84 protein-coding genes, 4 tRNA genes, 1 other RNA gene and 1 pseudogene (1 of these 90 only partly in view) are annotated in these 89,029 nt (G+C 36.2%); 30 read left to right on the top strand and 60 right to left on the bottom strand.

The window, feature by feature from the left end:
- Positions 1 to 11 precede the first annotated feature (11 nt).
- Both ACWZFG_RS12920 and ACWZFG_RS12915 read left to right on the top strand, forming a co-directional pair.
- Positions 12 to 98 carry an IS3 family transposase gene (locus ACWZFG_RS12920; RefSeq protein WP_455577599.1) on the top strand — a complete coding sequence of 29 codons (87 nt, stop codon included), beginning with the start codon at positions 12 to 14 and terminating at the stop codon, positions 96 to 98.
- A 283-nt stretch (positions 99 to 381) separates the two neighbouring features.
- Complete coding sequence (locus ACWZFG_RS12915; protein ID WP_455577775.1) at positions 382 to 1,509, top strand: tyrosine-type recombinase/integrase; 1,128 nt, start codon at positions 382 to 384, stop codon at positions 1,507 to 1,509.
- Positions 1,510 to 1,634: 125 nt separating this feature from the next.
- Here ACWZFG_RS12915 and ACWZFG_RS12910 read toward each other — a convergent pair.
- From ACWZFG_RS12910 to ACWZFG_RS12860, 11 genes are all read right to left on the bottom strand, one after another.
- A tRNA-Arg gene (locus ACWZFG_RS12910) sits at positions 1,635 to 1,711 on the bottom strand.
- A gap of 108 nt (positions 1,712 to 1,819) precedes the next feature.
- On the bottom strand, positions 1,820 to 2,392 hold the full coding sequence (locus tag ACWZFG_RS12905) for a superoxide dismutase (RefSeq protein WP_455577774.1): 573 nt from the start codon (positions 2,390 to 2,392) through the stop codon (positions 1,820 to 1,822).
- 132 nt (positions 2,393 to 2,524) lie between these two features.
- Positions 2,525 to 3,289, bottom strand: a complete 765-nt coding sequence (locus ACWZFG_RS12900) for a DeoR/GlpR family DNA-binding transcription regulator (protein WP_177505492.1) — start codon at positions 3,287 to 3,289, stop codon at positions 2,525 to 2,527.
- Between the two features lie 42 nt (positions 3,290 to 3,331).
- Positions 3,332 to 3,685, bottom strand: coding sequence for a PTS glucitol/sorbitol transporter subunit IIA (locus tag ACWZFG_RS12895; protein ID WP_177505493.1), 354 nt, complete (start codon positions 3,683 to 3,685; stop codon positions 3,332 to 3,334).
- Positions 3,686 to 3,892: 207 nt separating this feature from the next.
- Positions 3,893 to 4,339: a ribose 5-phosphate isomerase B gene (gene rpiB / locus ACWZFG_RS12890; RefSeq protein WP_418627234.1), complete on the bottom strand. Its 447-nt coding sequence runs from the start codon at positions 4,337 to 4,339 to the stop codon at positions 3,893 to 3,895.
- A gap of 43 nt (positions 4,340 to 4,382) precedes the next feature.
- Complete coding sequence (locus ACWZFG_RS12885) at positions 4,383 to 5,231, bottom strand: histidinol-phosphatase (protein ID WP_455577773.1); 849 nt, start codon at positions 5,229 to 5,231, stop codon at positions 4,383 to 4,385.
- A gap of 91 nt (positions 5,232 to 5,322) precedes the next feature.
- The gene (locus ACWZFG_RS12880) at positions 5,323 to 6,117 is read right to left on the bottom strand and encodes an HAD family hydrolase (protein WP_455577772.1); all 795 of its coding nucleotides are present in this window, start codon (positions 6,115 to 6,117) and stop codon (positions 5,323 to 5,325) included.
- Between the two features lie 187 nt (positions 6,118 to 6,304).
- Positions 6,305 to 7,300 carry a putative heme d1 biosynthesis radical SAM protein NirJ2 gene (gene nirJ2 / locus ACWZFG_RS12875; protein WP_177505497.1) on the bottom strand — a complete coding sequence of 332 codons (996 nt, stop codon included), beginning with the start codon at positions 7,298 to 7,300 and terminating at the stop codon, positions 6,305 to 6,307.
- 18 nt (positions 7,301 to 7,318) lie between these two features.
- A complete protein-coding gene (nirJ1, locus tag ACWZFG_RS12870) occupies positions 7,319 to 8,497 on the bottom strand; it encodes a putative heme d1 biosynthesis radical SAM protein NirJ1 (RefSeq protein WP_455577771.1) in 1,179 nt (392 codons plus the stop codon).
- 138 nt (positions 8,498 to 8,635) lie between these two features.
- Entirely contained in the window at positions 8,636 to 9,238 is a 603-nt protein-coding gene (locus ACWZFG_RS12865; protein WP_177505499.1) for a TetR/AcrR family transcriptional regulator, read from the bottom strand.
- 162 nt (positions 9,239 to 9,400) lie between these two features.
- A tRNA-Arg gene (locus ACWZFG_RS12860) sits at positions 9,401 to 9,478 on the bottom strand.
- Between the two features lie 642 nt (positions 9,479 to 10,120).
- On the opposite strand from ACWZFG_RS12860, the gene ACWZFG_RS12855 reads away from it, so the two are divergent.
- Entirely contained in the window at positions 10,121 to 10,618 is a 498-nt protein-coding gene (locus ACWZFG_RS12855; RefSeq protein WP_455577770.1) for a ferritin, read from the top strand.
- An 89-nt stretch (positions 10,619 to 10,707) separates the two neighbouring features.
- On the opposite strand, the gene ACWZFG_RS12850 is transcribed toward ACWZFG_RS12855, so the two are convergent.
- Positions 10,708 to 11,007, bottom strand: a complete 300-nt coding sequence (locus tag ACWZFG_RS12850) for a hypothetical protein (protein WP_177505501.1) — start codon at positions 11,005 to 11,007, stop codon at positions 10,708 to 10,710.
- A gap of 234 nt (positions 11,008 to 11,241) precedes the next feature.
- On the opposite strand from ACWZFG_RS12850, the gene ACWZFG_RS12845 reads away from it, so the two are divergent.
- Together ACWZFG_RS12845 and ACWZFG_RS12840 are read left to right on the top strand one after the other, a co-directional pair.
- A complete protein-coding gene (locus tag ACWZFG_RS12845; RefSeq protein WP_177505502.1) occupies positions 11,242 to 11,697 on the top strand; it encodes a DUF441 domain-containing protein in 456 nt (151 codons plus the stop codon).
- A gap of 15 nt (positions 11,698 to 11,712) precedes the next feature.
- The gene (locus tag ACWZFG_RS12840) at positions 11,713 to 12,780 is read left to right on the top strand and encodes a tetraprenyl-beta-curcumene synthase family protein (RefSeq protein ID WP_455577769.1); all 1,068 of its coding nucleotides are present in this window, start codon (positions 11,713 to 11,715) and stop codon (positions 12,778 to 12,780) included.
- A gap of 3 nt (positions 12,781 to 12,783) precedes the next feature.
- Here the strand turns inward: ACWZFG_RS12840 and ACWZFG_RS12835 are convergent, their stop codons facing one another.
- A complete protein-coding gene (locus tag ACWZFG_RS12835; RefSeq protein WP_455577768.1) occupies positions 12,784 to 13,458 on the bottom strand; it encodes a DUF3846 domain-containing protein in 675 nt (224 codons plus the stop codon).
- Between the two features lie 213 nt (positions 13,459 to 13,671).
- On the opposite strand from ACWZFG_RS12835, the gene ssrS reads away from it, so the two are divergent.
- Positions 13,672 to 13,844, top strand: a non-coding RNA gene (ssrS, locus tag ACWZFG_RS12830) — 6S RNA.
- 60 nt (positions 13,845 to 13,904) lie between these two features.
- Here ssrS and ACWZFG_RS12825 read toward each other — a convergent pair.
- Positions 13,905 to 15,056: a DNA polymerase IV gene (locus ACWZFG_RS12825; protein WP_418627379.1), complete on the bottom strand. Its 1,152-nt coding sequence runs from the start codon at positions 15,054 to 15,056 to the stop codon at positions 13,905 to 13,907.
- Between the two features lie 329 nt (positions 15,057 to 15,385).
- Between ACWZFG_RS12825 and ACWZFG_RS12820 the strand changes: the two genes are divergently transcribed.
- From ACWZFG_RS12820 to ACWZFG_RS12810, 3 genes and pseudogenes are all read left to right on the top strand, one after another.
- Positions 15,386 to 15,637, top strand: a complete 252-nt coding sequence (locus ACWZFG_RS12820; RefSeq protein ID WP_177505505.1) for a YhdT family protein — start codon at positions 15,386 to 15,388, stop codon at positions 15,635 to 15,637.
- On the top strand, positions 15,630 to 17,117 hold the full coding sequence (panF, locus tag ACWZFG_RS12815) for a sodium/pantothenate symporter (protein ID WP_418627378.1): 1,488 nt from the start codon (positions 15,630 to 15,632) through the stop codon (positions 17,115 to 17,117). The genes ACWZFG_RS12820 and panF overlap by 8 nt, the downstream gene beginning before the upstream one ends.
- A 290-nt stretch (positions 17,118 to 17,407) precedes the next feature.
- Positions 17,408 to 17,536: pseudogene (locus tag ACWZFG_RS12810) on the top strand (twin-arginine translocase TatA/TatE family subunit); the annotation flags it as partial.
- 274 nt (positions 17,537 to 17,810) lie between these two features.
- Here ACWZFG_RS12810 and ACWZFG_RS12805 read toward each other — a convergent pair.
- From ACWZFG_RS12805 to ACWZFG_RS12780, 6 genes are all read right to left on the bottom strand, one after another.
- Positions 17,811 to 17,999: a hypothetical protein gene (locus ACWZFG_RS12805; RefSeq protein WP_455577767.1), complete on the bottom strand. Its 189-nt coding sequence runs from the start codon at positions 17,997 to 17,999 to the stop codon at positions 17,811 to 17,813.
- A 49-nt stretch (positions 18,000 to 18,048) separates the two neighbouring features.
- Positions 18,049 to 18,189 carry a hypothetical protein gene (locus ACWZFG_RS12800; protein WP_418627376.1) on the bottom strand — a complete coding sequence of 47 codons (141 nt, stop codon included), beginning with the start codon at positions 18,187 to 18,189 and terminating at the stop codon, positions 18,049 to 18,051.
- Between the two features lie 27 nt (positions 18,190 to 18,216).
- A complete protein-coding gene (locus tag ACWZFG_RS12795) occupies positions 18,217 to 19,317 on the bottom strand; it encodes an MBL fold metallo-hydrolase (RefSeq protein ID WP_455577766.1) in 1,101 nt (366 codons plus the stop codon).
- A gap of 354 nt (positions 19,318 to 19,671) precedes the next feature.
- Complete coding sequence (locus ACWZFG_RS12790; RefSeq protein WP_455577765.1) at positions 19,672 to 20,217, bottom strand: flavodoxin family protein; 546 nt, start codon at positions 20,215 to 20,217, stop codon at positions 19,672 to 19,674.
- 32 nt (positions 20,218 to 20,249) lie between these two features.
- The gene (locus ACWZFG_RS12785) at positions 20,250 to 21,362 is read right to left on the bottom strand and encodes an aldo/keto reductase (RefSeq protein WP_418627374.1); all 1,113 of its coding nucleotides are present in this window, start codon (positions 21,360 to 21,362) and stop codon (positions 20,250 to 20,252) included.
- Positions 21,363 to 21,375: 13 nt separating this feature from the next.
- Entirely contained in the window at positions 21,376 to 22,725 is a 1,350-nt protein-coding gene (locus ACWZFG_RS12780; RefSeq protein WP_455577764.1) for a metallophosphoesterase, read from the bottom strand.
- A gap of 171 nt (positions 22,726 to 22,896) precedes the next feature.
- Here ACWZFG_RS12780 and ACWZFG_RS12775 point away from each other — a divergent pair, with 171 nt between their 5' ends.
- From ACWZFG_RS12775 to larC, 6 genes are read left to right on the top strand one after another with little or no spacing between them, the layout of a single operon-like run.
- Complete coding sequence (locus tag ACWZFG_RS12775) at positions 22,897 to 23,880, top strand: energy-coupling factor ABC transporter permease (RefSeq protein ID WP_455577763.1); 984 nt, start codon at positions 22,897 to 22,899, stop codon at positions 23,878 to 23,880.
- Positions 23,864 to 24,640, top strand: a complete 777-nt coding sequence (gene cbiQ / locus ACWZFG_RS12770) for a cobalt ECF transporter T component CbiQ (protein WP_455577762.1) — start codon at positions 23,864 to 23,866, stop codon at positions 24,638 to 24,640. Before ACWZFG_RS12775 ends, cbiQ begins: the two co-directional genes overlap by 17 nt.
- Positions 24,637 to 25,380, top strand: a complete 744-nt coding sequence (locus tag ACWZFG_RS12765; RefSeq protein WP_177505513.1) for an energy-coupling factor ABC transporter ATP-binding protein — start codon at positions 24,637 to 24,639, stop codon at positions 25,378 to 25,380. The genes cbiQ and ACWZFG_RS12765 overlap by 4 nt, the downstream gene beginning before the upstream one ends.
- A 14-nt stretch (positions 25,381 to 25,394) precedes the next feature.
- Complete coding sequence (gene larE, locus ACWZFG_RS12760; RefSeq protein WP_418627370.1) at positions 25,395 to 26,138, top strand: ATP-dependent sacrificial sulfur transferase LarE; 744 nt, start codon at positions 25,395 to 25,397, stop codon at positions 26,136 to 26,138.
- Between the two features lie 2 nt (positions 26,139 to 26,140).
- A complete protein-coding gene (larB, locus tag ACWZFG_RS12755; protein ID WP_418627369.1) occupies positions 26,141 to 26,896 on the top strand; it encodes a nickel pincer cofactor biosynthesis protein LarB in 756 nt (251 codons plus the stop codon).
- Positions 26,897 to 26,925: 29 nt separating this feature from the next.
- On the top strand, positions 26,926 to 28,176 hold the full coding sequence (gene larC, locus ACWZFG_RS12750; RefSeq protein ID WP_455577761.1) for a nickel pincer cofactor biosynthesis protein LarC: 1,251 nt from the start codon (positions 26,926 to 26,928) through the stop codon (positions 28,174 to 28,176).
- A 66-nt stretch (positions 28,177 to 28,242) separates the two neighbouring features.
- Here larC and ACWZFG_RS12745 read toward each other — a convergent pair whose 3' ends face one another.
- The 3 genes from ACWZFG_RS12745 to ACWZFG_RS12735 all read right to left on the bottom strand — a co-directional run bounded on the left by ACWZFG_RS12745 (position 28,243) and on the right by ACWZFG_RS12735 (position 28,973).
- Positions 28,243 to 28,629, bottom strand: coding sequence for a MerR family transcriptional regulator (locus ACWZFG_RS12745; protein ID WP_177505517.1), 387 nt, complete (start codon positions 28,627 to 28,629; stop codon positions 28,243 to 28,245).
- Between the two features lie 152 nt (positions 28,630 to 28,781).
- Positions 28,782 to 28,870, bottom strand: a tRNA-Ser gene (locus ACWZFG_RS12740).
- A gap of 14 nt (positions 28,871 to 28,884) precedes the next feature.
- A tRNA-Ser gene (locus ACWZFG_RS12735) sits at positions 28,885 to 28,973 on the bottom strand.
- A gap of 467 nt (positions 28,974 to 29,440) precedes the next feature.
- Between ACWZFG_RS12735 and ACWZFG_RS12730 the strand changes: the two genes are divergently transcribed.
- From ACWZFG_RS12730 to ACWZFG_RS12720, 3 genes are read left to right on the top strand one after another with little or no spacing between them, the layout of a single operon-like run.
- A complete protein-coding gene (locus ACWZFG_RS12730) occupies positions 29,441 to 30,391 on the top strand; it encodes a magnesium transporter CorA family protein (RefSeq protein WP_147669660.1) in 951 nt (316 codons plus the stop codon).
- Positions 30,392 to 30,406: 15 nt separating this feature from the next.
- Positions 30,407 to 30,637: a hypothetical protein gene (locus ACWZFG_RS12725; RefSeq protein WP_177505518.1), complete on the top strand. Its 231-nt coding sequence runs from the start codon at positions 30,407 to 30,409 to the stop codon at positions 30,635 to 30,637.
- 31 nt (positions 30,638 to 30,668) lie between these two features.
- Entirely contained in the window at positions 30,669 to 30,863 is a 195-nt protein-coding gene (locus ACWZFG_RS12720; RefSeq protein WP_147669658.1) for a type II toxin-antitoxin system Phd/YefM family antitoxin, read from the top strand.
- Between the two features lie 36 nt (positions 30,864 to 30,899).
- Here the strand turns inward: ACWZFG_RS12720 and addA are convergent, their stop codons facing one another.
- The 8 genes from addA to ACWZFG_RS12680 form a co-directional block, all read right to left on the bottom strand.
- Positions 30,900 to 34,589, bottom strand: a complete 3,690-nt coding sequence (gene addA, locus ACWZFG_RS12715) for a helicase-exonuclease AddAB subunit AddA (protein ID WP_455577760.1) — start codon at positions 34,587 to 34,589, stop codon at positions 30,900 to 30,902.
- Positions 34,565 to 38,005, bottom strand: coding sequence for a helicase-exonuclease AddAB subunit AddB (addB, locus tag ACWZFG_RS12710; RefSeq protein WP_455577759.1), 3,441 nt, complete (start codon positions 38,003 to 38,005; stop codon positions 34,565 to 34,567). The genes addA and addB overlap by 25 nt, the downstream gene beginning before the upstream one ends.
- Before the next feature lie 9 nt (positions 38,006 to 38,014).
- A complete protein-coding gene (locus ACWZFG_RS12705; protein WP_455577758.1) occupies positions 38,015 to 41,065 on the bottom strand; it encodes an AAA family ATPase in 3,051 nt (1,016 codons plus the stop codon).
- Positions 41,062 to 42,216 carry an exonuclease SbcCD subunit D gene (locus tag ACWZFG_RS12700; protein WP_455577757.1) on the bottom strand — a complete coding sequence of 385 codons (1,155 nt, stop codon included), beginning with the start codon at positions 42,214 to 42,216 and terminating at the stop codon, positions 41,062 to 41,064. The genes ACWZFG_RS12705 and ACWZFG_RS12700 overlap by 4 nt, the downstream gene beginning before the upstream one ends.
- Before the next feature lie 306 nt (positions 42,217 to 42,522).
- The gene (locus ACWZFG_RS12695; RefSeq protein ID WP_177505523.1) at positions 42,523 to 42,765 is read right to left on the bottom strand and encodes a hypothetical protein; all 243 of its coding nucleotides are present in this window, start codon (positions 42,763 to 42,765) and stop codon (positions 42,523 to 42,525) included.
- Between the two features lie 145 nt (positions 42,766 to 42,910).
- The gene (locus ACWZFG_RS12690; protein ID WP_455577756.1) at positions 42,911 to 43,519 is read right to left on the bottom strand and encodes a recombinase family protein; all 609 of its coding nucleotides are present in this window, start codon (positions 43,517 to 43,519) and stop codon (positions 42,911 to 42,913) included.
- Positions 43,520 to 43,642: 123 nt separating this feature from the next.
- Positions 43,643 to 43,780 (bottom strand): hypothetical protein, encoded by a 138-nt coding sequence (locus ACWZFG_RS12685; protein WP_177505525.1) that lies wholly within the window; start codon positions 43,778 to 43,780, stop codon positions 43,643 to 43,645.
- Between the two features lie 68 nt (positions 43,781 to 43,848).
- Positions 43,849 to 44,805, bottom strand: coding sequence for a phenylacetate--CoA ligase family protein (locus ACWZFG_RS12680; protein WP_177505526.1), 957 nt, complete (start codon positions 44,803 to 44,805; stop codon positions 43,849 to 43,851).
- Between the two features lie 241 nt (positions 44,806 to 45,046).
- Between ACWZFG_RS12680 and ACWZFG_RS12675 the strand changes: the two genes are divergently transcribed.
- Positions 45,047 to 45,436 (top strand): hypothetical protein, encoded by a 390-nt coding sequence (locus ACWZFG_RS12675; RefSeq protein ID WP_455577755.1) that lies wholly within the window; start codon positions 45,047 to 45,049, stop codon positions 45,434 to 45,436.
- Here ACWZFG_RS12675 and ACWZFG_RS12670 read toward each other — a convergent pair.
- Positions 45,426 to 46,145: a polysaccharide deacetylase family protein gene (locus ACWZFG_RS12670; RefSeq protein ID WP_455577754.1), complete on the bottom strand. Its 720-nt coding sequence runs from the start codon at positions 46,143 to 46,145 to the stop codon at positions 45,426 to 45,428. The genes ACWZFG_RS12675 and ACWZFG_RS12670 overlap by 11 nt on opposite strands.
- Positions 46,146 to 46,278: 133 nt before the next feature.
- Here ACWZFG_RS12670 and ACWZFG_RS12665 point away from each other — a divergent pair, with 133 nt between their 5' ends.
- Positions 46,279 to 47,445, top strand: a complete 1,167-nt coding sequence (locus ACWZFG_RS12665) for a D-alanyl-D-alanine carboxypeptidase family protein (RefSeq protein WP_455577753.1) — start codon at positions 46,279 to 46,281, stop codon at positions 47,443 to 47,445.
- On the opposite strand, the gene ACWZFG_RS12660 is transcribed toward ACWZFG_RS12665, so the two are convergent.
- Together ACWZFG_RS12660 and ACWZFG_RS12655 are read right to left on the bottom strand one after the other, a co-directional pair.
- Complete coding sequence (locus ACWZFG_RS12660) at positions 47,442 to 48,224, bottom strand: CheR family methyltransferase (RefSeq protein WP_177505530.1); 783 nt, start codon at positions 48,222 to 48,224, stop codon at positions 47,442 to 47,444. The genes ACWZFG_RS12665 and ACWZFG_RS12660 overlap by 4 nt on opposite strands.
- Positions 48,225 to 48,416: 192 nt before the next feature.
- The gene (locus ACWZFG_RS12655) at positions 48,417 to 48,746 is read right to left on the bottom strand and encodes a helix-turn-helix domain-containing protein (RefSeq protein ID WP_177505531.1); all 330 of its coding nucleotides are present in this window, start codon (positions 48,744 to 48,746) and stop codon (positions 48,417 to 48,419) included.
- Positions 48,747 to 48,972: 226 nt separating this feature from the next.
- Here ACWZFG_RS12655 and ACWZFG_RS12650 point away from each other — a divergent pair, with 226 nt between their 5' ends.
- Entirely contained in the window at positions 48,973 to 49,128 is a 156-nt protein-coding gene (locus ACWZFG_RS12650; RefSeq protein WP_177505532.1) for a hypothetical protein, read from the top strand.
- Between the two features lie 117 nt (positions 49,129 to 49,245).
- On the opposite strand, the gene nadC is transcribed toward ACWZFG_RS12650, so the two are convergent.
- The 6 genes from nadC to ACWZFG_RS12620 all read right to left on the bottom strand — a co-directional run bounded on the left by nadC (position 49,246) and on the right by ACWZFG_RS12620 (position 54,458).
- Positions 49,246 to 50,091: a carboxylating nicotinate-nucleotide diphosphorylase gene (gene nadC, locus ACWZFG_RS12645; RefSeq protein ID WP_455577752.1), complete on the bottom strand. Its 846-nt coding sequence runs from the start codon at positions 50,089 to 50,091 to the stop codon at positions 49,246 to 49,248.
- Between the two features lie 11 nt (positions 50,092 to 50,102).
- Complete coding sequence (gene nadB / locus ACWZFG_RS12640; protein WP_177505534.1) at positions 50,103 to 51,680, bottom strand: L-aspartate oxidase; 1,578 nt, start codon at positions 51,678 to 51,680, stop codon at positions 50,103 to 50,105.
- A gap of 12 nt (positions 51,681 to 51,692) precedes the next feature.
- The gene (gene nadA / locus ACWZFG_RS12635) at positions 51,693 to 52,601 is read right to left on the bottom strand and encodes a quinolinate synthase NadA (protein WP_147669644.1); all 909 of its coding nucleotides are present in this window, start codon (positions 52,599 to 52,601) and stop codon (positions 51,693 to 51,695) included.
- A 223-nt stretch (positions 52,602 to 52,824) separates the two neighbouring features.
- The gene (locus ACWZFG_RS12630) at positions 52,825 to 53,253 is read right to left on the bottom strand and encodes a flavodoxin (RefSeq protein WP_147669643.1); all 429 of its coding nucleotides are present in this window, start codon (positions 53,251 to 53,253) and stop codon (positions 52,825 to 52,827) included.
- A 10-nt stretch (positions 53,254 to 53,263) separates the two neighbouring features.
- Positions 53,264 to 53,827, bottom strand: a complete 564-nt coding sequence (locus tag ACWZFG_RS12625; RefSeq protein ID WP_177505535.1) for a DUF3793 family protein — start codon at positions 53,825 to 53,827, stop codon at positions 53,264 to 53,266.
- Positions 53,820 to 54,458, bottom strand: a complete 639-nt coding sequence (locus ACWZFG_RS12620) for an HD-GYP domain-containing protein (protein WP_177505536.1) — start codon at positions 54,456 to 54,458, stop codon at positions 53,820 to 53,822. The genes ACWZFG_RS12625 and ACWZFG_RS12620 overlap by 8 nt, the downstream gene beginning before the upstream one ends.
- A gap of 355 nt (positions 54,459 to 54,813) precedes the next feature.
- On the opposite strand from ACWZFG_RS12620, the gene ACWZFG_RS12615 reads away from it, so the two are divergent.
- Together ACWZFG_RS12615 and ACWZFG_RS12610 are read left to right on the top strand one after the other, a co-directional pair.
- Positions 54,814 to 57,981, top strand: coding sequence for a transporter substrate-binding domain-containing protein (locus ACWZFG_RS12615; RefSeq protein ID WP_455577751.1), 3,168 nt, complete (start codon positions 54,814 to 54,816; stop codon positions 57,979 to 57,981).
- Between the two features lie 301 nt (positions 57,982 to 58,282).
- The gene (locus ACWZFG_RS12610) at positions 58,283 to 58,972 is read left to right on the top strand and encodes a TVP38/TMEM64 family protein (protein ID WP_177505538.1); all 690 of its coding nucleotides are present in this window, start codon (positions 58,283 to 58,285) and stop codon (positions 58,970 to 58,972) included.
- A gap of 26 nt (positions 58,973 to 58,998) precedes the next feature.
- Here ACWZFG_RS12610 and ACWZFG_RS12605 read toward each other — a convergent pair whose 3' ends face one another.
- From ACWZFG_RS12605 to galE, 5 genes are all read right to left on the bottom strand, one after another.
- Entirely contained in the window at positions 58,999 to 59,553 is a 555-nt protein-coding gene (locus tag ACWZFG_RS12605; protein WP_455577750.1) for a nuclease-related domain-containing protein, read from the bottom strand.
- Positions 59,554 to 59,733: 180 nt separating this feature from the next.
- Complete coding sequence (locus ACWZFG_RS12600) at positions 59,734 to 61,737, bottom strand: LTA synthase family protein (protein ID WP_455577749.1); 2,004 nt, start codon at positions 61,735 to 61,737, stop codon at positions 59,734 to 59,736.
- Positions 61,738 to 61,870: 133 nt separating this feature from the next.
- A complete protein-coding gene (locus tag ACWZFG_RS12595) occupies positions 61,871 to 62,629 on the bottom strand; it encodes a DeoR/GlpR family DNA-binding transcription regulator (RefSeq protein ID WP_177505540.1) in 759 nt (252 codons plus the stop codon).
- Between the two features lie 82 nt (positions 62,630 to 62,711).
- On the bottom strand, positions 62,712 to 64,433 hold the full coding sequence (locus tag ACWZFG_RS12590) for an ABC transporter ATP-binding protein/permease (RefSeq protein ID WP_455577748.1): 1,722 nt from the start codon (positions 64,431 to 64,433) through the stop codon (positions 62,712 to 62,714).
- A 3-nt stretch (positions 64,434 to 64,436) separates the two neighbouring features.
- Positions 64,437 to 65,426: a UDP-glucose 4-epimerase GalE gene (gene galE / locus ACWZFG_RS12585; RefSeq protein ID WP_177505541.1), complete on the bottom strand. Its 990-nt coding sequence runs from the start codon at positions 65,424 to 65,426 to the stop codon at positions 64,437 to 64,439.
- 159 nt (positions 65,427 to 65,585) lie between these two features.
- Here galE and ACWZFG_RS12580 point away from each other — a divergent pair, with 159 nt between their 5' ends.
- On the top strand, positions 65,586 to 66,251 hold the full coding sequence (locus tag ACWZFG_RS12580) for a hypothetical protein (RefSeq protein ID WP_455577747.1): 666 nt from the start codon (positions 65,586 to 65,588) through the stop codon (positions 66,249 to 66,251).
- 55 nt (positions 66,252 to 66,306) lie between these two features.
- Here the strand turns inward: ACWZFG_RS12580 and ACWZFG_RS12575 are convergent, their stop codons facing one another.
- The 5 genes from ACWZFG_RS12575 to ACWZFG_RS12555 form a co-directional block, all read right to left on the bottom strand.
- A complete protein-coding gene (locus ACWZFG_RS12575; RefSeq protein ID WP_455577746.1) occupies positions 66,307 to 66,984 on the bottom strand; it encodes a GGDEF domain-containing protein in 678 nt (225 codons plus the stop codon).
- 238 nt (positions 66,985 to 67,222) lie between these two features.
- Entirely contained in the window at positions 67,223 to 67,996 is a 774-nt protein-coding gene (locus tag ACWZFG_RS12570; protein WP_177505544.1) for a histidinol phosphate phosphatase, read from the bottom strand.
- Positions 67,997 to 68,132: 136 nt separating this feature from the next.
- On the bottom strand, positions 68,133 to 69,572 hold the full coding sequence (locus ACWZFG_RS12565) for a putative bifunctional diguanylate cyclase/phosphodiesterase (RefSeq protein WP_455577745.1): 1,440 nt from the start codon (positions 69,570 to 69,572) through the stop codon (positions 68,133 to 68,135).
- A 394-nt stretch (positions 69,573 to 69,966) separates the two neighbouring features.
- Complete coding sequence (gene feoB, locus ACWZFG_RS12560) at positions 69,967 to 71,814, bottom strand: ferrous iron transport protein B (protein ID WP_177505546.1); 1,848 nt, start codon at positions 71,812 to 71,814, stop codon at positions 69,967 to 69,969.
- A gap of 43 nt (positions 71,815 to 71,857) precedes the next feature.
- Positions 71,858 to 72,076 (bottom strand): FeoA family protein, encoded by a 219-nt coding sequence (locus ACWZFG_RS12555; protein ID WP_177505547.1) that lies wholly within the window; start codon positions 72,074 to 72,076, stop codon positions 71,858 to 71,860.
- A gap of 240 nt (positions 72,077 to 72,316) precedes the next feature.
- On the opposite strand from ACWZFG_RS12555, the gene ACWZFG_RS12550 reads away from it, so the two are divergent.
- Positions 72,317 to 73,198 carry a MurR/RpiR family transcriptional regulator gene (locus tag ACWZFG_RS12550; protein ID WP_418627057.1) on the top strand — a complete coding sequence of 294 codons (882 nt, stop codon included), beginning with the start codon at positions 72,317 to 72,319 and terminating at the stop codon, positions 73,196 to 73,198.
- 253 nt (positions 73,199 to 73,451) lie between these two features.
- On the opposite strand, the gene ACWZFG_RS12545 is transcribed toward ACWZFG_RS12550, so the two are convergent.
- Complete coding sequence (locus ACWZFG_RS12545; RefSeq protein ID WP_177505548.1) at positions 73,452 to 73,709, bottom strand: TIGR03905 family TSCPD domain-containing protein; 258 nt, start codon at positions 73,707 to 73,709, stop codon at positions 73,452 to 73,454.
- A gap of 103 nt (positions 73,710 to 73,812) precedes the next feature.
- The gene (locus ACWZFG_RS12540) at positions 73,813 to 75,771 is read right to left on the bottom strand and encodes a thioredoxin domain-containing protein (protein WP_455577744.1); all 1,959 of its coding nucleotides are present in this window, start codon (positions 75,769 to 75,771) and stop codon (positions 73,813 to 73,815) included.
- Between the two features lie 453 nt (positions 75,772 to 76,224).
- Here ACWZFG_RS12540 and ACWZFG_RS12535 point away from each other — a divergent pair, with 453 nt between their 5' ends.
- The 4 genes from ACWZFG_RS12535 to ACWZFG_RS12520 all read left to right on the top strand — a co-directional run bounded on the left by ACWZFG_RS12535 (position 76,225) and on the right by ACWZFG_RS12520 (position 80,267).
- Positions 76,225 to 77,037 (top strand): MerR family transcriptional regulator, encoded by an 813-nt coding sequence (locus ACWZFG_RS12535; RefSeq protein WP_177505550.1) that lies wholly within the window; start codon positions 76,225 to 76,227, stop codon positions 77,035 to 77,037.
- Positions 77,038 to 77,083: 46 nt separating this feature from the next.
- The gene (locus tag ACWZFG_RS12530) at positions 77,084 to 78,412 is read left to right on the top strand and encodes an MATE family efflux transporter (RefSeq protein ID WP_177505551.1); all 1,329 of its coding nucleotides are present in this window, start codon (positions 77,084 to 77,086) and stop codon (positions 78,410 to 78,412) included.
- A gap of 255 nt (positions 78,413 to 78,667) precedes the next feature.
- Complete coding sequence (locus ACWZFG_RS12525) at positions 78,668 to 78,880, top strand: winged helix-turn-helix transcriptional regulator (RefSeq protein ID WP_455577743.1); 213 nt, start codon at positions 78,668 to 78,670, stop codon at positions 78,878 to 78,880.
- Positions 78,881 to 79,085: 205 nt separating this feature from the next.
- Positions 79,086 to 80,267, top strand: a complete 1,182-nt coding sequence (locus tag ACWZFG_RS12520; RefSeq protein WP_177505552.1) for a redoxin family protein — start codon at positions 79,086 to 79,088, stop codon at positions 80,265 to 80,267.
- 130 nt (positions 80,268 to 80,397) lie between these two features.
- Here the strand turns inward: ACWZFG_RS12520 and ACWZFG_RS12515 are convergent, their stop codons facing one another.
- From ACWZFG_RS12515 to ACWZFG_RS12500, 4 genes are all read right to left on the bottom strand, one after another.
- Positions 80,398 to 80,724 (bottom strand): DMT family transporter, encoded by a 327-nt coding sequence (locus ACWZFG_RS12515; RefSeq protein ID WP_147669622.1) that lies wholly within the window; start codon positions 80,722 to 80,724, stop codon positions 80,398 to 80,400.
- A 348-nt stretch (positions 80,725 to 81,072) separates the two neighbouring features.
- The gene (locus tag ACWZFG_RS12510; protein ID WP_418627054.1) at positions 81,073 to 81,954 is read right to left on the bottom strand and encodes a hypothetical protein; all 882 of its coding nucleotides are present in this window, start codon (positions 81,952 to 81,954) and stop codon (positions 81,073 to 81,075) included.
- Between the two features lie 109 nt (positions 81,955 to 82,063).
- Positions 82,064 to 82,576: an N-acetyltransferase family protein gene (locus ACWZFG_RS12505; protein WP_455577742.1), complete on the bottom strand. Its 513-nt coding sequence runs from the start codon at positions 82,574 to 82,576 to the stop codon at positions 82,064 to 82,066.
- Positions 82,577 to 82,615: 39 nt separating this feature from the next.
- Positions 82,616 to 83,026: a GNAT family N-acetyltransferase gene (locus ACWZFG_RS12500; protein ID WP_455577741.1), complete on the bottom strand. Its 411-nt coding sequence runs from the start codon at positions 83,024 to 83,026 to the stop codon at positions 82,616 to 82,618.
- A 142-nt stretch (positions 83,027 to 83,168) separates the two neighbouring features.
- Here ACWZFG_RS12500 and ACWZFG_RS12495 point away from each other — a divergent pair, with 142 nt between their 5' ends.
- Positions 83,169 to 84,137, top strand: a complete 969-nt coding sequence (locus tag ACWZFG_RS12495; RefSeq protein ID WP_455577740.1) for a hypothetical protein — start codon at positions 83,169 to 83,171, stop codon at positions 84,135 to 84,137.
- 104 nt (positions 84,138 to 84,241) lie between these two features.
- Here the strand turns inward: ACWZFG_RS12495 and hdhB are convergent, their stop codons facing one another.
- The 4 genes from hdhB to ACWZFG_RS12475 form a co-directional block, all read right to left on the bottom strand.
- Complete coding sequence (gene hdhB, locus ACWZFG_RS12490) at positions 84,242 to 85,027, bottom strand: 7beta-hydroxysteroid dehydrogenase (protein WP_455577739.1); 786 nt, start codon at positions 85,025 to 85,027, stop codon at positions 84,242 to 84,244.
- Positions 85,028 to 85,215: 188 nt separating this feature from the next.
- On the bottom strand, positions 85,216 to 86,475 hold the full coding sequence (gene pepT / locus ACWZFG_RS12485; RefSeq protein WP_455577738.1) for a peptidase T: 1,260 nt from the start codon (positions 86,473 to 86,475) through the stop codon (positions 85,216 to 85,218).
- Between the two features lie 80 nt (positions 86,476 to 86,555).
- Positions 86,556 to 88,133 carry an AbgT family transporter gene (locus ACWZFG_RS12480; protein WP_177505559.1) on the bottom strand — a complete coding sequence of 526 codons (1,578 nt, stop codon included), beginning with the start codon at positions 88,131 to 88,133 and terminating at the stop codon, positions 86,556 to 86,558.
- A 223-nt stretch (positions 88,134 to 88,356) separates the two neighbouring features.
- Positions 88,357 to 89,029 carry the final stretch of a dynamin family protein gene (locus tag ACWZFG_RS12475; protein ID WP_455577737.1) on the bottom strand. 2,984 nt of this gene lie beyond the right edge of the window, so the window shows 673 of its 3,657 coding nt (coding positions 2,985-3,657); its start codon lies beyond the right edge, outside the window — the gene reads right to left on this strand; it ends in the stop codon at positions 88,357 to 88,359.

The following is an 89,029-nucleotide window of genomic DNA, read 5'->3' as shown; positions in this document are numbered from 1 at the left end:
TTGATGAATACATAAATTTTTATAACACGAAAAGATTACAGAAAAACCTAAAAGGTCTGACTCCGATAGAATATCGAAATCAGACCCTAGTTGCATAAAATTTTTAGTTTTTCATCTGTCTACTTGACAGGGTGCAGTTCAGGAACTTACGAACCCAATACTTTTGATGAAATAATAATTAAAAGTATCATTGAACTAGAAACCCAAAGTACAAAATAATCATTAATTATAATATTACTTTAAAGACAACAAAAAAACCGCCTGGAACTCTCACCTTCCAAGCGGTCTAGGATAATTAACACAAAAGGTCAATCACCCATCCTGATACAAATTATACTTGATTGACCTCTAAAACACAACTTCTAAGGAGGTCTATTTTTTATGGCAAAAAACAAAAGAGCAAATGGTGAAGGTGGTATCACTTATGACAAATCTCGTGATTCTTATCGTGCTTCTATTACCACACCGGAAGGTAAACGAATTTTTAAGAGGTTTAAAACTGAGCAAGAAGCGGTTGTTTGGAAAACATCACAAATCAATTCAATTCATAAAGGCACATTTGTTGTGCCCAGCAAGGTAACTGTTGGCGAATGGACTATCGACTGGCTTACGACTTACAAAAAAGGTACTATAGCCCAAAGCACCTATGAATTATATTTTTATTTAGCAGCTCATTTTGATAGTATTTCAGGAATTACGTTGCAGGAACTACAACCGGCACATGTACAAAAACTGTACACTGAACTTTCTGAAAAAACTAAACTGTCTCAGCACACAATTCATAAAGTGCATAAGTTGCTAAAAAACATGATAAGTAAGGCTTTCCAGCTAGACATGATAAATAAAAATATTATGCTACTTGTAACAGCGCCAAAGTTTGATAAAAAAGATATTGAAATATTTACAGCATCAGAAATTGAATTGATCTTAAAAACCTGTCATGAACACCCTGTTCTAAAAAATCGTTATCCAGCAATACTTCTAGCTGTAACAACCGGATTAAGATTAGGCGAAGTGTTAGGACTTCGATGGTGTGATGTAAATTTTATATCCAATGAAATCCATGTAAGAAAAGGATTGAGCAAAACAAAGGCACACGGATTAGTTTTAGGACCATTAAAAACAAAATCATCTATTCGCAAAATATCAATAACACCTGATGTTGCTAAAGTATTAAAGGAGCTTAAATCAAAGACGGTTAATATTGATATTAAGCAGGAAAAGTTATGTTTTGTTACTAGAAATGAAACTCCAATACTACCAAGAACCTTTGAGCGCTCATGGAGTGATCTTCTTAAAAAAGCAAATGTGCCATACAAAAACTTTCATGTCTTACGCCACACACATGCTACTGAGCTACTAGCAAATGGCATTCCTATTATTGAAGTTTCACGTCGTCTTGGACATAGTAAAGTTAGTCACACACTAGAACTTTATGGACATGCTATCCCAAACTATGATAATAAGATTGCAGAAAAGGTTCAAGAATTATACGCCGTACCAAAATAAAAAATGGACACAATCGCTCTGTGTCCATTCGTATAAAATAGTATTAAATTTTACTCGTTGTGCCCACGTTGTGCCCAAGGCAATAAAAAAGAGTCTCGGTAAAAACCGAAACCCCTTGAAGTCAATGGTGCGATCGACAGGAGTCGAACCTGTGGCCTATTGCTTAGGAGGCAACCGCTCTATCCGTCTGAGCTACGACCGCATATTCATACATGACAGTATAGCAAATATCTATTTTTTTGTCAAAAATCTTCCGAAAATGCAGGATAGCAATACATGCTCCTTTACTATCCTGTATTTTTATATGTATTTATATCCCTATTTTACAAAATCGATCAACTACCACCACCCAATTGATTTCGTTCATGATTCGTTCTATGTAATTTCTACGGTCTAATCCATAATCAATCATATACGCATGTTCCCAGGCATCTATCACCAATAGTGGCTGACAACCAATCAATGTGCCTGTAGCATGCCCCTGTATCCATATATTCATCAACTTCCCTGTATGGTTATCGCGGCAAAGTACCGCCCATCCATTGCCACGTGTCATTGCTGTTTCAATAAAATCTTCCTGCCAATCATTAAAACTACCAAAACAATGATTCAGCCAATCTAATAATTCTCCACTCTGAATCATTGGTTCTTTTCCTAAATTGCCAAAGAAATATTCATGTAGCCTCATCCCTGAAAATTCCCAACCCAATCGTAACTTCATCGATTGGCGACAAATTAAATCTTCATTTTTCTGCTTTAATTCATTTAATATTACATTCGTGTTTTCAACATAGCCTTTATATAATTTGATATGATTTTTCATGAGAAGATTACTTACACTTGTTATCGTCCATAGTGATGGATAGTTTTTTGCTTTGTACATTTTTTTCCTCCTTTAGAAAATTACCAATATATTCTATGCAGAGTTTTTATAAAATAGTACAAATTTTAAAAAATAATCCGACGATTAATAAGTTTAATCATCGAATTATTTTTCCCTATAAATATTAAATTCTTATGCAATTACAACCTGAACATTTAATTTCTTCAATTGTTCTATCGTATCAACAGAAATAAATTCATCAGTAATTAAAGTATCTATTTGACGTGTTGGTGCAAAAGAGGCAGAAGACGACTTATCAAATTTACTAGAATCCATAAGTGCTACCAATTTTCTCGCAGCATTCGCCATTGCCCGTTTTAAATCAGCTTCATAAACATTAAAATCCATCAGTCCATCATCTATTGTAAAACCATTATTAGACGTAAACATAATATCAAAGTTTAATTTATTCAATACATGCGTTCCCAATGTCCCTTCAAGCGTAGTAGACCCAACGCGCAATACACCCCCGACTAAAATAACAGTAATCTGTGGATTCTCACTTAATTCCAGCGCAGTATAAATGCCGTTTGTTACAACCGTCAATCTTAGCGGCATCTTTTTTAGAATTCTTGCAAATTCCAAAATTGTCGTACTTCCATCTAAAAGTAAACATTGTCCACTTTTCACCATTTCCACAGCTTTGCGTGCAATCATAATCTTTTTATCTTTATTTTCTTCTGTTCTAGACATGAATGAAGTTTCCGGATTCTCCTGTTCAATTAAAACTGCACCACCGTGTACCCGCTTAATTAAACCTTCTCGTTCAAGCACTTTCAAGTCACTTCTTAAAGTAACCTCAGTAACTTTAAGTGTAGCTGCCAATTCTTTCACAGTAGCTTTTTGTTGTAGATTTAAGAATTCAATAATCTTTTTTCTTCGTTCAATCAAAAACATAGCATTCTCCCATTATCCAAAACATTTATTTCTCTAATTTGCTTATTCAAAAATTATTTTTTCCCCTACCTTTAGCTCCGGTAAACCGTCACCTTTTAAAATGATTTGTCCCGGTAAACAAGTTGATGTCATTTCATTAAATTTTAATCTACAATGGCCAATTTCTTTTAATCCGTTCAAAACTTCATCACCAATTGCCATTATTGTATAGCTTTTATTCCCAAAACTCACTGTATCGCCTACTTGAATATCTCCAACTTCACCTATCGTGTGCATAACTGAAACTTCACCTAGGGCCTCAATTGGGCATGTATCAAATAAAATCAAATCACCTGAGGAATCCAATAAATCTTGTACAACTTCACCAATTGCAGTAATGGTAACGTCATATTTCATTGTAAAAACACTCCTCTTTTTTTTTTATTTTATCCACTTATATTTCCTTTTTATCCTATTATATACGCGATTTCTTTAGAAATACCTTTGAATCTATCTATATTGGTAAGTTTTTCTTGGTAAAAAAAGAGAAAAATACTGCATATATCTACAATACTTTTCTCTTCATCACCAATAAATCAATTTATATTCTTTTTTATTAAGCAATTATTTCTTTGCTTTATCTTCCATTTTCTGAATCATCTCTAAGCGTTTTGCATGATGTGCACCGATATATGCAGTATTTAACCAAATCTCAACAATCATAAGCGCAAGATTTTCGCCTAACACTCTTCCACCTAAGCAAAGAATATTAGAATCATTATGTTCACGAGTCGCTTTTGCACTAAAGCAATCACTTATTAATGCTGCCCGAATTCCAGGTATTTTGTTTGCTGCAATCGACATTCCAACACCTGTGCCACATACTAAAATACCTTTTTCAGCTTCTTTAGAAGCAACACTATTAGCAACAGCTTCCGCATATTCCGGATAATCTACGCTTTCCATAGAATTTGTTCCAAAATCCTTATAAGCAACGCCTTGTTTATCTAAGTATTTTTTTATCGCTTCTTTTAATTCATATCCACCATGGTCACAGCCTAAAGCAATCATTTTTCTACCTCCATTATATCATGACTATTTAAAGCAGAGTCAATCAAAATTTTTTAAATTCCGCCCTGCGATGCGTAAAAATTAATGAGCCTTCATATCCATATTCTTCTGCATATTCAACTGCCTTATCAATATAACGCCCGCAGTCCTCCGGTTGATGCGCGTCAGAAGATGTAATAATCGGTAAGTCGTATTCACGTGCAATTTTTAAGAAATCTGGATATGGTGAAATTTCAGCAATCGGATAGCGATAAAGTGTCCCCGTATTAATGTCGATTGCCATATTCGCTTTTTTCAAAGCTTTAGCTACTCTCACCAAAACAGAATCAACAGAAAAATCAGGTAAATTTTTAAATAAACGAATGTTAAAAGGATGCCCTAATACGTCATATAAACCACTTTCGCAAAGATTTTCAATCTCCTGCGCATACCAATGATAAATATCTGCTAAGCTATGTTCCTGCCATACTTGTTTTATATCAGAAAAATCATAACCCCAGCCCTTTAAAAAGTGTACAGAACCAATGATATAGTCAAAATCATATTTATTAATGATCTCTTTTATCTTCGCCTGATTTTTAAAATTACAAATTTCAATCCCAGTTTTTACAGGATACCCTTTTTCTTTTAAAGAATTCATAAAATTAAAATAATCATCAAGTGAATATTTAAATTTATTTTTCTTCAACCATTTTTGTTGATATTGTCCAACGATTGAATCATCGAGAATCAATTCATCATAATATAATTCTTTAAATTCAATAAATCCATGACTATGTTCCGAGATACCAATTTCATCTATTCCACGTGTTTTCGCACTATCAAAAAAACCCCGTACCCAGTCTAAATCATAACTTCCATATTCAAAATGCATATGATAATCAAACTTCACGTAATTCAACCCCTCACACAGCTCATTACAAATAACATAATATATATTAGGATGTTTCAACAAATAATGCAACTATTTCTCAAAACCCTTATTATTTCAATATTTTTTCTCTAATCGTAACCAGCACACCATGCTTGTCATTACTTGGTGCAATAAATCTCGCTGCTTCTTTCACTTCATCTAAAGCATTTTCCATAGCATAGCTATGATACGCACTGCTCATCATTTCCAAATCATTCATATAATCGCCAAAGACCATCGTTTCTTCAAAACTTATTCCAAGTGCATCTTGAATATGCTTTACCGCAGCACCTTTCGTTGCCCCTAGATTCATCACATCAAGCCAACAATCTGCACTCACTGCAACTTGCAGATGACCACGAAAATGTTCAAATGAATGATATTTCTCTTCGGCACCATGGTCCAAATCATACATTGCAACTTTTAAAAACTCATCATCTATCGCTGATAAATCAAGCAAGTTATCTACCTTTTGTACTTCTTTATAGTACTTATCCAATTCTCTTAAGAAAACTTCATTTGTTGATTGATAATATGCTTTTTTCTTGCCTGATACTAAGACGTGCAAACTAGGAAATTGCTGAGCTACTTTTAAAACATCATTTAAATAATCTCGATGCAGCGTATTTGAAAAAATTTCCTGTTTTTTGTAAACTACATAAGTTCCATTTTCTGCGACGAATAACATTTCATTCACATGTTTTTCAAAACTTTTAATGAGGGAATAATATTGACGTCCACTCGCCGCTCCGAAAACAACACCCCGATCGGCTAATTGGGAAATTGTCTCATCTACGCCCTCTGGCATGCGAAAATGACTATCAAGCAAAGTTCCATCCATATCAGTCAAAATTAATTTTACCATGATACCCTCCTTCTATTTTACAACAATCGTTGATTTATTCTACATTCACCATAATGAATAATTCAATTTTACTATAAAACGCAATAAAATAGCAAACATTATATATTATGGCAAAAAGTGTTACAGGAATTTTCCCTGTAACACTTTTTCTCTCTAGAGTAACAACAGCTATTTTTAAACTGTGAATTTATTGACCAGCTCTTCCATGATATAAACACCATGGTTCCTCCGCCATATAATCCCCATCATTATAATATGCAGCTCTAGCGCGGCAACCACCACATAATTTTTTATATTCACATTTCCCACAACCATCTTTATATTCCAAAGTCCGTAACTTATTTAAAACCTCATTATTTTTCCAAATCTCATCAAATGGAGTTTCGCGCACATCTCCCAATGGGATATTCAAGTAAGCACAAGGCTGTACTTGTCCACGCGGGCTGATAATACAATAAGACGTTCCTGCCAAGCAACCACGACCAAATCGCATTTTCATACCCATTTGACGAGCAATGCGCATAAACTGAGGTGCGCAAGTTGGCTTCAATTCAATATTAACTTCTTTTTGTTTTTTTAATATGCGAGTTAATGTATCTTCATAAGCATGTGCTCTTAACGATTCTGCTTCAATAGATTTCGCCCTGCCTGTAGGCACTAAAAAAAAGAAATGATGCGCTACCGCGCCTTCTGCTACAGCAAAATCTGTAATCTGCTCAATTTCTGCTTCATTCCAATCCATAATCGTCGTATGAATTTGAAAAGGTAGCCCTACTGCACGGCAATTGCGCATACCTTGTACAGCGCCTTCCCACGCGTTAGGGAATTTTCTAAATTGATTATGTTTGTCCTTATCTAAAGAATCAAGAGAAATTCCCATTCCCATCGCACCAGCATCTTTTAATTTCTGCGCCATATCCGGGGTAATCAATGTACCGTTTGTACCAAAAACAGGTCGAAGCCCAAGCGAAGTTGCATAAGCAACCAATTCAACAATATCTGGACGCATTAATGGCTCTCCACCACTAAAAATCATAATTTTAAAGCCCGCTTTTGCGATTTGTTCCAAAAGCGTTTTTGCTTCTTTCGTATTTAATTCTTCTTCCGCCTTGCAACCGGCATCACGATAACAATGATCACAATACATATTACAAGCATTTGTCGTATTCCAAGAAATAATCATTTTGTTATCTCTCCTTTATTACTTAATTCCGATTTCTTCATCTGTTAAATAACATGCCGGATCAGACTCCCAAAAGTCGCCTGTCGTCGCTTCTGCACGTGTACGGAAATTCCCATTGCAGTTATCTAAGAACCTGCACTCTCTGCAACGGCCTTTTAATAATACTTTGCGATCTTTTAACCCTGCCATAATTGCATGAGATTCATCTTGCCAAATATCGCCGAATTTACGTTCGCGTACATTACCAAACGTGTGATGCTGCGTAAATTGGTCCGGATGCACATACCCCAATGGATCAACTTCTCCGAATGCGATGCCAGAACGATTACCACCATTCATTGAAATATACTCCTTGATTTGCTCCGCTAACTTGTCATTGCCCTCAGAAAGCGCTTTAAGATACATATATACACCATCACAATGATTATCTACAGTTAAGATTTCTTTTTTCAAGCCTCTTTCTTCAAAATCACGCGTCCGACGAATAATAATATCCATTGCTTTACGTGATTCTTCCGGCGTGACATCTTCGTCCATCATAGCATTTCCACGCCCCGAATACACCAAATGATAAAAGCATACGCGATCAATATTTTCTTCTTCAATAAAGTCAAAGATATTATCTAATTCTTCTAAATTATGATGATTAATCGTAAAACGCAGTCCAACGCGTTGCCCTACTGCTACACAATTTTGAATGCCTTGCATCGCCGCAGCAAACGCACCGTCTTTTCCCCGGAACTTATCATTTACCTCACGTAATCCATCCAAAGAAATACCAACATAGCCAACACCGATAGCCTTAATTTTTTGCGCAATTTCGCGCGTAATCAAAGTACCATTCGTTGATAAAGTAGGACGTACTCCCTGTTGAGCCGCATATGTAGCCAATTCAAAGAAATCTGGGCGCAATAAAGGCTCGCCGCCAGAAAATAATAGTACAGGCACATTAAATTCAGCTAAATCATCAATAAATTTCTTTGCTTCCTCCGTCGTCATCTCATTTTCATACTTTTTCGCTTCCGAACTCATATAACAATGACGGCAAGATAAATTACAAGTACGTGTAGAATTCCATACTACTACAGGACCAGCACCTTCGCGAACACCATGTTTTGTTGTTGCCGCACCTTTTGTATAACGTAGTGAATCACCAAAATAATCAGTCGAAAATAATAATTTCGTAACGCTTATCATCTTTTTTTATCACCTATAAAACTTTCTCAAATTTATTTTGTTTTCCCAATTACAAAACAGAACGACTCTCATTTCTGAATTGCATTCATCTTTTATATATTAACAATATTTTTTTTCACGGTCAATGAACTTATCCACTTATTTTAGCTCAATTCCATCTAAAATAATTTTAAGTTTATATTCGACATTTGTTAAAAAATCGAGCTCTAAGCGACTAAATGCAGCTGCTTGAAATACCGAATGAAAAATTTCCGTAATGACTTCTGCCGGAATATCTTTTCTAAATTCCTCTAAATCTTGTCCACGTCGAATAATTGCTTCAAAAATTCTTTTAAAGCCCATTTTACTTTCTGTTTCAGCAGGCTGCTCTTCTTTTATCATTGCGCTCTTTTGCGCCGCACTAACGAAAAGCGGTAATACAAAACGATTTTTATCTAAAATGCGAGCAGTGAGTAAGAAAACCTCTGATAAAAATTCAGCCGAACTCTTTTCATCCTTTGGAAACGATTCATACACTTGATAAATTTCTGCAATCATCTCTCCAAGCAAGGTTTTTAAAATCTCTTCTTTTGATTGAAAATAATTATAAAACGTCCCTATACCTAAATCAGCTTCATTCATAATATCTGCAATCGATGTATCGGAAAATCCCTGCTGTCCAAATAATTTAAGGGCAGCTTGAGTAATCACCTTTTTAGAATGCAACTTTTTTCTCTCCCGACGGTTAATCACTTCCGCCATACACTCACCCCCAAAAATCATACTTCAATTATTATACTTGATTTTTTGACGAATTCAAGTATGAAGTAGATTCATTTTTTCGCAAAAAAATATGACGACTCCAAAATGGATTCGTCATATAACACAAAAGCCCCGGATACCTCCGAGGCTTAAATTTTAAAATGGTGACCCTGGCAGGACTCGAACCTGCGACCCTTTGATTCGTAGTCAAATACTCTAATCCAACTGAGCTACAGAGTCATTGTCTATTGCTCTTGCAATCAACAGATATTATATTACCACTACGTTTTTTATTTGTCAACAATATTTTTAGTAATCTCTTTCTAGAAAATTTTCCTCGTCTTTATTCCCTAATTATTGCTAATCACAGCAAGAAAATATTCTTTCACAGAAATATCTCATTTTATCCACATCCCTGCACTATCTTATTCACACATTTATTGACAAAACCCTAAGTTATCAACACTCCGAGTAATTTTGTGGATAGTTTTGTGGATAACTTTTTAAGTTTTGGGGATTTTCCTAGGGAAAAGTTCAAATATCCCTTAATTTTACATAATAAATCATGATTTTCCAAATTACATTCTATTTTATCCACATTATAAATCATATTTATTTCCCTTATTTTCTATGTATACAAAGATAATATTTTAACTTTAAAGTACTTTATCCACAAGAACATGGGTTTTGTGGATAACTTTGTGGATAACTCACTTTTTATGTGAACAATTTAATCCTTCGTTTTCTTCTTACTTTTAATCCCCTGCCAATTCACATACGAATTATTTATATAAACCAAATTTAATCAAAGATTTTTGTACATACTAACATTTGGCATACAAATAATAATTTCGGAGGGATTTTATTATGATATCTAAAAAAATGTTAAATACACTGAATGAGCAAATTAAGTTCGAAATGTATTCTGCTCATTTATATTTAGCAATGTCTGCGCATATTGAACATCAAGGGTTTAAAGGAATGGCTAAATGGCTACGAGTACAATATGAAGAGGAGACATTTCATTTTCTAAAATTTTATGATTATATAAAAAGTCGTGGTGAAAAAGTCATTTTAAAAGCTATTGATGCACCACCAAGCGATTTTGGCACTCCACTTGAAACATTCAGAAAAGTTCTTGAGCATGAACAACAAGTAACTGCAGGCATTAACAAATTATATAAAATTGCAATGGATGAAAATGATTTTGCTTCACAAATTTTTCTACAATGGTTCATTAGTGAACAAGTAGAAGAAGAAGACAGCACCTCTGAGGTGTTAAATAAAATTCAGCTAATCGGAGACAAGCCAACAGATCTTCTTTATTTAGATAATGAACTTGGCACACGGACATTTATTCCGCCAAGTTCTAACGAATAAAGCATTCCTTTTGATTGCTTTATTCGTCAAATAAAAATGTACCCTATAGGTAATGGTTTTTCAGCATTTACTATAGGGTACATTTTATTTTATACTTCTACACCAACTGGTCTGCTCCAGTCTACGTACACTTCTGTAGCATCCCACATTCTTGTCAGTGCCAATTTCAACTCTTCCACACTATTTAATGGTTGAATCACACGCTTTTCAAAATCCATTAATGTATCTTTTGGTACATTAATTTCATGAGATGCACTCAAATACGCTTCTACTTCCGCTTTTTTTTCCGGTGTTTTTAATACTACATTTACTGTTTTTGCTTGTATATCATATTCAATGTATCCGTTATCTTCTTCAAAATGAACCGCTACGCTATATAAATTTTCCATTCCATAAATCCTCCATAGATCAAAGTTAACTTTTCAGACATAGTAATATTATAACCTTAAAACATAAAATTGCATAGAATTATAGGCAGGGATGTTTTCATTCTATCTATAAATAAATAAAACAAGCATATCTTATAAGTAAATCCTCTCCAAAAAGTTGCCTAATAAAACGCTAAAGTATATAATAATTTTTCAAATAGAACTATAATACAATAATAAAGGATGGCGATATCCATGAATCTAGATTACCTTCCCTTACTCATCATTCTCGTTCTCGGAGTGATTGGACATAATAATTCCGTTGCAATTGCTGCGACAGTTCTCATGCTCATTAAATTACTTGGCTTTAACGACTGGTTCCCCATTCTCGAAAAACACGGACTAAATGTTGGTATCATCGTATTAACGATCGGTATTCTTGCACCAATTGCCTCTGGCAAGATCAATATGGGAATTATGCTGGATACATTTAAAACACCTACAGGAATCGTAGCGATAGCGATGGGCGTATTCGTTGCTTGGGCAGGTGGTCTTGGTATTCCACTTTTGAAAACTTCGCCTGAAATCGTAAGCTCATTAGTTATTGGGACGATAGCTGGTGTCTTCTTTTGCAACGGGATTCCCGTTGGACCATTGATTGCGGCTGGTTTAGTATATATTGTCCTATCCGTGGGTAAATTATTTCAATAAGGAACGGAGGATATCATGTTGAACATCTATAAAAATTCTATGTATAGCGCACACATGATCAAAACTTTTATTACTGAGATCTTACCGCTTGTCAATACGGAATTAGACGTATGGAAAACTTATGCTGAAACAAAAATGCTTGGCGAGTTGCAAAAACAAGCCTTAGCCAGCATAACCGATAAAAAATTTCATTGTCAAGGCGGTAGCTTTTATAGTCTATACCCAGGGGTAAATAGAGTTGAATTCGTAAAATTCGTTGTTGCACTGCAAACAATCAGCGACTATTTAGATAATTTATGTGATCGTGCAAATGTCACCGATGAAAAAGCATTTGCCCAATTGCACCTTGCAATGACAGATGCTTTAAATCCCCGTGCAAAATTAAAAGATTACTATGCTTTTTATCCTTTTAAAGAAGATGGCGGCTATTTAAATAGTTTAGTTAAAACTTCACAAGATATTTTAGCAAAACTTCCATCTTATGATAAAGTACAAATACATTTGCTAGAACTCGCTTCTTTATACAGCCATCTACAGACGTATAAGCATATTGCACTTGAAGATCGCGAACAAGCTATGCAAGATTGGTTAAATGATGCAAATACAAATACGTGGCTGACAAATTGGGAATTTGCTGCTGCTACAGGCTCTACCCTAGGAATGTTCATGCTTACCGCCGCTGCTTATCAAGAAAATCTCAATGCAGAAGATGTCACTACATTAAAAGAAGCTTATTTCCCTTGGATTAGTTGCCTACATATTCAGCTTGACTATTTCATTGACCAAGCAGAGGATCGCCAAAACAACGACTTAAACTTCATTTTTTATTATTCGAATGAACAAGAAATGCAAGAGCGTCTGCAGTTTATCTATCAGCAGGCTTTCAATCATGCAGAAAATACGCCAAATTCATATTTTGCTACAACAATCGTACGCGGGTTAGTCGCTTTGTACCTATCCGATAGCAAAATTAAAACTCCAACCGAAAAAGCAGTGCGAAAAACATTACTTAATACAGCTGGAGTTCGTGCAACCATCATTTATTATCTATGCAATTTATTACGTAAAACAAAAAAAATCTAAAATTTATTGTATTGGACCTTGGCTTGTTGATACTGTTACTTGTTTAAAATAGCGTCCATTAATTTCAATCACTTCATATTCAGGATGCTTAATTAATTTCGCGCGACCAGCAGCAATAAATTCATCCACGTTTTCTGGTTTTTCGATTTCTACCCATTTAAAACTACGCTGCTCTGGCGTTCCATAGTTTTCTATAAAAATTTCATGTTTAGGATCTGGTTTTTCATCGCCTTTACATGGCAATAAATTAGTTTTTAACTGTTCAATAAAGTAATTGCAAACTTCTTCTGTAATATCCATTGGGCCTTGGTCTGAATGTTCATCATCCATTGCAACGAAGATTGCATTACCAAAAATAATTTCTTCATTATCAGCGCCTGGAAAACGACGATTTGCCATCAATCCTAACGGCACAGCAAAGTCATTCACTAAAATATGCAAAGATTTATTATCGCCTAAATCGAATAAACGCGCACTTGCGAAATTCCCACCAAGAATATCACCAATTGCTTGTACCTGCTCTAACGGATTATTTGGTAAAGCACAAATCTCTGGATCTTGTCCAGGTTTAATAAGAATACAATTCATCGTAGTTTTCACTTCAGGATTTTTTTCTTCTGTTGTCATAACTAACTCCTCATCATTAAATTCCGGCAAACTCAAATAGTCTGCAAACATATCAGTTTTTATATATTCGCCAATGGGAAAGAAAAACCTTTTCCATTACAAACTTCTTGACTATTTTGCAAAAATGATCTATATTATGTAAACATAACAAAATCCCTTTTTTAACGACAAACTTTTCAGTGAAAATATTTGGAAAATCATGATTTTCTCTATGATAAATGTTGCAACCATACTGGATTTATGATATTATAAACAACGTAGAAACAGTGCCTGAGATGCACGATACCTTCAATATGTCCAACCTACTTTTTTGAAAAGGGAATCGGATGTTTTGTAGCTGCTGGACCGTCTTGAACGGATAGCAAAACCATAACTATGATGCCCACCTGCTGGGTTGCAGGTTTGGACATAACGGAGGGCGGCATTACGGGCAAAAGTTTAAAAAAGACTTACCTTTTGGTAAGTCTTTTTTCGTTATGTAAACTTATTTTTAGTAATCAATCGCGATTTTTCAACAATTTTGCTTTCGTAATCATGTGATTTCCAAAGCGCGTTCGAATTGCATCTACAGCGTGATAAAGTTCTTTTTTCTTATTATTTTCTGCAAATAAAATAGGCTGTTCATGTATCGTAAGATTGCTGGCTGTAATCCCTAGCAATCTTATTTTTTCCGCTACTTTGCATTTTTCATATAACTCTACTGCTATCTGATATAAATCTTCATCAAAATTCGTCGCTTCCACTAAAGTCAGGCTACGCGTAAGCGTCAGAAAGGAAGCCAAGCGAATTTTTATCGAAATTGTTCTCGCCGCAAAGCCTTCACGACGAAGCCGACTACCTACTTTTTCTGCCAAAGCCAAAAACTTTTCTGTAATTTGCTCATGCGTAATCAAATCATGGGCAAATGTTACCTCATTCCCTATTGATTGAGATTTTGGCGTTCCTTCAACGCTTCGCCCATCGTGCCCATTCGCGAGATTCACTAATTGATACGCCAGATTACCTATATGCTTTGCTAAAAAAACAACATCTGCTTTGGCAATCTGACCAACTTTAACAAAGCCTAAATCATATAACTGCTGTGCAGTCTTTTTCCCCACACCCCAAAGCGAAGTAATCGGTAAATCGTTCAATACACGCTCGATATCCTGTTCTTCAATTATCGTTAGTCCATCTGGTTTCTCCATATCAGATGCCAGCTTCGCTAAAAATTTATTGGGCGCTAGACCCACAGAAGCAACTAGCCCAAGCTCATCAGCAATCCGCTTTTTCAATTTTTCTGCATACACACGCCAATCCTGGACTAACATTTCCATTCCACTAACATCAAGAAAAGCTTCATCTAGAGATAAAGGTTCTACAACAGGTGAAAACTCATGAAATATCTGAAATATTTCCCTTGATACGGATTCATAATATGCATGATTACATGACAAAAAGATGCCTTGCGGACAACGTCTTTTCGCCTCTGCCATTGACATCGCTGAATGCACCCCAAACTTTCTCGCCTCATATGAAGCTGTACATACAACACCACGACCGCTAAGTCCTCCAACAATCACAGGCTTTCCTCTATACTCTTCATGATCACGCTGCTCTATAGATGCATAAAAAGCATCCATATCAATATGCATAACAAGCTGTTTCATTCTTTCACTTCCAACATTCTTACACTTTTCTTTTATTTTAACATATTACACTTCACAACTTACAAAATTATTATTTAAACGCCTGTTCAGCAATAAACTTTCCTTAAAATAGACCTTTTTCTGGCTTGAGCAGTAAAAATTCCTATGCTATAGTATATAATCGGCAGTATATTCAATGAATAACTGTACATAATGTTGAAAAAGGTATGAAATTATAAGCCTATATCTTAAGAATGGGACTGTCATAGAGATTTTAAGCTGAAAGAATTTTGCTTTCACTTTTTAGGCATCCTAGATATAGGGTGCCTTTTTATCAAAGAGGAGCAACCATGACAAACGAAAAAAAGTATCATCAAGTCAGAAAGGAAGCAAAAGCAACCGGCTTAGCACTTTTAGCAATTATTATTTTTTGGATTATCGCAGGTTTTGGCGCAGCTACACTCGATATAAAAATTTTTCGTCTTCCCCTTTGGGTAATTACCTCTTGTTTTGGTACCTGGTTATTTGGCGTAGCAATCGTATGGTTTTTAATCACAAAAGTGTTCAAAGATATGGATTTGGAGGATACTGAAGATGAATAATGTCTCCATCCTCATTCCAATGCTTTGTTTCTTAGCTTTTATGATAATACTTAGTATCATGATTCGCCGTCAACAAGAAAGCTCTGGACGCATGAAAAATTTTGTCCAACAATATTTTATCGGGAACCGCGATCTCGGTGGCTTTGTTCTTGCAATGACCACAGTCGCAACCTATAGCTCTGTAAGTTCTTTTGTCGGTGGTCCCGGTATGGCCTGGCAAGTCGGTTTTGGCTGGATTTACATGGCGATTGTACAAATTACCGCCATCTTCCTCGTTTTAGGCGTTTTCGGCAAAAGGGTTGCATTAATTTCACGCAAAATTAATGCCGTTACGATTATTGATATCATTCGCACTCGCTATCAATCTGATTTGCTTGCGAATATTTCCGCATTTATCATCGTTTTATTTTTCTGCGCAACGATGGTCGCACAATTCGTTGGCGGTGCTAAACTTTTTGAAACCGTTACTGGTTATAGCTATCTAACGGGACTTTTACTTTTTGGTCTTATCGTTATTTTTTATACTGCAATCGGTGGATTCCGCGCTGTTGCAATAACAGATGCCTGGTGCGCAATCATGATGTTGATTGGGATTGGACTTCTCCTTTATTTTGTTCTTGATGCAGGTGGTGGATATCATTCCGTAATGACCACGATCGAAACTTTGCATCCTCAAATGCTTGAACCGCTGGCTGGCGGTAATATGCCATACTCTTTATATTTTACCCAGTGGTTGCTTGTCGGAATCTTCACGATTGCATTACCTCAATCCGTAGTACGTGGCATCAGTTACAAAGAAACAAAAGGATTGCATCAGGCAATGCTCATTGGAACGGTGATTATTGGTGCAATGACAATCGGCGTAAACCTTATCGGCGTATTTGCACGGGGTTTTCTTATGGAAGACCTTTCTGTCTATGGCGGTGTCGATTATATTATCCCGCTTGCCATCATAAAAACAATGCCACCATTCCTTGCGGGAATTGCAATCATTGGGCCAATTGCCGCAACCATTTCTACCGTATCTTCGCTACTTATCGTATCTTCTTCAGCAATGATTAAAGATATCTATATGCATCATCAAGAAAAACAAGGGCAAGCTGTATCTCTAAAAAAAGTGCGACGCATCAGCACAATAACCACTGCCTCTATTGGAATTATCGTCTTTGTCATCTCACTCGTTCCACCAAGCGTTATTTGGTTAATCAATATGTTTGCTTTTGGCGGCCTTGAAACCGCATTTTTCTGGACACTTCTATTAGGACTCTTCTGGCGAAAAGCAAATAGAACGGGCGCGCTTCTCTCTATGGCAGGAGGAACAATCGCCTACTGTCTGAGCATGGCATATGGCTTTAAGATTATGGGACTGCATCAAATCGTTATCGGCATTGTTTCTGCAGGGATTTTGTTTATTATCGGCTCATATCTTGGCAAACAAGAAGATGCAAAAACATTAAATATATTTTTCCCAAGAAAATAAAATACAAACTGAGAAATCCGTTAAGACACTGTCTTAGCGGATTTTTAGTAAGAACTATCCTTTTATCCTTCTTAACAGACTCTAGAGCAACAAAAATTACCCTTGTAAAAGAAGTGCTTTATACATTACAATAAATAGACAAGATTTTTAAGTAGCAAATAAAAGTTTTGAATAATTTAATAAATTGATGATTAGATTATTCAAGCATTATTACGAAAATATTTTCTCATTATTCCATTGCTAAAACAAAGTTAAACTATTCAAAATCAATATTAAAGGAGAAATATATTATGTTTGGTTTTAGCGTTCCTGAATTAATTTTAATTTTAATTATCGGTATTATAATTTTTGGCCCCAATAAACTTCCGGATATCGGCAGAACTCTAGGCAAAGGGCTAAATGAGCTTCGCAAAGTATCAGCGGAAAAAGAAAAGTTTAAAGAGCCTTTTACAATTACAGAGAAAAAAGAGAAAGAATAAGCAGAATAAAATTCCTGCGCTTTATCTATATAATTCAATGTAAAACAAGCAAATCGCCCGTCGATTTGCTTGTTTTTTATATATTTTTCTCAATCGAGCTAAAAATAAAATAGTTGCTCCAACAATACAACTTCTATCCACAACATTTTATTATTTTATCTAAAAAATCTTAACCAGTTATTTCAATTGATTATATTCATCTTTCGATACAGGTTCAAACCATTCTGGGGGGCCCCATTTCAACATTAGTTTCCACTGATAAATGAGAAAACCAACTGTCATACGCTGCACCATGCCAATGCTTCACATTTGGATGAATTTCAACAACGTCACCAGCGTGAAGTTCACGTGCGGATTCACCTTCTTCTTGGTACCACCCGCGCCCTCCTGTTACCAGTAACAATTGTCCCCCGGATGCCTATGCCAATTATTTCTGCATCCAGGCTCAAACGTTACATTCCCAATTGGACAATTAAATGCTTTTTAGCTACAAGCATTTCTAAATAAGCTTGCCCACTAAAGTTTTTATTAAAAGGTGCGGGCATTTTCTCACCTTTTGAAAAAATAATTCCTTTATTGAAATCCTCTTTCACACGTATCTCTCCCTTATTTTAAAATATCTATTCCCACCAATGAGTAAATACTTGCTCATCATTTCCTATTTCTACGATTTCTCCAAGTTTCGGCGTAAGCAAACGGTAGCTCTTTCCTTCGCTTGCCGCTACAATGCGCTGAAATGGTTCATCCCACGTATGCTTACTTAAAGCAAATTTACCTGCATGTGCAGGAAGCAATGTTTTCGCATGTATATCCTCTGCTGCTTGCGCTGTCTCTTCTGGCATCATATGAATCCTTGCCCAATCTTTGTTATATTGACCATTTTCTATAATAGCAATATCAAAATTTCCAAATCGCTCACCGATTTCTTTAAAGTGCTTCCCATAACCTCCATCTCCACTGTAAAATACGCGATGATTTTGGGTCGTAATGGCAAATGAAGCCCATAGCGTTTGATTGGACTTTAACAACCTTCCAGAAAAATGCTGTGCTGGCAATATGTAAACTGCGAAATTGTCTTGCAATGGTATTTCTGCAAACCAATCTTCCTCAAAAATTTGTTTTTTTTCAAATCCCCATTCCTCAAAATACGTTCCTACTCCCAGAGCACAAACAACCTGATTAATCCTTTGTTTTAAACTCATGATCGTTGAATAATCTAAATGATCCCAATGATCATGAGATATCAATAAAACATCAATATCGGGTATATCCTCAGCAGTATATGGATTCGTCCCATCAAACGCTCTATTAATAAACGAGATCGGCGATGCATACGCACTGAAAACCGGATCTATTAAAATACTCTTTCCGTCGAGTTGCATGTAATAAGAGGAGTGTCCCAACCAAACAATAATATCTTCATTCTTATTTAATGCTTTCAAATCGACCTTTTCAACTGGAATTAACTTTTGCGGTATTAACTGCTCTTTTTCTCCAAAAATAAAATTCCACAGAGCAATAAGACGATTGCCTTCAACAATTTGCGTCACAGGCTCTAAATTTTTAAATTCTCCATCTATATAATATGGTGACCCTTTTATTCTTTCAAGCCTTTCACCAGACGGCATATTTCCAAACATCGGCTGTTGGATATAAAACACTATTCCAATGACTAAACCAACAAATAAAATCCCCAACCATAACAATATAAATTTCCCCATATTCCCTCCTTAAATTAAGCGACATATTCTTCATATGTTAAGTTTATCATTTGGAGTTAACTCTAAGTAAATAGTTTTTATGCAATTTTAAATATTTCAATTTATTTTTGTACAAATATATTGCCTGCCCTATCTTTGAGCAATCAATAAAAAAATTTTTCTTGATTCGTTAAATATCATGCGGCCTGAAAATGTTAAAGCACGTGAACTATAAAATAATAAAAATATAAAAGCGCAACGAAGACCCTGAAATAAAAATAGATAGTCAAGAGTATTTTCTACAAAAATTCACTGGTGATTTATAAAAATGAAGGCTAGGAAAAGCAATGATTTTCCTAACCTTCATTTTTTTATTTATTCTTTTATATTTTTTCCCATTGCATATGCTATTTGCATTGCTTTACTGCCTTTGATATCCCCTTTATTCCATGCACCTACCCCATAAACAATTCCCCGTTCCCTTGCTCCATCAAGACAGTCCATAAATCCCCGGAAACCTTCAATCGTTCTTTCCATTGCAGGAATGCTATTATCCGCAGCCGTTACAATAAAATAAAACTCTTTATTTTTAATCTCCGTATATCGTGCTACCGTTCGGTCAATTAACGTTTTCATCTGTGCATCCATTGTATAAAAATATACCGGTGTTGCCATTACAATCACATCAGCTTGTATCACCTTTTCAAGTATATCCGCCATGTCATCCTTCCAAACGCATACACCATTATTTCTTTTACAAGCATCACAAGCAATACAGTAATTAATTTTTTTGTCTGCCAAGCATATCTTTTCTGCCTGATTTCCTACTTTTAATGCCCCTTTCACAAATTCATCACATAATAAATCGGAATTGCCACCTTTACGCGGGCTTCCCGATAACACTACTATATTTTTATGCATTTATCCATCCCCTTTTTCTAAGCTATCCCTCTTCATTTTCCTTCAAACGTCTCAGCTACATTCTTTAAGTATTTTGTAATCTCAATATGTTGCGGACAATGGTTTTCACATTGTTTACAACCAATACAATCCGATGCCTTGCTATGTGTTTTAATATAGTTCTCATAATATACACCCTGTGTCGAAAATCCAGTATTTAAGGATTGTTTTTCCGCATTATATAAAGCAAAATATTTCGGAATATCAATCTGCTTCGGACAGTCTTCTACGCAATACTGACAAGCTGTGCATGGAATCGCGATGGATTCATTAATCAAGGCAACCGCTTTTTCAATAATTTTACTTTCTATTGGTCCAAGCGGTTTAAAGTCCTGCATAAAACCTGTATTATCTAGCAATTGCTCCATATTAGACATCCCGCTCAGCACCATCATAACTCCTTCATGGCTTGCCGCAAAACGTACCGCCCAAGAAGCTATTGAAAGATTCGGATGATATTCTCTAAATAAAGCTTCTACCTTTTCTGGTACTTTCGCAAGTGTCCCCCCCTTAATTGGCTCCATAACAATTACCGATTTATTATGTTTTCTCGCCACTTCATAACATTTTCGCGATTGAATGCTTTCATTGTCCCAATCTAAATAATTAATTTGTAGTTGAACGAAATCCACTTCCGGATGTTCAGTTAAAATTTCATCTAATAAATCAGCATGATCATGAAATGAAAAGCCCATATATTTTATTTTTCCCGCTTTTTTCTGTTCTGCCACAAAAGCAAAGCTATCAAATTTTTTCGCAATTTCATAATTAATTACACCTAAATTATGTAACAAGTAGTAGTCAAAATACTCTACTCCGCACTTCTCCAGTTGTTCAGCAAAAATTCGTTCTTGATCACCAACTTCTTTTAGGAACATCGTTGGCAATTTATCTGCTATAGTGTAAGATTCTCTAGGATAACGTTTAACTACCGATTCACGAATTGCGATTTCACTTTTCCCCGTGTGATACATATAAGCCGTATCAAAATAAGTAAAACCTTTTGCCAAAAAAGTATCCACCATTCGATTTACTTCATTCATATCAATACTCTCATTCTTGACTGGAAGCCTCATAAAGCCAAACCCTAACTTTTTCTTTTCCACCGTTATCTCTCCTCTACTTTCTTATTTCTACTTGATCAATCTTCCTGCCATCAACTAAAAATGCTGCTAAGCGCAAAACATCCTCTGACGCTTCTATCGTCATATAATTGTCAGTCTCCGGCTGTGGAGCCGTCGCCTGATCAAATGGATGATCCACCCATAGGTCAGGATATCGAACATTTCCTGCGACACCAGTGATAATATAAAGCGGGGCGCGTGTATCTGATTCAAAATTATATAAATTTCCCCGCCGCCGATAAGTATGTAAATGCGCGGTAAGCACAGCATCTACTCCATATTCGTCGAACAATGGCATCCATGCTCTGCCAATATCTGAAATTCCAGCTTTACGATCTGTCCTATTTTTTATTTCATAAGTTAGAACATCTTTATGCATCAAAACAACTTTCCATTTTTTATTTGTATTCTTTATATCATTGACAAACCATTTTTGCTGAGTTTCCAAAAGGCCCGGTTGAAACTGTTCCATTTCATCGATTTGTGTATTGAGCACAATGAAATGTACTGCTCCATAATCAAAAGAATAAAACTGATTTTGCCGCATAGCATCACCATTTTCAGGTAGCGAAAAAAGGTTCAAATACGATTCTGGCATCCGCACTTTCCAATCCCGATTATACGTTTCATGATTTCCTAAAACCGGTGCTACAGGAATTGTTTCAACCATACCCGAAACTGCGTTAAACCAAGCTTGCCATTGACTATAGTCTTCCCCATTATCAACTAAATCTCCCATATTCACAAAAAATTCTGCATCCGGATTCTCTTTTCGCGCAACTTGCACAAGCCTTTTCCATCCGCTGTAATCATTCGACTGAGAGTCAGGAAAAATTAACGCTTTAAAGTCTCCACCAGTATCTGTATTTAAAGTATACCAATTACTACGCTTATTTCCGTCGCCAATACGATATTCATATTGTACATGTGGCTCTAAATTTTCCAAATTAGCAGTATGAAGATAGAGCGTTATTCCATCATCCGTAAATTTTTTATTGCTCACTACAACAGATTTTATCTCTGACAAATTTTTTATTTTATATTCCACAATCGCATCATTTTCCTCTAGCTCAGATTGCCACATAATCGTCCGTGAGGTCGCACTCTCTTTCGTTATCACCTGCCGAATTGCGAATGCCTCCGTCTCTTCCATCGAAAGATAGTCCCCGGCAATTCCCCATGTAGATTGTGTGATCTGTTGCGAATGTTCACGCATATTTGGCATAAGCGAATATATCGCAATTGCCACAAAAAAGACTACACATAAAATCCCTACAAACTTCGGCCTAGACCTATTTTTATTCTCTTTATCCATATCATAATCATTCTCCTCATATAATAGCATTGAATACAACGCCTCTTTCATTTATCACTCTATCACTTGGAGTTCAGTTCAAGTCAAGAATATTTTTTAAATTTTTTCTGCTAACATTCTTGACTTGAAGTAAACTCCAAGTGTTATGATTAGCCTAACTAGCGTAATCTTATTGAATACTAAGGAGGTTTTTATATGCATATGGCGGATATGTTAGTAAGCCCATCTATTGGTATAGCAATGTATATCGCAAGTATAAGTACAATGACAATTGCCTGCCGTAAATTAAAACAAATGAATGATGAACGCAAAGTTCCTTTTATGGGCGTTGTTGGCGCATTTATCTTCGCCGCACAAATGATAAATTTCAGCATTCCAGGAACCGGTTCATCCGGTCATCTCTGCGGTGGATTATTAGCTGCTGCTCTTTTAGGTCCATATGAAGGATTTCTTGTCATGGCAGCAATACTCACCGTACAATGTCTACTATTTGCAGATGGTGGTTTATTAGCATTAGGATGTAATATTTGGAATATGGCATTTTATTCATGCTTATTAAGTTGGTTTTGTATTTTTCATCCTATCGTGCGAAAAAAAATCACCAAACGCAGATTATTTACTGCCTCAATTTTTAGCAGTATTGTAAGTCTACAGCTTGGTGCTGGAAGTGTGGTCATCGAGACATTACTGTCTGACGTAACTGAATTGCCGATGTATTTATTTTTTACAGCAATGCAGCCAATTCATCTGGCAATTGGTCTTGTTGAAGGCGTGGTAACAGGCGCAATTCTTTGCTTTATTTTCGAATCGCGACCAGAAATCTTAAACAATAATGATACAAAGTTCAATCTTAAACCTGCTATTATTACTTTTGCAATTACCGCATTATTGCTTAGCGGTGGATTATCCCTATTCGCAAGTGAAAATCCCGATGGCTTAGAATGGTCTTTAGAAAAAGCCGGCATAGAAAAATCACTTAGTGAAACTTCAACTGTATCCTCAACTCTACAAGAAACAATTGCAATTTTTCCAGACTATACTGTACTTGGGACTGAATCCGCTTTTTATACCAGCATAGCCGGAATCTTCGGTTCATTCTTAACCATCTTTTCCATTGTTTTAACGAGCAAAATTTTCCGCTTTAGGCGCAAGAAAGCGAAAACTATTCATGAACCATATACATAACGCAATAAAAGCAATATGCACACTTGAAGAATTTGCCCTGCAATACAGCTGGCTGAATCGTCGCCATCCACTTATAAAATTACTTGTTACCTTTACCTACCTCCTGACAGTAACTTCTATCCATAAATATGCGCTACTGCCATTGCTCATCTTAGCAACTTATCCAATCATCTTATTTACATTAAGCAAATTAAACCTTTATCATACCTTTTCTAAACTGAAAATCTTTTTTTCTCTGGCACTCTTCGTCGGTATTGCCAATCCTTTTCTTGACACAATACCGCTGATCCAAATTCACGACCTTACCATTACAGGAGGAATCATCTCCTTTCTTTCCTTTACTTTAAAAGGCATTTTAACGATTACCGCATCTTATTTGTTCATCGCATCTACAACAATAAAAGATATCTGTACGGCGCTAAGAATTTTACGTGTCCCATCATTTTTTCTTACACAAATCCTTTTAATGTATCGCTATATTATTATCCTTTTACATACTGCCATGGATATGCAATTTTCTTATCAATTGCGCACAAACGCGCAGCACGGCATTGCTTTAAAAGATTGGGGCACATTTGCCGGTCAACTTTTGCTGCACAGTTTTCATCGCGCTGAGCAGCTTTATCAAAGTATGCTGTTACGCAACTATACACCAGAAACTTTTTATCTTACTTCGCAGAAAATCACAAAAACAGATATCGGGTATCTACTGTTTTGGCTCTGCTTTTTTCTTTTTATTAAAGGATGGGAGAAAATATGAACGATTATCTTTTTCTTAAAAATTTAACATTTGCTTATGATAATCAAAAAATAATTTTAGACAATATATCTATTTCTATCAACAAAAATGAAACTATCGGTTTAATTGGTTGTAACGGTGCAGGCAAATCGACATTTCTAAAATTACTTGTTGGTTTAATCTCTGCATTCCAAGGGACTGCTACCGTAGACGGTCTTAATATTTGCAAGGAAAACTATCTTGCTATTCGCCAGAAACTTGGGCTGATCATGCAATCAAGTGACAATCAGCTCTTTATGCCATCCGTTCGTGAAGAAATCGCCTTTGCACCACGCAACTATGGCTGGTCAGAAGAAAAAATTACACAAAGGATAAAGGAGCTTTCAGCTTTATTAAATTTAGAAGGCATTTTAGAGCGCCCTCTTTATAAAATATCGGGCGGGGAAAAAAAGTTGACTGCTATCGCTGCAATTATCGTTATGGAACCCGATATGCTCCTTATGGATGAACCGACAAATGGCCTTGATCCTAAGAATCGTCGTCATATCCTTCATTTGCTAAAGAAAATTCCCCAAGGGAAAATCATTGCCTCCCATGATTTGGACTTTATCGCTGATACCTGCGAGCGAGTAATCCTATTAGATAAAGGACGCGTAATCAACGCAGGAAATACTTTAGATATTTTACAAAATGAATCGCTCTTAACTGCTCACAACTTAGAACTTCCCCTTCGTTTACAAGGTTGGAGAATACATGAATAAGGATGACAATACATATGAAATTAAATGAATTTTTCCAGACCTACCCTAAGGTTGCACTCGCATTTTCCGGTGGCTGTGATTCCGCCTATTTACTCGCTATAGCAAAAAAACACGGAGTCAATATCAAACCATATTTTGTACAATCAGCATTGCAGCCGCAATTTGAGCTTGAAGATGCTTTGCGGTTAGGCAAGGAATTATCTATTCCCATAACCATCCTAACACTTAATATTTTCGAAGATGCACGAATCATAGCAAATCCATCAAATCGCTGTTACTACTGCAAACAAAAAATTATGAATCTGATAAAAGAGCAAAGTACTACCGATGGGTATTCTATCTTAATTGATGGTACAAATGCTTCAGATAACAGCAATGACCGCCCTGGGATGAAAGCCAGCCAAGAATTAGGAATCCTATCCCCGCTTCGCTTATGCAACGTGACAAAAAGCGAAATTCGACAATGCAGTAAAGAACTTAATTTGTTTACATGGAATAAACCTGCCTATGCATGTTTAGCGACGCGAATTCCCACAAATCAAAAATTATCTGCGCCATTATTAAAGATAATAGAGAATGCTGAAACTGAACTACAAAAATTAGGCTTTAAAGATTTTCGCATTCGCATTTATCATGAAGCAGCACAATTGCAATTTTCCCAAAAGGATATGTTTCGGGCGATCGAGCAGAAAGAATTCATTCAACAAAATTTACAGCCATATTTCAAGCTGATTTTACTCGATTTGGCAGGGAGGTAAAAATGAATAAAGAAGCATTAGAAAATCTATTAAGTCAAGTGGCGAATGGTAATGTAACTCCTGCCGAAGCCGTTTTACAATTAAAAGCAGCTCCATTTCAAGATATAGGATTTGCCAAGATTGACACACACCGTACGTTAAGGCAGGGAACAGGAGAAATCATTTACGGTGCTGGCAAAACTGCCAAGCAAATTGAAGCAATTTCAACAGTCATGTTAAAAAACGGTCAGGACAATATTTTAATCACTCGCCTTAATACAGAAAAAGCAACTTTACTTAAAGAAGTTCTACCACTAAATTATGATGAAATCGCGCAGATTGGGATAATTGGCACAAAGAGAAAAGCGGATGGTCTCGGCAAAATTGTCATTGCAACTGGCGGTACAAGTGATATGATGGTCGCTGAAGAAGCAGCGCTAACTGCTGAATTTTTAGGCAATGAAGTCGTTAGACTTTACGATGTCGGTGTTGCCGGTCTCCATCGTTTATTATCAAACCTCCCCATTATTATGGATGCCAATGTTATTATTACCATTGCCGGCATGGAAGGTGCACTCACGAGCGTTATCGCAGGACTTACGGATTGTCCCGTGATCGGTGTCCCTACCAGCGTTGGCTACGGTGCTTCCTTCAACGGTGTCTCTTCATTACTCTCTATGTTAAATTCCTGTGCTAGTGGCGTGAGTGTTGTCAATATTGATAATGGGTTTGGCGCGGCATACCAAGCTAGTATGATCAATCACATGCAGAAAAAATAAACAAAATTCTATTTTCTATTTTGAAAGGAATGAAAAATTTGAAAACATTATATATCGACTGCTCTATGGGGGCGGCTGGTGATATGCTGACTGCTTCCTTACTCGAACTTATTGAGGATAAAGAAAAAATGTTAGAAAAGTTTAATACCCTTGGATTACCTGATGTGAAAGTAGAAGCCGCCCCTACTATCAAGTGTGGCATTTGCGGTACTTTTATAAAAGTTTCCATCCATGGAACAGAAGAAGGGGAACTGCTTGATTCCGATCAACATGAACATATTCAAGACCATCATCAGGCAATACACCATCACCATCCTGCACCGCATCACACTTCACATACACATGCAAAATTGGCTGATATCGAAAGCATCATTCAACACCTCTATATTCCAAAAGAAGTGCAAGACAACGCTATAAAAATTTATCATATTCTCGCTGAAGCTGAGGGCAGAGTTCATGGCAATACAAAGGATGCTGTCCATTTTCACGAAGTCGGCATGTTTGATGCCATATCTGATATTGTGAATGTCTGTTTATTAATTGATGAACTAGCCCCCGATAAAATTCTCGTCTCACCAATCAATACGGGCAGCGGTCAAGTGCATTGCGCCCATGGCATTCTTCCCGTTCCCGCCCCAGCAACAGCTTATATCTTACAAGGCCTTCCAATCTATCACAATGCAATACACAGCGAACTTTGCACACCAACGGGAGCGGCAATTTTAAAATTCTTTGCATCGCCATGCCAGACTATGCCAATATTAAATGTAAAAAAAATTGGCTATGGGATGGGACATAAAGACTTTTCTACTGCAAATTGCGTCAGAAGTTTTTGGGGTGAAACCTCCGAAGCTGACGAAGTTATCGAATTAAGCTGCAATCTGGATGATATGACTCCTGAAGACATCGGTTATGCACAAGAAAAATTATTCTCAATTGGTGCATTAGATGTTTACACTATCCCAATCATCATGAAAAAAAATCGACCAGGTATTATGCTAAACTGCATCTGCAAATCAACAGATAAAAACTCCCTGCTTCAGGAAATATTTAAACATACCACGACGATCGGTATACGCGAATACCACTATAACCGCTATAAACTTCATCGCTCGGAAGAAATCAGGCAAACGCCACTAGGAAAAATCAATGTAAAAAAAGTCAATGGTTACGGAATTGAACGAAGTAAAGTAGAATATGAGGACTTAAAAAAAATTGCTGATGAAAAAAATCTCTCATTAGCCCAGGTACGAAACCTGCTTAATTTATCCAAGGACTAGCTCTTGCCTAACCTAATGAATAAAAAATAGCACTTTAAGTAAAAAATTTACTTAAAGTGCTATTTTTTATGGTTCTTGTATTATCCTCAATTTATTTTCAGCCTCAGCAATACATTCATATCTTGAAATTTTCCCATCTAATCTAGCCAAAGTTTTTTGCATCGTATCGATTCTTTCTTTCAGACAATCGCGCTGCTCAATTAAAATATGTTTTCTCGCTTCAACAGTATCTTCTCCTTGTTGGAATAAAGCTACATATTCGATCAGCGCTTCTATCGGCAGTCCTGCCCCACGCATACATTTAATAAATTCTACCCAATTACAACTTTCTTCTGTATAATCTCTAATACCACTCTTATTCCTAGGGACGGGCGGAATTAAACCAATTCGTTCATAATATCGTAAGGTATCTTGTGAAAGTCCATACTTTTTACTAACTTCTGTAATCGTCATCTTCATACCTCCCATAATTACCGCAATCTAAATCTCTTATTTAGTATAATCCTATCATCTGGAGCTAACTCCATGTCAATACATTTTACCACAATAAATATATAACAAAAAGACCACCAACTTTACAGCCAGTAGTCATTCCTTCTTTAAAATGGCGGAGTGGGTGGGGTTCGAACCCACGCACGCTTGCGCGTCTAACGATTTAGCAAACCGTCCTCTTCAGCCTCTTGAGTACCACTCCATGATAAAATTTTATGGCGGAGAGGGTGGGATTCGAACCCACGGTACCTTGCGGTATCACTGGTTTTCAAGACCAGCTCCTTAAACCACTCGGACACCTCTCCGTATTAAGACATTTAGTATTATAACAATATCCATAAACTTTGTCAATCATTTTCATTAGCTAAATTTTAGGATTTTATTTTGATTTCATGGATAATATTTTATTCCTGTTTTAAAATATTAGTATGATTAAATATATTTTCGCATACAAAGAAACTCTTCCAATCTACAATTTTATCCTTATTTTCATTCTAACCACGATTGAATAAAATTTTTCACCCCATAGAAATTATCATCCTAAAGATTTTCAAGTGCTATAGGTTGACTAATACAAAGGTAAGGAGTAATATTTTAATGTAATAATTAATAAATGATAAGGCTGGTGAGAAAAATGGATGTAGACCACCCTAGTTCGTGGTTGTGGCTTAAAATAGAAAAAATTAAAGGGATATGTCCGTTTTTTTATCAGTCTTCTTTTGTTTAATTAAAAATTCGGACATGTCCCCTTGGGAGAGGGGATCATTTTTACATGTTAAAAGTTTATAAAAGTTCGGAAAATGGTCTATTGCACGAATTAAGTATTAAAACACTAGAAAAAGGTGCATGGATCAATCTTGTAAATCCGACGCCATATGAATTGAAAGTTGTCAGCAATTTTACTGAGGTAGAGCCTGACCTTTTAAAATCCGCATTGGATGAAGAAGAACGCTCTCATACTGAATTAGAAGATAATTGTATGATGGTTGTTACTAACGTGCCAATTATGCGCGGTAAGGATATCTATGATACTTTACCATTAGGTATAATTATTACAGAAGATTATACAATAACTGTATGTCTAGAAAATAATCCTGTTATTTCGGAATTTAATGAAAATACAGCTCGTTTATTCCGTACATTTAAGAAAACACGTTTTCTTTTACAAATACTCTACAAATCAGCAACAGTTTATCTAAAACATCTTCGCCAAATTAGCAAATTGTCTGAAGACATAGAAAAACAATTACGCAAATCAATGAAGAATCAAGAGTTATTGCAACTACTTGAATTACAAAAAGGTTTAACTTACTTTAATGCTTCCATTCGTTCCAATGGAGCTGTATTGGACAAGATTCTTAGGCTTCGTTCCAGTCATAATTTACAACGTTTTTTAAAAATTTATGAAGAAGATGAAGATTTATTAGAAGACGTTATTATTGAAAATAAGCAGGCTAAAGAAATGGTGGAAATGTATAGTAAAATTTTAAGTAGAATGGCTGATACATTCGCTTCCATTATCTCTAATAACTTGAACTTAGTCATGAAATTTTTAGCATCGATTACAATTATGCTAGCGATACCAACAGTGATTTCAAGTTTTTTTGGTATGAATGTTGATGTTCCTTTTGGCGAAGATCACGGATTCTTATATGTTTCTTTAATCGCCTTAGGTTTAACTTCATTATGTGCTTTTGTTCTATGGAGAAAAGATATGTTTTAGGAATTAGGTGAATTTATGAGTACAATGGTTACTGCTGAGTTAAAAGCAGGTATTATCTATGGTGATATGGAAAACAATGAGTATGTGTATATGCCTGCTAGCGAAATAGGCGTAGAAAACCCAATTTGCGTGATTGAAACTCCCACTGATCGAAAGGATATCAGCCTAAAAGATGCAGTGAATCTCATACGTAAATTAAGTTTAAAACCAACAAAACATCCACGACTTGGAAAGCAATCCTGTTAAGGACACGATGTAACAAAAGGAGGAATGAAATATGTTGGCAGTAACACCCGCAATGCTATCAAAAGACTTTCAAAAATACTCCGATAAAATCCATAACGAAAAAGAACGTTTAATTCTTATGGGCAAAGAAGAAAAAAATATTGTTATGCTATCACTTGATGATTATAACGAAATGTTACGTGATTTATATGTATTGAAAAAACGTGATATAGGTAATGATTATTAAATGAGGTGTCTATGCGATTGCATAGACACCTCATTTTCATTCTACACGAATTACCTTCCCCATAGAAAATAAGTAAAGATATTTTTCGCTGACTTTTTTCTTAAAAATCTTTTCTATCGCTTTTGCATAAAGATTCAATTGAAACGCATGACGGTTTCTTATTCGCTCTTCTTCATCCGCTTTGTCGGTCTTATAATCGAGCAAAATCAATTTGTCCCCTTCATCAAAAAGCACGTCAATTACCCCTTGAACGAAAATTTTTTCATTCCCACTTTGCATTGTATCATAAATTTCACCTGCATCAAGCATCATACTAAAGGGTAATTCACGCCGTACCTTTTGGGATTCTTTCATCCGTTTTGCTAAATCACTCTTTAAAAATGAAGTTAATCCATATAGATTAATCATTGATAATTGCTCTGGAAGAATAATTTCTTTCTCGACCATTTTTTCAAGGCTTAACCTCACAGCACTCTGCGTCGACTTAATATCCAACGGCAAATGTTGCATCACATTGTGCATCAAAGTCCCATATTCCGCACCAGTCAATTCTTTCAATTCCTGTTTAAACCGCGGTCTGGTAAAGGTTTTGGTCTCCTTTGCTTCTCCCATTAGCATGTTTTGTCCAAATCCATCCTGTTCAATGTTGTCAAAGCGACGTTTCATTTCCGTTACGGAAAGTTTTGCCGGCTTATCAATCGCGTCTTGATATGGATATTGCCAGTTCAAAATTGCTTCTACTGCTTCTTTTTGAATAGAAGCAGGCAGCTCTGCTTTTTCTTTAATTTTCTGTAAAAATTCTGCATTCACTTCCGTTAAGGCGGGTTCGGAGCTAAGTAAATCTCCTGCCTGGATGATTTGAATACGCCACTCGCCCTTTGCATCCCACATCGGATTCGCTACATAGCCTTCATAACCACTATATCTTCGCAAAACTTCGCCGCTTTCATGACGAAGCAACGACGGAGCAAGCCAATCTAAGAAAGTTTTCGCAGATAAAATCGTATCTTGTGGCAGCTCCTGCGTCTTTGCTGTTATTGCTTCGCACCATTTTGTCGCTTTTTTCGCCAATTCTTTGACAGCACCAACAAGAATTAACTTTTCCCGTGCCCGTGTCATTGCTACATAAAGCACGCGCAACTCTTCCGCTTTGCTCTCATTTTCCATTTCCCGGGCAATAATATTGCGCAATACCCCCGGATAACGGAGCCTTGCTAGAGCCGTATCCCCGCCGCTGGTAATTGAAATGCCTAAGCCAAGTTTTTTGTGCAAAAGCATCGTTTTATTTTTATCACGCATATTAAATTGTTTGCCAAGATCCGCAAGAAATACAACGGGGAATTCTAACCCCTTACTTTTGTGAATGCTCATAACGCGAACGACATTTTCGCTCTCACTGAGTGTTCTCGCTACCGACAAATCCGTCTCTTTTGCCCGCATTTTTTCAATAAAGCGTAAAAAGCGGAATAACCCGCGAAAATTTGTCGCTTCATATTCTCCCGCCCGATCATACAGCATCCGAAGGTTTGCCTGACGAAGCAAGCCTCCTTCCATACTCCCGACATAATCGTAATACCCCGTATCATTAAACAGCTGCCAAATAAGTTCAGGCACGCTCTTATGTGCAGATGCATTTCGCCATTTTTCTAGTCGTTCGACAAACTCCTTTAATTTATCAGCAAGCTTGTCATGATTCTTTTTACAATAGGTAAGCAATGCATCCCATAAGTCAACATTTTCCTCAGCTAACCGAATAAAAGATAGTTCCTCCGTTGTCAGCGCAACCATTGGTGAATACAAAACGGCTGCCAATTCAATGTCTTGACGAGGATTATCAATAATAGCCAGTAAAGCTAACATAATTTGTACTTCAATTGCCGCAAAATAGCCTGCCGACAATTCCGCATAAGCAGGGATATTATGATTCCGCAGTGTCTCCAGCAAAATATCCGATTTACCTTTCACCGCTCGTAGTAAAATGACAATATCGCGCAGCATCAGCGGACGATATCCACCACGATCCTTGTCATAAACTTGATAGCCTTCCTGCATTAATTGTTCAATTCGAGTGGCAATCCACTCACTTTCGAGTGCAAAGGTGCTCATATCCTCGTCTTGTGCGCCCTCATTTTCTTCACCAGCATCACTTTTCACGCAATCAATGAAATTGAGTTCTACAGGTTCAGCAAAACTTTTTCCCTCGCATACAGGATAGTCTGCTTGGGCAATCAATTCTGCACCCCGATAGTCAAGTTCGGTCGCTTTAAGTGTCATCACTTGCGCAAAGATAAAGTTAACCGCGTCAATAATCGCTTCTCTGCTACGATAATTATTCGATAATTTTATCAATGTATACGAATCACCACGCGTTGGATATGTTTGATATTTTTGATTAAAGAGCTCTGGTTCTGCTAGACGAAAGCGGTAAATACTCTGCTTCACATCCCCTACCATGAATAAGTTTGCTTGCCTGCCGCGCTTTATCAGCTGCAAAATTGCTTCCTGTAACCCATTGGTGTCTTGATACTCGTCAATCATCACTTCCTGATATTTCGCTTGCAAAGCGTTTGCCACAGCGGACGGAACAAGTTCGCCATCTACGGTTTCCTGTAATAAATCTAGACAGAAATGCTCTAAATCATAAAAATCAACGATACTTTTTTCTTGTTTCGCTTTTGCAAATCGTGCACCAAATTCCTTGACTAACTCGACAATGGCTGCTGCCACCGGCTGAATCGTCAGAAATTCCTGCCGAATTGCCGCAAAATCTGCATAAAAGAATTTTTCACACAATTGTGTAATGATCGCTTTATAAGTTTCACGGTTTTTCTTTAGCGCATCCTTAACCTCTTCATCTGCATCTTTCGGTGCATTCGCCAATCTGCCAAAAGAGTTTTTCGCAATACATTCATCTATCTTTTGCCAGGAAGTTTCAAACGCTATAATAAACTCATCAATATACGCTTGATCAGCAGCTAAAGTTTTGTCATAGGCAGTAAACATTGCATCTTCAGCGAGTCTTATGCTGGCTTCAATGAGCTCTTTACACCTTGCTAAATCAGCACTTACCTTCTCGCGTAAAGCTTGTCCCCAAGGCGATTGCCAAATCGCCGTTTCCTCGGTAAATACAAATGCATCCTTTAACTGTTCAAGCCAAGCAGTTGGATTCGGATTACTGCGTGAAAACTGATAAATATCCAAAAGCATTGCATAAAGTGCATCATCCTGATGCTTCTTCCCATAATGGTCAATAAATAACCGAAATGCCGGTTCATTTTCGAGGTTTGCATATTTTGTTTCAAATAAGTCTTCAATCATTTCATATTGAAGTAGCGTCAGCTCACCTTCATTGGCAATGCGAAATTTCGGGTCAAGATTTAAACGGTGGAAATTCTGTTTCACAATCGACTGACAAAAGGAATCAATCGTCGTAATCGATGCACTATTTAGTAACATCTGTTGCCGTTTCAAGTGATGTGACTGTGGATTTTTTGCTAGTTCTTTTTCAAGCGCCATACTGATTCTTTGCCGCATTTCTGCAGCCGCCGCTTTCGTGAAGGTTACCACGAGCACCTTATCGACTGAAAAATCCTGCGCTTCATCTAGAATCCGTTCAATAATCCGCGTAACGAGCACGGAGGTTTTCCCTGAGCCGGCAGCTGCAGCAACGAGAATATTTTTGTCATACGTATAAATTGCCGCTAATTGTTCTTTTGACCAGCCCATTTTGTTACCTCCTCATTAATTTTTTCCATAATTTCCGTATCCTCAAGTAGGTTTAACTGCTCGTATTGATAGCAGGACAAACTTTTATCGAACCGACAAACTGCACCGTAAGGACAATACATACAACCGGTACGCTCTTTTAATTGATAAGGCTCAATACGCACATCACCGGCTAAAATACGATTGCCAATTTGCGTAAATTTATCGCCGACAAAATCAATCAGCGTCTGAAATTCTTCACTGTCTTTTACATTTGGCTGCGTCGCTTTTGTAAATTCCATATCCTTTTTTACGGCAAAGCGAATAAAACCAAACGCATCGTTAAAGGTGCTGTCAATCTGCCCTAGCATATCTGCATCTGCCAACGCCCAGCCCGGCATTTTTCCTTGTTTCGCTAAAGCTTTTTTCAATTCTACCTCATTTAGTTTTTTCGATTCCGTAATAAAAGGAATCGTCAAAAAGCAATACAGCATTGCCGCCGGCAATGCCTCGCGGGCAAAAATAGAATCAGCATACTTTTGCACTGCCAATAGATACGTTAAGAGTTGCAATTTTAATCCATAGAAAACGTCAATAAGTGCTACATCTGCTTTCCCTGTTTTATAATCCATCACTAAATAATAAAGGTTTCCATCAACTTCTACACAATCAATGCGATCAATCTGTCCTGTCAGCGACAACCTGTAACCATCATTCAGCAGATAAGTCAGTGGTGGTAAATCTCCATCCACTAAGCCGAAAGATTTTTCAAAGGCCATCGGTTCAAATGCGCTTGCCGCATCAAATTGACTAAGACGTGCAATCGAAAATTCCACGGTTTTTTTCAGGCGCGCTAAAAGATGCTTATTTTGTGAGGAACTTTGCAACACCATATAATCCGGTTGTTCTTTTAGTGTATCCACAATACGACTGCAGCGCAGTTGTTGTTCTTGCGGCGAAATTTCCCGCCACCGTTTTCCTTCTTTAAGTAAAGCCTCGCCATAACAACGCAAGACATCATGCAAAAACTTTCCAATATCAAAACTTTGCAATTGATATAACGTCCGTTCTTTTAACTTTAACCCATATTCCGCGAAATAACGAAATGGGCAAGCAGTAAATTTTTCAAAGCGCGTAACGCTTCCACGCAAGTACTTATGTTTTGCATAGAGCTGACGGGCAACTTCTGCGGATAGTGCATCATCTGCTCTCGTATAAAAAAGGCCAGCCAAAGATGTATTTAATACCAGCTTCAATGACTCTGTATGAATTGCCCAATTATAAACATCCTGCCACACAGGATGTAAATTTCCCGTCTTTTTAAAGTTGCGCAAACTGCCGGTGAGTGCACTTACCGCTTGCCTGCCCGTGCCGATAAATGGCAAAATATCGTCTTCTTGTACAATATCGAGCGGTAACTGCATCACTTTTATTCCATCTATCCATTTACGGATACGTTCAATTAAGGTAGAAGGTAATAGCCCATTCCCCTCATTGTCGGCAAGAGGGTAACTCAGCCACAACATTTCACTGGCTCTTGTCAACGCAGAATAAACGAGGAATCGTTCAGCAAAATTATCACTGCCCGTTCCTGGCGCAATGGGTAAGCCAGACTCATGTAACAATAAACGCTCCGCATCATTTAATATTCCCTCCATCCGCCCGCGTTTTGGTAATACGCCTTCGTTAATTCCTACGATATAGATTGCTTTTGCATTTTCACTAGAATTTTGCTCAATCGTCGTAATCGTCACAAAATCAAGACTTGCTGGAATTAAGCTAAGCTCCAGCCCTTCTAAGCCATCGATTAAAAGCTCTTGATATTGCGTCAGGGATAACTTTTCTTCGCCGCACGTTTCGACCAATTGATCAAATAAATTTATGATTAAATTCCATAACTGTTCATATTCGCGCGCCTCGGCTAACTGCCCATCTGCTTGTGCCTGATCAGCTAGAGTGATTAACTGCTCTAGGATTTCCATAGATTCTAAAGTATCATATAAAGCATCTGTATATTCACTGACCGTCTGGCAGCTCTTCAACTTTTCCTGCAATGCATTGAGCGGCACAATCAGGGTTTTCCGAATTGCATTTATTTCTGCCAAAGCTTCTTCGGTAAAGTTTGCACCTTTGCCGAACTGCCATTCTTCCTGCCATTTTTTCCCTTGAACGCCATACATCAACACGTAATTTTCAACTTTGTCAATTTGGTCGCGTTTTACGGAGAAAAATCCTGTTTTTAATACACGAAATAACGGTTCATAGCGCCATCCCTGCAATGCATCTAAAATAGAACGCAAAAATTCTGCTAATGGGTGATGCACAGCCTTTCTTTTACCATCACGAAAAAACGGTATCTCTAGATCAGAAAATACATGAGCAATCAGGTCACTATAATTTTCTGTATCACGCAGCAAAACCGCCATATCACGCCAACGGTAATTTAGCTCACGACATTTTTGAATCATGTCGATTGCCATTCCTTCTACTTCTTTACGACGGTTTGCCGCTTCCACCATATTTATTTTTCCTGCACTCTTTATCTGAATTTTCTTGGCAGTGACAAGTTTTTCTTCGAGGTTTTCTAATTCTTCAGCAGCAGCAAAACGATATCGTCCACTCATTTCTCGCTCTTTTACGTGAACATCCAATTCACGCGCGATTTGCATGACATCTTGACGAGTCTGCCATTGACGGTGAAATAGTGCCACCTCTTGTTGATGCACTGATGAATCAATCTCCTCTATGCAAAGCGTAATTTTCACTTCAGCTGCAGTAAGCAATAATTGCCTAAGAATCGCAAGTTCTTGCGGATTAAACCAAGTGAACCCATCAATCCAGACTTTTGCGCCACGCACTAACGAAGATAGCGACAATTTCTCTGCCAACAAATTTAAGCAATCTTCCGCATCTGTATATTTTCCATCCATATAATCAGCAAAATCCGTATAAATCAGCGATAAATCCGTTAGCTTTTGCTTGAGCATCACATCATTTACCTGCTGGCTTGCCGAATAAATCGCTGCTGATTCAATTCGATAGCTCTTAAATTCTTCGATTAAATTCACAATCGTTTCCGTAAAATTTCTTTGTTTCGCCGCACGTGCAAAAGCGCTAAATTCACTTTCTCGCGCTGACAAAATCCTATGTACAAGGAGCCGCTTTCCCAAGTCGCTAATTCGAGGCTTTAACGCACCGCCTAATTCTAAAAGCACACGATGCGCAAAACGGCGAAACCCCATAACATAAGCACGAGTAAAGCCGCCCAAATCTTTTGTACTCGCCAATTCTTTTTCCAGCTTAAACGTCGCATGTTCAGGCACCAATAATAAAAGCGGTGTGCCATCCGGAGAATTACGCAGTTCTTGCCGAATTTCATCTAGGCAAAGCTGCGATTTCCCCGTGCCGGCGCGACCATAAATCAATTCTAACTGCAACGCAATCACCTATCCTACATAAAATTTTGCACTACTGCCGTGCTTGCCAATGCTGACCTGTAACCTTGCGTCGATACGCTCCTTTAGTTCCGGTACATGTGAAATGATGCCTACAAGCCTGCCGCCATTTTGCAGCTCAATCAAGGTATTCAGTGCCATATCCAGTGATTCAGGATCTAGCGTACCAAAACCTTCATCGACAAAAATCGTATCAAGACGAATCCCACCTGCATATTGCTGTACGACATCGGCAAGCCCAAGCGCCAGTGCCAGCGATGCCAAAAAGGTCTCTCCACCCGACAATGTCGCTACAGAACGCGCAATCCCTGTATGATTATCAAACACTTCGAGGTCTAGCCCACTGGCTGACCCTTTTCGTGCGACATCTGTCGTACGCTGTAACAAATATCTTGATTTACTCATTGTTTTCAGCATCACATTTGCCGCTTCCGTTACCTGTTCTAATAACGAACCTAAAACAAAGCGCTGTAAATTCATCGAAAATTTATTATCGCCTCTTGTCACTTGATATAGTTTTGCCAAGACGCCATTTTCCGTCTGCATTTTCATTAACTCTGCTTCCAGTGCATGAATCTGCTTCGCGTTTTTCTGCTGTTTTTCTAACGCTAACTTGAATTTTGCCAAGTCGCCAATCGCTTGCGCCTGCATTCCTTGCAAATGATGATAGCTTGTTTTGATTTCTTCTAAATTCGGCTGAGTGAATCCTTGAATTGCAGCTTTTGCTCTTTTCACACGCTCTTTGCCGGCGGCAAAATTGCGGTCAAGCCTGAGCAGTCTATCACGCAAAGCGGGGATATCCCCCAACTGTTGTCTCATTTGTACATAAGCTGAAAAATCTGCAAACCCTTCTGCTTCCATGCGCGCATAAAACGCTGTTTTTTCCGTTTCAAATTCCGTCTGTATTTGCTTTAAATTCATTTGCAGACTTTGCAAAGTCGCAATAGCGCTTGCCGCTGCTTCTTTTGCTGCCAGTAAGCTTTGCTGGGCACGTTCAAAGCTTTCTTTAAGTATAAGCTGTTTTTCTCTTCCTTCCCTAAGTAAAGTTTGTAATACTTCAAGCTCGCGATATTCCTCCGGTACCGATTGCTCACGTTCCTGAAATACTGCCTGCAGCGCTTGTGCTTCGCCATCGGCGCGCTGAAAAGCTTCCTGCATCTCCTTTTGTCTCTTTGCCCCGCGTTCTTGGGATTCCTTATATCTAGCAATTTTTTCTTTAAGTGGTGCTAACTTCTGCATAATCGTATGCGTAGTTTCATATTGCTGTTTTGCAATATTCGCTTTGTGCCTGAGCTCCTCAAGTGAAAATGATGCGAACTCTGCCAATTCTTTTGTAAAATGCTCATTTTGCGCAACTAACGTTTCCTGGCGAATCATTGCTTGTTGAAGATCCGCTTGCGATTTTGCTTGTTTTTCTTCTAACTGCACAACTTTTTCCTGCAAAGCGTCTATTGTCTGCTGGGTTGGCAAATCTTCTAATAAAACTGCAAGCTTAAGATGCTCTTTCGCTCCACAAACAGGACAAGGTTCGCCTGTTTTTAATTCTTTCGCTAATAAACCTGCCTGCCCGATATTGAATAAATGTTGCATCTTACCAAGCTCCGTCTGCATCGCCTGACGCTCCTCGCGCACTTTATCTAGCGTGAGCTGCAATTGTTGAACCAAATTTTTAGCTCGGCTGATTTCTTTTTGCACTTTGCTTAATTGCTGGTGCTTATCTACCGCCTTACTTAACGCATCCACCTGCATTTTATAACTATCTACTTTAGCCGTTTCGACAAGATAGCCCTGTTCTAGTTCGAGCATTTTTTGTAAATCCGCTTCTAAATTTGCCAGTTTTTCCTCAACTTTATTTTTTTCTACAAGTGTTTTTTTCGCTACAGCTGCTTTGTCCTGCCAAGCTTTTTTCGTTTCTGTCAGTGCACTCGTCTGCTTTACATACTCCTTAAGTTTAAGTATTTGATTGTCTAACGATTGACGCTCTGCTTCTTTTTCCCGCTCCACTTGAAATGCTGTCTGAGCATCTTTCACTTTTTGCTGCGTTATTTCCACCGCTTGTTTCTGTTTTACCTCAGCTTCTTGATACTGCTTGCTATCTTGTTGAAGCTTCCACACGATTTTCTCTGCTTCTGCTAATTTTTCTGCCCGTTCCAGCATCACCAGCTCACTGCGCTTTGCCTCCATCTCACTTAAAAGTAAATTTACCTGTCCAAATGCTTCCTTTGCACTTTCGTATTCTTTAAACTTTTGATCAACTAAATTTGCTTCGTTTAACTGCTCTTGCGCTTGTTGGTATTCAATTTGAACGGTTTGTAATTTTTTATTTGCAGTTTCTGTTTCTATTTTTAACTTTGCGATTGTTTCCTCTAAACTAGCTAAAGAATCTGTACCTGCTTCGGCAAGCAACCATTCTTTTTTCTCATATATCGCTTTTATTGCATCAGCCTTTTCTTTCGCCTTCTTCTTCAAATGCTCTTCAATTCGTTGATAAAGTTCCGTCTTAAACAGCATTTTCATAATTTGCTGGCGCTCCTCTGATTTTGCTACCAACAATTTGCGAAATTCACCTTGCGGTAGTAGTACAACCTGACGAAATTGACTGCATTGAAAGCCAAGTAAATCTGTAATTTTCCGTGTCACATTTTCATATTTAGCTTCGAGCAAAGTCTCTTTTTCACCATCAATTTTGTAAAGCTCTGCTTCCGGCTGTTGCTCAGTTACGCCATCACCTTTCTTTTTCGGCCGTTCCTGCCGTGGACTGCGCCGAACTCGATAAACTTCATTGCCAATCGCAAAAGTAAAGCTAACTTCCGTCAATACCAAAGGATCGGCATGGTCGCTTCGTAGCGCCTTTGCTTCCCTTAAGTCACTCGTCGCACTCCCGTATAGTGCATAACAAATTGCATCGAGAATCGTCGTCTTGCCGGCGCCAGTTGCCCCGTGAATTAAAAAGAACTTCCGCCCCTTTAAATCAGCAAAATCTAAGCTCTGCTCACTTGCATAGGGACCAAATGCACTCATTGTCAATTGCAAAGGCTTCATAGCTTCACCTCCCGCTCAATCAGCATGAGTTCTTCTAAATTATCGGCAAATACCTTACTTTCTTCCTTCGTGATTGCTTCACCTGTTACTTGCTCATAAAATAAAGAGAATAACTCATTTTCGCTCATTTTGCGATGGTCAATCTTTTTCTCGCTGAATTCACCATCCATCATGAACGTTGGTCGCTCAACTTGCATCAGATTTGGATAAATCTCACTCAATTGACCAAATACATCTAAAATAGGCTCACGGTTGCTAAGCTTGACACTAATATAGTCATTACTGGAAGGATGCAGATTGCGATTCTGCAATATCGTATAAAAATCCCCCTCAATAATTTTGACATCGTGTTTCGGTGTAAGCTGAATCGTTTCCACCGCAACTTGCCCATCTTTGCCCATATCGACAATCTGAATGCCCTTTTTCTGTGTTGCTTCATCAAAAGAGTATTTTAATAATGACCCGCTATAGCGAATATTTTCTCCACCTGCCAACTGTGCATTATGTAAATGGCCCAACGCTGTATAATGAAATGGCTGAAATAATCTGTTTTCAATATAAGAGCTTCCCCCAACCGATAAGGTCCGTTCCGATTCACTTACCGTTCCACCGGCAATAAAGGCATGTGCAATCGCTACCTTACGACTTTGCGCCGATAAAAATCGCTGACTGCGCGCAATCAAAAATTCCATCGCTGCATTCGCATCAATTAAATTTTCTCCACCAAACACCGCTCTTACTAATGCCGGTTCGGCATAAGGAAATGGCATAAACTCAACTTCCCCGTAACGATCTTCAAGACAAATCGGCAGAATTTCTTTTGTTAAATTGCCAATCACATATAATCCTTGTTTCGCTAACAATTGACTGCCAAAATTAATCCGTTCAGGACTGTCGTGATTACCAGCAATTAAAATCACCGGAACCTTTGCTTTTAGCACCAGTTTCGCTAATGTATCATCCAAGAGTTCTACCGCATCCGTTGGCGGTACTGCCCGATCATAAATATCCCCGGCAATAACGACTGCCTGCGCTTTACTCTCTTCAACCAAGTCGCAAAATTGTGTTAAAACATAAGCTTGATCATTGGTTAAATGCTGTCCATGAAACAGCCTGCCAAGATGCCAATCCGATGTATGTATAAATCGCATGTAGCCAATCCCCCTTTATAATTTGTTTAATTTTAATCATCTCGTTCAATATAATCTTTTTTATAAATTAAAAATTGATTCAAATAGAAGTTTATCTCCACTTGGACCCGCTGTGCGTATCCAAATTTATCCGCTCGCCTATGGTCTCTTATCGAGAGTTGGAATCTGTAAGGAACCTAACAAAATCTTTGATTTTGTATGAAGCGCTAATTCCATCAAATGCTCGAAGCGGGCTTCGAATAAAATGGCAAAAGAGCTTATTTATCAGTTATCATCTAATAAATAAGCTCTTTTTATTATACTACATTATTCCCTGTTATTTTCACAGAAGTTTAGAAGATATGTTTTGGCTTCTTCTCTAGATTCAAAAATGTTCCAACATCCTGTTATATAATTAACAGCTTCATTCCACTCATATAAAGAATGCTCGTAAAGATATATTTTATTAATAATATTTTTACTTAACTTATTTTGCGCCTGTTTACGCAGATCCGATAGATAAACAGAATCCGTATATTGAGTAAATAAATCCAATAAATTGTTTTTCAATATAAATCCCCCATTTCATCAAATTCCAAAAAGTATACTTTTTGGAATTTGATGAAATAAAGTGAATTTATTGTTAGAATGCGCCAGATATGTTAGTATAATATGTATATAAGGAACAAATCAAAAAGTATACTTTTTGAACTAATTATTGAGCACAATTTGCATATTTTTTTACTTTACGATAAAAAGTACTACGTGACATGTCTAATAAATCAAGTGCCTCTGGAAGCGTTATTAGAGAATTCTTCCAGGATTCACAAATCGCCGAGAAATTACTTGGAATTTCTTTTTCTGGCCTGCCAAATCGAACTCCCCGCTTTTTCGCTGCTAAAATCCCTTCCGCTTGCCGCGCCCGAATCATTTCTCGTTCATTCTCAGCGACAAAGGATAGTAATTGTAAAACTAAATCCGAAATAAACGTTCCTAATAAGTCTTTTGAAATCGTCGTATCCAGCAATGGCATATCAATCACTCGTATATCCACCTTTTTATTTTTTGTAATATATCTCCATTGAATCAAAATTTCTTCATAATTTCGCCCCAGTCTGTCTATACTTTTAACAATAAATAAATCTCCCTTTCGCAGTTTACGTAAAAGTCTTTTATAATGCTTTCTCTCAAAATCTTTTCCACTTTGTTTGTCAATAAAAATATTTTGTATTTCAATTCCCAAATCCAAAAAGGAAAGCATTTGTCGCTGCACATTTTGATCTCTACTTGATACTCTAATATATCCATATACCTGCTTCGTCATTTTTATCCTCCTACATCTAAACTTCATCATACAGCTCTAACTTATTGTAAATGTAAGCTCAAACGAAAAACAGTAATATAAAGGAAGGGTGTTGCAATCGCAACACCCTTTTTCTTGAGGAGACTAGTCCATAACTTCTCGTATTACATATTTTGCAGCCTGATAAGCAATAAATCCTGCTGCTGCAACCTTCATCACATCAGTCATATCGTTTGCGTGACTTAATTGGCGAAGCGTACGACGATATTTATTACCAAACATAATAACACCTCCTCGATTGATAATATAACCAATCAAGAAGAAAAAAAACAAGCTTTTATTTGGAAAATTTATGGAACATGTATTCTTGCTAATGTTCTTCCGCAAGAGCATTTCTCATGGTCTAAAGTAACTAAGACACCTGTACGATAGCGAATGATTGGCATCGCTTCTGAAATAAGGGAGGTTAATACAAGTTCTCCCATTCTTCCATCCCGAATCACTTGGCCATCAGCTAAACTCACAACTTCTGGATAAAAGTAATCTTCCTGAATATGATATCCATTCTTAGCTTTACACGCACAAGCGATTCCAGGAGTAAAAAGCTCCGGTATTGAATATAAGTTAAATACTCTTACGCCAATGCGACTGGCGATATGAGCTGCCATATTACGCTTGATTCCATTATGACTTAAAAAAATTGTTTTAACCGACATCGACTGTAAATCATAGTCAAGTGCTTGCGCAGCCACCACCAATTGTAAAATACGCTGCGGATCACTAATTAATGTCGATACATGTAATTTATCAATAACGGCCAATTGTTCTTCTAATTTTGCTGTAGAGACTGATACCACCGTTGCACCCAATACCTCAGCAGCATGCTGTAATCCTAACACATCAGCTGTTAAATGTCCGCTACAAATCTGAATTACCGAAGATATATTTACACCACCAGCAACTAATGCCCGTGTAGTCATCTCCGTGGCTCTCTCAAGATCTCCAGCAGTATATGCTCTAGCAATTGCTTTTTTACCTTCACCGATCATATGTAACCGAATAATTTCACTCATTGGCATAGCAAGCATTCCAAATGGTGCATTGGCAATTAAATCGTCCTTTGTTGTAAAGGGAAGTTTTTTTATATCATCTAAAGATTGAATATCTTCCACATTTATATTTTCCCATTGAGCACGATAGAAAGAACTTTTTTCATGTGCCCACTTCACTATCTTTTGCAATCTCTCTTTTTGCAATTGACGCATTTCAGCACGTGACATTGTTTCTATTCCTATATTGCAATACATGAATACTCCTCCATCAATGGCATAACTGAAGCTATTTCAGCAAAAACCTATTTATTACTGCAAGAAAACTCCAATCCATGAGCTACACCGGCTTTGACCTTATCCCCCATGGATAAAATAATAAGCAGTAAATAAAGTTGTAAGATAGTTAAATAAAAATTTATAAAAGTAATCTTTGCCAACCAACTATTAATTATATTTTAACACATTTTAGAACATAATAGTCGTGGAGGTGTTTATTTTGTCTGAATTTATTTGTAATCATTGCTCAAATTACATAAACACAGAAGAAAAAATTTGTCCTTATTGTCAATCAAAATTTATTTTTTCCGGAGAAAATAAAAATATAACCGACAAATTTATTCCAAATTGTTTAGTTCATCGTTATGATGGCTCTGATTTGCTCGAAAAAGGAAGAATTTTAAAAGAAGGAAAAGTAAATAATAAAATTGCCTTAAAATTAAAAGATTTCAAGCACCCAATTACAGTTTCTAAAGATAAAATTTATGATTTAAATCCTGAAATTCTTGCTTCTATTGAAGCACTACGCCAAGAACGTAAAGAAGTGATGGAACATTACGATTTCTTAATCGGCGAATATTGGCATCAATTAGACCCTTTTACCCATTAAAAAATCCCGTTGTTTTCACTTCTTCATGTCTGAGTAATTCATCTATGGTCACGAAGGAATATCCTTGCGCTCTTAAATCTTCAATAATTGTTCCTAATGCTTTGGGTGTTGGCAAGTTAGGCTGCCCATCATGCATCAAGACAATCCCACCTGGTTTAACATTATCCTCCACGCGTTTAATCATTTCCGACACACTTGGCGATTGCCAGTCATGGGGATCTACTGACCAAAGAATCGTGGTATACCCATGCCGTTTTGCTTCCTCAAGGACATTATCATTGAATAATCCTCCCGGTGGTCTAAAATATCTAGGTTTTGAAGCACATTGACTAATAATAGATTCTGCTTTTGCGAGCTCATCAGCGCAATCTTTGGGGCCCATTTTAGATAAATGGCGATGCGTATAAGAATGACTGGCGATTTCATGGCCGTCACTTGCCGCTTGTTTTACAAGCTCAGGATGCTCTACTGCATTTTCTCCCAAAATAAAAAACGTAGCTTTCACATTTTTTTCTTTTAAAACTTCCAAAACTTTTGGAGTTGTTTTAACATTGGGCCCATCATCAAATGTGAGTGCTATAACTTTATCCTTCGTATCAATATGCCTTACAATATGCACTTCTTCTACAGCAATACTTTGCCCTATTTTCGCTCCGACCAAAATAATAAAAGCTGTTATTGAAAAAAAATACTGCCACTTTCGTTTCACACGTCTCCCCCCTAATCTATCCATTATTTTAAATACTACGCAATAGAAATGAGAGTTATGATATTCTTTCGTATGAAATTGGCTTACCATCCATATAATCTGTTGAAAAGATTTTAGAGGAGGACTACCGATTATGCACTTTTGGATAAAATTATTCTTGATCTTAACTTTATTGCTTCCTATTCCAACTGAAGTAATCGCCAAGCCTGCCCAACTTGAAATTAACGCAGCCGGCGCCATATTAATTGACGCGAAAACAGGGCAGGTATTATATGAAAAAAATTCAAACAAGCAGCTTGCTCCCGCCAGCACAACAAAAATCATGACCGCTATCCTCGCAATTGAAAGCAATAGGTTAGACGAAAAAACGACAATTAGTAAAAATGCCGCATCCGTACAAGGCTCAACTATGCATTTACAAGAGGGGCAGTTAATTAGTTTGCGGGAGTTGGTGACAGGACTTATGATGCGCTCAGGGAATGATGCTGCTATTGCCATCGCCGAATTTCTTTCCGGTTCCGTAGATAAATTCATCGTTGAAATGAATAAAAAAGCGCGGGAAATAGGTGCTATTCATACGAAATTTCAAAATCCGCATGGTCTGCCAACGAAAGATCATTACTCCACAGCCTATGATTTAGCCTGGATCGCTCGTTATGCGATGAATAATCCTACTTTTGCTGAAATCGTAAGTACGCGCAACACAAGTATTGATTGGGAAGACAGTGCTGGTAATGAGCATGAGCAAAACCTTAAAAATACCAACAAGTTATTATGGATGCTAGATGAAGCGGATGGGATTAAGACGGGTACAACAAATGAAGCCGGACCTTGTTTGGTTTCCAGTGCAACAAAAGATGACCAACGATTAATTGCAGTAACATTAAACGACAAAAACCGTTGGGAAGATTCACAGAAACTTTTAAATTGGGGCTTTGAAACTTTTGATTTGTATGAATATCCAATCGAAGAAGAATTATCGAATGAAATAAATCGCATAGCTGTAGAATATGGAATTGATACAACGGTGAAGTTGGAAGCTAGCGAAGAACCTTTTGTCGTAATTCCTAAAGGTAAACGTGAAAACCTCATCGTAAAAACCAACGTGCCGAAAAAAATAAATGCCCCTGTTTATCAGGGACAAAAAATCGGCGAAGTACATTTTATCATGAATGATAAAACCCTTCGCACGATTGATTTAGTTGCGGCCAACAACGTAGAAGAAAGAACATTAGCAAATTTTCTTCTCAATTATCTCACAACAATTTTTAAATTGTTTTCCAGTTGGGGAATCGTCTAAAACGGTTTGCGATAGAAAAACGGCAGATAACTAACGTAACCCATATCGCGGAAATTTAGAATTGCTTCTGTACCACCAACGAATAATACGCCACCCGGTTTAAGTGCTTCAAAGAAACGTCGATACAATTTATCTTTTGCTTCTTCTGTAAAATAAATAACAACATTGCGACATAAAATCAAATCAAAACCTGTTTCAAATTTATCTAATAGTAAATTATGTCTTTTAAATTCAATACGCGATTTAATATCCTCTGAAACAACATATTTATCATTTTCCAGCCTAAAGTGACCCTTTTCTCGCGACTGAGAAATATTTTTCACTTCATTTGCCGTATAAACACCTTTTTTAGCTTTTTCTAAAATTTCAATATCTAAATCAGTCGCCAAAATACGATGACGCGTATGAGGGGTTAAATCATTTAGTATCATTGCTAAAGAATAAGGTTCCGCTCCAATGGAACACCCAGCACTCCATATGTTTAGTTTTGAGTTTTTCTTTAACAATTCCGGAATCACTTTTGCCTCTAATTCCGAGAATTTTTCCGGTGTGCGGAAAAACTCGCTTACGTTAATCGTTAAATATTCTACAAAATCACTAAATCGTTTGGAATCATTTTCAATCAGTTTGAAAAATTCCATATAAGTCTTCGCATTATTGCGTGTCATAAGATTTGTAATTCTACGCTGCATTTGATTTGCTTTATATTGGTTTAAATCTATTTGGGATTTTGCCTTGAATTTTTCTTTAAATAATTCCCAGTCTCTTTCATCAGCCATATTTTCATCTCCTATCACCTTAAAAAACTAAATTTAATAATACATTAATTCAACATTTTCGAACAAACTCCTACTTGTTTTTATAATATACGAGATAATCTCCATCTGTACCATATTTAAATGTATTAAAAATAAAAGGGCTTAGACAATAAAGTCTAACCCCTTTTATTTTTAATACATTTTTTATTTTCACTACTTAATCTTCTTTTTTGTTTCAAGATACTCTAAATACTGTTCGACTTCAGCAATCGTATCCGGATCCGCAGAAATAATCTTATACAAAAGCTTTTCCTTTCTATCCAAAGGATTTTTCTTATTTTTTATACGCTCAAACTCATCGCGTCCTAGTAAATAATCTATTGTTACATTAAAAAAATCCGCTAAAGCTTTTAATGTTTGTGTATCTGGATCTCTTTTATCATTCTCATAAAAATTATATGACTGTCGGCTAATATTTAAAGCTCTTGCAATATCAGCCTGGCTTAAATTCCTCGCCTCACGTAATTCTCTTAGTCGATGCAATAAAATCACCTCTTAGTGATTAATTATAGCAATTAAACCCCTAGACAAGTTCTATTAGCAACTTAAAGTAGCTCATTTTAAATAAAGCTACATTTTGTTGACATAAATTCTTGAATAAGATATGATTAAAGTTAATATAAGATAATGCCAGCTTATATAAACTTTATATTATAAATAATATATGAAAAAAATATAATTTTATTCTAGCCTTAGAAAGGGGAATATAATGCTAAAAGAGATTACTTTATCTTTAACAGATGAGCTTGATTTAATCACAAAATATGAAGCCGCTGATCTAGGCTTATCGCAAGATGAACTTATTGTTATTTGTATCATGTTAGGATTAAAAGAGTATTTATTGACACTCTCCCCACAAAAATAATTTATGCGTATACATAAAATAAGAGGTGATTACAAAAATCGTAAACAATTTTGTAATCACCTCTTATTTTATTTCATCAATGAGTAATTTACTGATTAACATCATCTTAATCAAATTTTACTTTATCGCGCCAATATCCAAACTGATATCCAATGCTTTCACTGAATGAGTGAGCGCCCCAGAAGAGATAATATCTACTCCTGTTTTCGCTATATCAGCAATTGTAGATTCTGTAATACCGCCCGATGCTTCAACAATTGCCGCCCCATTGATTCTTGCTACGGCCTCTTTCATCTGCATTAAGCTCATATTATCCAACATAATAATATCAGCCTTTGCTTTTAGTGCCGTTTCCAACTGCTGCATACTTTCAACTTCAACTTCGACTTTTACCGTATGTCCAATTTTTGCCCGCACGCGTGCAACAGCTTCACTAATTCCACCTGCAACTTTAATATGGTTATCTTTAATCATCACCGCATCATACAACCCTAATCGATGATTTGCTCCACCACCAACGGTAACTGCATACTTTTCCAGCATACGAAGTCCTGGAGTAGTTTTGCGAGTATCAACAATTCGCGCTTTTGTACCTGCGAGCAATACAGCAAACTGCGCTGTTTTCGTCGCTACACCGCTCATACGTTGTAAAAGATTTAACGCTAATCGCTCACCTGTTAGAATCGCCCGTGCGTCTCCTTCAATCTCGGCAATAATTGTCCCTTTTGCTAATTTTGTTCCATCTTCAACGCAAGCATGAAAAGAAATCGAATCTGATAACGATAGAAAAACAAGTTTAGCTACATCGACTCCGGCTAAAACCCCCTCTTGCTTTGCATGAATAATTGCTTTCGTTTTTGCTCCTTTGGGTACGATATTATTGGTTGTAATATCTCCACCGCCAATATCCTCTAAGAGCCACTCTTCAATTTGATGCTTTACTTGTATTTGAGAAAACTCCATCTTCTTTCCTCCTATTTGCGCTGAATAATATGCTTGCGCCATAACGCTAAACGATCTGGATAATCACTGCGATAATGTCCACCACGACTTTCCGTACGCATATTCGCAGCAGAACAAATCAAGGCACTCGTCGTTAACATATTTAAATATTCAATTTGCTCTATATCCGCCGTCTCACGATTAAACCAAAATTCGCGTTTTGCATTGAAGAACTCTTCCGCTTTCATTAACCCATCCTGACAGCGAATTAATCCGATGTAATTCGTCATCACTTGTTTTACCTCTTGCAGCTTCGCTTGAATATCTGTTAATTCAGCCGCCTTTCTCAGCTCATTATATTCCCACTCGCTATGCTTTATCTCAGCATTTCCTTTAGCAAGTATCCGATCAATAATCCTTTTCCCATATGCCAAGCCTTCTAATAATGAATTGCTCGCCAGACGATTTGCCCCATGAAGTCCTGTACAGGAAACTTCACCAGAGCAATATAATCGCTCAATTGAACTTTCTCCCCAGCGATCAACTTTCACTCCACCCATCATGTAATGTGCCGCCGGAGCAACAGGTATAAAATCTTTCATAATATTTATGCCATAATCAAGGCATGTTGCCGTAATCGTTGGAAAATGCTGATCAATATTTTTAATACCACTGACGTCAAGGTACACATGATCTGATTCATCTGCTCGCATCTCATTAAAAATAGCCCTTGCAACAACATCACGTGGTGCCAAATCAGCTAACTCATGATAACGTAGCATAAAGCGTTCGCCCTTCGCATTTCTAAGCACACCACCAGCGCCACGTACCGCTTCAGAAATTAAAAAATTTGGTATATTCGGAGCAGCAAGTGAAGTTGGATGGAATTGAACAAACTCCATATCCATCACCTCTGCCCCAGCACGATATGCTATCGCAACACCGCTACCTGTCGCACCATCTGGATTCGTTGTATGACAATACAGTTGTCCTAGCCCCCCGCTCGCTAAAATCACAGAGTTTGCTCGAATAACTTCTAAATCTTTATGTTTATGTAAAATAAGTGCGCCTTCACAAATATTGTCTTCCACTAATAAATCTACAACAAAATGATGTTCCAACAATTTTATATTTGGTAGCGCTTTTACCGCTGCGAGTAATGCACGAACTACTTCTGCTCCCGTTGCATCCCCTTTGGCATGAATTACACGATTTCGACAGTGACAACCCTCACGCCCCAAACATATCCCATTTTCATCGTAGTCAAAAACGGCGCCTAAATTCATCAATTCCTTGACTTCCTTGCGTCCCTCTTTCACTACAATTTTAACTGTTTCTTCATCACACAGACCTGCACCTGCAACCAAAGTATCTGCAAGGTGTAAATCCAATGAATCATCTGCACCTAAAGCTACAGCAATCCCACCTTGCGCTTTGTTTGTATTGCTGTCAAGCAGCGTATCCTTTACAGCGATAACGACAGAAAGCCCTGCGTGAGCAGCATTCCAAGCAGCCATCAATCCGGCCACCCCGCTGCCAATTACAAGGCAATCCGTTCGCATCTGTCTAAGTTCTTTCGTATTAAAATTTAACGCATATCGACGCTCCATGACGTCACACTCCTAACGACAAACCTCTAGCATCTTAGTCAAACTTCCGACAGCTTTTTCTCTCATTTCAGCCGGAACAATTACCCGCGGCTCTAATGTTTCTAATGATTTCTTTATCTTTTCCAAACTGATTTTTTTCATATTTGGACAAACCATAGAATCACTTGCTAAGTAAAACTTCTTCTTTGGATTGTCCTTTTCTAGCTGATGAAAAACACCACATTCCGTAGCAATGATAAATTCATCATGAGCACTTGCTTTTGCATAATTGATAATTTCCGTTGTGCTTCCAATATAATCAGCTTTCGCAAGAACATCCGCAGGACATTCAGGATGGGCAAGGACTTTTGCATTTGGATGCTCCTCGCGCATATCTTCCACTTCTTCCACAAATAATCCATGGTGAACAGGACAAAAACCAGGCCAAAACTCCATTTTTCTATTTGTTTTTTCACTTACGTATGCACCAAGATTTTTATCCGGGACAAACAAAATGTCCTTATCTTTTGGAATAGAATTTACTATTTTAATTGCATTTGCTGATGTACAACAAATATCACTTAATGATTTTACTTCCGCAGTCGTATTTACATAAGCTACAACTACAGCATTCGGCATTTCAGCTTTCTTTTTCGCCAATGCAGCGCCTGAAATCATTTCTGCCATACGACAGCCAGCATCTGCTGCTGGTAATAATACAATTTTATCCGGTGATAAAATATTTGCAGTCTCTGCCATGAAATGCACACCACAAAACACGATTACGTCCGCATTTGTATTTGCCGCTTTACGTGATAAATCCAAAGAGTCACCAACGAAATCAGCAATTTCTTGAATTTCTCCGGGCTGATACAAATGCGCTAAAATTACCGCATTTCGTTCTTTTTTTAACTTCATTATATCTGCAATTAAATCGCTCATGAAAATACTCTCCTACAAAAAATCTATCTAAAAACCTATGCAAAGCAGAATAAGCCAAGTTTTTCTCTATGCTTTACATGTGAACATTCATGTTTGAAATTATAATACTATTTCAATCTTATCGCAAGTATGTATACATAAAACAAAAATACCGACAATTTGACAAAAATATCAAAACTATCGGTAAATGAAATCAAAAATTTATTTTATAAAGGGGAACAGGTTAACAAATTGCAAAGTTAAATCCAAATCGCTCACATTTTTTCTCATCTTCCGAATCGGGCACTTCATTAATGATAAGACCTTCTTCAAATAAATCCGCACCGAACGATATTACACGATCCTGCCAGTTCCTCATCCATTCTCCATCACCCCAGCCATAAGACCCAAATAACGCGACTTTTTTCCCCTTTAACAGTTCTTCAATACTTGTAAAAAGAGGTTCAAATTCACTTTCTTCCAAAACTTCACATCCCATAGACGGACATCCAAAAGCAAATCGATCAAAACTTTCCATATCAGCTATATTAAATTCACTGACATGGAAAAGAGTGCCAACATTGCCGCTATTTTCAACTCCTTTACTCATCGCTTTCGCCATTTTTTCTGTATTTCCAGATCCACTCCAATAAATTACTGCAACCTTTTTCATCTTATCTCTCCTATCCTACTTTTAATAAATTCAACAAACTTTCACCTTTTTGTAATCTTCTGCAAAAAATCTCACTACAGCGTGTATATTTATGAAAAATTTGTTCCGCATTGTATACATTGGTATAAACTTTCCAATATCCATTCATCTTGAAATTTTTCCCATTATACTTTAAAAATCCAACAACATCATCATAAGGGAATCCTAAAAACAAACCAATTTCATGCGGAAAATCTTTTTTTATTCGCATTCTTAACTTCAAATGTTCAATTTTATCTTTTAGAGAAGCTTCAATATCATAGCCTAGTCTTTGTAAGAATAATGCGATTCTATCTTCCTTCAAAGTTTTTGCTAAATCTTTTTCTTGATAAATAAATAAGAGGATATAACGCTCAGTTTCTACTAGCGTCGTAATCTCTATTCCTTTGCAATTTAAACATTGATTATATTCTTCCATTAAAGATTTCCACTCAGAAAAATTCTTTTTCTGTAAAGAAATTACGGTGCCGTCTTTTATCCCTGCTAATGTCGGGGCACCATAGAATGCTAACATTTTTTCAAATTTCTCACACAAAATCATCCCTCCTTGCTTTTTTATTATAATTTATTTGATAATGATTTTCAATATCAAATAAATTATAATTTTTACATAACTGTACAATACATGAATCGAATTGCGTTCCCGAGCAGCGGATGAGCTCTTTTACCGCTTCATCGGTACGCAAGGCCGTTCGATATGCTCTAGCACTCGTCATCGCATCAAAAGCATCTGCAATTGATACAATTCTTGCACCGATTGATATTTCATTTCCCCTCAATCCATCAGGGTATCCATTCCCATCTATACGCTCATGATGATGACGAACAATATCAATAATAGAATCTAACACACTAATTTTTCCAACAATTTCAGCACCTATACAAGTATGATTTTTCATTACCGCAAATTCTTCACCTGTCAATTTTCCTATTTTATTTAAAATTGCATCAGGTATGCCTATCTTACCTATATCATGTAAATGAGCACCAATATGAATGCGAAGCTGTTCCTTTTTAGTAAAATTCATCTGTTTCGCTATTTTTAAAGATAACTCCGCAACTCTTTCGGAATGACCACAAGTATATGGATTCTTTGCATCTAATGCAGTTCCTAGCACTTCAACAATTTCGTGCAAAAATCCATCAAAAAATAAATGTTTCTCCATGAAAAGTTTTCTCCTAAAATACTTTTTAGAAAATCTTATCTAAGTTTATTACATTCTATATTGCTTATAATCAAAGAGCTGCCCAATATCGTTAGAATATTGAGCAGCCTTTGAATTTATATATTTGAGAGTCGATATTGATAATATAACACAAATGATATTGAATATCAATATCATTTGTGTTATATTTTTTATTTTTTTCAAAATTTATATTTTATTGAGGTTTTTTTTAAAGCATGATAGAATTCAAAAAGGATAACTCTTCCTTTTTTATTAATCATCTCCTATAAAATTATATTAATTTCTAAAGTAATCTGATATTTTCACGCTAAGATCTTCCACGGAGGTATATCCAATGCTCAGAAAACCAATTTTATTTTATATTATCTTTCTTTATCTATTTGCAATTTTCTTTTCATTCGGTGAAGTGTTTGCCAAAGAGAAAAAAATAATTAAAGTCGGATATACCAATTATGCAAACCTAATTGAGAAAAAGTCTGATGGCAGCTTTGATGGCTATGGAGTTAACTATTTAGCTGAAATTGCTAAATATACAGGTTGGGAATACGAATTTATTAATGACACTTGGGGAAATAGCTTGGATAGCTTAAAAAAAGGTGATATTGATTTAATGTTACCTGTTAAATATACAGATGAACGTAATGAATATTTTGATTATTCAAAGTATCCCATTGGCTTTGAATCGAGCGTTATCTACACAAATCAAGCAGATGCTTATTATAACGATGCCAAGTTTCTTGAAGGAAAACGAATTGGGATAGTAAAAAAAAGTTTTGAATCTGACACGTTAACACATTATGCAAAAGAATATGATTTTAGTTATATACCTATAGAATATGAATCTACTGGACAAATGCTCACTGCTTTAGAGCAACAAAATGTAGATGCTATATTAAGCGGGAGTTTATTCCACCCAATAAATTTAAAGGTGATTGCGAAATTTTATCCAGAACCGCTTTATTTCATTACTCGAAAAGATGACATTGATGTTATGCGTTCACTTAATGATGCATTAACGCAGATTAAAACCCATTCACCTTATTTTGATACAGCCTTGTACCAAAAATACTATGGAAATAGCGATTATAGTATTCAACCTTTTTTTACACGCGAGGAAGCTGAACTCGTTCAAAATATGCCACCCATTAAAATAGGTCTCATTTCTAATCGTCATCCCATCGCTTTCAAAGATGCTTCCACTGGCGAAATGGCTGGAATTTCTAAAGACATTTTGACCTTAGTCAGTAAAATTACTGGTCTAAAATTTGAATTTGTTCCTATTCCCTCTGGAGTAAATCCACTTTATTACCTTCAAACAAACGACATTTCTTTTGTTGTCTATCCTACTATAGATACCCCAACTCTAATAAATAATGATTTTATCATTCCAAGTTCTCTCCTTACAACCTCTTTAATGATTGTCGGTAGATCTGGCGAAAGTTATAGTGCCTCAGATAAGCCTACAGTCGCAATTTTATCTGGTCTAGATGTCTATGATGAGATTGTAAAAAAGAACTTTCCCAATTGCAAGATAACCCATTTAGAAAGTGTTGAAGAATGTTTAAATGCCGTAAAAAATCATAAAGCCGATTTAATGATTCAAAATTCTTATGTTCTTGATTATCAGCTGCAAAACCCACAATTTGAAGACCTTGCTATTCATCCCACTGCCCTTTCCTATGAACAAATATCTATAGCATGTTTAAAAAGTATCGATCCTCGACTTATCACCCTACTAAATAAAACTATCAATTCTTTACCCAAAGCTGAAATCGACCAATGTATTATTAAAAACACCGTAGCTAAGCCGTACAAATTTACAATCAAAGATTTAATTTATAAATATGAATATCCGTTAATATGTATCTCTATATTAGCATCATTTTGTATTTTTCTTATTTTATATACCTTAAAACAACGTCACCAACACATCAAAATCTTACAAGCAAAAAACAAAGAATTATCTAAAGCCATTTTACAGGTCAAAACAGTAAATGAAGCTAAAAGCCGTTTCTTATCTAACATTTCACAAGAACTAAGAGCACCGATGAACGCAATTATTGGAATAACAGAGTTGGCAAAACAAAATATAAGTAACATCCCCAAAATGAAATTTTATTTAACGAAAATATCTTTTGCTTCAAAGATACTACAGAACATTGTAAATGATGTTTTGGATATGTCAGCAATTGAAACTTCTAAATTGAAAATTTCTCATACAATTTTCGATTTAACACAAACTTTATCTACTTTAAATTCTATGTATTATGCACAATGCAAAGAAAAAAATATAGAGTTTGATTTAATCATAAGGGGTATGACGGAGGAAATCGTTCGAGGCGACCAAATGCGCTTAAATCAAATTTTATTAAACCTTCTATTTAATGCATTAAAACGCACAAAACAAAATGGTAAAATCCAGCTTATTGTTACCCAAGAAGACATTAAGGAAAATAAAGTTTATCTACAATTTACAATTTTTGATACTGGAATTGGAATTCCAAGCGAAATAAAAAAAGAAATATTCCACACCCTTGAACAAGCGTTCATTTCTGATCATATAAAATTTAAAGGTTCAGGGCTTGAGTTATCTATTGTAAAAAACTTGGTAGATTGCATGGATGGTACCATTTCTCTTAAAAGCGTTGAAAAAAAAGGAAACTTTTTTACAGTAACACTTCCATTTGGTTTAGTTGAAAAAAAATCATCCAAAGTGCCACCTTTATATAAAAATATTCGCATTCTATTCATCGATGATAATGTTAACAGCGTAGAATATGCCTCATTTATTTTAAACCAAATGAATCTCACCTACGATTATGCAAAATCCGGGGAAAGTGCATTAGATTTTATTAAGGCGAAGTACTATGAACTATGCTTTATTAATTATGATTTGATTAATAAAGATCCTACACTTCTTAAGAAACTTCGCGAAACATCTCTTCAAGATATATTTATTACGATTTTTTCAGCATATTATTTACTTCATACTATTGAATCAATACAAGCCGATGGAGCAAATTTAGTTTTAACTAAACCATTTTTCAAATCTACTCTTTTTGATGCTTTTATCGCATTATCCACAGAAAATCACTTAAACGAATCTACACCCCACCATTCTTTTAACTTTTCCGGACATTGTGTATTGCTATTAGAGTCTAACGACACGAATTTAAAAATTCTTTATGAACTTTTGAACATTACAGGCATTAAAATTATTACAGCCAATAACGGGCAAGAAATTGTCGATAAATTTTTAATGGCATCCAAAAACGAATTTGATTTAATTTTTATTGATATAGATAATTTACCATTAGGCGGTTATCAGGCGATTGAGAGGATTAGAAACTGCACACATGATTGTGCAAAAACAATCCCAATTATTGCAATAAAATCAGATTCATCTATTACAAATGAAAATTTGAGTAAAATAACCGATAAAATCATCAAACCTATTGATGCTCGTAAATTATATCCATTATTAAACAAATATATAAAATAACCCTTTTATTCTTTTCTAAATTCCCATGTAATATATTAATAGGATAAAAAATTTTTAATAAGCGAAAAATAACATAAGACTTGCTTCATAGGGAGTTTATCTTCTTAAGAATCCTATAAAAAGGCAGATTATTTCTGTCTTTTTATTTTTACAATAACTTTTTTAAAATTAAAGATTGTCATCCTCTTACAAGAACGCTATGATAGAAACAAGACTTTTTCAGTGACCGACCTATTGGCGTAGCGATTCACCTACGGTCTCAACTTGGTCACCCCATTTTATATAAATCGGAGGGACTCCCTTGCAATCAATAAAAACTGAAACGTGTTTAAAAATCTTTGTCCTTGCTCTGCTCATTTTTGTTATTGTTGCCATATATTTATTTAACCCTAACTTTTTCCCTTTATTATGGGCAATTACAACGAGCGGCGACATTGATAAAATCGCTGAATATCTACGCTCTTTTGGAGTTTGGGCAATGTTGCTTAGTTTTATCATAGATGTACTAATCAACGCGCTTGGCTTTTTGCCATCAATTTTTATTTCAACCGCAAACGGTGTTGTTTTTGGTATTGGCTGGGGAGTTGTCATTTCCTGGCTTGCAGAAACAGTAGGTGTTGTCATTAGTTTTATTTTGATGCGTAGTATTTTACGCTCTTCTGCGGAGCGATTAATTGCTAAGAGCAATTATCTGCAAAAAATTGATGAGTTCAGTGGTGAAAATGGCTTTAAGATGATGCTAATCGCCCGGACATTACCTTATTTCCCCTCGGGAATTATTACGGCCATCGGAGCACTCAGCCAAATCAGCCTACGAGATTACATTATTGCCAACCTAATCGGTAAATTCCCCTCAACTGCACTAGAAGTCATCATTGGCCATGATGCTGTCAACTATGATAAAAACATCGATCGATTAGCAATTATAGTAATCGTTGCCATCCTTGTATACGGCGGTATTCTCTGGTATCAAAAAAAGTTTAAAAAATAAAGCTGCCTATAGGCAGCTTTATTTTTTTAGCAAAGCATTCTCAAACGCTTAATCGTTCGTTTAAAATCATCACGGCTGAATTCAATGCTCGGTTCATAGTTTAATATATAGTTTTCGACATCTTCACTCGAAGTAAACACTTTTGTTTTCGTTGTTTTTACAAAAACACTTGCATCAGGGTTGCTAAAAACCAAAATTCCCTCCACCCATTGACGGCGTATTCCCTGACTACGCAGATATTGTGCAATATTATGGGCATGACGTTTTGTCTGCCTGATTGGATTTTTCATTTTATTACAATAAGTCCTTCCGTGCTTACCTATTTTTTCTTGCTTCCACTCATCCTCTTCTTCTGACCCACGAATAAATCCATTGTGATTCTTTACCTCTATTGCAAAAATTCCATTTTCACCAACAACTAGAATATCTATTTCATCTGCACATTTTTTTTCATTCAATCGACAATTAGTAAAAATTCGATATTGATTTGGCAAGTATTTTTTTAAGTGTTTTAGTATCTGTTTTTCTCCTTTTGCACCAACACGAAATATTTTTGCCCTGCGCCAATAATAATACGCCATAAAAAAGAAAATACATGGCAAATAGTTATATATATTACCAAAACTACTCCAATCACTAAACTTGAAAAGATATATCCAGTATACGATTGGCAATAAAAGCAAAATTATACTCCATAAAAAGTATTTACTCGCTTTTACGTTTAAACTTCTGCTTCCTTTATGTAAGATTGCCATAACGAATTACCCTTTCTTCTCTACCAACTGATTACCGTACTTGCTACGCCACCAAGAAATACTGCGAATCATTTCTACAGTTTCATTAATTTTCTTCATATCTGGCTCTTCCTGTGCATTTACGTTAAAGCGATATGGCTGTGGGCCAATTTCTGTTATTCCAATATCATCTGGCGTAATCCAAAAACCGTAATTTATCCCAATTACATTGCCTCTCGTCAAACTTTCTCCCAATGCATAATATTCAAAGCCTTTTGGTGCGATTAACTCCATTAGTGTTGCCGTGATATTAATATGACTGCCTGCCGCTCTTTCTGGCAGGCTATTTTTATCAATCCCCACACCACTAACAATAAGCGGAATTGCATAACGCTCGTATCTATTTGGAGTCTTATCTATATTCAATCTGTCCGCATGATCACCAACGATGATAAAAATACTGTCCGGATAAATTTCTCGAGCCTTACTTACAAAATGGGCCAGCTGCTTATCTGCATACCAAAAATGCCCCAATTTTTTTAATAAGTCTTCATCATTTTTCATTTCTTCTGGCAAGGCATTTCGAACTAACTCTTTATCAAATCCAGCTTTCTCTAAGTCAACAGTAAACGGCGAGTGGTTGGATACATTAAGTACCAAGTTAAAGCTCATCTTATCATTCTTACTACCATCTAACACTGCGTTGTACAAATATTCATCATCACAGCCCCATACATTACCTTCTGTTTCTCCATAATCACCGCGTCCATAAAACTTATCAAATCCCTGTGCCAACGCAAAATCATGTATCCGCTCCCACGAATTTGGTCCTGCATACCAAAAACACGTCTCATAGCCAAGTTTTTTCATATTCACTGCAATTGCCGTTGGATACGCTTCACGGTACGCTTCTGGTAAATGTGTCAAATATAAATTTGCATCAGCAAAACCTGTCAAAATTCCCATGACTCCAGAAATTGTGCTCATCCCATTAGGCAACATTGATCCAAGATAATCACTATCGGAGCGATTGATTATCTCTTTGACTCCATCCGCAATATGCAAATTCTCATATTTGGAAAGTAACGGCCAGTTTGCATAACTTTCCGAAACAATAAGAAAAACATGTTGCGGCGGTTTCTCACGCAAGCCAACAGCATGATGCTTTAAATAATCATCCAAATTATTTGAATTTAGCTTTTTTCCCGACAAAGCTTCAGCGTAATGTTGAATTTGCTCTGGCTCAAACGCTAGTCCTGTAGAACTCTCTAATCGGCTATCCATTTCGTAAGAGCGATATAATGCTTGCACATCATCGAGAATTGCTTCATTGAGTAATTGATCCTTCGTTACCCCAGCATTTTCCCAATCAATATCCCCAACATAGCTCAGGCTGCCACCAAAGCGAATCCATAAAATCGCCTGATAAAGTAAACAAATAAAAACCACGCGCAAACAAATCGTATAGTTCGCTTTAGACATGTGTGGTAACCGCCATATATGTCCCCAATTCTGCCACCACAAGAAAATACGACAAATGAAAAACCCCGCAATTCCGACCCCCAAAAGACGAACTGGCAGTTGAAACTCTTCTATTAAAGACATGAACAATGCATAGGTATCATCTTTAAACGTATTAAAAATCAATTGATTAAATCCTGAATGAAACTGCTCATAATATGGAATTCGCGCAAAGAATAGCAGCGTTAATAGAGCTATCCATATACAGCCTGTTATCTGCAAAAATTGCGTTCCTTTGTATGGACGATATAAATATCCAATACACCCAACCAAGAAACTGATTGCTGTTAAAAGTCCCATGCTTTTCATACTAAGCCTTAATCCGTAGAAAAGAGCAGTAACTATGTCCACCCCTTCTGTTGATGAACCCCAATATGTATACATCAAACCGATGAATAAAATTCTATATCCGCAAACCAAAAACAATAAAAAAAGAAATAACTTCCCAGCCTGCCATAATAACTCATAAAAGTTATCCCAATTCAGCACTTGTCGCCAATAATTCCCCAAAATTATAGCCCCCTCTCCTAAGAAAGTAAAATACTAGACAGTTTCTACTTAATTAGACAAAATCCTTTTACCAATATAAAAACAGCCTCGCAAAAGGCTGTTTTTATGAGGTATCCCACACTATCCTTTAATTTTAGATTAGCTCTATACTATATTGTGTTACTTTATTCTTCACTACATCACTTAATCCCATATCTATAATCATACCATCAAAATCTGTGATAGCAGCATATTTATAATTTCCATCATGGCTGAACTTATTTACTTCTGCCAATAAATAAGTCCGCCGACTTGTCTTTAATGCCGCATCTTTCGTCAAGCCGTCATCTACGCCATACGTCGTAACCTCATTATCATAGACATTAATTCCTGCTGCCCCCAAAAAAGCAATATCGAATTTAAATTGCAATAATATCTGTATCGTCATTGCGCCGAAAAAACCATCTCGCTCATCATTTAATTCTCCGCCGACAAAAATTACGCGTTGGGTCGCTTCTTTTAAAACGAGCAATACTTCAAGCATATTTGTAATAATTGTAATTTTTTTATTAGAAACTGCAATCAACTTTGCAACTTCAATATTTGTCGTAGAAAGATCGAGAAATACTACATCGCCCTCTTGTATCAGCTCTACCGCCTTACTAGCAATTATTCTTTTCCCTTCGAGATTCTGACATTTCCTTGCACTCACTTCGATCGCATGCGGATTAGAGCGAATACTAACCGCACCACCATAAGCGCGTTTTAATAAATTTCTTTTTTCTAATGATGCCAAATCTTTGCGAATACAATCTTCTGTAACATCAAAGCGTTCACTTAGTTCTTTGACTTTTACTTTTCCAAATTTACGCACCATCTCTAAAATTTGCTCTTTGCGTTCCTCAACAAACATCTTCTCACTCCAATAAAACAAGACTTAATTCAGGAAAATTTTAGCTTCATCTGAATTTTAGTCGCAATCGAGAATATTTCCATCAAATCATACTAAGCTGCCAACTTCCATCACCAAATAAATGTAATTGTTGCTTATGATATTGATGTAATGTCGAACGATGTCCAATACTTAAAATTGCAGCGTTCGGCAAATTTTCTTTTAATAATTTATACATCACAGCTTCCGTTTTTTCGTCAAGTGCTGACGTAGATTCATCTAAAAATACAATATCAGGTTTCGCTAACAAAACTCTGGCAAAAGCCACTCGCTGCTGCTCACCCAATGATAAGATTCGCGACCAATCATCCACTTCATTTACTCTATCAAAAAAATGTATAAGTTCACATTTTTCCATTACATTTTTTATTTCCTGCTGCGAAACCAAACTGTTCTCCTGTGGATACAGCAAGGCATCACGCAAACTTCCCAAAGGCAAATATGGACGCTGTGGTAAAAAGAAACACTGATGACCATCTGGAATCTGCACCTCACCTTCTCCAAAAGGCCAAATCCCAGAAATCGCTCGTAGCAATGTACTTTTTCCACATCCAGAATCTCCTGTAATTAAGATAGTTTCGCCAGGTGCAATATTAAAATTCAAATTGTTTAATAGCACACGCCCTGTTGGCAAAGTAACATCTAAAGATTTCACCTGGAAATTATTATCTTGAACAGGTTTGATTTGTGTTTCTCCTTGGATCTGTTCAACCTTTTCCATATTATTCGTAAAGTTCACTAAACGATTAACGACCGACTGCCACTGTGCAATCGTCGCATAGCTCTCAACAAAGAACGATAACGCCGTTTGTACTTTATCAAAAGCAGTCAAAGTCTGCATAATCCCGCCCCATTGGATCTGTTTGGCAAAATAAGCTGGTACAATCAAAAAGATTGGTACAATAATCGCAGTCTGCCCATAGATATTTACAAACCAGGACAATCTTTTTTGATATTTCATTAATGAAAAATAATTTTTCACTACAGAGCTAAAGCGCCCCTCAACATTTTTATTTTCCGCTTTTTCACCACCATAAAAAGCTATGCTTTCACCATTTTCACGATAGCGAATTAACCCAAAACGAAAATCCGCTTCTAAGCGCTGTTGATCAAAATTGAGTCTAACGAGCGGGTTCCCAATTTTTGTCGTTAAGTAGGTTCCACCAATTGCATAAATTAAGCATATCCATACCATATAGCCATGAATTTCAAGACTCATACTTCCAAGTGGCAAGGCAATGACACCTGACAACTGCCATAAAATAACGATAAAAGCAACTAGCGTTGTAATCTGCCGTAAAAAACCTAATAATAAAGTTAACGTTAATTCCACAAAATCGCGAATATCTTCCGTCATACGTTGATCAGGATTATCCGTTTGATTTTCAATCACCTGCATTTTATAATAATTGCGCGCCTGTGACCACTTGTCTAAATAAGACTTCGTCATCCACTTTCGCCAATTAATCTGTAACATTTGCCTTAAATAAATTGAATAAACCGATAGTGCAACATACGTAAATGCCACTACAGAAAAATATCCAATAAGCGGCAAAAAACTATCTTTATCATAATTTTGCAAAGATGTATAAAATTCGTTATACCATTGATTAAGTAAGACAAGTGCATAGACAATTGCAAAGTTCATTGCAATAACGATGCCAAAAAGCCCTCTCGCTTTCCACTTTTCTTCACTATTCCAATAACCTTTTGTTAACTTCCATACGCCTCGAAAAAAATCTCGATTCATATTTAATTTTTCCATATACTACCCCTCTACAAAACCATTTGGATGATTTTGATGCCATTTCCAAGCAGATGCAATTACTTTTTCTACATCTGTATATTCAGGCTGCCACCCTAGCTCTTTTTTAATCTTATCAGAACTAGCAATCAATATCGCAGGATCCCCTGCTCTTCTTGGCGTTATTTCTTTTTTTATCGTTATTCCCGTGACTTTCTCAGCCGTCTCAATAATTTCTTTTACCGAAAAACCATTGCCATTACCAAGATTATATACCGCAGACTCAGCGCCTTTAAATAAGGCTTTTAATGATAAAATATGCGCCTTTGCTAAATCATTCACATGAATGTAATCGCGAATGCAAGTCCCATCTTCCGTTGGATAATCATCACCAAAAATTTTAATCGCATCCCGCTTGCCTAAACAAGTTTGCAACACCAATGGAATCAAATGACTTTCTGGAGTATGATCTTCGCCAATATCTCCATGCTCATCCGCACCGCAAGCATTAAAATAACGCAATGCAATATACTTTAATCCATAAGCCTTTGCATAATCAGCCATCGCATTTTCCATAATTAATTTTGTTCTGCCGTAAACATTCGTTGGCTCTTTGCGTGCTGATTCGTCAATTGGAATCAGTTCTGGCTCTCCATAAACAGCGGCAGTTGACGAAAAAACCAGCTTATTTATTCCACACTCTTGCATTACATTCAGTAAATTCAAAGTCCCGTTCACATTATTATGATAATATAACCGCGGATTTTCCATCGATTCGCCTACTAAACTATATGCTGCAAAATGAACAACTGCTTCTATTTTATATTTCTCCATCGTTTCTTTTAAAAGCTTTGCATCGAATAAATCACCTTCAACGAAACAACTATTTTTTACAGATTCATGATGCCCTTTTATTAAATTATCATAAACGATGACCCTATGGTCTTCTTTTTCCAGCATTCGAACAGTATGTGAACCTATATATCCAGCTCCACCCGTAACTAGTATACGCAAAACATCCGCCTCCAATTAACATATTAATCTTCAGTATAAATTGATTTTTTTTACACTGCAACTATTTTAGGAAAATAATTGTGATTCATTCCCCTTGCAGGAAATCAACGAAACATGTAGAATGAGCTTTGAATAGCTGAAAAGAATGGAGGTATTTCCATGCCCGACTTAAACCCATTTCCAATACAATTAGCTTTATTCATTTTACTTTTTGCTAGCCTTGAAATTGCATTGATTATAAAAGACAAACATAAGCTTGCTGTCATTTTAGCCTGCTCTTTTACCTTAGTCTTTCCTCTTATGTTGCCTAAACCAATCGATACTGATTCAACGGTGCGTTTAACCATCGCTGAGCAGGAAGAGCTTGTCAAGGAACATGAAATATTTTCTGAATGGTATACCGACTACAACAAAACAATAGATCGATTGGATTCACTTTGGCAAAAATATCATCGAATTACTAGACTTGTCCAAGATGATGAAATTCAAATCATTAACGCTTCTATTCGGATGGACCAGATAAATGAAGATTCCCAAGCTATAAACGAAGAAATTGAAAAATTAAAAGTTCCCGAGCAATTATCGCCAGAAATACGCATGCAAATACAACAAATCATCACAAAAACACAAGAATATTCAAACCTTCAACACTTAATTGTTGAGAAAAGCGCACATGCATTAGATAGCCAAACTAGCAAGAATAAAAACCGTGAATTAATCGTTAGAGAATTACAATCAATATTAATTCTTAACAATCAACCAAATTTAGATGTTTTGCCCCATATTGCAAACATAAAAGATTACTTTTCCTCAAAAAAAATCTAATTTATACTTTCACCAGATTCAAAAAAGGATTGACCGCTTAACGCTGTCAATCCTTTTATGCTTCCATAACCATCGTGGTAACTGAATTTTTCATTTTCTTTGCATGGTATAACATGTGGTCCATTTCCTGTATTAAGTCGGTTGTTCTAGCAGCTTCTCCAACTTCAATTACTCCAACACTTACTGTTACATATTCACATTCTTCTGCCACAGTTTTACGAATACGCTCGGCAATCAATTTTGCACAAGCTAAATCTGTCTGTGAGAAAATAATAACAAATTCATCTCCACCTATACGGACAATTGAATCTGTAGCTCTTATATTTGCCTTTAATACATCAGCAACTTTTCTTATCGCTTTATCACCAAAATCATGACCATAACAATCATTAATTTTTTTAAAGTCATCCATATCAATTAAAGCTAGACATAAATCATTTCCGTTCTTCTCTTTATCTTTTAGTTCGGCTTTAATTCTAGTCGAAAAATATTTACGGTTCCAAGTGTCCGTCAAAAAATCACGATATGCCCAATGATGAAGAATACTTATAATTCTTCCGATTAACAATCCCAAGGAAGCTAATATCACAGTAAAAACCAGCCACATTGTGCTCATCGTAATATCGACAGCCCCTAACTCTACAGCTAGGGTGATTCCATACATAATCAACCCAACGAAAAGGCCGCCTATCCCCAAAACATATTTAGCATTTTGAAATAATTGATGTTTCACTTCTCTATCCCCTCGTCAAACATACTGCAAAATCCATTTTACTGAGGAACCCATATGCAAATTGATTTCCTTACAATCTCTTTGCTGAGAAAATAAGAAAAACTATCTATTTGCGCTTATAAGAAAAATATAATAAATGAAACGGTGGTAATTATTTTGTTTATCATAGCACAACCACCATATTTTGTCTATAAAAATTCTGACATAAGGCAAACAAAAAAATTCGACAACAAAATGCTTATTCCAGCATAATTATAGGTTTTCTCGAACTAAAATATACTGGTTGAAGTCCACATTCTTTAGCAAATGAATTCGCCGTTGTAAGATAATTTCCTACAGCTTGTGGCGTATGAGCATCAGACCCAAAAGTTACAAATTCCCCACCACTCGCTTTAAATTGCTTATAAATAGGCATTAAAGCATCTATCACTTTTTTATCGCCAAAACGCCTTGTATTAATCTCCATCGCTAACCCTTTATCAGCCGCAATTTGAAGAACTACGTCAATCTGCTCTTTAAATTCATGATAGTGAATTTCCGGATCGACATACTTCCCATAACGAGCAATATAATCTATGTGCCCTAACGAATCAATAAAATCATACACCTTCAGACATTTCAGCATAGCATCAAAGTATTCATTATAAACTTTTTCTTTTTCTCTACCTTGATAGAAAATATCATAATAGATATCAATATTTCCAACCATGTGAATTGAACCAATCACATAATCAAAAGGATACTGTATAATGACTTTTTTCAACGCTTCTAAACATTCTGGGCGCATTCCAATTTCAATTCCCAGCTTAACATCATTGCCGCGATATCTTTTATATTTTTTAAAATACTCATCAAAATCAAAAGTAAAATCGGCTAGATCAGGATAATTATAATCCAAATGCTCCGTTGTAACGATTCCAATTTTCTGTTTATTGGCTTCTCGTTTTGCCTCTTCAAATAACATTGTAGAATCGGCTGAAAAATCTGTATGTAAATGTGAATCAAAAATCATAAGACAAATCCTCCAAGTAAAACACCATTGAGCAATTACACATGTTATCGTGTAAACTTTTCTAAATCTTAAGCTTTATCTAAAAAAGCGAACTATCACTAGAATTTATTTTAACACCACGACAATACTTCTAACGTTAACTTTTTCTTAATTGCTGTTTTACCTTTTCATTGTTCAAGTAATGCTTTAAATCCTCTAACGGCATTGGCTTTGCATAAAAATATCCCTGCGCCATATCACAACCAATGCCAAGCAAAAACTCGGCTTGCTCTTTCGTCTCAACACCCTCACATACTATATTTAAATCGATATTCTTCGCCAAGACGACTACCTGCTTGATGATTTCACGCTGCTTTGCCGATACTTCACTTGGCTTCAAAAAACCTTTATCCAGTTTTAATATATTCACTGGAATTTCGTATAGTGCATTTAAAAAAGAATACCCAGCGCCAAAGTCATCCATAGAAATATTAAACCCATGTTCTCTAAATTTCGTTAAAACTTCAATTAAATATTGTGCATTATTCGTAAATGCACTTTCTGTAATTTCAAATTCAATATATTTCGGTTCAATATTATACTTTTTTGTTAATCCCATAATTTCATCATACAAATTTTTATTTTCAGCATGACATCTTGATAAGTTTATTGATACAGGTACAATATCCAGTCCCATTTCAACCCAATTACGAATTTGCTTTAGCACTTCCTCATAAACGTAAAGATCAAGTTTTATGATTGCACCTGTTTGTTCAAACTGTGGAATAAAATCATTTGGTGGAATAATTTTCCCATTCTCTTTTTGCCAACGCACGAGCGCTTCCACTCCTACCACATCTCCACTAGATAGGGTAACTTTAGGCTGATAATACACAATAAATTCCCGATTCGCTAATGCAGAAGAAAACGACCGCATCATTTCCGCACTTTGCCAAAATCTAAGTTTCATATTTTGATTATAAATATTATGTTTTGCCCCTAATTCATTCACATCTTTCTGCGCTAGTCTTGCATTATCAATCGCATGTAACACATTGATTGTTTTATCTTCAATAATATATACCCCGACTTTAGCGGAAATATTGCTTCCGGGATATTTTTTATTTTCACGCTCACTAAAATAACCACTATAATAGTTGATTTTATCCTTTATCATATTTTCATCAGCCTGATAATTTGACATTTCTGAAAACAAAATAAATTTATCGGCTGAATCTCGACAGCCACATAAAATCATTTTATTATGAAAAGTTAGCTCCTTAGCAAAGTCACAAAGGACATCATCACCCGCTTCATAGCCATATTTATCATTAAAGTACCTAAAATTCACCAAATTAATATAGATAATCGAAAATTTTTGTGTTGCATTGCTTTGCAATAAAATATCTGAAACTGTTTTTTTAAAATAATTAAAATTCATTAGCCCAGTCAATTCATCGTAACTTATTGCAATATCCAATAATTGATCAATTGTAATTGTTCCTTTAGCCAATGCATCTTTTAACTTCTCTATACAAACTTGCTTCAGATGATCATGCTGCATATATCTCTTAGTTATTTCAACTATAGATTCCACTTATATAGCCCCACTTTCACAACGTACCCTTGACATCTTTTAGATATATTCTGGAGTAATTTTTCTACAACTTATCTACTTTAAATATATTGAATACCATGGAATTTTTAGTCTATTTATCATTCTTATTTATATCGCTATTTCTTACGGTATTTCCCCCTCAGCCCTTTGCAGCGACCTAAAAAACCTTGCACTGCATTCATAACTGCAGCGCAAGGCTATCAATCTATGCTGCGCACTTCTCTCGGATACGAAAGCTCTTTACTTTTACTACATTTCCTGCAATTTCCGTTACATTTCAAAATTAGTAAAGCATTGCACCTCATGCATCTTAATTCATTTACATTTAAATTTTCATACCCACATTGAGGACAGACTATATTAATACAATGCTTCATTTAATAATCACCTGCGCTACAATGCCGCCGATGGCAAATGCAGCTACCCAGGACCCTAACCAAATTAACGCCCCTTCTAGTTTACCACGTTCCTTAAACATCACGATAACCGAGGCAATACAAGGGACAAATAAGGTAATCGTAATCAATGCAACAATCATCTGCGCCGGTTCTAACACCATATTTGCCAATCCCGCCGCACCAAAATCACGGCGAATTAGCCCCATAATAAATACATTTGCTGTCTCTTTTGGCAACTTTAATATTCCTGTGGTCAATGGTGCTAAAGCATCTTGGATTATGACTAATACATTGGTTACTTCAAGCGTCGTCACGATTGCTGCACCAAGTGCAAAAATCGGTGCAGCTTCTTTTATAAAAGCTACTGATTTCGTCATCATTTTTGTCAATACATTATCTAAGCGTGGTAATCGAATCGGCGGTAAATCAATAAGTAAATCCGTTGGCTTTCCCGGTAAAATCATATGAAGGGCTTTACCAACAACCCCTAGAGTCAATAACATCACCAATATGTAGACTACTATATATTTTGCTCCAATGCCAGCCAGCAGACCTGCGATAACACCAAGCTGAGCTGAACATGGAATGGCCAAACCCAGAAGCGCTACCGCAATCGTTCGTTCGCGTTCCGATCCCATTAATCGTGTAGAGATTGTTGCCATCGTTACACAGCCAAACCCGAGGATCATCGGAATAACTGCTCGCCCATTTAACCCTACCATATTCATGATGCGGTCAATCAACGTAGCTAAACGCGGTAAATACCCTGAATCCTCCATAATGGACATAATAAAGTAAAAGCCTAAGACCAAAGGTAACAAAAGACCAAACACATACGTTACCGTCATCGTCAATATGCCAAATTCACCAATTAAATATGCACCCAGAATTGAATATTCTGGAATAAATAAACCTACAACATTTCTGACTATTGGTTCATAATAGCCCCGCATAATAAGATCTTCTGTAATATCAACGATATCTTGTGCAACAAAAACACCAATTAAGTAGTACATCAACGTAACTGCCACAGCTAAAATAATGCTACCGCTTATTGGTCTAAGCATCATTCTTCCTATTTTGGTAGAAAGCGATGATCCTTCGTGAGTTATCGAAACAATACGATCAACAATTTCATTGACCCGTTCACGACGTGCTTGATAGATTGTTTCACGGTGCTCTCGAGGCATCGTTTTATGCCTAGCCGAAACGTGAATATCGCCCTCCGCAATTAGTAAGGCATCAGCTTGACTGCAAGTATCATCAACGATACCATGGATTGCTTTTCTTACATAATTAGGTTGTTTTCCAACTTGCGCTGCATAAAGCTTTTCCTTTACCTCTTTTATCCCAACACCTTTTACCGCTACAGCTGGTATAATTGGTACACCTAGTTCACTTTCTAATTTCTTCAAATCGATACGGATTCCTTGTTTACGTACGTCATCCATCATATTTAATACAATAACCATTGGAATTCCCGTATCAATCACCTGCAACGTTAGAAACAAATCACGTTCCAAATGAACTGCATCAACAACGTTAACAATAATATCTGCCGATAAAATAACATCTCTTGCTACTTTTTCTTCATCATTAAAAGAAGATATCCCATAGACACCTGGCGTATCCATCACAATATCTCCACCAAATTTCCCATGCGAAATATCTACCGTTGTCCCAGGGAAATTTGATACGTCAACATAAATCCCCGTTAATGCATTAAAAAAAACTGATTTCCCAACATTCGGATTCCCAACCAAAACAATTTTTTTCGCTCCATGGGGAATTTCTATATGAGAAAGTTCATCATGACATCCCACAAAACCACCTCAAACTTTCCTAACACCTGAATCAAGTCTTACTTTATATCAATTCCACTTGAATTCGCCTTGCCAATTGCCGTCCGATTGCAATTTCCTGTTTCGACCGCGATAGTACAATTGGGCCTGCAAAAATTTTTTCTATACAAACAACCTCAGAGCCAACGGAAATGCCAAAACGAATCGCTTGCGCACGTGCTTGTTGATCAGGAATATCCAATATTCTAATTCTCGCACCTCGCACAACTTCATCTAAGGTCATCTTTTAGCCCCCTTATATTTAAAGATTAACATTTTATTATACAATACAGGATTCATTGTATTAATATTGATTATTAATGTCAATACTACTGTAATAAAAGTATGCACAAAAAGCACGCCTATTCTTAATCATATAAAAACTGTAAAATTCGACAAAAAATCTTTATTTTTGTGCAAAACCCCATTGACTGGGTAGTTATACTACATCTATAATTGAATTAGTTATATTTACTAAAAGGACGTGAGTAAAATTAATACATCAGAATCTTATGAGGCTATCATAAAAAATAATTACAATACCTTACGATCCTCAGAAAAAAAAGTAGCAGATTATATCTTATTACATAGCAATTCTATTCATACAATGTCGCTCTCACAATTATCACTTAGCGCAGGAGTAAGCGAACCAACGGTGATGAGATTCGTAAAGAACCTCGGGTTTTCAGGCTACAGCCATTTTAAATTAAAACTGGCAAGTGATTTAGGCCGTGAAGCCGCATTAGATCACAATAATGATTTACTGATCGATCTTCACATTAGCCGCGAGGATAATACCAAAGATGTTCCCGCAAAACTTATCGCAATGACAACCAAAGCACTAGAAGATACCCTAAAACTCGTCGACATAAGAAATTATCAAAAAGCAATCGACATGGTTGTTAATGCCAGATTAATTGATGTATACGGCGTTGGGAATTCTGGCAGCATTGCAAATGACCTTACGAATAAATTTCTTCGCATTGGCTTAACGTGCCGTTCGTATACCGATAACCATTTACAACAAATTTGTGCTACACATCTAACAAAAGATGATGTTGCAATCGCCATCTCACATTCCGGTAGCACAATGGACATTGTCGATACCTTAAAACTAGCAAAAGAATCAGGTGCAAAAACAATTGCAATTACCAATTTTAAAGCATCTACAATCACACAATACGCGGATTTATGTTTCTTCACTGGCGACTTAGAAACATCCTTTTATAGCGAAACGATGTGTTCGCGTATTTCCCAACTCGCCTGTGTAGATATGCTCTATATGGGGGTTCTTCTCAACGACTATGATAAATATACACAAAGAATCAATAAAACAAACCTTGTTGTCAGTGCACGCAATTATTAAGCAAAACAGCCTTCTGATATAATTTTTCATATCAAAAGGCTGTTTTTACTTATTTTATCCGATGATTAACCCTCTCGTCTATCGAAATAATTGATTCACACAAACTCAAAGATTTTGGTTCTCTTCTTGTAAGACCCCCGTCTTCTACAAGCGGGAGTTATACTAAGAGAGCACGGGCGAGCGACTAAATCCTTGGATAACGATTTTTGAAATTCAGTTGGAGTGAAAACTCCAGCTGAATTAAGAACTCTGTTTATTTTTGGCTTTCTTCGTAAGCCTCTTTTAACGCAATCGCCAACTGATCTGGGCAAGATGTCGGACGCGCACCACATTTTGTGCCAGCAAAGCGTTCTATTACATGCTCTATCGGCATCCCTTTGACTATACTGGATATCCCAGATAAATTCCCATTACACCCACCGACAAACGAAACATTTTTTACAATATTTCCATCAAGCTCTACAGAAATTTCTCTTGAGCAAGTCCCTTTTGTTTTATATACATATGCCATAGATTATACCTCTCTTACAAAATCTAATAGTCGAATTCCTATCACAATGAATTTCTTTCCATATTATACTTCATCCGGCCTACAATGCCAAGTCAAAGCTATACTATACACGCAATACTTCATCTAATTGATTTGATGGCGCCAAACAACTAAAATTTTTACATAGGTAAAAGGTTGCTTTTCCATTCAATAATTTATATTCCGAAGACTCTTTCTCTAGCACGATAAGATTTGTTCCTAATGGAATCCGCCCTTTTAGATACTCTTTATCCACTGAACTGCTTAGCACACATACTAGATGCGCCGGTGGATAAATATAGTTACTTAATGCAGATAAATAAAAGCTATGACTAGCCGGATAGTTTTCTGCAGCCCCAGCCATAAATTCAAGTTGGTCTTTTACTAACTTTGTCAACTTCTCATCTTCTGTCATCTGCATTAATTTTACAAGATTGTATGCCATAACAGAATTTCCACTTGGTATCGCACCGTCATACGTTTCCTTTGGCTTCATAATTAATTGTTCATTTTGTTTTCCATACAAGAAAAATCCACTGTTCTCCACATCATAAAAATCATCCACAGCCTTCTTGCAAAGCTGTATAGCCCTTTTTAAATATTGCTTATCAAGTGTTGCTTCATATAACTGCATAAGCGCAAAGCCATACCAGGCATAATCATCTAGAAAGCCTTCATTTGAACACTTGCCATTTCGATAACTAACAAAAACTTTATCCTTTTCACAAAGGCTACGCTCTATAAATCTACACGCTTTTTCCGCAATTTCTAAATAAGTACTATCGCCAAATACGCGATACATCATTGCAAATGCAGCAATCATCATCGAATTCCATGAAGTGAGTATCTTATCATCTAAATGAAGTTTAGTTCGTGCTTTACGATATTCAAATACTTTATCGCGTTCTTTCTCATATTTTTCCTCTAACTTGTCATGGTGTAATAAATTTGGGATATTGGCTCCCTCAAAATTTCCTTGTGCAGTAATCCCATAATACGCGTTAAAAGCCTCGCCTTTTTCTTTGCCAAGCAATTCAAGCAGTTCTTTATCAGAGAACACATAGTATTTTCCTTCAATTCCCTCGCTATCAGCATCTTGCGCGGAATAAAAAGCCCCTGAAACATCTGTAAGTTCACGTATCACATACTGTGCAATCTGTTTTGCAACTTTTTGATAAAAGTCTCTCTTTGTTACCATAAATGCTTTCGTATAAGCCATTATTAATAGCGCATTATCATAAAGCATTTTTTCAAAATGCGGTACGAGATAATATGCATCTGTAGAGTACCGCGAAAACCCAAACCCGATATGATCGAAAATTCCGCCCTTATACATTTGCGTTAATGTCTTTTCTGCCATAGATAAAGCCTGCTCATCCTTAAACTTTTCATAGTAATCAAGTAAGAACATTAAATTGTGTGGGGTCGGAAATTTTGGGGCTTTACCAAATCCGCCAAATTTCTCATCATACATTACATCAAACTGTGCAAACGCTGCGGAAAGAATAGATTCTGATAGATCCATTTTATACTTCTGCGCCCCATCTAAATGTTTTACTACCGCTTCTGCGGATTTTATTAATTCAGCTTTATTCAGCGTCCATTTTTCAGCGATTGTCTTTAAAAGATCAATAAATCCCACTCTGCCGTACTGAGAATGTTTTGGAAAATACGTTCCCGCATAAAAAGGCTTTTGCATAGGCGTCATAAAAATGCTCGTCGGCCATCCACCACTCCCCGTAAAAGCCTGACAAACCGACATATAAATGCTGTCGATATCCGGCCGTTCCTCCTTGTCCACCTTAATCGCTACAAAATGTCTATTCAAAATCTCCGCAACTTCCTCATCCTCAAAACTCTCATGCGCCATCACATGACACCAATGACAAGTCGAATAGCCAATACTCAAAAATACTGGCTTGTCTTCCGATTTCGCTTTTGCAAACGCTTCTTCCCCCCACGGATACCAATTTACAGGATTATCCGCATGTTGCAATAAATAAGGGGACGTTTCATTTATTAATTGATTTGCCTTTTGTTTCATAAGCTCACCTCTAAAATATCATTTAGATTGTAAATATTATATTAGTCTGCACAAAAATAATAATTACACTCATGCTTAATTTGAAACGTAATCACCTTTATCCGATTTTTAACTAAAAAAAAATTAATTTTCCTTTATCACATAAAAACAGCTAGGTTATTCTGTAATAGACTGCTATTTGGGATTTGTTAAAGGGTTCTCAGTTAATCATATTGAAGTTTAAGTATGAAACTCTCAGCTAATACTATTTATGAGATGATTAACAGAATCATTTAGGAAAATAAGCAAATTACACAACAGCAAAGATTTTAACTGTTTATTTATAATACCCCATTCTTCTAACGGAAGTAACGACACGGTAAATCCCTAAATTATTCATCTGCTTTCAATGGGGTTTGGTCCCTACTAAAACAGCTGTATTTATAATATATAACATCAAAGAAGGTAATCATAATGAACAAAAGCTGGTCAATTGGAGAAATAGCCAATCTGTTTGATATATCTCCTGAAACATTGCGCTATTATGAAAGAGCAGGCATAATTTCAATCAATAAAAATAAAAAGAATGGTTATAGAAGTTATTCTTACGAAGATATTGTAATACTTATGGACATATTATTTTTTCGTAAATTGGATGTTCCATTGAAGGATATCGCCGAAATTATCAAAACTAAAAATTTAAAAGAAATCATAATGCTTTTAAATGCAAAACAGCGATTATTGTCACGTAAAATAGACGAAATTCAACACCAACAAGAAATACTCGCCAAAGTAGTAGAACAATATGAGGCTAGTGTCAATCATATTGGCCAATTCAAACTAGTCTCCACCCCAAACTTTAAATTTAAAATTATGGGGGTACATGATAATGACCTTTTTACTCTAATAAATAACTTAAAGAAAATAGATAAGCATTCTATACATACGATTGAATATTTGCTACTAATAACCGAAGAAGATCTACAACAAAATACTAATTTCAACTCAATTAAATTTGGCATATTTATTGATAATGATGATTATACACTAGTCGAGCGCTTGAAAAGTCTTGGACTTAGCAACATGGATGAAGGCGAGTATTTGTATACGATCCTAGCAACAAATTATAGTGTTGATGTCAATGATACTTTAGTTGAAGCAAAAGTTTGGCTAAATAACAACCAATACCACATCGCTGGCCCGTTATATGGTCACTATATGGCAAGCTGTCATAGCGAACAGTTAGATTTTTATGAAGTATGGATAAAAGCTGAAAAAAACATTTGACCTTGTAGTTACTTCATGGTTTAAACTCTCCAATGAGGTGAGTAACATGAATACAAATGTTTTAGGTCAGGAAAAAATTTGGAAGCTTTTTATTAAATATAGCGTTCCCGCAATTATAGGTATGTTAGTTTTAGGAATGGATGCTATCATAGATGGATACTTTGTTGGTAACTATATCGGTGTAAATGGTCTAGCTAGCACAAATATTGCGATGCCCTTTAATAGTATAATACTTACTATCGGCATTATATTTGGCATCGGAGTACAAAGTATCATTGGAAGATCACTTGGCCAACAAAATCATACAAATGCTAAAAATGCTTTTAAAACCGCTATAATTATGATTACAGCTATTTGTATTTTGACAACATTGGTTTCAATACTTTTTACAGAACATATTGCTATGTTCTTAGGTGCAAATGATGAAATTATTGAGGACACCGTCACTTACATTAGATATTCTAGCATATTCTTGCCATTTATCGGATTGATGCTGGTTCTCGACTATGTTTTAAAAGTTATAGGCAAACCTACTTATGCCATGATAACGCTAGTATTCGCAATCGTACTCAACATACTACTTAGTTATATAATGATTATACAACTAAACATCGGCATTAAGGGCGCCGCATTAGCCTCAGGATTTGCTTATTGCTTCGCTGTTATTTTAGCTGTAATTCCATTTGCAACAGCCAATAAAACAGTCTTATCTGGCGGCAGTTTTGATAAAAAAATAGCGTATAATATTATTTATAATGGTTCATCCGAAGGGCTTGGAGAACTTGGAACGGCTATAACCACCTTTTTATTTAATATTACACTAATTCGTTATACAGGAGAACTAGGCGTAGCAGCATTCACGGCAATAAGTTACCTAACATTTATTGGTACTAATATCTTGCTCGGCTTATCTGATGGAATAGGTTCCATCGTTAGCTATAACTATGGTAGCCGTCAAATTAAGCGGATCAAGAAAGTATTAGGATTAACAGCAATAACTGCAACGCTCATCGGTATAACGATCTTTTTTGCGATATTTAGTTTTGGAAGCAATCTAATTTATATTTTTCTTAATGTAGAAAATAGTGAAATTCTAAACTTTGCTGTAACTGGTGCTAAAATATATGCTTTTGCTTTCCTTATTAGTGGTCTTAATATTATCGCGTCAGGTTTCTTTACCGCTATCGGTAGCCCAGGAAAATCGGCCATTATTGCTTTAAATAAGGGATTAATCTGGATATCTATTGGCATTATCATTTACCCCCAATTATTTGGTATTCAAGGTATATGGCTTGCAGTACCGATTGCAGAACTCATAACATTGAGTCTATCAATGATACTATTTTATAATCAATTTAAAACAAATCAATTATAATAACTTTTGATATAAAAAAGCGCTGAAATAAATAGCGCACTTTATTCTAGATGACTTTCACCAAATAATCGAATAATATATTTCTATACATGCAATTTTAACATAGAGCACTATGAAATAACCTTTAGGAGACTATAATAATGTATGATATAGAACAAGAGGCATATGATTGCCCTCTAGAATCCATATCAAATATATTGGGTAAAAAATGGGTTGCCATCATCCTATGGCAATTATAAGATAATAAAATGAGGTTTGGCGAATTACAAAGATCTATTGATGGTTGCACAAAAAATGCTAATGCAGCAGTTAGAGTTATTGATTCATAAGGAAATTGTAATCAATGAAAAAACAGCAAAAAATAATACCGTAGAATCTATCTATTATTTAAGCAAAAATGGATTAGGCTTATTGCCAATACTAAAATCAATGATAATTTTGGATGATAAAAATCTATCTTGCCATTAAATATCCGCGCCAAAAGTGCCTTATGAATCAATTTCTTTGTTAATGATAGACATTTTCTTATACTAAATCTATGAATTTTTTTCATTCTAATCTAATATCATCATAAAAAACTTAAATTAAATCGGTTACTAAAAAGTAACTAATTTAACTTAAGCTTTTTTAATTGTATAGTATAAATAAGAAAAACTTTATCAAGGAGAGTTTTATGGAGAATTTTAATTTAGGCGTAGTATTTTTTGAAGGATTAATTTCCTTTTTATCACCGTGTATACTTCCGATCTTACCCGTATATTTAAGCATGCTGTCAAACAGTAATCTAGATGATATAAAAAGTAATAGCGTTATTAAAAATTCACTATTTAAAAATACGTTATTTTTCACCTTAGGAATTTCAACAACCTTCTTTTTATTAGGTTCGTCATTAAATATTTTAACCTCCTTCTTTAATACAAATAAAGATATCATGATGATCATCGGTGGAATTTTTATTGTATTCATGGGATTATTCTATATGGATATTATAAAATCGAATTTTTTAAATCAAGAAAAAAGATTACAAATAAAATCAAAGGAAATGAATCCATTCACAGCATTTTTATTGGGATTTACCTTTAGTTTTGGCTGGACCCCATGTATAGGACCTATACTTGCTTCGGTCTTAATATTGTCTTCAAGTGCAGATAGCTCAACAATGTCCTATTTGCTGATAGGCTTATATACATTAGGCTTTATCTTGCCCTTTATTTTCTTTTCATTATTCTATAACAAGTTAGTTCATCGTGTAGATAAAATCAAACTTCATATGATTAAAATAAAAAAAATCGGTGGCATAGTTCTAATCCTCTCAGGTTTAATGATTTTATTCAATGGAGTTAGCGACATGCTAGAAGTTAATAGGATGAATAACGAAACTCCAGTAGAAACCCGAAAAAATAATACAAATAAAGAACAACCAAAAAAATTAGCAGCTTTAGATTTTACTTTATATGATCAATATGGGAAAGAACATAAACTAAGCGAATATAAAGGTAAAACAGTATTTTTAAATTTTTGGGCAACATGGTGCCCCCCATGCAGAGCAGAAATGCCCGATATAGAAGCACTATACAAAGACTATAATGAAAATAATCATGATGTAGTGATTATTGGCGTAGCCTCACCAAATCTAGGGAGAGAAGGCGATCAAAAATATATAGAGGAATTCTTAAAAAAGGAAGGACATACTTTCCCTGTAGTTTTTGATCATAAAGGGAGTTTAGTTTATCAGTATGGAATTAATGCGTTTCCATCAACCTTTATCATTGATAAAGATGGCTATGTCGTAAAATATGTTCCAGGTGCCATGAATAAAAGCACCATGAAAAACCTGATAGAAAGTGCAAAATAAATATCATTTAGATTATAGCTACGGTATTAGTATATAAAAAAGCATCAGCCTTGGCTGATGCTTTTTACACGGAGAAAAAGACTTATTTCCCAGTATATGTTCTTATTATAGTTTCTTACTTCTCTCCACGTTAATGCCCGGAGCCCTTTAAATTTAATATTGCTACGCCAGCAATAATGAGTACAATTCCAATAACCGTATATAGATTTAATTGTTCTTTCCAAATCAAAACGGCTATTACAGCTGTCAATGCAGTCCCTACTCCAGACCAAATTGCATAAGCAATTCCTAATGGAATACTTGCCAACGCTTGCGATAGAGAATAAAAGGAAATCCCCATTCCAATAATAAAAATCACTGATGGCAGCATTTTAGTAAAACCTTCTGAGGCTTTCATCATAGAAGTCGAAAAAATCTCTAAAATGATTGCGATTCCCAAAAAAATATACCCATTCATGTTTTATTCCCCTTAAAAATATCATTATTAGCATCATACAAAATGCTCTCTTGCGCCTTTTCTTTTTTTGGCATAACTAATCCTTTCTTTACTAAGTTATTGTTGATTTATGGATAATTCTAACCATAATCCTCTATATCTTGATTCAAATCAAGAATTAAACAAACTTTTTGCATTTTCTTCCTATCGCATATATTACAATTATCTTTTATTTCCAATTGTTCTTCCCGATATTATAAATAGTATACAAAATAAAATGGCACCTATAGACAAAACACTTTTTCCCTTAGTGCCAATCTAAAGGTACGATTTTATGTGTCTCTACTTTTCTATAATTGAACGATCATTTTACCTTACGACTGCTATTGTTGATCTTTCTTTAAAATCTCCTAGAGATATAACCACCTTTTTCTCTCCTGGAGTGGTAAATGCATAGTTTTCATACATTTGCACCCCATTTGCAGTTATATCCAGTTGATCTCCTGAATAATCCTTCACCGTCCCATCTTGGAAATAACATCTGACTGTATATTCGCAGGTATGAAAGCTCTCCCCAACTTCATAGATGCTTTGCTCAGGTCGGCTGATGAGTTCATAACGCAGAACCGATTTATTAAATGTAGGAGTAACCGTGAGTGTCTGCTCGATATCGCGGTTCCCCAATCTGATCACAAACTTTTTCTGACCAGCTTCCTTAAATCTATACCCCTTCGTTATCCTATTGCCGTTTGCAAGGAATTCTAAATCCGAACTCCTAAAGTTCCGCGAAGTCCCATCCGTAAAAACACAATGAACTACAATATCCGCAGGATTAAATTTATCTAGGTTTTGCCTGTAGGTACGATTTAAATTCCCACTGCTTACATAGCATTCCCTGACGTTGCTCTTAAAATCAGCAGGGAAAACCTGTATTTCATAGTTTGCTTGCTTGTCCTTGTATTTTACCGTGATATTCTTTTTACCCGGTTCTTTAAATCTGTAGCCATCTGAAATCGGTACACCATTTGCCCAATATCTTAATTGTTTGTGACCATAGTATTTGTAACGTCCTCTATCACCATAGACAAATATCCCTATGTTTTCTGTCTGAAAAGCCTCACCAACTTTATAAATCCTATTAGTTGCCAACACCTCGATCGTTCCTGAGTCTGGGATCAGTGGACATTTTGCTTCTACAACGCTCGTCTGCTGAGGCATAACAAACATAATTGTCAGGGGCATTACTAGCATAATAAATAATCTTTTCATATAATCTCCCCCCAAAATTTTGATTAGAATCTAGAACAAGTCAATAAACGTTTTAAAATAATGACTTTCCTGGAAAATACAACGAATTCTTTTATTCCTCCATAGGCTTCTTCGGTCCTTTTAATTCTAACTGATAAAACGATAAATCTAGCCACTGGTTAAATTTAAAACCTGCTTTTTTTATTGTACCTGAAAATTCAAAGCCGAGCTTTTTATGTAATTTTATACTACTTTCATTTGCTGCATCAATCCCAGCTACAAGTGTTGCGTATTCTCTTCCAGTCGCTATTTTTATAATTTCCTGCATCATTTGCGTTGCAATCCCTGCCCCACAATAATCTTGGTGTACATATACAGAATGTTCTATGGTGTACTTATATGCTGGCCATGCTCGAAAAGGTCCAAAGGTAGCATAAGCAACAACTTTTGCATCCCTTTCAAAAACAAGTAGTGGATATCCTGCCTGTCGTTTATTTTCATACCAAAAAACTCTATCCTCAAGCGTATGCGCTTGATAATCATAAACTGCCGTTGTATTTAATATCGCATCATTATAAATTTCTAATATGTCTGATAAATCATTTTTCGTTGCTTCTCGAATCATTTTTCAATCCCTTTCAACATACATTTATACTTCTATATTCTAATCCTTATTGTTAAAGTTACAAATCTGCATAGCGACACCCTCTGGACTTCTATGAAATCCATGTTTTTCATAGAAATTTGTATTACTTTCTTCGGGAGAAAGTTCGAGATAAAGATATTCTTTGTACTTTTCTTTCATTCTCTCTACCATCTGCCCCGCAATGCCTTGCCCTTGATAGTCTGGATGCACCAATACGTAATGCATGTAAGCCAGCATTTCACTATCATCCAGCACCCGAATTAAACCTACCAGCTTCTTACCATCCCAGGCAGTTAATACTGTGGATGAATGTAATAATGCTTTAAAAAGCCGATTTGGATATCGACCAGACTCCCAGTTCACTGACAAAAACAATCCTTCTATATCTTCCCTCGTAAACTTCTTTTCTTCTGTAAATACTACTGCCATTTGCCCATCCTCCATTTCATAAATTAATTATATTTTTAAGTGATTAAAGTACACTATATCCACAACTGTATAACCGACTTATTTATTCTACATAATAGTATCAAATGATTTGTACGCTGATATTAAGGGAGATGGGTTACCTTTGACAAAAAATAAAGTAACGACAGGAGATATCATTGAAATCTTAAAGAAAATGATGATAAAAGATCAAAATTCCAGCTTCATAATGCGTGCCGCCCATACGAAAAGCCTTGGATTACTTAAAGGATATTTTACGATATGTCCTGACCTCCCTGAAAATTTACGCATTGGTTTATTCCGAAAATCCAAGAGATATCCCGCATTTATACGTTTTTCAAACTCTAACCCAAAATTCACTAGTGATAAACTAAAAGACGTCCGTGGCGTTGCGATAAAGTTAATCGATGATACCCAAACAAACTTCTCTCAAGATTTTATTTTAGCAAGCTGCCCTACCTTGCCCTTTGGGACATTAAATGAATTTAACGAAGTCCTCTACTGGGGATTAAAAAATCCTTTCTACTTATTCCTCAATACGTTATTTCAAGGAAAATTAACCAAGTTCATACAAGTTTATAAAATGACAAAACATGATACAAGCCCTTTAGATATTAGATATTGGAGCATAACTCCCTATGCGTTTGGAAACAATGCAGTAAAATACCTTCTGCGCCCAACGTCTACTTATCATAGCACCCTACCTAAAGACTTAACTGACGCATACCTATCAACAAATATGCAACGTCACTTACTTACTAACGATGCAACTTTTGACTTCTGCATACAACTTCAAAGAAATAAAATAAAAATGCCACTAGATGATGTCAGCATTCAATGGAGTGAAACAGAATCTAAGCCTATCAAAATAGCTGAAATCCGCATTCTCGCTCAAAACTTTAATACGAAAGAGCGTGCCTATTTTTCTGAAAGCTTAACCTACTCTCCAGCAAACAGTCTTATCGAACATAAGCCGCTCGGTGCAATAAATCAAGCAAGAGTAGAAATTTATAACGAATTGTCCACATTCCGTTGCGCAAAAAATCAAATCCCCAAGATTATTCCAACGGAAAACAATTTTAATTCTATTTAATCCGATTCTTGCTTGTATTCCAATAAAAAAGTAAAACTCCTGCCAATGCAATGCATAAATAAGCAGGAGTTTTACTTTATTTGTACAAAAATTTTTTCTATAGACTAAGCTAAATGCTCAAACATTTTTCCTAATTTCTCAATTACTTCATTTCTATCTAAACATCTATTTTTTTGCATGTTTTCTCTATTTATCTCACCAGCTAAATAACTATAGGTTTTGCCTAGCTGATCAAAACCATCTTTAACGACATCTTCAGGGTACATAGCCGCGGCTACGGCTTTAGGGTCAGCTGGCTTATTTTTAAGCCAAGTAGGTGTAATTGTTGCACCTGCAGTTAATAAGAGCACATCGACATTTGTATTTTTACATTCATAGGCTACACCTTCAGTAACTAACATCATGTAAGATTTTTGTGCGGCATATTCAGCACAAAATGGCAGCGAAGTCCATCCTGATAAAGAACCTATCGTAATGAATGCCCCACGATTTCGCTCTTTAAATTTTCCAATAAAATAATGTAATAGTCTTGAAAATGTCCTTATATTTACCCTATACATTTGTTCATATGTTTCATAATTAATTTTATTGTATTCTCCCATCGCATGTAGACACGCAACATAATTCACCGCCCCCATATCTAAGTCTTTGGTTGCAGAAATTAATTTTTCCGCCGCATCATATTTGGACAAATCTTGTGGCAATACTTTTATTTCCTGCCCCGTTTCCACATGAATTTCCTTTGCCAAAGCTTCTAAAGCTTCTTTTCTTCGACCGACTAAAATGACATCCATCCCTCTTCTAGCAAACTCAAATGCAGCCGCTTTCCCAATCCCTTCAGTAGCACCTAATACAATTGCCCATTGCCCATACTTTTCGCGAAAGTCCATTTTTAGCTTCCTCCATTTATTTAACTTCAAAATTTAATTACAATAATCAAAATTAGCGTTTCTTATATCTTAAGCAAAAAATGGAGATTTATTAAAAATTCATATAAAAATACCGAAACACATGACTGTACTCTACTTTGCAGTCCACTTGTATTTCGGCATTTCTATTTATGCACTGTCTATATTTTTTATTTTCCTTCGTAAATAAGTTGAATGATTGTCATTGTCATCTGATAAGATTTTTCAAAGGATGGTACAGGTAGAAATTCAAATTGCGAATGGAAGTTATGTGCACCGGTAAAATAATTCGGCGTCAAAATCCCCTTCGTAGAAATAAATGAACCATCCGTACCGCCACGCATAGCAATGGTTTTTGGTGCAATCGCCAAATTATCCATAGCTGTATAGATATAATCAATTGCCTTTCTATTTTCCGCGGTAACTGCATCTGCAATATTGCCATATATATCTGCAATTTCACATTCAACTTTTGCTCGTGGATATAAACGACGCAATTTTTCTACATTTTCATTTATCATTTGTTTCCGCGCTTCATATTTCTCTTTAGAATGGTCACGAATATTTAGCTCCACGACTGCTGTCGATTGATTCGAAGTAACACCTTGGCACCAGATATACCCCTCTTTACCTTCGGTACATTCCGGAGTTTCTTGCCGATTAAACATATTGATAAAATCCACTGCCGCTAATGTCGGATTTACTAATACGCCCTTTGCACTCATCGGATGTGCACTAACACCATGAATGGTAACTTTTCCACATCCAGCATTAAATGTTTCATATACAACTTCGCCAAGTTCACACGAATCAATCGTATAGGCAAAATCGACAGGAAACTTACTGAAATCCATATTTTTCGAACCATATAATCCACATTCTTCATCAGGAACAAAGGCAATATAAATATCACCATGATAAATTGTTTTATCTTTAGCTAACGTTGATAGCGCTGTCATTACATTTGCAATCGCAGCTTTATTATCTGCCCCCAAAACGCTAGTACCATCAGTAACAATAATATCTTGCCCTTTATATTTTAAAATCTCTGGATGCTCGGCCGCCGTAAGTACAATGTTTTGTTCTTTATTCAAAGCAATATCTTTTCCATCATAATCTTTTACTATTTGTGGATGAATTTCAGGTTTTAAACAAACATCCACTGTATCTAAATGTGCTACAAACCCAACGGAAGGAATCTTGCGGCTGCAATCTGCTGGCAAGTTGGCCGGCAAACGACCTGTCAAAATACATTTACTGCTTAACTCTAACTCTACTAAACCAAGCTCTTCGCACTCTTTATGTAAAAGTTTAGCTAAATCCCATTGTCCATCACTACTAGGAACTTCAATTCCTCCATTTTGTATACTTTGGCTTTCTACTGCAACATAACGATAAAACCGATCTACAAGTTGTTCTTGCATTTTCATGCCTCCCCCAAAAATTCTTTATCATATTATGTAGTGATTAGTTTTTTAAAGCTAATCACTACATAGAGCAAAATATAGAATTAAAACATACTTCTTGGATAAACGTAATCAGCTTGGAAACCAAGCGGAATATTAAACCACCAGAATAAGTACAACATAATTGTTAAGCTAATTAAAAGTGCTATCGTATATGGAATCATCAAGGAACTTAATGTTCCAACACCCGTGTTTTTATAGTACTTTTGACAATAAATAATAATTAATGGATAAAACGCAAACATCGGCGTAGACACATTCACTGCTGAATCACTGATACGAAATGCTACTTGCGTTAATTCAGGTGCAATCCCTACAGCCATCAGCATCGGTACAAAAATTGGTGCTAGAATTGCCCATTTCGCCGAAGCTGAAGTGATAATAAGATTTAAAAATGCGACGAAGATGATAATGCCAAATATCGTGATTTGCGGAGGCAATGCTAAAGCTTTTAAGAACTCCGCACCAGCAACGGCGATTAATGCACCAATATTGGATGCACCAAAAACATACATGAATTGCGCTGCAAAGAAATAGAACACGATAAGCTGAATCAATGTTTTTGTTATATCTTCCATAGATTTCGTAAAATCTTGTGAGCTTCTAAACTTGCCACTGCAAATCCCATAAACAATCCCAGTGATCGCTGAAAGTAAGAAGATTACTGCAACTATAGATTGCATAATTGGTGCTTTAAAACTAGCAATATTCCCTTGTGGATCACGTAAAATAGAATCTGTTGGCAATAAAGCGAATACAAGTCCAACTAACATCGCAATTAATACACCTGTCGCTAGATAAAAAGAACGATTTTCTCTAGGCGTAATACTTGTAATATCTTCTGTCGGAATATCAATATCTTTATCTATTGGGCAAGCTTTTCTTAGCCAAGGTTCAGAAACTTTTTCCGTCACCCACCAACAGCTTGCAATAACAATAAACGTAGAAGCAAAAGCATAAAAATAGTTACATAAAACATTTACTTCATACGTTGGATCAATAATTTGTGCAGCCGTCTGCGTAAAACCTTGAATCACCGGATCAATCGCAGATGGTGTATAGTTTGCAGCAAACGCACCAGCTATCCCGGCAAAAGATGCCCCAATCCCCGATAAAGGATGTTTACCAGAGGCATAAAACATATAGGCAGCAATTGGAATGATAATCATATAGCCAGAATCCGGCGCCAAATGACTAAGCATACCTACCAAAATAACAATTGGCGTAATTAGTATTTTCGGTGTAACCGATAAGATTTTTTTCAATGCTGTATTAATATAACCAGAGCCATCTGCAATCCCAATCCCTAAAGTCGCTACAATTACCATACCAAGCGGAGGGAATCCAGAGTAATTCGTAACCATTTTCGTCATTAACGTCACTAGCTCTTCTGCACTAAGCATATTTGTCACAGTAATTGCTTCACCTGTCGCTGGATGCACATACCCAAAAGTCATTTGCGATAAAAACGCTGAAATAATACAGGTAATAAAAAATGCTGTAATAAATAGCATGGTGATATCAGGAATTTTGTTCCCAACCTTTTCAACCCATCCTAAAAACCCGCCTACTCCATAACTTGAAGTAGAAATACTTTGTGTTGTTTCCTTCTCTTTTCCCATTTGAGGTCTCCTTTGGAATAAATGTTAATTATTATTTTATTATTTGAATTAATGTAAAAAGGTAATAAAAAATAGACCTTTGCAAATAGCAGTTTTTATCCGATGACCAATGGTATATTTACCTAATTAAAGTTATTCATGCGAGAGTCCTTATTCTGCATAATAGCTTCCACTAGATAACACCGTCAGCCATCGGATAAGTCGTCTATTACAAGTGAATCATTTAGATAATTGTTGTTAAATTCATTTTAATTTCATCTAAGCGCGCCGCTGGCACTCCACCATCTAGCGTGGAAATTAAGCTTAGATAGAAATCATCTACCTGCGCATACATTTGCGCAATAAACTTTTCAAATGCACTGTTCATTACATTATCATAAAACAACTGTATACGCGCTTGTTCTTTTTGCAAATAGTCGTCCGCTGCAATATTTAGCACACGGTATATTTCATCACCCATTAATTTACTTTCATTATTTTCAAAAAACGCTTTTGGATTTTTAAAGTATCCCATTGCTTTCGCAAACAAGTCTTTTGAAAGCTCTTGGAAAGCTACATCAAAATCAATTTCTGCTTTGTATTCAAATTCAAAGACTGAAAAAGATACATCTTGGTTTACCTCAGCAGTCGTTTCCATTAGCACGATTTGATAATCAGCCATGATCTTTTCAGCAAAGCGATCTAGTCTTACCGTCGTTGCCCGCATTTCTTGCGCAAAGTCAAAGCCGATTTGCTCCAGCAATTCACTAAGCGAGTTTTGTAAAACCTTTTTTAAATTGCGTCCATCGTCACGTAACACCGTCGGATTAAACGACTCTTTGAAGAAATCGTTAAAACGCAAAAACACTCTTTGCTTTGTATAATAAATCAATTCTTCTACTTCTTGATGAAGACGA

The organism is Anaerosinus sp., assembly GCF_965318445.1.
The sequence above is the reverse complement of the archived record's forward strand: the minus strand, read 5'-3'. Positions and strand labels throughout refer to the sequence as shown.

Excerpts from the sequence above, each read along its gene's own strand:
- ACWZFG_RS12850 (WP_177505501.1), bottom strand. The coding sequence starts at position 11,007 with ATGGAAAATTTATATAGCGTAGCGGTTCATTTTGAAGAAGATAACGGA.
- ACWZFG_RS12820 (WP_177505505.1), top strand. The coding sequence starts at position 15,386 with ATGACAAACGAAAAAAAGTATCATCAAGTCAGAAAGGAAGCAAAAGCA.
- ACWZFG_RS12570 (WP_177505544.1), bottom strand. The coding sequence starts at position 67,996 with ATGATTTTTGATTCACATTTACATACAGATTTTTCAGCCGATTCTACA.
- rpiB (WP_418627234.1), bottom strand. The coding sequence starts at position 4,339 with ATGATTGCTTTAGGCTGTGACCATGGTGGATATGAATTAAAAGAAGCG.
- larB (WP_418627369.1), top strand. The coding sequence starts at position 26,141 with ATGAATAAAGAAGCATTAGAAAATCTATTAAGTCAAGTGGCGAATGGT.
- ACWZFG_RS12530 (WP_177505551.1), top strand. The coding sequence starts at position 77,084 with ATGAATACAAATGTTTTAGGTCAGGAAAAAATTTGGAAGCTTTTTATT.
- ACWZFG_RS12765 (WP_177505513.1), top strand. The coding sequence starts at position 24,637 with ATGAACGATTATCTTTTTCTTAAAAATTTAACATTTGCTTATGATAAT.
- panF (WP_418627378.1), top strand. The coding sequence starts at position 15,630 with ATGAATAATGTCTCCATCCTCATTCCAATGCTTTGTTTCTTAGCTTTT.
- ACWZFG_RS12725 (WP_177505518.1), top strand. The coding sequence starts at position 30,407 with ATGAGTACAATGGTTACTGCTGAGTTAAAAGCAGGTATTATCTATGGT.
- ACWZFG_RS12895 (WP_177505493.1), bottom strand. The coding sequence starts at position 3,685 with ATGAAATATGACGTTACCATTACTGCAATTGGTGAAGTTGTACAAGAT.
- ACWZFG_RS12515 (WP_147669622.1), bottom strand. The coding sequence starts at position 80,724 with ATGAATGGGTATATTTTTTTGGGAATCGCAATCATTTTAGAGATTTTT.
- ACWZFG_RS12900 (WP_177505492.1), bottom strand. The coding sequence starts at position 3,289 with ATGTTTTTGATTGAACGAAGAAAAAAGATTATTGAATTCTTAAATCTA.
- ACWZFG_RS12615 (WP_455577751.1), top strand. The coding sequence starts at position 54,814 with ATGCTCAGAAAACCAATTTTATTTTATATTATCTTTCTTTATCTATTT.
- ACWZFG_RS12650 (WP_177505532.1), top strand. The coding sequence starts at position 48,973 with ATGCTAAAAGAGATTACTTTATCTTTAACAGATGAGCTTGATTTAATC.
- ACWZFG_RS12700 (WP_455577757.1), bottom strand. The coding sequence starts at position 42,216 with ATGCGATTTATACATACATCGGATTGGCATCTTGGCAGGCTGTTTCAT.
- ACWZFG_RS12790 (WP_455577765.1), bottom strand. The coding sequence starts at position 20,217 with ATGCATAAAAATATAGTAGTGTTATCGGGAAGCCCGCGTAAAGGTGGC.
- ACWZFG_RS12500 (WP_455577741.1), bottom strand. The coding sequence starts at position 83,026 with ATGGCAGTAGTATTTACAGAAGAAAAGAAGTTTACGAGGGAAGATATA.
- ACWZFG_RS12660 (WP_177505530.1), bottom strand. The coding sequence starts at position 48,224 with ATGGCTGATGAAAGAGACTGGGAATTATTTAAAGAAAAATTCAAGGCA.
- ACWZFG_RS12510 (WP_418627054.1), bottom strand. The coding sequence starts at position 81,954 with ATGCTAGTAATGCCCCTGACAATTATGTTTGTTATGCCTCAGCAGACG.
- nirJ1 (WP_455577771.1), bottom strand. The coding sequence starts at position 8,497 with ATGATAAGCGTTACGAAATTATTATTTTCGACTGATTATTTTGGTGAT.
- ACWZFG_RS12855 (WP_455577770.1), top strand. The coding sequence starts at position 10,121 with ATGTTAAATACACTGAATGAGCAAATTAAGTTCGAAATGTATTCTGCT.
- addA (WP_455577760.1), bottom strand. The coding sequence starts at position 34,589 with ATGGGCTGGTCAAAAGAACAATTAGCGGCAATTTATACGTATGACAAA.
- ACWZFG_RS12590 (WP_455577748.1), bottom strand. The coding sequence starts at position 64,433 with ATGGAAAAATTAAATATGAATCGAGATTTTTTTCGAGGCGTATGGAAG.
- ACWZFG_RS12845 (WP_177505502.1), top strand. The coding sequence starts at position 11,242 with ATGAATCTAGATTACCTTCCCTTACTCATCATTCTCGTTCTCGGAGTG.
- cbiQ (WP_455577762.1), top strand. The coding sequence starts at position 23,864 with ATGAACCATATACATAACGCAATAAAAGCAATATGCACACTTGAAGAA.
- nadB (WP_177505534.1), bottom strand. The coding sequence starts at position 51,680 with ATGGAGCGTCGATATGCGTTAAATTTTAATACGAAAGAACTTAGACAG.
- ACWZFG_RS12535 (WP_177505550.1), top strand. The coding sequence starts at position 76,225 with ATGAACAAAAGCTGGTCAATTGGAGAAATAGCCAATCTGTTTGATATA.
- ACWZFG_RS12915 (WP_455577775.1), top strand. The coding sequence starts at position 382 with ATGGCAAAAAACAAAAGAGCAAATGGTGAAGGTGGTATCACTTATGAC.
- ACWZFG_RS12780 (WP_455577764.1), bottom strand. The coding sequence starts at position 22,725 with ATGCTATTATATGAGGAGAATGATTATGATATGGATAAAGAGAATAAA.
- ACWZFG_RS12840 (WP_455577769.1), top strand. The coding sequence starts at position 11,713 with ATGTTGAACATCTATAAAAATTCTATGTATAGCGCACACATGATCAAA.
- ACWZFG_RS12795 (WP_455577766.1), bottom strand. The coding sequence starts at position 19,317 with ATGGGGAAATTTATATTGTTATGGTTGGGGATTTTATTTGTTGGTTTA.
- hdhB (WP_455577739.1), bottom strand. The coding sequence starts at position 85,027 with ATGGACTTTCGCGAAAAGTATGGGCAATGGGCAATTGTATTAGGTGCT.
- ACWZFG_RS12505 (WP_455577742.1), bottom strand. The coding sequence starts at position 82,576 with ATGATTCGAGAAGCAACGAAAAATGATTTATCAGACATATTAGAAATT.
- ACWZFG_RS12905 (WP_455577774.1), bottom strand. The coding sequence starts at position 2,392 with ATGTACAAAGCAAAAAACTATCCATCACTATGGACGATAACAAGTGTA.
- ACWZFG_RS12545 (WP_177505548.1), bottom strand. The coding sequence starts at position 73,709 with ATGGCATATGTATATAAAACAAAAGGGACTTGCTCAAGAGAAATTTCT.
- nadA (WP_147669644.1), bottom strand. The coding sequence starts at position 52,601 with ATGAGCGATTTAATTGCAGATATAATGAAGTTAAAAAAAGAACGAAAT.
- ACWZFG_RS12630 (WP_147669643.1), bottom strand. The coding sequence starts at position 53,253 with ATGAAAAAGGTTGCAGTAATTTATTGGAGTGGATCTGGAAATACAGAA.
- nadC (WP_455577752.1), bottom strand. The coding sequence starts at position 50,091 with ATGGAGTTTTCTCAAATACAAGTAAAGCATCAAATTGAAGAGTGGCTC.
- ACWZFG_RS12745 (WP_177505517.1), bottom strand. The coding sequence starts at position 28,629 with ATGACGATTACAGAAGTTAGTAAAAAGTATGGACTTTCACAAGATACC.
- ACWZFG_RS12685 (WP_177505525.1), bottom strand. The coding sequence starts at position 43,780 with ATGTTTGGTAATAAATATCGTCGTACGCTTCGCCAATTAAGTCACGCA.
- ACWZFG_RS12680 (WP_177505526.1), bottom strand. The coding sequence starts at position 44,805 with ATGTATTGCAATATAGGAATAGAAACAATGTCACGTGCTGAAATGCGT.
- larC (WP_455577761.1), top strand. The coding sequence starts at position 26,926 with ATGAAAAATTTGAAAACATTATATATCGACTGCTCTATGGGGGCGGCT.
- ACWZFG_RS12825 (WP_418627379.1), bottom strand. The coding sequence starts at position 15,056 with ATGAAACAGCTTGTTATGCATATTGATATGGATGCTTTTTATGCATCT.
- larE (WP_418627370.1), top strand. The coding sequence starts at position 25,395 with ATGAAATTAAATGAATTTTTCCAGACCTACCCTAAGGTTGCACTCGCA.
- ACWZFG_RS12880 (WP_455577772.1), bottom strand. The coding sequence starts at position 6,117 with ATGGTAAAATTAATTTTGACTGATATGGATGGAACTTTGCTTGATAGT.
- ACWZFG_RS12580 (WP_455577747.1), top strand. The coding sequence starts at position 65,586 with ATGCCCGACTTAAACCCATTTCCAATACAATTAGCTTTATTCATTTTA.
- ACWZFG_RS12595 (WP_177505540.1), bottom strand. The coding sequence starts at position 62,629 with ATGTTTGTTGAGGAACGCAAAGAGCAAATTTTAGAGATGGTGCGTAAA.
- ACWZFG_RS12520 (WP_177505552.1), top strand. The coding sequence starts at position 79,086 with ATGGAGAATTTTAATTTAGGCGTAGTATTTTTTGAAGGATTAATTTCC.
- ACWZFG_RS12555 (WP_177505547.1), bottom strand. The coding sequence starts at position 72,076 with ATGACCTTAGATGAAGTTGTGCGAGGTGCGAGAATTAGAATATTGGAT.
- ACWZFG_RS12690 (WP_455577756.1), bottom strand. The coding sequence starts at position 43,519 with ATGACGAAGCAGGTATATGGATATATTAGAGTATCAAGTAGAGATCAA.
- ACWZFG_RS12605 (WP_455577750.1), bottom strand. The coding sequence starts at position 59,553 with ATGGCGTATTATTATTGGCGCAGGGCAAAAATATTTCGTGTTGGTGCA.
- ACWZFG_RS12865 (WP_177505499.1), bottom strand. The coding sequence starts at position 9,238 with ATGGCGGAAGTGATTAACCGTCGGGAGAGAAAAAAGTTGCATTCTAAA.
- ACWZFG_RS12665 (WP_455577753.1), top strand. The coding sequence starts at position 46,279 with ATGCACTTTTGGATAAAATTATTCTTGATCTTAACTTTATTGCTTCCT.
- nirJ2 (WP_177505497.1), bottom strand. The coding sequence starts at position 7,300 with ATGATTATTTCTTGGAATACGACAAATGCTTGTAATATGTATTGTGAT.
- ACWZFG_RS12705 (WP_455577758.1), bottom strand. The coding sequence starts at position 41,065 with ATGAAGCCTTTGCAATTGACAATGAGTGCATTTGGTCCCTATGCAAGT.
- pepT (WP_455577738.1), bottom strand. The coding sequence starts at position 86,475 with ATGAAAATGCAAGAACAACTTGTAGATCGGTTTTATCGTTATGTTGCA.
- ACWZFG_RS12540 (WP_455577744.1), bottom strand. The coding sequence starts at position 75,771 with ATGAAACAAAAGGCAAATCAATTAATAAATGAAACGTCCCCTTATTTA.
- ACWZFG_RS12480 (WP_177505559.1), bottom strand. The coding sequence starts at position 88,133 with ATGGGAAAAGAGAAGGAAACAACACAAAGTATTTCTACTTCAAGTTAT.
- ACWZFG_RS12730 (WP_147669660.1), top strand. The coding sequence starts at position 29,441 with ATGTTAAAAGTTTATAAAAGTTCGGAAAATGGTCTATTGCACGAATTA.
- ACWZFG_RS12620 (WP_177505536.1), bottom strand. The coding sequence starts at position 54,458 with ATGGAGAAACATTTATTTTTTGATGGATTTTTGCACGAAATTGTTGAA.
- ACWZFG_RS12720 (WP_147669658.1), top strand. The coding sequence starts at position 30,669 with ATGTTGGCAGTAACACCCGCAATGCTATCAAAAGACTTTCAAAAATAC.
- ACWZFG_RS12835 (WP_455577768.1), bottom strand. The coding sequence starts at position 13,458 with ATGTTTGCAGACTATTTGAGTTTGCCGGAATTTAATGATGAGGAGTTA.
- ACWZFG_RS12775 (WP_455577763.1), top strand. The coding sequence starts at position 22,897 with ATGGCGGATATGTTAGTAAGCCCATCTATTGGTATAGCAATGTATATC.